This window comes from Tessaracoccus sp. MC1627 (assembly GCF_014164725.1).
GTDB lineage: Bacteria > Actinomycetota > Actinomycetes > Propionibacteriales > Propionibacteriaceae > Arachnia.
In genome coordinates, this window is the sequence record NZ_JACJGA010000006.1 from 114,899 (window position 1) to 230,241 (window position 115,343).

General features: G+C 69.7%; 92 protein-coding genes and 1 pseudogene (3 of these 93 only partly in view). 56 read left to right on the forward strand and 37 right to left on the reverse strand.

All coding sequences use genetic code 11. The features are described from left to right. The 3 genes from H5399_RS12930 to pknB form a co-directional block, all read left to right on the forward strand. On the forward strand, positions 1–905 hold the 3' portion of the coding sequence (locus H5399_RS12930) for an FtsW/RodA/SpoVE family cell cycle protein (RefSeq protein WP_182783149.1). 490 nt of this gene lie to the left of the window's left edge; the window shows 905 of its 1,395 coding nt (coding positions 491–1,395); its start codon lies beyond the left edge, outside the window; the stop codon is at positions 903–905. Further along, entirely contained in the window at positions 902–2,329 is a 1,428-nt protein-coding gene (locus H5399_RS12935; protein WP_182783148.1) for a penicillin-binding protein 2, read from the forward strand. Before H5399_RS12930 ends, H5399_RS12935 begins: the two co-directional genes overlap by 4 nt. 68 nt (positions 2,330–2,397) lie before the next feature. Then, entirely contained in the window at positions 2,398–4,242 is a 1,845-nt protein-coding gene (gene pknB / locus H5399_RS12940; RefSeq protein WP_182783147.1) for a Stk1 family PASTA domain-containing Ser/Thr kinase, read from the forward strand. 746 nt (positions 4,243–4,988) lie between these two features. On the opposite strand, the gene H5399_RS12945 is transcribed toward pknB, so the two are convergent. Beyond that, on the reverse strand, positions 4,989–5,627 hold the full coding sequence (locus H5399_RS12945) for an aminodeoxychorismate/anthranilate synthase component II (RefSeq protein WP_182783146.1): 639 nt from the start codon (positions 5,625–5,627) through the stop codon (positions 4,989–4,991). A gap of 62 nt (positions 5,628–5,689) precedes the next feature. Then, positions 5,690–6,469 (reverse strand): DUF881 domain-containing protein, encoded by a 780-nt coding sequence (locus tag H5399_RS12950; protein WP_255422274.1) that lies wholly within the window; start codon positions 6,467–6,469, stop codon positions 5,690–5,692. A gap of 105 nt (positions 6,470–6,574) precedes the next feature. On the opposite strand from H5399_RS12950, the gene H5399_RS12955 reads away from it, so the two are divergent. The 9 genes from H5399_RS12955 (at position 6,575) to H5399_RS12995 (ending at position 16,242) form a co-directional block, all read left to right on the forward strand. Continuing rightward, positions 6,575–6,859, forward strand: coding sequence for a cell division protein CrgA (locus H5399_RS12955; protein ID WP_182783145.1), 285 nt, complete (start codon positions 6,575–6,577; stop codon positions 6,857–6,859). Next, positions 6,856–7,500 carry an HAD-IA family hydrolase gene (locus tag H5399_RS12960; protein ID WP_220490973.1) on the forward strand — a complete coding sequence of 215 codons (645 nt, stop codon included), beginning with the start codon at positions 6,856–6,858 and terminating at the stop codon, positions 7,498–7,500. The genes H5399_RS12955 and H5399_RS12960 overlap by 4 nt, the downstream gene beginning before the upstream one ends. Positions 7,501–7,548: 48 nt before the next feature. Then, positions 7,549–9,060, forward strand: a complete 1,512-nt coding sequence (lysS, locus tag H5399_RS12965; protein ID WP_370585756.1) for a lysine--tRNA ligase — start codon at positions 7,549–7,551, stop codon at positions 9,058–9,060. A gap of 579 nt (positions 9,061–9,639) precedes the next feature. Beyond that, positions 9,640–10,941: an ABC transporter substrate-binding protein gene (locus H5399_RS12970; protein WP_182783143.1), complete on the forward strand. Its 1,302-nt coding sequence runs from the start codon at positions 9,640–9,642 to the stop codon at positions 10,939–10,941. A 74-nt stretch (positions 10,942–11,015) separates the two neighbouring features. Then, positions 11,016–11,948, forward strand: a complete 933-nt coding sequence (locus tag H5399_RS12975; protein ID WP_182783142.1) for a carbohydrate ABC transporter permease — start codon at positions 11,016–11,018, stop codon at positions 11,946–11,948. Next, positions 11,948–12,856 carry a carbohydrate ABC transporter permease gene (locus H5399_RS12980; protein WP_220489491.1) on the forward strand — a complete coding sequence of 303 codons (909 nt, stop codon included), beginning with the start codon at positions 11,948–11,950 and terminating at the stop codon, positions 12,854–12,856. Before H5399_RS12975 ends, H5399_RS12980 begins: the two co-directional genes overlap by 1 nt. Next, entirely contained in the window at positions 12,853–14,262 is a 1,410-nt protein-coding gene (locus tag H5399_RS12985) for a GH1 family beta-glucosidase (protein WP_182783141.1), read from the forward strand. Before H5399_RS12980 ends, H5399_RS12985 begins: the two co-directional genes overlap by 4 nt. A gap of 14 nt (positions 14,263–14,276) precedes the next feature. Beyond that, on the forward strand, positions 14,277–15,281 hold the full coding sequence (locus H5399_RS12990) for a LacI family DNA-binding transcriptional regulator (RefSeq protein WP_182783140.1): 1,005 nt from the start codon (positions 14,277–14,279) through the stop codon (positions 15,279–15,281). Between the two features lie 43 nt (positions 15,282–15,324). Continuing rightward, complete coding sequence (locus tag H5399_RS12995) at positions 15,325–16,242, forward strand: DMT family transporter (protein ID WP_182783139.1); 918 nt, start codon at positions 15,325–15,327, stop codon at positions 16,240–16,242. Between the two features lie 3 nt (positions 16,243–16,245). Here the strand turns inward: H5399_RS12995 and H5399_RS13000 are convergent, their stop codons facing one another. Beyond that, entirely contained in the window at positions 16,246–16,962 is a 717-nt protein-coding gene (locus H5399_RS13000; protein ID WP_182783138.1) for an NUDIX domain-containing protein, read from the reverse strand. Between the two features lie 63 nt (positions 16,963–17,025). Between H5399_RS13000 and nadA the strand changes: the two genes are divergently transcribed. The 4 genes from nadA (at position 17,026) to H5399_RS13020 (ending at position 21,678) form a co-directional block, all read left to right on the forward strand. Further along, complete coding sequence (gene nadA / locus H5399_RS13005) at positions 17,026–18,060, forward strand: quinolinate synthase NadA (protein ID WP_182783137.1); 1,035 nt, start codon at positions 17,026–17,028, stop codon at positions 18,058–18,060. Further along, a complete protein-coding gene (gene nadB, locus H5399_RS13010; RefSeq protein WP_255422273.1) occupies positions 18,057–19,790 on the forward strand; it encodes an L-aspartate oxidase in 1,734 nt (577 codons plus the stop codon). Before nadA ends, nadB begins: the two co-directional genes overlap by 4 nt. 5 nt (positions 19,791–19,795) lie before the next feature. Then, on the forward strand, positions 19,796–20,704 hold the full coding sequence (nadC, locus tag H5399_RS13015; RefSeq protein WP_370585766.1) for a carboxylating nicotinate-nucleotide diphosphorylase: 909 nt from the start codon (positions 19,796–19,798) through the stop codon (positions 20,702–20,704). Between the two features lie 167 nt (positions 20,705–20,871). Continuing rightward, on the forward strand, positions 20,872–21,678 hold the full coding sequence (locus tag H5399_RS13020) for a type IV toxin-antitoxin system AbiEi family antitoxin domain-containing protein (protein WP_182783135.1): 807 nt from the start codon (positions 20,872–20,874) through the stop codon (positions 21,676–21,678). 146 nt (positions 21,679–21,824) lie between these two features. On the opposite strand, the gene H5399_RS13025 is transcribed toward H5399_RS13020, so the two are convergent. Then, positions 21,825–23,258, reverse strand: a complete 1,434-nt coding sequence (locus H5399_RS13025) for a nitronate monooxygenase (protein ID WP_370585755.1) — start codon at positions 23,256–23,258, stop codon at positions 21,825–21,827. 77 nt (positions 23,259–23,335) lie between these two features. After that, a complete protein-coding gene (locus H5399_RS13030; RefSeq protein WP_182783134.1) occupies positions 23,336–23,512 on the reverse strand; it encodes a hypothetical protein in 177 nt (58 codons plus the stop codon). A gap of 295 nt (positions 23,513–23,807) precedes the next feature. On the opposite strand from H5399_RS13030, the gene H5399_RS13035 reads away from it, so the two are divergent. The 7 genes from H5399_RS13035 (at position 23,808) to H5399_RS13065 (ending at position 31,161) form a co-directional block, all read left to right on the forward strand. Further along, positions 23,808–24,947, forward strand: coding sequence for a ThiF family adenylyltransferase (locus H5399_RS13035; protein ID WP_182783133.1), 1,140 nt, complete (start codon positions 23,808–23,810; stop codon positions 24,945–24,947). A 16-nt stretch (positions 24,948–24,963) separates the two neighbouring features. Beyond that, positions 24,964–25,203 carry a MoaD/ThiS family protein gene (locus H5399_RS13040; protein ID WP_182783132.1) on the forward strand — a complete coding sequence of 80 codons (240 nt, stop codon included), beginning with the start codon at positions 24,964–24,966 and terminating at the stop codon, positions 25,201–25,203. A 14-nt stretch (positions 25,204–25,217) separates the two neighbouring features. Continuing rightward, entirely contained in the window at positions 25,218–26,087 is an 870-nt protein-coding gene (locus H5399_RS18140) for a DUF4031 domain-containing protein (RefSeq protein ID WP_182783131.1), read from the forward strand. 85 nt (positions 26,088–26,172) lie between these two features. Further along, positions 26,173–26,628 (forward strand): cupin domain-containing protein, encoded by a 456-nt coding sequence (locus tag H5399_RS13050; RefSeq protein ID WP_182783130.1) that lies wholly within the window; start codon positions 26,173–26,175, stop codon positions 26,626–26,628. Between the two features lie 221 nt (positions 26,629–26,849). Next, positions 26,850–27,452 (forward strand): TetR/AcrR family transcriptional regulator, encoded by a 603-nt coding sequence (locus H5399_RS13055; RefSeq protein WP_182783129.1) that lies wholly within the window; start codon positions 26,850–26,852, stop codon positions 27,450–27,452. Next, the gene (locus H5399_RS13060; RefSeq protein ID WP_182783128.1) at positions 27,437–29,182 is read left to right on the forward strand and encodes an ABC transporter ATP-binding protein; all 1,746 of its coding nucleotides are present in this window, start codon (positions 27,437–27,439) and stop codon (positions 29,180–29,182) included. Before H5399_RS13055 ends, H5399_RS13060 begins: the two co-directional genes overlap by 16 nt. Beyond that, a complete protein-coding gene (locus H5399_RS13065; protein WP_220489637.1) occupies positions 29,179–31,161 on the forward strand; it encodes an ABC transporter ATP-binding protein in 1,983 nt (660 codons plus the stop codon). Before H5399_RS13060 ends, H5399_RS13065 begins: the two co-directional genes overlap by 4 nt. Before the next feature lie 1,158 nt (positions 31,162–32,319). On the opposite strand, the gene xylB is transcribed toward H5399_RS13065, so the two are convergent. Together xylB and xylA are read right to left on the reverse strand one after the other, a co-directional pair. Next, entirely contained in the window at positions 32,320–33,711 is a 1,392-nt protein-coding gene (gene xylB / locus H5399_RS13070) for a xylulokinase (protein ID WP_182783384.1), read from the reverse strand. Between the two features lie 11 nt (positions 33,712–33,722). Continuing rightward, a complete protein-coding gene (gene xylA / locus H5399_RS13075) occupies positions 33,723–34,892 on the reverse strand; it encodes a xylose isomerase (RefSeq protein WP_182783385.1) in 1,170 nt (389 codons plus the stop codon). A gap of 73 nt (positions 34,893–34,965) precedes the next feature. Here xylA and H5399_RS13080 point away from each other — a divergent pair, with 73 nt between their 5' ends. The 4 genes from H5399_RS13080 to H5399_RS13095 all read left to right on the forward strand — a co-directional run bounded on the left by H5399_RS13080 (position 34,966) and on the right by H5399_RS13095 (position 40,039). After that, entirely contained in the window at positions 34,966–36,192 is a 1,227-nt protein-coding gene (locus H5399_RS13080; protein ID WP_182783386.1) for an ROK family transcriptional regulator, read from the forward strand. 31 nt (positions 36,193–36,223) lie between these two features. After that, a complete protein-coding gene (locus H5399_RS13085) occupies positions 36,224–37,075 on the forward strand; it encodes a VOC family protein (protein ID WP_220491000.1) in 852 nt (283 codons plus the stop codon). A gap of 217 nt (positions 37,076–37,292) precedes the next feature. Further along, complete coding sequence (locus H5399_RS13090; RefSeq protein ID WP_182783387.1) at positions 37,293–38,810, forward strand: potassium/proton antiporter; 1,518 nt, start codon at positions 37,293–37,295, stop codon at positions 38,808–38,810. A gap of 62 nt (positions 38,811–38,872) precedes the next feature. Beyond that, positions 38,873–40,039 (forward strand): PPK2 family polyphosphate kinase, encoded by a 1,167-nt coding sequence (locus H5399_RS13095; protein ID WP_182783388.1) that lies wholly within the window; start codon positions 38,873–38,875, stop codon positions 40,037–40,039. A gap of 16 nt (positions 40,040–40,055) precedes the next feature. Here the strand turns inward: H5399_RS13095 and H5399_RS13100 are convergent, their stop codons facing one another. Then, positions 40,056–40,412 (reverse strand): BlaI/MecI/CopY family transcriptional regulator, encoded by a 357-nt coding sequence (locus tag H5399_RS13100; RefSeq protein WP_182783389.1) that lies wholly within the window; start codon positions 40,410–40,412, stop codon positions 40,056–40,058. Between the two features lie 80 nt (positions 40,413–40,492). Here H5399_RS13100 and H5399_RS13105 point away from each other — a divergent pair, with 80 nt between their 5' ends. Next, a complete protein-coding gene (locus H5399_RS13105) occupies positions 40,493–41,977 on the forward strand; it encodes a cytochrome ubiquinol oxidase subunit I (protein ID WP_182783390.1) in 1,485 nt (494 codons plus the stop codon). Between the two features lie 16 nt (positions 41,978–41,993). Then, on the forward strand, positions 41,994–43,070 hold the full coding sequence (gene cydB / locus H5399_RS13110; protein WP_182783391.1) for a cytochrome d ubiquinol oxidase subunit II: 1,077 nt from the start codon (positions 41,994–41,996) through the stop codon (positions 43,068–43,070). Between the two features lie 66 nt (positions 43,071–43,136). Here cydB and H5399_RS13115 read toward each other — a convergent pair whose 3' ends face one another. Then, positions 43,137–43,691, reverse strand: a complete 555-nt coding sequence (locus H5399_RS13115; RefSeq protein WP_220491001.1) for a DUF4395 domain-containing protein — start codon at positions 43,689–43,691, stop codon at positions 43,137–43,139. Positions 43,692–43,940: 249 nt separating this feature from the next. On the opposite strand from H5399_RS13115, the pseudogene cydD reads away from it, so the two are divergent. The 3 genes and pseudogenes from cydD to H5399_RS13125 all read left to right on the forward strand — a co-directional run. Beyond that, a pseudogene (gene cydD, locus H5399_RS17620) lies at positions 43,941–45,479 on the forward strand (thiol reductant ABC exporter subunit CydD); the annotation flags it as partial. Between the two features lie 357 nt (positions 45,480–45,836). Then, on the forward strand, positions 45,837–47,471 hold the full coding sequence (cydC, locus tag H5399_RS17625) for a thiol reductant ABC exporter subunit CydC (RefSeq protein WP_220491011.1): 1,635 nt from the start codon (positions 45,837–45,839) through the stop codon (positions 47,469–47,471). Positions 47,472–47,658: 187 nt separating this feature from the next. Beyond that, positions 47,659–49,161, forward strand: coding sequence for a molybdopterin-dependent oxidoreductase (locus tag H5399_RS13125; RefSeq protein ID WP_182783393.1), 1,503 nt, complete (start codon positions 47,659–47,661; stop codon positions 49,159–49,161). A gap of 852 nt (positions 49,162–50,013) precedes the next feature. On the opposite strand, the gene H5399_RS13130 is transcribed toward H5399_RS13125, so the two are convergent. Beyond that, positions 50,014–51,087 carry a glycerate kinase gene (locus tag H5399_RS13130; RefSeq protein ID WP_182783394.1) on the reverse strand — a complete coding sequence of 358 codons (1,074 nt, stop codon included), beginning with the start codon at positions 51,085–51,087 and terminating at the stop codon, positions 50,014–50,016. Positions 51,088–51,174: 87 nt separating this feature from the next. On the opposite strand from H5399_RS13130, the gene H5399_RS13135 reads away from it, so the two are divergent. After that, positions 51,175–52,443, forward strand: coding sequence for a glycosyltransferase (locus tag H5399_RS13135; RefSeq protein ID WP_182783395.1), 1,269 nt, complete (start codon positions 51,175–51,177; stop codon positions 52,441–52,443). Positions 52,444–52,629: 186 nt separating this feature from the next. On the opposite strand, the gene fumC is transcribed toward H5399_RS13135, so the two are convergent. The 4 genes from fumC to H5399_RS13155 form a co-directional block, all read right to left on the reverse strand. Beyond that, positions 52,630–54,018 carry a class II fumarate hydratase gene (fumC, locus tag H5399_RS13140; protein WP_182783396.1) on the reverse strand — a complete coding sequence of 463 codons (1,389 nt, stop codon included), beginning with the start codon at positions 54,016–54,018 and terminating at the stop codon, positions 52,630–52,632. A 210-nt stretch (positions 54,019–54,228) separates the two neighbouring features. After that, positions 54,229–56,409 (reverse strand): cation-translocating P-type ATPase, encoded by a 2,181-nt coding sequence (locus tag H5399_RS13145; RefSeq protein ID WP_182783397.1) that lies wholly within the window; start codon positions 56,407–56,409, stop codon positions 54,229–54,231. 101 nt (positions 56,410–56,510) lie between these two features. Further along, entirely contained in the window at positions 56,511–56,720 is a 210-nt protein-coding gene (locus H5399_RS13150; protein ID WP_182783398.1) for a heavy-metal-associated domain-containing protein, read from the reverse strand. Between the two features lie 23 nt (positions 56,721–56,743). Continuing rightward, positions 56,744–57,055, reverse strand: coding sequence for a metal-sensitive transcriptional regulator (locus H5399_RS13155; RefSeq protein ID WP_182783399.1), 312 nt, complete (start codon positions 57,053–57,055; stop codon positions 56,744–56,746). 579 nt (positions 57,056–57,634) lie between these two features. Between H5399_RS13155 and dnaB the strand changes: the two genes are divergently transcribed. Together dnaB and H5399_RS13165 are read left to right on the forward strand one after the other, a co-directional pair. Beyond that, a complete protein-coding gene (gene dnaB / locus H5399_RS13160; protein ID WP_182783400.1) occupies positions 57,635–58,987 on the forward strand; it encodes a replicative DNA helicase in 1,353 nt (450 codons plus the stop codon). 97 nt (positions 58,988–59,084) lie between these two features. Further along, the gene (locus tag H5399_RS13165; RefSeq protein ID WP_182783401.1) at positions 59,085–61,784 is read left to right on the forward strand and encodes a phosphoenolpyruvate carboxylase; all 2,700 of its coding nucleotides are present in this window, start codon (positions 59,085–59,087) and stop codon (positions 61,782–61,784) included. Between the two features lie 371 nt (positions 61,785–62,155). On the opposite strand, the gene H5399_RS13170 is transcribed toward H5399_RS13165, so the two are convergent. Beyond that, a complete protein-coding gene (locus tag H5399_RS13170) occupies positions 62,156–63,571 on the reverse strand; it encodes a sodium:proton antiporter (protein WP_182783402.1) in 1,416 nt (471 codons plus the stop codon). 271 nt (positions 63,572–63,842) lie between these two features. Here H5399_RS13170 and H5399_RS13175 point away from each other — a divergent pair, with 271 nt between their 5' ends. Then, the gene (locus tag H5399_RS13175) at positions 63,843–64,703 is read left to right on the forward strand and encodes an A/G-specific adenine glycosylase (protein ID WP_370585768.1); all 861 of its coding nucleotides are present in this window, start codon (positions 63,843–63,845) and stop codon (positions 64,701–64,703) included. A 680-nt stretch (positions 64,704–65,383) separates the two neighbouring features. Here H5399_RS13175 and yicI read toward each other — a convergent pair. Next, a complete protein-coding gene (gene yicI / locus H5399_RS13180) occupies positions 65,384–67,603 on the reverse strand; it encodes an alpha-xylosidase (protein ID WP_182783403.1) in 2,220 nt (739 codons plus the stop codon). A 245-nt stretch (positions 67,604–67,848) separates the two neighbouring features. Between yicI and H5399_RS13185 the strand changes: the two genes are divergently transcribed. After that, positions 67,849–68,817, forward strand: a complete 969-nt coding sequence (locus H5399_RS13185) for a LacI family DNA-binding transcriptional regulator (protein WP_182783404.1) — start codon at positions 67,849–67,851, stop codon at positions 68,815–68,817. A gap of 225 nt (positions 68,818–69,042) precedes the next feature. Here the strand turns inward: H5399_RS13185 and H5399_RS13190 are convergent, their stop codons facing one another. Further along, entirely contained in the window at positions 69,043–69,954 is a 912-nt protein-coding gene (locus H5399_RS13190) for an ABC transporter permease subunit (protein ID WP_220491002.1), read from the reverse strand. A gap of 421 nt (positions 69,955–70,375) precedes the next feature. Here H5399_RS13190 and ald point away from each other — a divergent pair, with 421 nt between their 5' ends. Then, positions 70,376–71,500 (forward strand): alanine dehydrogenase, encoded by a 1,125-nt coding sequence (gene ald, locus H5399_RS13195; protein WP_182783405.1) that lies wholly within the window; start codon positions 70,376–70,378, stop codon positions 71,498–71,500. A 499-nt stretch (positions 71,501–71,999) separates the two neighbouring features. Here the strand turns inward: ald and H5399_RS13200 are convergent, their stop codons facing one another. Further along, positions 72,000–72,365: an ArsC/Spx/MgsR family protein gene (locus tag H5399_RS13200; protein ID WP_182783406.1), complete on the reverse strand. Its 366-nt coding sequence runs from the start codon at positions 72,363–72,365 to the stop codon at positions 72,000–72,002. A gap of 101 nt (positions 72,366–72,466) precedes the next feature. Beyond that, positions 72,467–74,422 (reverse strand): type I restriction enzyme endonuclease domain-containing protein, encoded by a 1,956-nt coding sequence (locus tag H5399_RS13205; RefSeq protein ID WP_220491003.1) that lies wholly within the window; start codon positions 74,420–74,422, stop codon positions 72,467–72,469. 36 nt (positions 74,423–74,458) lie between these two features. Here H5399_RS13205 and H5399_RS13210 point away from each other — a divergent pair, with 36 nt between their 5' ends. After that, positions 74,459–74,692, forward strand: coding sequence for a DsrE/DsrF/DrsH-like family protein (locus H5399_RS13210; RefSeq protein ID WP_220491004.1), 234 nt, complete (start codon positions 74,459–74,461; stop codon positions 74,690–74,692). 140 nt (positions 74,693–74,832) lie between these two features. On the opposite strand, the gene H5399_RS13215 is transcribed toward H5399_RS13210, so the two are convergent. The 5 genes from H5399_RS13215 to H5399_RS13235 all read right to left on the reverse strand — a co-directional run bounded on the left by H5399_RS13215 (position 74,833) and on the right by H5399_RS13235 (position 79,214). Then, positions 74,833–75,369, reverse strand: coding sequence for a YbaK/EbsC family protein (locus H5399_RS13215; protein ID WP_182783414.1), 537 nt, complete (start codon positions 75,367–75,369; stop codon positions 74,833–74,835). Between the two features lie 10 nt (positions 75,370–75,379). Beyond that, positions 75,380–76,015, reverse strand: coding sequence for a DUF624 domain-containing protein (locus H5399_RS13220; protein WP_182783416.1), 636 nt, complete (start codon positions 76,013–76,015; stop codon positions 75,380–75,382). Continuing rightward, positions 76,016–76,933, reverse strand: a complete 918-nt coding sequence (locus tag H5399_RS13225) for a carbohydrate ABC transporter permease (protein WP_182783418.1) — start codon at positions 76,931–76,933, stop codon at positions 76,016–76,018. Then, positions 76,930–77,775 carry a carbohydrate ABC transporter permease gene (locus tag H5399_RS13230; protein WP_182783420.1) on the reverse strand — a complete coding sequence of 282 codons (846 nt, stop codon included), beginning with the start codon at positions 77,773–77,775 and terminating at the stop codon, positions 76,930–76,932. Before H5399_RS13230 ends, H5399_RS13225 begins: the two co-directional genes overlap by 4 nt. A gap of 95 nt (positions 77,776–77,870) precedes the next feature. Beyond that, the gene (locus H5399_RS13235; protein ID WP_182783422.1) at positions 77,871–79,214 is read right to left on the reverse strand and encodes an ABC transporter substrate-binding protein; all 1,344 of its coding nucleotides are present in this window, start codon (positions 79,212–79,214) and stop codon (positions 77,871–77,873) included. A 222-nt stretch (positions 79,215–79,436) separates the two neighbouring features. Between H5399_RS13235 and H5399_RS13240 the strand changes: the two genes are divergently transcribed. After that, positions 79,437–79,949, forward strand: coding sequence for a hypothetical protein (locus H5399_RS13240; RefSeq protein WP_182783424.1), 513 nt, complete (start codon positions 79,437–79,439; stop codon positions 79,947–79,949). A 15-nt stretch (positions 79,950–79,964) separates the two neighbouring features. Here the strand turns inward: H5399_RS13240 and H5399_RS13245 are convergent, their stop codons facing one another. After that, positions 79,965–83,081: a type I restriction endonuclease subunit R gene (locus tag H5399_RS13245; RefSeq protein ID WP_182783426.1), complete on the reverse strand. Its 3,117-nt coding sequence runs from the start codon at positions 83,079–83,081 to the stop codon at positions 79,965–79,967. A gap of 181 nt (positions 83,082–83,262) precedes the next feature. Then, positions 83,263–83,730: a hypothetical protein gene (locus tag H5399_RS13250; protein WP_182783428.1), complete on the reverse strand. Its 468-nt coding sequence runs from the start codon at positions 83,728–83,730 to the stop codon at positions 83,263–83,265. A 141-nt stretch (positions 83,731–83,871) separates the two neighbouring features. Between H5399_RS13250 and H5399_RS13255 the strand changes: the two genes are divergently transcribed. The 4 genes from H5399_RS13255 (at position 83,872) to H5399_RS13270 (ending at position 86,769) form a co-directional block, all read left to right on the forward strand. Then, entirely contained in the window at positions 83,872–84,549 is a 678-nt protein-coding gene (locus tag H5399_RS13255) for a hemolysin III family protein (RefSeq protein WP_182783430.1), read from the forward strand. 261 nt (positions 84,550–84,810) lie between these two features. Beyond that, positions 84,811–85,101 (forward strand): hypothetical protein, encoded by a 291-nt coding sequence (locus H5399_RS13260; protein ID WP_182783432.1) that lies wholly within the window; start codon positions 84,811–84,813, stop codon positions 85,099–85,101. Positions 85,102–85,105: 4 nt separating this feature from the next. Further along, positions 85,106–85,399 (forward strand): hypothetical protein, encoded by a 294-nt coding sequence (locus H5399_RS13265; RefSeq protein ID WP_182783434.1) that lies wholly within the window; start codon positions 85,106–85,108, stop codon positions 85,397–85,399. Positions 85,400–85,626: 227 nt separating this feature from the next. Further along, positions 85,627–86,769, forward strand: a complete 1,143-nt coding sequence (locus H5399_RS13270; RefSeq protein ID WP_182783436.1) for a type IV pilus biogenesis/stability protein PilW — start codon at positions 85,627–85,629, stop codon at positions 86,767–86,769. An 82-nt stretch (positions 86,770–86,851) separates the two neighbouring features. Here H5399_RS13270 and H5399_RS18600 read toward each other — a convergent pair whose 3' ends face one another. The 6 genes from H5399_RS18600 to H5399_RS13300 form a co-directional block, all read right to left on the reverse strand. Continuing rightward, positions 86,852–88,612, reverse strand: coding sequence for an ATP-binding protein (locus H5399_RS18600; protein WP_182783439.1), 1,761 nt, complete (start codon positions 88,610–88,612; stop codon positions 86,852–86,854). 259 nt (positions 88,613–88,871) lie between these two features. Beyond that, complete coding sequence (locus H5399_RS13280) at positions 88,872–89,954, reverse strand: HigA family addiction module antitoxin (RefSeq protein WP_182783441.1); 1,083 nt, start codon at positions 89,952–89,954, stop codon at positions 88,872–88,874. Positions 89,955–89,966: 12 nt separating this feature from the next. Then, positions 89,967–90,269 carry a type II toxin-antitoxin system RelE/ParE family toxin gene (locus H5399_RS13285; protein WP_220491005.1) on the reverse strand — a complete coding sequence of 101 codons (303 nt, stop codon included), beginning with the start codon at positions 90,267–90,269 and terminating at the stop codon, positions 89,967–89,969. A 37-nt stretch (positions 90,270–90,306) separates the two neighbouring features. Next, positions 90,307–91,443 (reverse strand): restriction endonuclease subunit S, encoded by a 1,137-nt coding sequence (locus H5399_RS13290; protein WP_182783443.1) that lies wholly within the window; start codon positions 91,441–91,443, stop codon positions 90,307–90,309. Beyond that, on the reverse strand, positions 91,440–93,020 hold the full coding sequence (locus H5399_RS13295) for a class I SAM-dependent DNA methyltransferase (RefSeq protein ID WP_182783445.1): 1,581 nt from the start codon (positions 93,018–93,020) through the stop codon (positions 91,440–91,442). The genes H5399_RS13290 and H5399_RS13295 overlap by 4 nt, the downstream gene beginning before the upstream one ends. Positions 93,021–93,022: 2 nt before the next feature. After that, positions 93,023–94,885 (reverse strand): hypothetical protein, encoded by a 1,863-nt coding sequence (locus H5399_RS13300; protein ID WP_182783447.1) that lies wholly within the window; start codon positions 94,883–94,885, stop codon positions 93,023–93,025. Positions 94,886–95,028: 143 nt separating this feature from the next. Here H5399_RS13300 and H5399_RS13305 point away from each other — a divergent pair, with 143 nt between their 5' ends. Further along, positions 95,029–95,868, forward strand: coding sequence for a TM2 domain-containing protein (locus H5399_RS13305; protein ID WP_182783449.1), 840 nt, complete (start codon positions 95,029–95,031; stop codon positions 95,866–95,868). A 761-nt stretch (positions 95,869–96,629) separates the two neighbouring features. Here the strand turns inward: H5399_RS13305 and H5399_RS13310 are convergent. Then, positions 96,630–98,699: an NAD(+) synthase gene (locus tag H5399_RS13310; RefSeq protein ID WP_182783451.1), complete on the reverse strand. Its 2,070-nt coding sequence runs from the start codon at positions 98,697–98,699 to the stop codon at positions 96,630–96,632. Between the two features lie 154 nt (positions 98,700–98,853). Between H5399_RS13310 and H5399_RS13315 the strand changes: the two genes are divergently transcribed. The 7 genes from H5399_RS13315 (at position 98,854) to H5399_RS13345 (ending at position 106,935) form a co-directional block, all read left to right on the forward strand. Beyond that, entirely contained in the window at positions 98,854–100,053 is a 1,200-nt protein-coding gene (locus H5399_RS13315; RefSeq protein WP_220491006.1) for a glycosyltransferase family protein, read from the forward strand. Then, positions 100,050–101,255, forward strand: a complete 1,206-nt coding sequence (locus H5399_RS13320; protein ID WP_182783453.1) for a glycosyltransferase — start codon at positions 100,050–100,052, stop codon at positions 101,253–101,255. Before H5399_RS13315 ends, H5399_RS13320 begins: the two co-directional genes overlap by 4 nt. Next, positions 101,252–102,376, forward strand: coding sequence for a glycosyltransferase family 4 protein (locus H5399_RS13325; RefSeq protein ID WP_182783455.1), 1,125 nt, complete (start codon positions 101,252–101,254; stop codon positions 102,374–102,376). Before H5399_RS13320 ends, H5399_RS13325 begins: the two co-directional genes overlap by 4 nt. Next, entirely contained in the window at positions 102,369–104,183 is a 1,815-nt protein-coding gene (locus tag H5399_RS13330; protein WP_220491007.1) for an ABC transporter ATP-binding protein, read from the forward strand. The genes H5399_RS13325 and H5399_RS13330 overlap by 8 nt, the downstream gene beginning before the upstream one ends. After that, on the forward strand, positions 104,180–105,301 hold the full coding sequence (locus H5399_RS13335) for a phosphotransferase family protein (protein ID WP_182783457.1): 1,122 nt from the start codon (positions 104,180–104,182) through the stop codon (positions 105,299–105,301). Before H5399_RS13330 ends, H5399_RS13335 begins: the two co-directional genes overlap by 4 nt. Continuing rightward, a complete protein-coding gene (locus H5399_RS13340) occupies positions 105,298–106,293 on the forward strand; it encodes a phosphotransferase (protein WP_182783459.1) in 996 nt (331 codons plus the stop codon). The genes H5399_RS13335 and H5399_RS13340 overlap by 4 nt, the downstream gene beginning before the upstream one ends. Before the next feature lie 75 nt (positions 106,294–106,368). Beyond that, positions 106,369–106,935 carry a hypothetical protein gene (locus tag H5399_RS13345; RefSeq protein ID WP_182783461.1) on the forward strand — a complete coding sequence of 189 codons (567 nt, stop codon included), beginning with the start codon at positions 106,369–106,371 and terminating at the stop codon, positions 106,933–106,935. On the opposite strand, the gene H5399_RS13350 is transcribed toward H5399_RS13345, so the two are convergent. From H5399_RS13350 to H5399_RS13360, 3 genes are all read right to left on the reverse strand, one after another. After that, entirely contained in the window at positions 106,932–107,525 is a 594-nt protein-coding gene (locus H5399_RS13350; protein ID WP_182783463.1) for a DUF4126 domain-containing protein, read from the reverse strand. The genes H5399_RS13345 and H5399_RS13350 overlap by 4 nt on opposite strands. A 129-nt stretch (positions 107,526–107,654) precedes the next feature. Then, entirely contained in the window at positions 107,655–108,668 is a 1,014-nt protein-coding gene (locus H5399_RS13355) for a diacylglycerol kinase family protein (RefSeq protein WP_182783465.1), read from the reverse strand. Positions 108,669–108,673: 5 nt separating this feature from the next. Next, positions 108,674–111,034, reverse strand: coding sequence for a glycogen-debranching protein (locus tag H5399_RS13360; RefSeq protein ID WP_182783467.1), 2,361 nt, complete (start codon positions 111,032–111,034; stop codon positions 108,674–108,676). A 91-nt stretch (positions 111,035–111,125) separates the two neighbouring features. Here H5399_RS13360 and H5399_RS13365 point away from each other — a divergent pair, with 91 nt between their 5' ends. Both H5399_RS13365 and H5399_RS13370 read left to right on the forward strand, forming a co-directional pair. Continuing rightward, positions 111,126–111,551 carry a hypothetical protein gene (locus H5399_RS13365; RefSeq protein WP_182783469.1) on the forward strand — a complete coding sequence of 142 codons (426 nt, stop codon included), beginning with the start codon at positions 111,126–111,128 and terminating at the stop codon, positions 111,549–111,551. 16 nt (positions 111,552–111,567) lie between these two features. Continuing rightward, complete coding sequence (locus tag H5399_RS13370; RefSeq protein ID WP_255422332.1) at positions 111,568–113,292, forward strand: DUF5671 domain-containing protein; 1,725 nt, start codon at positions 111,568–111,570, stop codon at positions 113,290–113,292. Positions 113,293–113,400: 108 nt separating this feature from the next. Here H5399_RS13370 and H5399_RS13375 read toward each other — a convergent pair whose 3' ends face one another. After that, the gene (locus H5399_RS13375; protein WP_370585769.1) at positions 113,401–114,030 is read right to left on the reverse strand and encodes a cation transporter; all 630 of its coding nucleotides are present in this window, start codon (positions 114,028–114,030) and stop codon (positions 113,401–113,403) included. Positions 114,031–114,350: 320 nt separating this feature from the next. Between H5399_RS13375 and H5399_RS13380 the strand changes: the two genes are divergently transcribed. Further along, positions 114,351–115,343: the 5' portion of a Gfo/Idh/MocA family oxidoreductase gene (locus H5399_RS13380; protein WP_182783473.1), read on the forward strand. 3 nt of this gene lie beyond the right edge of the window; 993 of the gene's 996 nt are visible here — the first part of the coding sequence; the start codon lies at positions 114,351–114,353; the stop codon falls past the right edge of the window. Further along, a protein-coding gene (locus tag H5399_RS13385; RefSeq protein ID WP_182783475.1) for a Gfo/Idh/MocA family protein crosses the window boundary here: on the forward strand, position 115,343 shows a 1-nt sliver of it. It continues 1,025 nt past the right edge of the window; just 1 of its 1,026 coding nucleotides falls inside the window; its start codon straddles the right edge of the window (only 1 of its three bases is visible, at position 115,343); its stop codon lies beyond the right edge, outside the window. Before H5399_RS13380 ends, H5399_RS13385 begins: the two co-directional genes overlap by 4 nt.

Sequence of the window (115,343 nt, forward strand, 5' to 3'; positions counted from 1 at the left end):
CCTCGGGTGGCGCCCAGATCTGGATCCGGGTCTTCGGCTTCTCGTTCCAGCCCGCCGAGGTGGCCAAGATCGCGCTGTCGATCGCGTTTGCCGCCTACCTCTACGAGAAGCGCGAGGTGCTCGCGCTTGCCGGTAAGCGGTTCATGGGCATCGAACTGCCCCGCGCCCGCGACCTCGGGCCCATCGCGGTGATGTGGCTGCTGTGCCTGGTGGTGATGGTGTATCAGAACGACCTGGGCACCTCGATGCTGTTCTTCGGGCTGTTCACGGTGATGATCTACGTGGCGACGGAGCGGCCCGCGTGGCCCATCCTCGCCGGCCTCTCCTTCGTCGTCGCCGCCCTTGCCGCCAACCAGTTCACCCACCACGTGCCGCGCCGCGTCAACGCCTGGCTGGACCCGTTCAGCAACTACGACCAGAACCTTCAGATCATCAGCGCGCAGTTCGGGTTCGCCTGGGGCGGACTGTTCGGCCGCGGCTGGGGCCTCGGCCGGCCCGGGCTCACCCCGCTGGCCAAGAGCGACATGATCGCGGCCGCCCTGGGTGAGGAGATCGGCGTGCTCGGGCTCATGGCCATCGTGCTGGTGTACGCGCTGCTGGTTGCGCGCGGCTTCAAGACGGCAGTCACCTCGCCCGACGGGTTCGGCAAGCTGCTGGCCACCGGGCTGAGCTTCACGTTCGCGCTGCAGGTGTTCGCCATCATCGGCGGCGTCACCCGGCTCCTGCCGCTGACGGGCCTCACCACGCCGTTCATGTCCCAGGGCGGCTCCAGCCTGATCGCCAACTGGATCATCATCGCCATCCTTATGGTGATCTCGCATCGCAGCCGGATGCCCCAGGCCGCCACGGCCGCCCCGCGCGAAATGGGTGCGGTCAACGATGAGACGGCGGTGATCAGCCGATGAACGTGCCCATCCGCAGGGTGACGGTGTTCGTGGCCCTCATGATGGCCGCGCTGCTGCTCAACCTCACCGCCATCTCGGTGGTCCAGGCCGAGGACCTCAACGCGCACCCGAGCAACCGTCGGGTCCGCGACGCCGAGTTCGCCCGCCCCCGCGGCGCCATCCTGGTGGGCAACGAGCCCATCGCCGTCTCGGTGCCCCGGCCCGGCCGGTTCCCCTACGTGCGGACCTATCCCGCGGGAGAGCTGTGGTCGACGGTGACCGGCTGGTACTCCTACGACTACGCCCGCTCCGGCCTCGAGAGCTCCTTCAACGAGGAGCTGGCCGGCACCTCGTCCGAGCAGTCGATCGACCGGATCGTCGATCTGGTCACCGGGCAGAGCTCGCAGGGCGCCAACATCTCCACCACCCTCAACCCGCGCGCCCAGGCCGCGGCCGTCCGCGCCCTGGGCAGCCAGCAGGGCGCCGCCGTCGCGATGAACTACGAGACCGGCGAGATCCTGGCCATGGTCTCCACGCCCACCTACGATCCCAACCGGCTGGCCACCGTCGACCTCGAGGTGGCGCGGGAGGCCTGGACGGAGCTCCTGGACTCCCCGGACGAGCCGCTGAAGAACCGCGCCGCCCGCGAGGTGTACCCGCCCGGCTCCACCTTCAAGCTCGTCACGGCTGCGGCGGCTCTGGAGGACGGCATGGTGCCGAGCAGCGAGTTGGATGCCCCCGCGTCGCTGCGGCTGCCCAACTCCAGCCGCTCCATCGGCAACTCCACCAACTGCGGCGGCACCACCGTGACCCTGCAGCAGGCGCTCCAGACCTCGTGCAACACGGCCTTCGGGTCCCTGGCGCTGGATCTGGGCAGCGACAAGCTGCAGGCGATGGCCGAGGCGTTCGGGTTCAACCAGGAACAGAGCCTGGACCTCGCGGCCGCCACGTCACGGTTCCCCACCGAGCTCGACGAGGCCCAGACCGCGTTGTCGGCGATCGGTCAGTACGACGTGGCCGCCTCCCCCCTGCAGATGCTGCAGGTGGCGGCCGCCATCGCCAACGACGGCGTCATGATGTCTCCCTACCTGGTCAGCACCGTGACCAACCAGGACCTGACGGTGCTGAGCTCCCGTGGCCCCGAGGTGATCGGCCAGCCGATCAGCGGCTCCACAGCCGGGCTGCTGCAGCAGATGATGGTGGCCACCGTCGAGGACGGCACCGGGCGCCCCGCGCAGACCGACGGCGTCGTGGTCGGCGGGAAGACTGGCACCGCCCAGACCGCGCCGGACCGCCCCCCCTACGCGTGGTTCGTCGGCTACGCCGAGGACCCGTCGGTGGCCATCGTCGCGTTCGTGGAGAACGCCGACGTGGACCGCGACGACATCTCCGGGGGTCGGCTCGCGGCCCCCATCTTCAAGGCCGTACTGGAGGCTCTCCGATGAACTTCTCAGACACCTCTCAGGTAGATGGCGCACTATTGTGCGTGACTGACCGAAAGGATCGTTAAGCGATGACAGAGCGAGGAGCGCTGCTCGGCGGCCGCTATGAACTCGACCAGGTGATCGGTCGGGGCGGCATGGCCGAGGTGTGGCGCGCACGGGATCTCCGTCTCGAGCGCGATGTGGCGGTCAAACGGTTGCGGGTGGACCTGGCCAGCGACCCCACGTTCCAGGCCCGTTTTCGACGGGAGGCTCAGTCCGCGGCCGGTCTGAACCACCCCAACATCGTCGCGGTCTACGACACAGGCGAGGAGCGCGACCCCTCGTCGGAGGTCTCTGTCCCCTACATCGTGATGGAGCTCGTCGAGGGCGTGACGCTGCGCGAGGTCCTGCGCGACGGCCGCAAGATCGTGCCGGACCGCGCCATGGAGTTCACGGCCGGCGTGCTCGACGCCTTGGCCTACTCACACCGCGCCGGCATCATCCACCGCGACATCAAGCCCGCCAACGTCATGCTCACCCCCAACGGCACCGTCAAAGTGATGGACTTCGGCATCGCCCGGGCTGTCGCGGACACCTCCGCCACCATGACGCAGACCGCGGCCGTGATCGGCACCGCGCAATACCTGTCCCCCGAGCAGGCGCGCGGCGAGAAGGTGGACAACCGCTCGGACATCTACTCCGTCGGCTGCCTGCTCTACGAACTGCTCACCTCGCAGCCACTGTTCAAGGGCGACTCCCCCGTGAGCGTCGCCTACCAGCACGTGCGGGAGATTCCCGTGCCGCCGTCGGAGATCGACACCGAGATCAGCCCGTCGATGGACGCGATCGTGCTGAAGTCGCTGGCGAAGGACCCGCGGGACCGCTACCAGGACGCCTCCGAGATGCGCGAGGACCTTCTCCGCGCTCTGAACGGGCAACCTGTGCTGGCCGCGTTGCCGGCAGAGCCGGCCACGAAGGTGATTCCGAGCGATCCGATGACCACCACCGCGCGACGGGGGGCTGTGGTGCCTGCTCCGTCGCCGGTGCTCTCTCCCACCGACACGGACCTGATGGAGCCCGAGGAGAAGAAGTCCAACAAGGGCGTGATCGCGCTGGCGATCGTCGCCGGGCTCATCCTGATCGCCATGGGCGTGGCCATCTGGACCATCCTCAACCCGCCTGAGCCGCCGTCGACGGCAACAGTCCAGATTCCGACGGTGGTGGGGCAGACCGAGCTGGCGGCCACCAACATCCTCACCGACGCCCGGCTGGTGCCCAACGTCACCTACGAGGCGCGCTCGGACGTCGACGAGGGGGTGGTGCTGAGCTCGGATCCAGTGGCGGGGACGATGGTGGAACCCGGGTCACGGGTGGCACTGGTGGTCTCCAGCGGGCCGGACGAGAAGACGGTGCCCGATGGGCTGACGGGGGTCACGGTCGCGGAGGCTCGACGGTTGCTCGAGGCGGCCGGACTGACCCAGGTCACCGAGGAGGATGCGGACCCGGCCACCGAGCCGATCGATGCTGTCGCGGGGAATGTGGTGTCGGTGAATCCGGCCTCCGGTGCGACGGTGCCGCCGGATCAGCAGATCGTGCTGACCGTGGCGACGGGTCGTTCGCTGGTGCCCGTGCTGACGGAGCGCACGGCGTCGGCGGCGCAGCGTGAGGCTGAGGCTGCGGGCTTCCGGGTTGAGGTCACTGAGGAGGAGACCACTGAGGTGTCGTCCGGCCTGGTCTTCGATCAGGATCAGACCGCCGGTACGGCGCTGGACCGTGGAACGGTGATCAACATCAGGGTCGCGGTGGCTCCCCCGGAGGTTGAACCCACGACGCCTCCGCCCACGAGTGAGCCACCCGTCGTTGAGACCCCGACACCTCCCCCTTCCCCGCCGGCCTCTGAGCCCCCGACTCCTGACCCGTCCGCGACCCCGTAGCCCCGGACGACGCGGAGCGGCTTGGCCCGGCCTTCCCGCTCCCTGAGCTGAGAAGGGCCGCCCATCCGCTCCCTGGGAGGGCCGCCCGCGTAGCGGCGCGGATCGTCCCCTCGCTCCCTGAGGAGGGCCGCCCGCGGAGCGGCGCAGCCGTCTTTCCGCTCCCTGAGGAGGGCCGCCCGCGGAGCGGCGAGGACCGTCCCCTTTCGCTCCCTGAGGAGGGCCGCCCGCGAAGCGGCGAGGACCGTCCCCTTTCGCTCCCTGAGGAGGGCCGCCCGCGAAGCGGCGTGGACCGTCTCGAAGGGTCGTGACTACCACCTTCATGCAGTTCTGGTGGTCGGGTGCGGGGAGCCGTGAGTCGATGCCCAGGCGGCCGTTGTCCAGGGTCCGCTGATCGCCGCCGGTCAATCTGTGGTCGGTTTGTTGAGGCCGCCCGGGCATCGTCTCCCGTCTCCCCGCACTCGGTCCTCCCTGTGGCGTGGTCCTGTCCCGGGTGCGGGCCGGCAGGGCGGCGTTGGGGTTGGGTCTGCTTGGGCGGGATGCCAGCTGGGTGATCGTCGGGTTGGGCACCGCTGCGCAGTGCCGCCCTGCCGTCCCCAACCCGTGCGTTCACGCGCAGGTTCTGGAGCCTTCGAAATCTCCCGCGGAAGCTCGGAAATCGGGGGTGCCCGCAGAGTGTGACCTCGGGGTCGGTCTACCATCCCGGAATCCACACTCTGCGGAGGGGTGGTAGCCCCCGGGGGCCGGGATCAGTCGAGGGTGGTGGTGACCAACGGGGACATGCCCTCGGCGCGGCGCGGGGCGTCGTCGTCGCCACACTCGACCAACCAGTTGGCCAACATCTGATATCCCCCCTCGGTGAGCACCGACTCAGGGTGGAACTGGACCGCCTCGACGGCGAGGTCGCGGTGCCGGACCGCCATGATCACACCGGTCTCCGTCCGCGCCGTGACCTCAAGCACGTCAGGCACGGTCTCCTCGACGATGGCCAGCGAGTGGTAGCGCGTGGTGGTCACCGGCGATGGCAGGCCCTTGAACACGCCCTTGCCCTCGTGGAACACCGGGGAGGTCTTGCCGTGCAGCAACTCCGGCGCGCGGTCCACGACACCGCCGTAGGCCACGCCCATGGCCTGGAGGCCGAGACACACCCCGAACAGCGGCTTCACGCCGCCGAGCGTGCGCACCACGTCGACGCACACCCCGGCCTCCTCGGGCGTGCCGGGCCCCGGGGAGAGGAGCACGCCGTCGAAGCGCTTGTGCCAGCCCTCCTCCGCGAAGCGCGGATCGTCGTTGCGCCACACCTCGACCTCGGCGCCGATCTGCGCCAGGTAGGACACGATGTTGTAGACGAACGAGTCGTAGTTGTCGATCACGAGGATGGCTGCCACGCGGCCATTGTGCCACCGGGAGCCCGATCCGCCGCGCGCCGTTCGGCGGCGCCGCGACACCGTCAGCCGGCGGCCTGCGCCAGGGAGATGCCGGTTGTGCCGCTGAAGGCGGGTAGCTCCAGCTGCTGGGGCCGTTCCACCGCGTAGCCGAGGCCGTAGGCGTCAACGTACTGCCGGTAGATCTGCACCGCCTCGGACGCATCGAGCCCAGCCTGCAGCCGCTGCTGATCCCCGACGGCCTCGATCACATACGGCGGCGCGTACGGGATGCCGTGCAGCACGACGGTGTTGCCGACGCACTTGATGCCGGTGGTCGCGATCACGCGCTGGCCCTGAATGGTCATCGCCTCCGCCCCGCCGGCCCACAGCGCGTTGGCCACCGCCTGGATGTCCTGCTGGTGGACGACGAGCGCGTCGTCGTCAACACCTGCGGGGCGGACGTCGTTGGGGGCGTCGGTCAGCGTCACCCTCAGGCCCGGCCCGCCCACCGCGACCAGGCCCGCCCGGAACTCGGCTTCAGCGAGGTCGTCGGCGAGATCCCCTGTGCCCACCTGGCCCGAGCCGAGCGACGCCACCTCGGCCCGCAGCTCGTCAGCCTCCAGGCTCAACTCCGCGTTGCGCTGGCCCTGCGACACGATGAGGTCGCGCATGTCCGCGTTGCGGTCCGTCCTCAGATCCGTGCCTCGGGCTGCCAGCGCCGCCACCGTCATCATGAAGCCCGCCAGCACACAGACCAGGATGGTGGTCACCCGTCCGCGGCCGGAGCGGTGCCGAAGCTGGTTCTTGCCGATGTTGGCGCGCACGCGCGGCACCCGCTGCTTCAGCGCGCCCCACATGCCCATGGCCCCACGGTACCCGGCGCGCGGCGCGCCAGGGATTCCTCAGGCGCCGATGTGGGCGATTCGTCGACGCTGACCTAGGCTAGGTGCCCGACGAAGGAGGCAAAAGTGCCCGAATCAAAGGTGCGCAAGACCGCCGAGGACAAGAAGAAGTCCAAGGCGAAGGCAGAGCTCACGGAGCAGCGACGTGAAGCCGCCCGGTTGGCGCCCCGCGGACGGTCCTGGGTGCCGGCGGTCTTCCTGCCGATCGGCCTCATCGGCGTCGCCTGGATGGTCACCTGGAACCTGGCCTATGAGTACATCGGCTTCATGCGCTCCCTCGGGGACTGGAACCTGGCCATCGGCCTGGGCCTGATCGTCGTGAGCTTCACAGGAATGACCCTGTGGAAGTGACCGGGATCGGCACATTCGACGCTGTCATCTTCGACTTCGACGGCACCCTCGCCGATTCCATCGCCTCGATGCATCGCGCCTACAGGCTGTGGGCCGCCGAGTACGGGGTGGATCTCGAGACCCTGCGGCAGTACACGGGCCGGCCGGCCGAGGCGGTGGCGCGCGCGCTCCTGCCTGCAGACATCGCGCCCGCTGCCGGGGCACGGATCGACGAGCTGGAGGTCTCGGACACCGACGGCGTGGTGGCGCTCCCAGGAGCGGCCGCTGCCTTCGCGGCCATCCCCACCCACCGTCGCGCCATCGCCACCTCCTGCACCACCGCGCTGTTGGACGCCCGCCTGGGCGCCACCGGCCTGCCTCGCCCCGAGGTCATCGTGACCCGGGACCAGGTGGAGAACGGGAAGCCGGCCCCGGACAGCTTCCTGCTCGCAGCCCTGCGGCTGGGCGTGGATCCCGCGCGCTGCCTGGTCTGCGAGGACGCCCCCGCCGGGGTGGCCGCCGCCCGATCGGCCGGCATGAAGGTGCTGGGCGTCCTGACCGAGCACCGCGCCGACGAGCTCGCCGCGGACTGGACCACCGAAAGCCTCGCCGGCGTGGTCTTCGAGGACACCGTCGACGGGGTGCGCGTCAGCTGGGCGTGAGCCCTCGCCGTGACGGGCGGGACACCCCCACCCGTTAGGATGTCCCGCGTGACTGATACCCCCTCCGCCCTGCCCAGCGACTCGGAACAGACCGCCATCCGCAAGGAGAAGCGCGCCCGGTTGCTGGACGCCGGGGTTGAGCCGTATCCGGCGGACCTGGAGCGCAGCCACACCCTGCGGGCAATCCGGGGCACCTGGGGACACCTTGAGGCCGGGCAGGAGACGCAGGACCTCGTCACCACCGGCGGGCGCGTGGTCTTCATCCGCAACACCGGCAAGCTGGCCTTCGCCACCCTGCAGGACGGCTTCACCCCCGACGACAACGGCGAGCGCCTCCAGGTGATGCTGTCGCTGGCCGAGGTGGGCGATGAGGCGCTCGCGGCCTGGAAGGCCGACGTGGACCTCGGCGACTTCGTCTGGGTGACCGGCCGGGTCATCTCGTCGAAGCGCGGTGAGCTGTCCATCATGGCCTCCGAGTGGCGGATGGCATCCAAGGCGCTTCGGCCGCTGCCCGTGATGCACAAGGACCTCTCCGAGGAGGCGCGCGTGCGCCGTCGCTACGTGGACCTCATCGTGCGCGACGACGCCCGCCAGATGGTCCGCACGCGCGCCGCCATCACCCGGGCGGTCCGCCAGACGCTGTACGCGCAGGACTACATCGAGGTGGAGACGCCCATCCTGCAGCTCGTGCACGGCGGCGCCGCGGCGCGCCCGTTCACCACCCACATCAACGCGTTCGACATCGACATGACGCTGAGGATCGCCCTGGAGCTGCACCTCAAGCGCACCATGGTGGGCGGCGCGGACCGCGTCTTCGAGATGGGCAGGGTGTTCCGCAACGAGGGCATCGACTCGACGCACTCCGCGGAGTTCACCATGCTCGAGGCCTACATGGCGTGGGGGGACCAGCGCACGATCGCGCGACTGATCCAGGACATCGTCGTGGCGGCGGCGGACGCGGTGGGGTCGCGGCAGATCGAGACGCCGAAGGGCGTCATCGACCTCGACGGCGAGTGGCCGTGGCTGTCGGTCTTCCCGGCCATGTCCGAGCGGTTCGGGGAGGAGATCACCGTCGACACGCCCCTGGAGACCCTGCACCGGATCGCCGACGCGCACGAGGTGGAGTACGACCCCAAGTGGGCCGCGGACAAGATGGCGATGGAGCTGTTCTCCGAGGTGATCGAACCGGACCTGCTGCAGCCCACGTTCGTCTACGACTACCCGTCGATCGCGCAGCCGCTGGCCCGCCAGCACCGCACGGATCCGGGCAAGGTGGAGGCGTGGGATCTGATCATCGGCGGCCTGGAGCGTGGGACGGGCTTCACGGAGTTGGTGGATCCGGTAATCCAGCGCGAGGTGCTGGTGTCGCAGTCGCTGAAGGCGGCCGGGGGTGATCCGGAGGCGATGCAGTTCGACGGCGACTTCATCGAGGCGCTCGAGTACGGGGTGCCGCCGATGGGCGGTCTGGGGTTGGGCATCGACCGGTTGATTATGCTGCTGACGGGCGTCGGCATCCGCGAGACGATCCTCTACCCCCTCCTCCGCCCTAGCACCAGCTGATGAGGTCGGGGCCTGAACTCGGGGGCCTTAACGCGTGGGTCGGGTTGGCGCTGGATGGTGGCGGCCGGTCCCGCCCGTGACTCCTCGATGAGGCGCTGACGCGCCTGACCTCGTCGCACATGCCCGAGCCAACCCGGCCCGGCCGCCACCACCCAGCACCGCTTCACGCCACAGCGGGCGCAGCCCGGCACCACCCGACCACCAGGAACCATCCCCAGCAGTCATCGGCGGCGGCGAAGTCAGGGCAACCCGCACCTGAGCGCCGAGCGGTGGCTGAGGGGGACCGGTCGCGGTGGGTCGGGCGTTGGGGCTAGGCAGGCCGGCGGTTTGGGCCTGCCGACGGGGCGCCCCATGGGCGAGGCCGGTCCCCCTCAGCCGCCGCGGACCGTAGGCCCCGTCCGTGGGGAGGGCAGAGCCCGCGGTGGGGCCCAATTATCACAAGTTGATAACCCCGGTTGACTTTCGGCGGGGGTCGCACATACGCTTCTAGCAATCCCTGAGAGCGCTCTCGATGATTCGCCGAAGACAGATGAGAGCGCTCTCTACGGGAAGGCACACAGTCATCACAAAGGAGTCACCGTGCGTCCTGTCATTCGCAATCTCGCCGCCGTCGCTTGCGTCGGCGCCCTACTGACGGCCTGCTCGTCGGGCACCCCCGACGCCACCACGTCCCAGGACGCCTCGGCGAACCCGGACGAGAAGATCACCCTCACCGTCGCCACGTTCAACGAGTTCGGCTACGAAGAGCTGATCAAGGAGTACATGGCCGACAACCCCAACATCACCGTCGAGCAGCGCAAGGCCGCGACGGCCAACGAGGCCCGCGACAACATGAACACCCGCCTCGCCGCAGGCTCGGGCCTGGCCGACATCGAGGCCATCGAGATCGACTGGTTGACCGAGCTCATGCAGTACCCGGACAAGTTCGTCGACCTGGCGGACCCCGAGCTCGAGGGCCGCTGGCTCGACTGGAAGACCGCCGCCGTGACCACCGAAGACGGCAAGCTCATCGGCTACGGCACCGACATCGGCCCCCAGGGCATCTGCTACCGCGCCGACCTCATGGAGAAGGCCGGCTTCCCGACCGACCGCGAGGAGGTGGCCGCGCTGCTCGAGGGCGACTGGGACAACTACTTCACCGTCGGGAAGGATTACGTGGCCAAGTCGGGCGGCGTCGCCTGGTTCGATTCCGCCTCGGCCACCTTCCAGGGCATGGTCAACCAGGTGGAAAACCCCTTCGAGAATTCGGACGGCACCCCCATCCCGCTGAGCGAGAACGAGGAGATCAAGGGGATCTACGACCAGATCGCCACCGCTGCCGTCGACGACGGCCTGTCCGCCGGCCTGGCGCAGTGGACCGAGGACTGGACCAACGCCTTCCAGGGTGAGAAGTTCGCCACCATGCTCTGCCCCGGCTGGATGCTGGGCGTCATCGAGGGCAACGCCGAGGGCGTCGAGGGCTGGGACATCGCCAACGTTTACCCGGGCGGCGGCGGCAACTGGGGCGGTTCCTACCTGACCGTTCCTGAGCAGGGCCCCAACCACGAGGCGGCCAAGGAGCTCGCCGCATGGCTGACCGCCCCTGAGCAGCAGATCAAGGCGTTCGAGGCCAAGGGCACCTTCCCGTCGCAGGTCGATGCCCTCGAGGACCCGGCCCTGCTGGAGTCCACCAACGCGTTCTTCAACGACGCGCCCACCGGACAGATCCTGGCCGACCGCGCCAAGGCCGTCACCGTGCAGCCTTTCAAGGGCCCGAACTACTTCGCCCTTGCGCAGCTGGTCACTGACGGTCTGAACCGTGTCGACGTCGAAGGCACCGACGACGCCGCCGGCTCGTGGGACAAGGCCCTCGCGGCCTACGACGCCCTCGGCCTCAGCTGAGTCTCACCGCGGGGTCGGGGGTCGCCCCCCGGCCCCCGACCCCGCCCCGTCCCCGCTGCCCGAAAGACATCCCCATGAGAGAGCTCACCCTGAGCCAGCGCCTGAGCCGGCTCGACGTCAAGGCGTCGCCTTACCTGTACATCAGCCCGTTCTTCATCCTGTTCTTCATCGTCGGCCTGTTTCCGCTGGTGTACACCGCCTACGTGTCGGTGCATGACTGGCACCTGATCGGCGGTCAAGGCGACCTGGTGGGCCTCAAGAACTACACCGACGTGCTGCAGCAGCCCAACTTCTACAAGGCGCTGCGCAACACCTTCTCGATCTTCCTTCTCTCCTCCGTGCCGCAGGTCATGGCCGCGATTGTGATCGCCTACCTGCTCGACACCAACCTCCGCGCGAAGACCTTCTGGCGGATGGGCGTGCTGCTCCCCTACGTGGTGGCGCCCGTGGCCGTCTCCATGATCTTCGCGAAGATCTTCGCCGACCAGTCCGGCCTCGTGAACGCGGTCCTCGCGAACCTGGGCGCGGCCGGCATCGGCTGGCACGCGGATCCGCTGGCCGCCCACATCGCCATCGCCACCATGGTGAACTTCCGCTGGACCGGCTACAACGCGCTGATCTTCCTCGCCGCCATGCAGGCCATCCCGCGGGAGGTCTACGAGGCCGCGATCGTCGACGGCGCCGCCCGCTGGCGCACCTTCTTCTCCATCACCATCCCGATGCTGCGGCCCACCATCATCTTCGTCGTCATCACCTCCACCATCGGCGGCCTCCAGATCTTCGACGAGCCCCGCATGTTCGACACCCTGGGCCAGGGCGGCGCGGACCGGCAGTGGATGACGCTGACGATGTACATCTACGAGCTGGGCTGGGGAGCCCAGAAGAGCTTCGGCCGCGCCGCGGCCGTGTCCTGGATCCTGTTCCTCATCATCATCCTGGTGGGCGTCATCAACTACCTCATCACGCGCTCCATCGCGTCATCCTCGAGCGGAAAGGCGGGCCGTTGATGTCCACGCAGATGTCCTCCCCCATGGTCGAGCAGTTGGCAGGCAAGGGCGCAGCCCGCGCGGTGCGACGCAAGCTGCACGGCGTTGACAAGCGCCCAGGCTGGGCGACGTACGCCGCCCTCGCCGCCGTCGTGCTCATCTCGATCTACCCGATCTACTTCACGATCCTGCTGGCCTCCTCGACCGCGCCCGAGATCGCGCGCAACCCCATCCCGTCCTTCATCCCTGGTGGCAACCTGATGGCCAACATCGGTCGCGTCATCACCTCGGACATCAAGTTCTGGACGGCGCTGGGCAACTCGGTGATCGTCTCCACGATCACCGCCATCTCAGTGGTGTTCTTCTCGACGCTGGCCGGTTACTCGTTCGCGAAGCTACGGTTCCGCGGCAGCAGCGGCCTGCTGGTGTTCGTCATCGCGACCATGGCGGTTCCGACGCAGCTCAGCATCGTGCCCCTGTTCATCCTCATGTCCGAGCTGGACTGGGTGGGCAAGCTCCAGGCGGTCATCGTGCCCGGCATGGTCACGGCCTTCGGTGTGTTCTGGATGACCCAGTACCTGCGCGAGGCGCTGCCCTTCGAGTTGATCGAGGCGGCCCGAGTAGACGGCGCCTCCATGATCCGCACATTCTGGTCCATCGCGCTCCCGGCGGCCCGTCCCGCCGCGGCAATGCTGGGCCTGTTCACTTTCGTCGGGTCCTGGACCAACTTCTTCTGGCCCTTCATCATCCTGGGCTCTGCCAACCCCACCCTCCCGGTGGCGCTGCAGCTGCTCCAGGCGTCCTACTTCAAGGACTACTCGCTCATCATGGCCGGCGTCCTCGTCGCCACGCTGCCGCTGGTTGTCCTGTTCGCCGTCGCCGGGCGCCAGTTGGTGGCCGGCATCATGCAAGGAGCAGTCAAGGGATGACCGCCTATCAGTTCCCCCCAGGCTTCCTGTGGGGCAGCGCCACCGCGTCGTTTCAGATCGAGGGGGCCACCCACGAGGACGGCCGCACGGACTCCATCTGGGACGTGTTCTGCCGTGAGCCGGGCGCCGTCTTCGGCGGCCACGACGGCACGGTCGCCTGCGACCACTACCACCGCATGCCGCAGGACGTGGGCATGATGGCGGACCTGGGACTGCAGTCCTACCGCTTCTCGACGTCGTGGCCCCGCGTGCGCCCCGACGACAAGGACCTCAACCCCCGGGGCCTGGACTTCTACTCACGTCTGGTCGACGAGCTCCTCGGCCACGGCATCACGCCGTGGGTGACGCTCTACCACTGGGACCTGCCCGCCGCACTGCAGGACAAGGGGGGCTGGACCAACCGCGACACCGCCTACCGCTTCGTCGAGTACGCCGAGGCGATGCACGCCGCGCTGGGTGACAGGGTCAACATCTGGACCACGCTCAACGAGCCGTGGTGCTCGTCGTTCCTCTCCTACGCCTGCGGGGAGCACGCCCCCGGGCATGCCTCGCGGCGCGAAGGCCTGCACGCGGCGCACCACCTGCTGCTGGCCCACGGGATGGCGACGGCGCGGCTGCGCGAGCTGGCGCCGTCGGCCACGCTGGGGATCACCACCAACCACACGGTTCCGGACCCGCTGGACCCGTCGTCGGCCAACGACGTGGAGGCCGCCAGGCGGATCGACGGGATTTTCAACCGCTTCTTCCTGGACCCGATCTTCCGCGGGGAGTACCCGGCGGACGTGCTGGAAGACCTGGCGGGGCTCGGCCTCGAGGACGCCATCCAGCCGGGGGATCTGGAGATCATCTCCACCCCCATCGACGTGCTGGGCGTGAACTACTACCACGGTGAGGCCGTCACCGGCACGCCGTCGTCGGACTACGCACCGGTGGTGCTGCCCGACGGGCGGGTTCGGGGGAACCCGAACATCGGCTCCGAGTGGGTGACGTCCGTGCCGCGCGGGCTGCCGGTCACGGATCAGGACTGGGAGATCCAGCCCGAGGGCCTGACCCGGCTGCTGGTGCGGCTGCAGGAGGAGTACACCGGCCCGGCCGGCATCCCGCTGTACGTGACTGAGAACGGCGCCGCGATGCCTGACGTGGCGAACGCGGAGGGCTTTGTCGACGACCAGGACCGGGTGTCGTTCGTGCGCGACCATCTCGTCGCCGTCCACGACGCCATCTCGGCCGGGGTGGACGTGCGCGGGTACTTCGTGTGGTCCCTGATGGACAACTTCGAATGGGCGTGGGGCTACGACAAGCGCTTCGGCATCGTGCGCGTGGATTACGAGACACAGCAGCGCACCCCGAAGGCGTCGGCTCTATTCTTCCGTGACGCTGCGCGCCAGAATGGCGTGCAGGGGTAGTGAAGGGACCGACGATGGTGAGGCCGACGCTGGAGGACGTCGCACGGTTCGCGGGCGTCTCGCGCGCCACGGTGTCACGCGTCGTGCGTCACGATCCCGGGGTGGCAACGGAGACCGCTGCCAAGGTGGGGGCCGCCGTCTCCAAGCTGGGCTACGTGCCCAACGCGTCGGCCCGGTCCCTGGCGACGGGGCGCTCCAACACGCTCGCGATGGTGGTGCCGGAGCCGGACGGGATGGTCTTCTCGGACCCCTTCTTCGGCCTGGCTGTGGCCGGCATCAACGACGGCATGGCCGGCACAGACATGCAGCTCGTGATGGTGTTCGCGTCACACCCGGACCGGTCCGGTTCAGTCGTCGACTTCCTGCTTGAGGGGCGCGTTGCGGGGGCGATCGTGGTGTCGCACCACCGCTCCGACGGGCTGGTCGCGGCCGCGCTCAACCTGCCCATCCCGACGGTGTTCCTGGGGGCGCCGCTGCTTCCGGACACTGATCATCATCCGTACTTCGTGGACACCGACAACTTGGGCGGCGCACGTCTCGCGGCGGAGCGGATGCTGGCGACGGGGGTGCGCCGCCCTGCCACCGTCGCTGGCCCGTCGGACATGTCGGCGGCGCTGGACCGACTCACCGGCTGGCGCACGGTTCTCGAGGATGCGGGGCTCGAGGTCGCCGTCGCGCACGGCGACTACACCCGCGAGTCGGGCGCCCGCGCGGCGGCTGAGCTGCTCGACGCAGACCCAGCGATCGACGGGATCTTCGCGGCCTCGGACCTGATGGCCCAAGGCGTGATGGATACGCTCCGGGCGCGCGGGATCCGGATCGGCGAGCAGGTGAAGGTGATCGGATTCGACGACTTCGCGGCCGCCGCGACACTCGACCCGCCCTTGACGACGGTGGTCAACCCCGCGGTCGAGTTGGGCCGGCAGGCCACCCTGATGGTGTTGGGCCTCGTTGAGGGGCGGGAGATCGCGTCTCCGGTGACGCTGCCGGTGGAGTTGAAGATCCGCGCCTCCGGCTAGCCGCCCGTAGACTTCCCGCGACACACAGAGCGGGAGGAGGAGCATGCGGAAGCCAACCGTCGCCACCCTGGCATTGCTCGTGGTGACGGCGATCTGGGGGTCGACGTTCTTCATCATCAAGGACGCCGTCAGCAAGATCGACCCCATCGACTTCCTCGCCGTCCGGTTCGCCGTCGGAGCCGCCATCCCCGCCTTCGTCTTCTGGCGACGACTCAGCCGCCTCACCGCCACGCAGTGGCAGATCGGACTGGCCCTCGGCTGCCTCTACGGCCTTGCGCAGATCGTCCAGACCGTGGGCCTGCAGACGACGGCGGCCTCAGTCTCCGGGTTCATCACCGGCACGTACGTGGTCCTGACCCCGATCATCATGTGGATCGCCTTCAAGGCCCGACTCAACGTCCGCACGTGGGTGGCGGTGGCGCTGGCACTCGCCGGGCTCGCGGTGCTGAGCCTCACCGGGCTCGGCAACGGCGGAGTCGGCGAGGCGCTCACCCTCGTCGGCGCGGCGCTGTACGCCGTTCACATCGTCCTGCTGGACCGGTGGTCACGCTCCATGGACGCCATGAGCCTGGCCATCGTCCAGCTCATCGGCGTGGCGCTGACCACCGGTTTCCTGGGCCTCCCCGGCGGCTACCACGTGCCCGCGGACCCCGGCGTCTGGGGCGCCATCGTCTACACCGCGATCATGGCCGGCATCGTCACGATGCTGTTGCAGACCTGGGCGCAGCGCCACATCACCCCCACCCGGGTGGCCCTACTCATGACGTTCGAGCCGGTCTTCGCCTCGGCGTTCGCCGTCGGCTTCGGCGGCGAGGCCGTCACAATCCGCCTCGTGGCCGGCGGAGCTTTGATTCTGCTGGCCACCCTCATCGGCATCCGCGGTGGGCAGGCCGATGCCGTGAACGACACCATCTCAATCCCGGGGCGCGACGACGCCGACCCCCCTCCCCGCGCTGGGTGAGGCCTACTCGGGGCGGAGGACGGCGAACGGGTCGGTGACCACCAAAGCATGGTCGCGGAAACGGAACACCCGGGCCGGGCGGCCACCCTTCGTGCCGGGCGCCGACATCTCCCCCGTCGGCACCAGCTGGCCGCGCCTCGTCAGGACGCGCTCCAGGTTCGTCGGCTTGACGTCGTGGCCCAGGGCCGCGACATAGACCTCCCGCAGCTCCGCGACCGTGAACTCGGTCGGCATCAGCGCGAACCCGAGGTTGGTGTAGCTCAGCTTCGCCCTGAGCCTGGTCACCGCTTGGGCCACCACGCTGTCATGGTCGAACGCCAACTCCGGCAGATCGTCGACGGCGAACCACGCTGCCCGCTCGGGCAGATGTGGCTCCAGCACCGTCGGCACGAGGCCGAGGTAACTGGTGCCGATGGTGCGCTGCGCCGGGTCGCGGCCGGGGTCTGAGCGCGTGCCCAGCTGCTCGAGGTGCGTCAGCCCCGCGACGTCCACCTTCTGCGCGAGATGCCTCAGCACCGCAGCCTCCAGGGTCTCCTCCGGCTCGACGGGCCCGCTCGGCAACGCGAACCGGCCCGCGTAGGGCTCGTGGTCCCGGCCGGCGAGGAGCACGGAGAGCCGGGGGGCGCCGTCGTCGACCCCGCGCACCTGCAGGACCGCCCCGATGGCCTCGTGCCGGTACAGCGCGACGCCCACGGAATCGCGCGGGGTGTGGGGAGCCATGGATGGCATGCTACAGTTCCCCTAGTTTTCGCCTGATAGTCGAAAACCGGAAAGGAGCAGGAGATGACTCTCCTCCAGGAGCCCGCCGTCGGCCTCGAGGCCTGGGAGCGTTGGACCCCCGACGAGGTAGCCGCGTGGCAGACCCGCGTCCACGCGCTGGCCGCGGAGCGCAACGCCGTCATCCTCGCCCACAACTACCAGGCACCGATCATCCAGGACGTCGCGCACCACGTGGGCGACTCGCTGGCCCTCTCCCGCATCGCCGCCACCTCCGACGCCGAGACCATCGTCTTCGCCGGCGTCCACTTCATGGCCGAAACCGCCAAGCTCCTCTCCCCCGCCAAGCGCGTCCTCATCCCGGACCAGGCGGCCGGCTGCTCGCTCGCCGACACCATCAACGCGGACCAGCTGCGCGCGTGGAAGGCCGAGCACCCCGGCGCCGTCGTCGTGTCCTACGTCAACACCACCGCCGAGGTCAAGGCCGAGACGGACATCTGCTGCACCAGCTCCAACGCCGTCGACGTGGTGCGCTCCATCCCCGAGGACCGCGAGATCCTCTTCCTCCCGGACCAGTTCCTCGGCGCCCACGTCCGCCGCGCCACCGGCCGGACGAACATCCACGTCTGGCTCGGCGAGTGCCACGTGCACGCCGACATCTCGCCGTCGGACCTCATCGAGTCCGTGCGCGCCAACCCCGCCGCCGACCTGTACGTGCACCCCGAGTGCGGCTGCACCACTAGCGCGCTGTGGCTGGCCGAGTCCGGCGAGCTGCCCGGCGACCGCACCCACGTGCTCTCCACCGGCGGAATGCTTGACTACGCGCGGCGGGAGACGTCGCGCCAGGTGCTGGTGGCCACCGAGATCGGCATGCTGCACCAGCTGCGCAAGGCCAATCCCCTGACCGACTTCCAGCCGGTCAACCCCAAGGCCGCGTGCCCGTTCATGAAGATGACCACGCCGGAGAAGCTGGAGGCGTGCCTCGGTGACCCTGCGCTGACCAGGGCGTACGAGGTGGATGTTCCGGCGGACGTGGCCGCCCGGGCGCGGCAGGCCGTCGAGCGGATGGTGGCGATCGGCAACCCCGGGTCGGGGGAATGATGCTGCCCGCGGCTGCCCCCGCCTGGACGGGGCGGACCGACGTCGTGGTGGTCGGCACCGGCGCGGCGGGCCTCTCCGCGCTGCTGCACCTGGCCGCCGCCGGCGTCGACTGCGTGGCCGTCACCCGCGGCGAGGTCACGGACTCGGCCACCGCCTGGGCGCAGGGCGGGCTCGCGGCGGTGTGGGACGACGGCGACACGCTCGCCTCCCACGTGGCCGACACCCTGACCGCCGGGGCGGGATTGTGCGACGCGGGGGTCGTGTCGGATCTGGTGGCGAGTGCCCCGGGCGCGATCCGGCGGCTGATCGGGCTGGGGGCGCGGTTCGACCGGGCTTCTGGGGGCGGGCTGGACCTGCACCTCGAGGGCGGGCACTCCGCGCGGCGGATCATCCACGCCGACGGCGACGCCACAGGCGCGGAAATCGAGCGTGCGCTGTGGGCGGCGCTGTCGTCGGCTCTCGCGGGGTCGCGGACGCGGGTCATGACCCGGACGCGACTCGTCGACGTGCTCACGGATGCCGAGGGGCGGGCCTGCGGGGTGCGGCTGCTCGACGCCGACAGTCGGGTGGGCGAGCTGTTCGCCGGCGCCGTCGTGCTCGCCACCGGCGGGATCGGTCAGTTGTGGCCCGTCACGAGCAACCCGCTGGGCGCGACGGGCGACGGCGTGGCCGCGGCGCTGCGGGCCGGCGCCGAGGTGCGCGACCTCGAGTTCATGCAGTTCCACCCCACCGTGCTGGCCGACGCCGACGCGGGGTCGCGGGGGGTCCTGGTGTCCGAGGCGGTGCGCGGCGAGGGCGCGTGGCTGGTCGACGACGCGGGCCGCCGGATCATGGCTGGGGTGCACCCGCTGCTCGAGCTGGCGCCGCGCGACGTCGTCTCGGCCGCGATCATGTCTCACCTGGAACGGACGGGTGCCGCGCACGTGTGGCTGGACGCGACGTTCTTCGGGCGGTCGACGTGGGAGGGCCACTTCCCCGGGATCCTGGCGCTGTGCCGGGGCCGAGGCGTCGACCCCGTGACCGAACTCATCCCGGTGCACCCGGCGGCGCATTACGCGTGCGGGGGTGTCGCGGCGGACCTGTCCGGGCGGACGTCGGTGCAGGGGCTTTTCGCCGTCGGCGAGGTCGCGGCGACGGGCGTGCACGGGGCGAACCGGTTGGCGTCGAACTCGCTGACCGAGGCGCTGGTCGCGGGCGACCGGGTGGGCGCGCTTCTCGCTGCGGAGGCTTCGTCGCGGCCCGGGGCTGGGCCGGCGGTGCGCGACCAGGTCAACGTGCCACTCGCCGACCTCGACCGCGCACGGCAGAGCGTCTCCGCTCGTCACCCGTCGGTTGAGGCGGATCTCCAGTCGGCGGCCGGCGCCATTGAGAACGGGGGCCGAGTCGTCGATCCGGCCTTCCTGCCCGCACTGCGGGGATGGATGCAGCGGGAGGCGTTCGTGTCGCGGACGGGCTCCGGGCTGGCCTCCCTCGGGGTGGCGCTGGCGGCGGCACCCGTCGTTGCCCACCCGGTGGATCATGCCTCGCTGACAGCCACCAACCTGCACGCCGTCGCCACCGTCATCGCGGCGGCCGCGGCGGAGCGGACGGAGTCGCGGGGGGCGCATCGGCGCTCGGACTTCGCCGCCACGTCACCCACCTGGGAGCGGAGGATCGCCATCCGCCTCACGGAGGGCGGCCTTGAGCTCACCTCTGCGCCCCTCACCATCGCCGAAAGGACCGCAGCATGAACGCCCTGTCGACCGAGATCGACCTTGCCCCACTGGACCGCGACGTGGTCGACGCCTGGGGCGCCGTCGACCCAGCCGAGGTGCGGCGGATCATCGCCGTGGCGGTGGACGAGGACCTCCGGCTCGGGCCGGACGTCACGACGGAGGCGACGGTGCCGGCGGGCGCTGTCGGGGTCGCGGAGGTGGTGGCGCGCGAGGCTGGAGTCGTCGCGGGGGTGCCGGTGGCCGTCGAGGTGCTGCGGACGGTGGCGTCGCGGCTGGGGGTCGAGGCGTCGGCCGAGGTGGTGCTGGCCGACGGGGCGCGGGTGGCACCGGGGGACGTCGTACTGCGAATTGCCGGTCCCGTGCGCTGCCTGCTGACGGCCGAGCGGACGCTGTTGAACTTCCTGGGGCAGCTCTCCGGGGTGGCGACTGAGACGGCTGAGTGGGTGTCCGCCGTGGCCGGGAGCGAGGCCCGGATCCGCGACACGCGCAAGACCGTGCCGGGGATGCGCGCCCTGCAGAAGTACGCAGTCGTCTGTGGCGGCGGGGTGAACCACCGGATGGCGCTCGGGGACGCGGCGCTGATCAAGGACAACCATGTCGCGGCGGCGGGGTCGGTCGCGGCGGCGTTCCGGGCTGTGCGTGCGCACGCGCCGGGTGTCGCGGTGGAGGTGGAGTGCGACACCGTCGCGCAGGTGCGCGAGGCCGTCGCGGCAGGCGCCGAGCTGGTGCTGCTGGACAACATGACCCTGGCGGAGACCCGCGAGGCCGTTGCTGTGTGCCGCGAAGCGGGGGTCCGGACGGAGGCGAGCGGAGGGCTGACGCTTGAGCGGGCCGCCGAGGTCGCGGCCACAGGAGTGGAGTTCATTGCCGTCGGCGCCCTGACCCACTCGGCAGAGGTTCTCGACCTCGGACTCGACCTCACTTCCTGACCAACGCCCGGATCTGGCCACCCCTGTCTGCAACTTGCTATCCAGAGCGCGGTTTCTGTGGATATCTGCAGAAACCGCGCTCTGGATAGCAACTTGCAGAGGCGAGGTCGTCCACAGGGCGTCAGGCGTGGCGGGAAATGCCCCGCCAGGTTGCCGAGAGTGGCGGCATGGATCTCCAAGGCATCTACTCCCCCGCTCAACTTCGAGACGCGGGCATCACCCGGCACCACGCCGCTCTGCTGGTGAAGAACGGAAGCTTGCGCCGGATCCGCCCGGGCTGGTACGCCACGGACGGAGCCGACGAAGACGTGCAGCGCGCCCTCAAGGCTGGCGCCAGGCTGGGCTGCCTCAGCGGATGCCGGCACCATGGACTCTGGGTCCCCAACAGGTCAGGAATCCATGTCGTCTACGGGTCTGGAACCGACCCCGTCAGGCGCAAGGGGTTGATCGCCCATCCTTACGGGGTCAGATATCCGCCAGAGGCAGTCTGGCCGTTGTCGGACTGCCTGCGACAGGTGGCGGTCCGACACCCGGTGGAGGACGCCATGATCGTGGCCGAGTCCGCCCTGAACCTCGGCCTGGCACCTCTGGAGGAAGTCCGCTGGGCACTCGGAGGGTTGCCGAAGAAGTACGCCGACTACCGCGACCGAATCGCACCCGCCCAGTCCGGGAGCGAAACGAGAGTCAGGCTCTTCTTCGTGCGCAGGCGCGTCCCCGTCAGGGCTCAGGCCGAGATCGACGGCGTTGGGTTCGTCGACCTCCTGGTGGGAGACTCGCTCATCGTCGAGTGCGACAGCCAGGCACACCACGGCGAGACCAACTACGAGAACGACCGACGGCGGGACCTTGCCGCGAGAGGACTCGGCTACACGACGCTGAGGCTCAGCTACCAGCAGATCTGGAAGAAATGGCCGGCTACCCAACAGAGCTTGATCCATGAACTCCGCAAACGCCGCCACTTGAGGCCCAAGTGATCTGCAACATGCTACGTAGAGAGCGGCATTTGTGTATATACACAAATGCCGCTCTCTACGTAGATTCCTGCAGATCAGTCGGCACGCCTCCCCGACCTCGTCGCCATCCGAGGTCAGGGAAGGGTGCGGCTACTCCTCGTCAGGGGTCAACGCGGCGCGTGGACCGACAGCAACCAGTCGACAGCCTGCCGAGCGGTCCACCCACCGGGATACAGGGCCGACAGCGCCTTGGCGCCGTCCAGGTCCTGCCCGAGGGTGACCGCAGGCTGCTCCTGGTAGCCGTCCTTACGGAGCTGCCCAAGACCGATGTTGGCCATCAGAGCGTTGCAGAGGCACTTGCGCCCCACCGTGTCCTCTTCGGAGCCGCCCTTGCGGAGGTAGGGCTTGAGGGGCTCCGACGGGCATCGGTAGGTGATCGACTTGTCTGGGCGCTCGACAGGGATGCGGAGGTACCCGAGGTCGCAGATGCGTTCCCGCGCCTGGTAGACGTCCTCCTCGGAGAGGGTGTCGGCCAGTTGGGCCACCTTGAAGGGGAAGCCGGTCGGCGACGCGCGCGGATCGTTGCGCACCACCAAGTCACCGGACTCCAGCTCGGCCATCAACTGCTGCCGGATGGCAGGGGTGAGGCCGGACTCGTCCGCCAGTGCGAACAAGGTGCCGATCTGCACGCCCTCGGCGCCTGCGGCGCGAGCCTCCGCGACCTTCTCCGGGGTGGCGTAGCCGCCGGCAACCCAGAACGGCAGGCCCACGCGGGCGATCTTGCTCAGGTCCGCGTCGTCCCTCGGCCCGTAGATCGGGTCCCCGGCCTCGTCGAGGACACGCACGCCGCGCGGCGGGGAGCTGTGCCCACCGGCGCGGGGGCCCTCGACGATGAAGCCATCGGGACGGATCTCGGGGTCGCGGTTGAGGTAGTCCGCCAGCACATGGAGGGTGACGATCGCGAGGAAGTTGGGGCGCCGCAGGGCGGGCAGCTCGTCGCCCATGGCGGTGACCGGGTTGAGGGAAGCCGTGTGGGTCGTCGTGGAGTTGACCACGTCGATGGTGAGGTGGCCGGTGCGGCCGGCCGCGAACTCCGTGAGCAGCCTGGGGATCTCGCGCGGCACCCCGGCGCCCATGATCACGTAGTCGACGTCGGCCAGCATCGCGCCGAGGATGGCGGAGAGACTGGCGGTCTGGATCTTCTCCAACATGTTGATCCCGACCAGGCCGGAGTGTCCCTCCTTGGCCAGCCAGACCTCGGAGAAGTTGCCGACGAGGTTGAGCTCGATGGCCGCCCGCCTCGGCGAGATCGTGAGGGTGGGGTGCGGGCGGTACGGCTGGCCGGGAGCGCGGCCGCCTTCGAGAAAGTAGGTGTCGAGGATCCGCTGGGCCATCGCGGGCGACGGGAAGTGCGACAGCGCCCGACGGCGGTGTCCGCCCGGATCGCCGTCCTGCAGCACCCGGGCCAGCACGCCGTCGAGGGCGGTGCCGGAGACGACGCCGAGTTCGCCGCACTGGGAGACCTCGCGGGCCAGCTTCCAGGACGACACTGCGACGCCCATGCCGCCCTGAATCACGGTCGGGGGATGTGTGATGGGCACTGATGATCTCCTCACAAATGGTGTTCCTACGGTACCGTAACTTACGGATGCGTAAGAATCGACTCCGGGGTCCACGGTTACCCGGTCTTCAGGGCGCCTCCGAGGGTGGCCCCTCCGCGCGATCTCCCTCCCCCGTCATCAACAGCCACGTGGTCATGACGCATCACAAAGAGGTCGATCCCCTGGGCCGCGCAGAACTCCTCGAGGCCACCGTCGGCCCGGATCTCGGCGAGCAACTGCGCTGTGGTCCGCATGGGGTCATCGTAGACGGGCAGGCACTTGGCGGTGCGTGAGAGGATGACGCCACCGTCGATTCGAAGGATTCCCGGCCAAGAGCCCCCCGCGCCGGCCGCGGACCGGCTCGTCGGGTACCGGGAGTCGCTCGGCAGCGCGGCGGCCGGTCCCGTGTGACGGGTTTGAGCAAATGGCACGGCTCGCGGTCAGCTCCGCGCTCAAGACGAGCGTGGCCTCCGTCGCGAGTCGTGCCATTTGCTCAAACCCCCTACCGGGCGGGGGCTCTCCGAAGAATGCGAGGGTAGGCTCGAATGCGTGACAGCCCCGCTCGTTGAACCCGGCCCGGAGCTCACCCGCGCCCAGCTCACCCGCTACTCGCGGCACCTGCTGGTCCCCGGCATGGGCATCGAGGCCCAGCGGCGCCTGCTCGCCGCGCGGGTCGCGGTCGTCGGCGCCGGCGGGCTCGGGAGCCCGATCCTGGCCTACCTCGCCGCTGCCGGCGTCGGGCACCTCACGGTCATCGACGACGACGTGGTGGACGCCAGCAACCTCCAGCGGCAGATCATCCACCGCGACAATGCAGTCGGCCTCCCCAAGGTGGACTCCGCCGCCGCGTTCGTGACCGGCCTGAACCCAGACGTCACGGTCACCACCCAGCGCACCCGCATCACCCCTGACAACGCCCGCAACCTCCTCGAAGGCCACCACCTCGTCCTCGACGGGGCCGACAACTTCCCCACCCGCTACGCCGTCTCCGACGCCTGCGCCCAGCTCGGACTCCCCGTGGTCTGGGCCGCGGTGCTGCAGTTCGACGCCCAGGTGTCGTCCTTCGTGCCCGGCCGCCCGGAGTCGGTCACCCTCCGCGACCTCTACCCGGTCCCGCCCCGCCCGGAGGACGTCCCGTCGTGCGCCGAGGCCGGCGTGCTGGGCGCGCTGGTGGGCCAGGTGGGGTCCATCATGGCCGCGGAGGCGGTCAAGCTGATCTGTGGATTCGGCGACCCCCTCGTCGGCCGCATCCTCCTCATCGACGCGCTCACCCAGCGCACCCGCGAGGTGCCGCTGCGCCCCGCACCCCCCGTCGTCCATACCCGCCCCCACACCCACCCCCACACAGCGGAGGCCCCCATGACACTGAACGAGCTCACCGTCGAGGACGTCGCCGCCATCCTGGAGAATCCCGCGCGGCCCACGCTCCTGGACGTCCGCGAGCCCGCGGAGCACGCACTGGGCACGATTCCCGGCTCGCTGGCGGTGCCGCTCGGCGAGGTGCTGACCTGGGACCGGTTGGACGACAACCTTCCCGACGGCCCCGTCATCGTCTACTGCAAGATCTCACCCCGCGCGCGCCGCGCCGCCGCGCACCTCATCGGGCTCGGCCACCCTGATGTGTCGCTGATGGAGGGCGGCATGATCGCGTGGGGCGAACGGATCGACCCGAGCTTCCCCCACTACTGATGCGACACTGGTTCCCATGGCGACGGTGAGGTACTTCGCCGCGGCCGCCGAGGCCGCGGGCACAGAGCAGGAACAGGTGGCGGCCCCCACGCTGGGCGCGCTCCTGGCGGACCTGCGCTCGCGGCACGGGGCGAGGCTGTCGCGGGTGCTGGAGGTCAGCTCCGTCCTCCACGACGGCCAATACGTGGAGGACCCAGCCACCCCGCTGGCCGACGACGCCCTCCTGGACGTCCTCCCGCCCTTCGCCGGCGGCTGACGGCGGGTTCGACGATGGCCGTGCTGATCGACCCGCCCCGCTGGCCGGCGCACGGCACCGTGTTCGGCCATCTCGTCTCGGACGCGTCCCTCGACGAACTCCACGACTTCGCCGCGCGCGCGGGCATCCCGCCCAGGGCGTTCGACCACGACCACTACGACGTGCCGGTGTCGCGCTATGACGAGCTCGTCTCCGCCGGGGCCCTCCCGCTGGATGAGCGGGAGCTGGTGCGCCGGCTGGCCGCCTCCGGCCTGCGGGTGCGCGTCCACGAGAAGACCCCCACCCGCCCGGCGGCCCGCGTCGCCGTCGTCACCGCATGGGAGCGTCTCCGTCTGCCGACGACCCTCCGCGACGACCTCGTCGCCCGATGGTCGGAGCCTCACCGCCACTACCACGACGTCCGCCACCTCGCGCAGTGCCTCACCGCCCTCGGGCAGTTGGGGTGCCGGGACGGAGTCGTCGAGCTCGCGGCATGGTTCCACGACTCCGTCTACGACGGTGTGCCCGGGGATGACGAGGAGCGTTCGGCCGCGTTCGCCGAGTCGTCGCTGGGTGGGCTGATTCCGGCCGACGACGTGGCTCAGGTGTCGCGGCTGGTGAGGATGACCGCCACCCACGCCCCCGACGACGAGCGCGGGGCGCTGCTGTCCGACGCGGACCTCTCGATCCTCGGCCAGATCCCCGGCCGCTACCACGTCTACGTCCGCGACGTCCGGCTGGACTACGCCCACGTCGACGACGACGCCTGGAGGGTGGGGCGGGCGGAGGTGTTACGGCACCTGCTCGCGATGGAGCCCCTGTTCCGCACCACCGGGGGCCGCGATCTGTGGGGGTCGCGGGCGCGAGAGAACCTGGCCGCAGAGCTCGCCCGACTCACCGCCTGACCTCAGCTCCACGGAGCCGCACGGTCCCCCCCACCGCTGGCCCCGCCGCTGGGCTAATGTGGGAAGACGACCGGAGGGAGAACCGATGAAGATCACCGACAATGGGCCGGAGCCCAACGTCTTCGACCTGGAGACCGCTACCAGGGAGAACCCCAACTACCGCACTGTCGCATGGACCGGGAAGTACCTGCAGATCACGTTGATGTCCATCCCCGTGGCCCACTCGATCGGGCTCGAGGTGCACCCGGACACGGACCAGTTCATCCGCCTCGACGCGGGCAAGGGTCGCTGCCTGATGGGTCCCTCCAAGGATGAGCTCAACGTGAAGGTGGACGTGGAGGACGGCTGGTCCGTCCAGGTCCCGGCCGGCACCTGGCACGACATCGTCAACACCGGCGACGAGCCCATGCAGCTCTACGTGATCTACGCCCCGTCGCACCACGCCAAGGGCAAGGTGCACAAGACCGAGGAGGACTCGGAGGCCGACGAGAAGGCGGGCAAGGACGAGCCCCCGACGTGGACTGTCCAACCGGACGAGTGACGTCCATCGCGCTCCGGTCAGTCTTGCCGCCTGCGTAATGTCGCGCGGCCTGCGCTTCAGCGCGGGCGGCGCGCACCAACGCAGGCGCCTCCACAGGCGGCCCAACCCAAGGCAGGCGACGGGAGCCAACGCAGGCGGCCCGAACTCACGCACGCGCCTGGAGACCACGCGAGGGCACAGCGCATTTGATGAGTGAGTGTTCACTCACTACACTTCCACCTGTGACCCGCGCTGCCCCGATGCCCCCCGAACAGCGCCGCGCCGCCATCATCGAGGCCAGCATCCCCCTCCTTGGCGAGCACGGCCAGGCCCTCACCACCCGCATGGTGGCCGAGGCGGCCGGGGTGGCCGAGGGCACGATCTTCCGCGTGTTCGACTCCCTCGACGACCTCATCTCCGCCACCATCAGCGAGGCGCTGTCCTCCGAGCGGCTGACCACCCGGCTCGCCATGACACACCTCACCGGCGACATCGAGACCCAGACCCGCGCCGCCATCGAGCTCATCGAGCAGTACCTGCACTCGGTGCACACCATGTTCGTCGCCGCGCACGGCGCCGCCAAGCACACCGCGCCCCACGCGGCGCAGTGCGCCCGCACCGAACTCGAGGCACGTACAGCCGAGCTCGACGCCTGGATGACGGACGCCTTCGCCCCCCACCGCGACCACATCACGATCCCCCTCAGCGCCTTCGCGACGCTGCTGCGCACGTTCGCCGTCGGGCACGCCTCCCGGTTCGTCTCGTCGTCGCTCTCACTCGACGACCTCGCCCGCCTCGCGCTCCACGGGGCGCTCCGAAAGGACACCGAATGCTCTCCCGCTTAGGGCGGCTCATCAACCGCTACATCCGCCCCTACTGGGGGCTGCTCGCGATCGTCATCGTGCTGCAGACCATCGCAACCATCATGTCGCTGTATCTGCCCACCCTGAACGCCCGCATCATCGACGAGGGCGTCGTCACCGGCAACACCGACTTCATCTGGAGCACCGGCGGCATCATGCTGCTGCTGACGGCCGTCCAGGGCGCCGCCCAGATCGCCGCGGTGTGGGCCGGCGCGAACGCCGCCATGCAGTTCGGCCGCGACGTCCGCGCCGCGATCTTCGAGCGCGCCCTCTCCTTCTCCGCCCGCGAGCTGAACAAGTTCGGGGCGCCGTCGCTGATCACCCGCAACACCAACGACGTGCAGCAGGTTCAGATGCTGGTGCTGATGAGCGCCGTCATGCTGGTCTCGGCCCCCATCACCATGGTGGGCGGCGTCTTCATGGCGCTGCGCGAGGACGCCGGCCTGTCGTGGATCATCCTGGCCGCCGTCGTGGTCCTGGGTGCGGGCATCACCGTCCTCATCGTCAACATGGGCCCGCTGTTCGAGACCATGCAGAAGCGCATCGACACCCTCAACCGTGTGCTCCGCGAGCAGATCACCGGCATCCGGGTGGTGCGCGCCTTCGTCCGGGAGCCCCACGAGGCCCGACGCTTCGACAAGGCCAACGCCGAGCTGGTGGACACCACCACCACCGTCGGACGGCTGATGGCCTTCCTGTTCCCCTTCGTCGGGCTCATCATGAACGTCTCGACCGTGGGCGTGATGTGGTTCGGCGCCCAGCGCATCGAGTCCGGCGACATCCAGATCGGCCAGCTCACCGCCTTCATCTCCTACCTGATGCAGATTCTCATCTCGGTCATGATGACGACGATGTTGCTGGTCATGGCGCCCCGCGCCGCCGTCTGCGCGGACCGCATCATGGAGGTCCTCGACACCGAGAGCTCGGTGGCCCCGCCGGCCAACCCGGTGGCGCCGTCGGGTGAGCGCGGCCACGTGCTGTTCGACCGGGTCAGCTTCTCCTACCCTGGCGCCGAGTCCCCGGTGATTCAGGACCTCTCCTTCGAGCTCACCCCCGGCACCACCACCGCGATCATCGGGTCCACCGGGGCCGGCAAGACCACCCTGATCAGCCTCATCCCCCGCCTGTTCGACGCGACGCAGGGACGGGTGCTCGTCGACGGCGTCGACGTGCGCGACCTGGACCCGGACACCCTCTGGGCCCGGATCGGCCTCGTGCCGCAGAAGCCCTACCTGTTCTCCGGCACCATCGCCAGCAACCTGCGCTACGGCAAACCGGACGCCACCGACGACGAACTGTGGTCAGCGCTCCGCGTCGCGCAGGCGGAGGCGTTCGTGCTTGAGAAGGAGGACCAGCTCGGCGCGCACATCTCGCAGGGCGGCACCAACGTCTCCGGCGGGCAGCGACAGCGCCTCGCCATCGCCCGGGCGTTGGTGAAGAAGCCGAGCGTGTACATCTTCGACGACTCCTTCTCGGCCCTCGACGTGGCCACCGACGCGCGCCTCCGGGCTGCGCTCAGGCCCGAAACCGCCGACGCCGCGGTCCTCGTGGTGGCCCAGCGCGTCTCCACCATCACCGCCGCAGACCTGATTCTCGTCGTCGAAGACGGCCGGATCGTCGGACGCGGCAACCACGACGAACTGCTGGCGTCCAACGAGACGTACCGCGAGATCGTCGAGTCCCAGCTGAGCGCCGAGGAGGCCGCCGCATGAGCGAGAACAAGGCAATCCCCGTCAAGGCCAACGAGCGCCCCAAGCACGCCCCCACCCACCGCGGTGGCCCCGGGCACGGCCCGATGGCCGGCAGCGGCGAGAAGGCGGCGAACTTCAAGGTGTCGGTCCGGCGGCTGCTCAGCCACCTGCGCCCGCAGCGTGCCGGCATCATCCTGGCCATCGCGATGGGCGTGCTGTCGGTGGCGCTCAGCGTGGTGGGGCCCAAGATCCTCGGCCGCGCCACGGACCTGATGCTGTCGGGCATCATCGGCGGCCAGATGCCCGCCGGCGTGACCAGGCAGCAGGTCATCGACGCCGCCGTCGCGGAAGGCAACACCGACTTCGCGGACCTGCTGCGCAACCTGGACTTCATCCCCGGCGAGGGCATCGACTTCGGCGCCATCGGCGGCATCCTGCTGTGGGTGCTCGGCCTCTACGTGGTGTCGTTCATCTTCTCCTACGTGCAGGGCTGGGTCCTCAACGGCGCAGTGCAGAAGTCGATCTACCAGATGCGCCGCGAGGTGGCCGCCAAGCTGGACCGGCTGCCGCTGTCCTACTACGACAAGCAGCCCCGCGGCGAGGTGCTCAGCCGCGTCACCAACGACATCGACAACGTGTCGCAGACGCTGCAGCAGACCCTGTCGCAGCTGCTCAACTCGCTGCTCATGGTGATCGGCGTGCTGATCATGATGTTCTGGATCTCCCCCATCCTGGCGCTCGTCGCGCTGGTGTCGGTGCCGATCGCCATGGTGGTGGTCTCCGTCATCGGGAAGCGCTCCCAGAAGCTGTTCGCGCAGAACTGGAAGTCCACCGGAGAGCTCAACGCCCACATCGAGGAGGCCTTCACCGGCCACTCGCTGGTCAAGGTGTTCGGCCGCCAGAAGGAGGTCGAGGCCGAGTTCCAGGTCCGCAACCAGGAACTCTACAAGGCGGGCTTCGGCGCCCAGTTCATCTCCGGCATCATCATGCCGGTCATGTTCCTGGTCGGGAACCTCAACTACGTGGTGATCGCCGTCGTGGGCGGCCTGTGGGTGGCGTCGGGCCGGATGAACATCGGCGACGTGCAGGCGTTCATCCAGTACTCGCGCCAGTTCACGCAGCCGCTGACGCAGGTGGCCTCGATGGCCAACCTGCTGCAGTCCGGCGTCGCGTCGGCCGAACGCGTCTTCGAGCTGCTGGACTCCGAGGAGATGTCGAAGGAGCCCGCCGGTGAGCTGAAGGTGTCGCGGGGAGACGTGGTGTTCGATCACGTCGGGTTCTCCTACAAGCCCGAGCAGCCGCTGATCCAGGACCTGTCGCTGACGGCGAAGCCGGGGCAGACGGTCGCGATCGTCGGGCCGACGGGAGCAGGAAAGACCACGCTGGTCAACCTCATCATGCGGTTCTACGACCTGCAGTCCGGTCGGATCCTCATCGACGGCGTGGACATCGCGTCCGCGCCCCGGGGTGAGGTGCGCGGCAACATCGGCATGGTGCTGCAGGACACGTGGTTGTTCGGCGGGACCATCCGCGACAACATCGCCTACGGCAGGCCGGACGCCACCGAAGAGGAGATCCGCGCCGCGGCCAAGGCCACGTTCGTGGACAGGTTCGTGCACTCGCTGCCCGAGGGATACGACACGGTGATCGACGAGGAGGGCTCCAACGTCTCCTCCGGCGAGAAGCAGCTGATCACCATCGCGCGCGCCTTCCTTGCGGACCCGGCGCTGCTGATCCTCGACGAGGCCACCTCGTCGGTGGACACGCGGACCGAGGTGCTGGTCCAGCACGCGATGGCGGCACTGCGCACCGGGCGGACGTCGTTCGTCATCGCGCACCGGTTGTCCACCATCCGCGACGCGGACCTGATCCTCGTCATGGAGGAGGGTCGCATCGTCGAGCAGGGAACCCACCACGAGCTCCTCGACGCGAGGGGTGCGTACTACGACCTGTACCAGAGCCAGTTCAACGCGGCGATCGAGGAGGAGACCGCTGCCTGACCCGCTCTCGCTCCTGAGGAGGTCCACCCGCGGAGCGGCGTAGCCCGTCCTTTCGCCCCCTGAGGAGGACCGCCCGCGGAGCGGCGTGGGCCGTCTCGAAGGGTCGTGACTACCACCTTCACGCGGATCTCGTGGTCGGGTGCGGGTCCGCGACGGCAGGGCGGGCCTGGGTCGGGCCTGCCCGGGCGGGACGCCAGCTGGGTGATCCTCGAGTTGGGCAGCACTGCGCCGAGCCGCCCCACCGTCACCCACCCTCGCGCCCCCTCATGACCCACCGTCGGCCGTGAAAGCCGGGGTCACCCGATGCGCAGGACGGAGCTGAGCCGGACACGGCTCCACCTTCCTCCAGACCCGAGCCTGCCGGAGCCTAATTGTCAGGTCTGAGGTCGTACTCGACTCCAGTCGTGACAATTAGGCGTGGGCCCATTCCCTGTCGGTCGAGTCAGTGGAGCGGGACTGACGCCCCCTGCCACAGGTCCCTTTGCAGCCGACGGAGGCTTCGACGCGGTCGGCGGCGCTACGCGCCCGACCGGCTCACCCAACGGGATGGGGTCCAAAGATCCCCGCGAGGGAGTGGGTCGGCAGGGTGGCGGGCCCTGTGGCGCCTGCGTTGACACCACAAGCCTGGCGACGCGACCAGCACCGCTGGCTGAGGAGCGAGGAGCGCCAGCGACGAGCCTCGAAGCCTGAGAAACGCAACCTGACAAGGGAACTCAAATAGGCTTCGAGGCCGCTACGCGGCACCTCAGCCAACGAGGCATCAGCCTGGCGACGCGACCAGCACCGCTGGCTGAGGAGCGAGGAGCGCCAGCGACGAGCCTCGAAGCCTGAGAAACGCAACCTGACAAGGGAACTCAAATAGGCTTCGAGGCCGCTACGCGGCACCTCAGCCAACGAGGCATCAGCCAGGCGGCCGATCGACGGGGACATCAGGGCGGTGGGTGGTGGGGGCCGGGGCAGGTTGGGTGGGCGTTGATGTCGGCGCGGCAGCGCGACGCGCCGCCGCCGGCATCATGGGCGGCCCGGCCCCCACCACACGTCGCCAACCCGACCACAGGTCCTGCAGGCAAGCTGGGCCAAATCCCTTGTCAGCTCACTTTCCTTAGGCTTCGAGGCCGCTCCGCGGCACCTCAGCCCGCGGGGGAGGCGGCGGGTGACTCACCAACCGTTCGACGACACCAACCGACCCGCGACCTCCCGGTAGCGCGCAGCAATCTCCGGCCGCGACACCGCCTCGTAGGTCTCCGTCGACGACGACTCCCACGCCGGGCGCGATCCCGTCAGCGCCCAAGCCGCCTGGCGTGCCGCGCCGAGCGCCACGTACTCCGCCGGAGCCGGCACGTCGACGGGCACCCCGAGCACCTCGGGGGCCAGCCGTCGGACGGCCTCGGACTTCGCGCCTCCGCCGATCAGGCTGACCCGCTCGATCGAGACGCCGAGGCGACGGATCGCCTCAAGCCCCTCGCCCATCAGGCACAGGAGGCCCTCGACGGCGGCCCGCGCCACGTTCTCGGGCGTGAAGTTCTTCAGCGTCATGCCCACCAGCGACGCCGTCGCATCGGGCAGGTTGGGCGTGCGCTCCCCCTCGAACCACGGCACCATGACCAGGCCCTCTGCCCCGGAGGGGGCCGAGAGCGCCAGCCGCGACAGCTCGTCGAAGTCCACCCCCAGCACCCGACGCGCCGCGTCGAGGATGCGGGCGGCGTTGAGGGTCGCGGTGAGCGGCAGCCAGGAGCCCGACGCGTCGGCGAAACCGTTGACCAGGCCGGACTCGTCGTAGGCCGGCGTCGACGACACCGCCGCGACGACCCCCGACGTGCCCAGCGACACGCTCGTCTGCCCGGGCCGAAGATCCAGCCCGAGGGCTGCTCCGGCGTTGTCGCCGCAGCCCGGTCCAAGAACCCAGCGGCCGCCGTCGACGCCCTCGTCAGGCGCGAGCACGCGCGGCAGGATCACCGACGACGCGTCGCGTCGCAGCGCCAGCGACAGCAGGTCCCGCCGGTACTCGTTGGCCACGGAGTCGAAGTAGCCCGTGCCCGATGCGTCGGAGCGATCCGTCACGAGATCCGTCAGAACCCCGGTTCCCTGGATCTTCCAGGTCAGCCAGTCGTGCGGCAGTGCCACCGCAGCCACGCGGGCCGCGCTATCCGGCTCGGCGTCCGCCATCCAGCGGAGCTTGGTGTTGGTGAACGACGCCAAGGGCAGGTAGCCCACCTCCGGGACCCACCCGTCGAACTCCTCACGGAGCTGACGGGCGGCCTCGGCGGAACGGGTGTCGTTCCAGAGCAGGGCCGGCCGGATGACCTCACCGGAGGCATCCAGCGCGACCATGCCGTGCTGCTGGCCGCCGACGCTGATCGCGGCGACGTCGTCGAGCCCACCCGCGGCGGCGGAGGCCGACTGGAAGGCGGTCCACCAGTGGTCTGGATGCACCTCCGTCCCGTCGGGATGGGAGGCGGCGCCCTGGCGGACGATCTCACCGGTGCCGGCGTCAACCACCAGCACCTTGCACGACTGCGTCGACGTGTCGACGCCGGCGACCAGCGTCACGGCTTAACCCCTCAGGCCTTGAGCAGGTGCCGGATGGCGGCCTGCTGCAGCTCGACGAAGTGGTACTCGCGGGCACCCTTCTCATCGGGGTCGGGCATCTCGGCGGCGCGCAGGTCCGCGATCGTCTCGCCCTCGGCGAGCGTGGGCTCGGCCAGCTCGAAGATCGAGGCCTGGCGCATGAGCTCCTGGACGGCCGGGTCGGCACGGAAGGCGCGGGCGCGCTCGGCCAACAGGGTGAAGGTCTCCATGTTCGCCTTCGCCGAATCCCAGATGCCCTCGACGCCCTCGGTGCGGCTGGGCTTGTAGTCGAAGTGGATGGGGCCCTCGTAGCGGGGCGCGTCCGGGCTGGCCGGGAAGCCGTTGACCAGGAGGTCGACGGTGAAGAACGAGCTCATCAGGTCGCCGTGACCGAACGCCAGGTCCTGGTCGTACTTCAGGCCGCGCTGGCCGTTGAGGTCGATGTGGAACAGCTTGCCCGCGTACAGCGCCAGCGCGAGGCCGGTGGTGTAGTTGAGGTTGGCCATCTGCTCGTGGCCCACCTCGGGGTTGAGGCCGACGATGTCGCCGTGCTCCAGCGTGGCGATGAGGCCGAGAGCGTGCCCGATCGTCGGGAGCAGGATGTCGCCGCGGGGCTCGTTGGGCTTGGGCTCGAGGCCGATCTTCAGGTCGTAGCCCTTGTCCTTGATGTACCCGGCGATGGTGTCCAGGCCCTCGGCGTAGCGGGCGTGGGCGGCGAAGTAGTCCTTGGAGGTGTCGTACTCGGCGCCCTCGCGGCCGCCCCACATCACGAAGGTGGAGGCGCCCACCTCGGCGGCGATGTCGACGGCGTTCAGAATCTTCTTCAGGCCGAAGCGGCGCACGCCACGGTCGTTGGAGGTGAGGCCGCCGTCCTTGAAGATGGGGTGGCTGAAGGTGTTTGTGGTGACCATCTCGATGGTCAGGCCCGACTTGTCGCAGGCGTCCTTGAGCTGCTTGATGCGGCCCTTGGCGGTGGCCTCGTCGGCGTCGAAGGGGTAGATGTCGTTGTCGTGGAACGTGATGCCCCAGGCGCCGAGCTCGGCGAGCTTGTCTGCGTAGTGCCAGGGGTCGAACTCGGGGCGGGTGTCGGAGCCGAACGGGTCGGTGCCGCGCCACCCGACGGTCCAGAGGCCGAACGAGAACTTGTAGTCGTGATCAGTCATGGGGGTCTCCTCGTCGAGAAAGCATATTGTTTTCATCCTGAACTTATAACGATTCTGGGCTAGAGTCAAGCCCATGCGCACACGTTTCGATCCCGCGGCCGGAGTGGCCAGGCAGGGCAGCCTCCGCGCCAGCAACCTCTCGCTGGTGGCCAGGTACGTCTTTGCCAGCGACACGGCCCCGGCAAGGGCGAACGTGGCCCAGGCCACGGGCATGACGCGATCGACGGCCTCGCGCATGGTCGACGAGCTGGTGGCGGCCGGCATCGTCTCGGAGTCCAGCCCGCTGCCGGCCACCAAGCGCGGGCGCCCCGCCACGCCGCTGCACCCCCGCGCCGGCACGCTTTTGGCGCTGGGCCTGGAGATCAACGTCGGCCACAGCGCCGCTCGACTGGTGGACCTCACCGGCACCGTCGTCGCGGCGGCGGACGCCGCCACCCACTACGTGGACCTGTCCCCGGCCGAGGCACTGGCCCGCGTGGCAGGGCTCGCCCGGGAGTGCCTGGGCGCGCTCCCCGAGGGCGGCAGCCTGGTGGGCATCCAGCTCGCCGTCCCGGGCCTGGTGGACGCGTCCACGCACATGGTCCTGCGCGCCCCCAACCTCGGCTGGCACGACGTGGACCCGCGCGCCCTTCTTCGCGAGGGCGGGCTCCCTGAGGTGGACGAGGTGGACTTTGGCGTGGCCAACGAAGCCGATTGCGCCGCCATCTACGTGGGCCACGAGAGGCCCGGCCGCCCCGGCCCCCTCGACGCGTTCCTCTATCTCTCCGGCGAGGTGGGCATCGGATCAGCCCTTGTCATCAACGGTTCGGTCTCATTGGGGACGCGCGGCTGGGCCGGTGAGATCGGCCATACCTTCATCGATCCGGACGGGCCGCAGTGCGGATGCGGCGCCAAGGGCTGCCTCGAGCGCTACGCCGGCACCCGCGCGCTCACCGAGCTGGTGGGCGTCGGCTCGATCGAGGAGGTCCGGCAGGCCTACCTCGACGGCGTCCCCGCGGCCGTGGACGCCGTGCGGGCGGCTGGGCGCGCGCTCGGGCTCGCCCTGGCCAACGCCGGCAACCTGCTCGACATCACCACCGTCGTGTTCGGCGGCGACCTCGCGGTGCTCGTCGAGGAGTACCGGCCCTTCATCCAGCGCGAGCTGGACACCCGGCTGCTGGCCAGGCCCTTCACCGAGCCCGCCCTCATCGCCGCCACGCCGGACCACGCGGCACCGGCGTTCGGCGCGGCCTACGTGGCACTGGAGCGGGTGCTCGACGACCCCGCGCGTTGGGCCCCGCCGTCGAGCGATCGCGCTTGATTAGTTGAAGTTTAAACTTTAGACTGGGGGTATGAGCCTTCACGCCGACACCCACATGGGTCGCCTCGAGCTGCGCGTCCGCGACATGACCAGCATGCTCGCCTACTACACCGACGGCGTGGGCCTCGAACCGCTCATCGACGAGCCCGGCTCGGTCACACTCGGCCACTCCCAGACCCCGATCGTCCGCCTCACCGAGGCCAGGGACCTGCGCCCCGCGCGGCGCACCGACGCGGGCCTCTTCCACACCGCCGTCGTCTACGCCGAGCTACCCGCCCTCGCCGCCACCCTGGTGCGGATGTATGAGCGGTATCCGCAGACCTACGCCGGCACCGGGGACCACCTCGTGTCCCAGGCCTTCTACTTCACCGACCCCGAGGGCAACGGCGTGGAGCTCTACCACGACCGCCCCCGCGACCAGTGGCAGTGGAACGGCAGCCAGGTCCAGATGGCCACGCTTTACATCGATCCCAACGAGTTCGTCGCCAAGCACCTGGCCGGGACCGACCCCGCGACACTGCCGCCCACCGAGGCCGAGCTGGGGCACGTCCACCTCCAGGTGGGCGACGTCGCCACCGCCCGCTCGTTCTACGTCGACGCGCTCGGGTTCGAGCAGACCGCCTCCCTCGGCGGCTCGGCCCTGTTCGTGGCGGCCGGCGGATACCACCACCACATGGCGATGAACGTGTGGAACTCGGCCGGCGCCGGCCCGCGACACAACACGCTCGGGATGGGGGTCATCGACATCCTGGTGCCCACCGCCGAGGAGATCGCCAAGGCCGACGAGCGGCTGCGCTTCTCCGGCCACGCGCCGACGTTCGACGGCCAGACGCTGTCGGTGCTGGATCCGTGGAGGAATGAGATCCGCCTCACCGTCGGCTGACACGCCGCGCGCCTGCGTTACGTCTCCGCGCCTGCCCTTTAACGCAGGCGCCCCCGAGGCGCCTGACTTACCTCGGACCGCCCGCGCTAGAGCGCAGGCGACGAGATTGACCGCAGGCGCGACGACGGTGGACCGACGGAGTCTGCGAGCCCCACCACGCCGCTAAGCTCTTGCCCACCGGCCGAAGGGTCCCCATGCGCACCACGCGAGCCAGACCATGACCCACGAGGAGCTCAACCTCGTCGTGCTGGCCGTGTCCGGCATCTTCCTCGCGGCCGTGGTCGCGGTGCGGATCTCCTCGCGCAGCGGGATGCCCGGCATGCTGCTCTACCTCGGCATCGGCCTGATCATCGGCGAGGCGGGCCTGGGCATCCGCTTCGACGACAGCCAGCTCGCGTTCAACCTTGCCCTCATCGCCGTCGCCGTCCTCCTCATCGACGGCGGCTTCACCACCCGCTGGGCGGACCTGCGCCCCGTCGCTCTCCGCGCCGGGATCCTGGCGACGGCGGGCGTCATGGTGAGCGTCGCGGTCGCGGCCACCTTCGCCGTCCTGATCCTGGACCTGGACCTCCGCACCGCGATCCTGCTCGCCGCCATGGTGTCCTCCACGGACGCGGCCGCTGTCTTCGCGATCCTGCGCCGGCTGCCGATCAAGCGCCGCGTCCGCACCACGCTGGAGGGCGAGTCCGGGTTCAACGATCCCCCGACGATCGTGCTCGTCAGCGTCGTCGCCTCGGACGCCTGGAGCGAGGGTTCGGTTGCCGCGATGCTGGGCACGGCACTCTTCCAGCTCGTCGCCGGGGCGCTGATCGGGCTGATCATCGCCCGCATCGGGCAGGTGCTGCTGGGCCGGATCTCCCTCCCGTCCGCCGGGCTGTATCCGTTGGCCACCCTGACGATCGCGATGGCGGCCTTCGCGACGGCCGGCATCGCGGGGGGTTCCGCCCTTCTGGCGGCCTACGTGGCCGGGATCTGGCTCGGCAACCAGGCCCTCCCCCACCACTCCACCACCGAGGGCTTCACCGAATCCCTCGGGTGGCTGGCGCAGATCGCGCTGTTCATCATGCTCGGGCTGCTGGCCTCACCGGCCGAGCTGCCGGGCGCCATCGTCGACGCCCTGGTGATCGGTTCCGTCCTGACGTTCGTGGCACGCCCCCTCTCGGTGTGGTTGTGTCTGGCCCCGTTCAAGGTGCCCTGGCGCGAGAAGGCGTTCACCTCCTGGTCCGGGCTGCGCGGCGCCGTGCCCATCATGCTGGCCACCATCCCGCTCACCGAGAACCTGCCCTACGCCAGCCACATCTTCCACGTCACCTTCCTGCTGGTGGTCACCTTCACCCTGCTGCAGGGCCCGACCCTGCCCCGGTTCGCGCGGTGGATGGGCGTCACCGAGGCGATCTCACAGCACGCCGTCACGTTCGACTCCTCGCCCCTGGAGGGGATCGACGCCACCCTCGTGCAGGTCACCGTGCCCCCCGGCAGCCGCCTCACCGGCATGTACGTCGACGACCTCCGGCTCCCCGGCGGCGCGGTGGTGTCCATGGTGATCCGCGGCGACGCCATCCTGGTCCCGGACAGGAGCACCCGCCTCCGCGAGAACGACCAGCTCCTGCTTGCGGCGCGGACGGACCTGGTTGAGCGCACGCAGCGCCGCCTGGAACTGCTCCACGAGGGGGGCGCCCTGGCCCGATGGGTGACCTCTGGCCGGAACCGTCGACGGCTCACCGACGACGCCTGAGCGGAAAGCTCACGCTCACCGGCTTGCCGCGACACAATGGGGTCCCAGAGAAAGGACCACCCATGACCGACTTCTGGAGCGAGGACCCGCGCAGCGCCCTGCGCGTCGGACCCGACTTCGACCTGTCCACCTTCGACCGGGCCGGCACCCCGGGCTGGACGGGCGACAAGGATCAGGCCGAGGAGACCATGAAGGAGCGCGGGGAGTTGCTCTCCGAGCTTCAGGAACGCCTCTTCGCCCATGGCCGCGCAGGGGGCAACCGCAAGGTCCTCGTCGTGGTGCAGGGCCTCGACACGGCCGGCAAGGGCGGCATCACCCGCCACGTGATGGGAATGGTGGACCCGCAGGGGGTGGCGCTGCGCAGCTTCGGGGTCCCCACCCCCGAGGAGCGGCGGCACCACTACCTGTGGCGGATCAAGCGCGGCCTCCCCCGCCCCGGGCTGATCGGCGTGTTCGACCGCTCCCACTACGAGGACGTGCTCGTGGTGCGGGTTGAGGAACTCGTCGAGGAGGAGGTGTGGCGCAAGCGCTACGCCGAGATCAACAAGTGGGAGAAGTCCCTCGTCGACGACGACACGATCGTGATCAAGCTCGCGCTCATGGTCTCGCACGACGAGCAGGGCAAGCGACTCATGGAACGCCTCGACCGCCCCGACAAGCGGTGGAAGTTCAGCTCCGGCGACCTCACCACCCGCGCGAGGTGGGACGACTTCCAGGAGGCCTACGCCGACGTGTTCCGGCTCACCTCCACCGATCACGCCCCCTGGTACGTCCTGCCCGCGGACCGCAAGTGGTACTCGCGGCTGGCCGCCACGGAGATCCTCACCCGCGCCCTCGTCGACATGGACCTCAAGTGGCCGCAGCCGCGGTGGAAGCCGGAGGTCCAGCGACGGCAGCTGGCCGCGACGATGTCCCCAGCGGCCCTCGCGGAATCGATGGCGGACACGGAGGCCGTGGTGATGAAGGCCCTCGAGTCAAGCACCGAGGTACGCGAGGAAGCCGTCATGCTGCGCGCCAAGGGGCAGGGCGACGACGCCCATGCGGCCGCGCTGGAGGGGCTCCGGGTCAAGAGGGAGGGCCTGCTGGCCGATCTGGAGCGGACGCTGGCCCACAAGCGGGAACTGCTCGCCGGCGTCGGGCCAGATCTCCTTCCCACATCTGGCGACGACGCTGCGCCGGAGAAGGTGAAGAAGAACAAGAAGAAGGGCGGCAAGGGGAAGAAGAAGTGACGCGTGGCGGCGCTGGTCAGGCCGTGGCCAACGGCGCAGCCAGCGCCGCCCGCTCCTCCGAGCTGAGGCTCTCGGCCAGGCGTCGCAGCGCATCGATGCGCACGTCCGGTGCCACCGGCTCCAGCAGTCGCTCCATGTCGCGGGCCACGACATCTGCCTGGGGCGCCATCGGCCGGTACTGCCATGCGCGGTTCACCAGCTCCCGCGACACCAGGCTCTTCTTCGCGAGCCTGTCCAGCACCGTCATGACGGTGGTGTAGGCAAGTTCGCGTTCCCGGTTGAGCTGCACGTGCACGTCCGCCACGGATTGGGGCACCCCGGAGGACCACAGCAGCTCCATGACGCGCTGCTCGAGTTCTCCACGTGAGGGCATGGGGCTAAGCATAAGGGGCGATGTCACCCCCCGGGGTGGACTCGTTGGGCAAATACGACCCGGGGTAGTACCGTCCAGCTATGGATGCTGTGACCCTGGCGCGGTGGCAATTCGGAATCACCACTGTCTACCACTTCCTCTTCGTCCCCATCACCATCGCGATGTCGATGCTGGTGGCGGTTCTCCAGACCTTCTGGGTGCGCACAGGCAACGACGCCTACCTGCGGCTCACGAAGTTCTTCGGGAAGCTCTTCCTCATCAACTTCGCCCTCGGCGTGGTCACGGGAATCGTGCAGGAGTTCCAGTTCGGCATGAACTGGTCCGAGTACTCGCGCTTCGTCGGAGACGTTTTCGGGGCCCCGCTGGCGCTAGAGGCCCTCCTCGCGTTCTTCCTCGAATCCACCTTCCTCGGCCTGTGGATCTTCGGCTGGGACAAGCTGCCCAAGAAGATCCACCTGATGACCATCTACATGGTGGCGTTCGGCACGATGCTCTCGGCGGTCTTCATCCTGGCCGCCAACTCGTGGATGCAGAACCCCGTCGGCACCGTGTTCAACAACGGCCGCGCCGAACTCGACGGTGTCGCGGGATTCCTCGAGGTGCTCACCAACCCCGTCCTCCTGGTCACCTTCCCGCACGTCATCGCGTCGTCCTACATGGTGGCCGGCGGCCTGATGGCGGGCATTGCGGGGTGGCACCTCGCCAAGATCAACCGCGACGGCGAGTCCAGGCCCGGCGACACCAGCGCCTACCGCTTCTCCGTGCGGATGGGCGCGTGGGTCCTGCTGGTGTCCTCCGTCGTGGTGGTCTTCACCGGGGATCTGCAGTCGAAGATCATGACGCAGGTCCAGCCCATGAAGATGGCCGCCGCCGAGGGGCTCTTCTACACCGAGAAGAACGCATCCTTCTCCATCGTCACCATCGGCTCCCTCGACGGCACGGAGGAGGTGTGGTCGCTCCGGATCCCCGGCCTGCTGTCGATCCTGTCCGGCCATGAAGAGGTCAAGGGCATCAACGACCTCCGCGAGGAGTTCGAGACCGAGGGCTTCCGCCAGTTCGACGGGACCCAGACCACCATCCAGGAGCAGTACGCGGCCGAACTCTCCGCCAACTACCCGGACCTGGACCCCATGCCCATCGTGCCGGTCTCCTATTGGACCTTCCGGCTGATGATCGGCCTGGGGTTCGCGGGCATGGCCATCGCGGCGCTCACGCTCTGGGTGACCCGCAGGGAGCGTCTCCCGCAGCCGAGCACCCTGTGGACGTGGCTGATGTTCGCGATGCCGCTGCTGCCGCTGTTCGCGATCTCGTTCGGCTGGATCTTCACCGAGATGGGCCGCCAGCCCTGGATCGTCGCGGGCGTGATGCCGACGGCGTCGGGTATCTCCCCCACCGTCAGCGTGGGCGAGGTGCTGTTCTCGATGATCACCTACACGCTCATCTATGGCGGCCTGGCCGTGATCGAGGTGTGGCTGTTCCTCAGGTACGCGAAGGCGGGCCTGCCAGACGTCGCACCCATCGAGGTGCAGACGGATCCCGACGCCCCCATGACCTTCGCGTACTGAGAGAGGAGAACCAGAGATGATCACCCTGCTTGAAGCGACGGTGTCGGTTCCGACGCTGCCCATCGTGTGGTTCCTGCTGGTCACCGTGCTGTGGCTGGGCTACTTCTTCCTCGAGGGCTTCGACTACGGCGTAGCCATGCTGATCCCCGTCCTGGGGAAGAACGACAAGGACAAGCGTGTCCTCGTCAACACCATCGGCCCCGTCTGGGACGGCAACGAGGTGTGGCTGCTCACCGCGGGCGGCGCGATGTTCGCGGCGTTCCCCGGCTGGTACGCCTCGCTCTTCTCGGGGCTCTACCTGCCGCTGCTGCTCGTGCTGGTGGGCCTGATCCTGCGCGGCGTCGCCTTCGAGTACCGCTCGAAGCACCCCGACACCCGCTACCGGGCGATGCTGGACTGGTTCGCCACCGTCGGATCGTTCCTGCCCTCGCTGGTGTTCGGCGTCGGGTTCGCCAACTTCGTCATCGGCCTCGCCAACGACGGCCTGCTCTGGAACGGCTCCTTCTGGGGCCTGTTCGGGCCGTTCGCGCTGCTGGGCGGCGTGATGCTGGTGACCCTGTTCCTGGTCCACGGCTCGGCGTTCATCGCGCTCAAGACCAAGGGACACATCCATGAGCGGGCCGAGGCCTTCGGCTCGAAGGTGGGCTGGGCCGCCTCCGCGATGGTGGCGCTGTTCGTGATCGCCCAGAACGTGTTCTGGCCGGCCAACTCCGAGTTCGGTGACTTCACCGTGTTCGCGTGGGGCGCGGGGATCATCGCCATCGTGGCCATCCTGGGCGCCACGCTCATGATCACCAAGGGCCGCGACGGTTGGGGCTTCATCCTGACCGGGGCGACGGTGGTGACGCTGTTCATCGGCATCTTCATTCGTATGTACGGAAACCTTGGGTTCGCGCAGGACGAGACGGTCCCCGTCGACGAGCGCCTCAACATCATCACCGCGGCGTCGTCGGACACCACCCTCACCATCATGACGTGGGCCGCCGTGATCTTCGTGCCGATCGTGCTGGCCTACCAGTCGTGGTCCTACTGGGTGTTCAGCCGCCGCATCTCGACGAAGAACATCCCCGACGAGATGGTCGCCGTCCACTGACCCCGCCCCTCAACGCGCGAGAAGGCCCGCCCCAGACGGGGTGGGCCTTCTCGTCACTCTGGTGGGTCAGGCGCGGCGCGACGACGGGGCGCAGTCCACGCAGACGTCCTCGGGGATGAGGCCCACGCGCATCAGGGCGACGAAGATGGTGCAGCCGAGGCAGAACCCGAGCGCAGCCTCCAGCCCAGGCAGCACGATCATGACGACGGCGAGCGCGGTCGCGGCGACGATGAGGCCCGGGGCCGCGGTGAGGGAGTGGGCAATCCACAGCGCGGTGATGGTCGCGGTCATGACTGCGCCGATCCCGGCGGCGAACCGCTTGGGCGCAAACGGCGTGGGCTGCTTCGGGGCGGCGAGGCGCGGCCGGAGCCAGGCGCCGACGGCGCGCGCGATCGGGCTCCAGCGCGGGCCCCCAGCGGCGCGGAGGATGAAGTCGGCGAAGAGGACGGCGTAGAGCCACCACTGCTGCGTGGCCAGCGCCAGCAGGCCGACGGCCACGACCACCGCCGCGATCAGCCGGACTGTCACGTCGTCGACGAAGGTGGGCACACGCGAAACAGTGATCTGGGGGGCGCGGGTGCTGTCGAGAAGGCTGCGCGTCGCGGGCTTGGTGTCGGTCACGGGTGAGGTCATATCTGGCTGCTCCGGCTCTGCGAGGGGGTGGCTGGCCGGTGGACGACGAGCACGCTGACCACAACAGTTGAAAGGGCAAGAACATTCCCCCCGTGTGCGGCGACGCGCGCGAGTGGTGAGAGACGAAGGCGCCCACCGGCCCCGCAGAAGGCCCCACTGGCCTTGTGGAACACTGGCCAGGTGGCAGGCCCCATCCATCCCCGACTGTTCACCCGCGCCCGCGCCACCCGTGGGTTCATGGTGGCGACGGTGCTCGTCGGCCTGGTCACCGCAGGGCTGCTCATCGTCCAGGCGCGGCTGTTGGCGGACTGGATCACCCTGGCGTTCGAGACTCAGGCCCTGCCGCCGGGGTGGCAGACGGCGCTGCTCCTGCTGGCGGCCGTGTTCCTGGCACGCGGACTGCTGGCCTGGCTGAGCTCAACCCTGGCCCACCGCTCCGCCGCGACAGTCAAGTCCCAGCTCCGCCGCGACATTCTCGCCGCCCGCCTCGACACCCCCGTCGGCGCCGCGTCGTCGGCCTCGCTGATCCGGATCGTCACCCAGGGCCTCGACGCCCTGGACGGTTACTTCTCCAAGTACCTCCCCCAACTGGGCCTCGCCGCGACAGTGCCGTTCCTCGTCGGCGGCGCGATCCTGCTGGCGGACTGGCCCTCTGCGATCATCGTCGCGTTCACCCTCCCGCTGATCCCGGTCTTCATGGCGCTGATCGGCTGGACCACCGAGAAGGCCACCCGCCGCAGCTTCGCCGTGGCGGACCGGCTCGCCAACCACTTCGCCGACCTCATCGCCGGCCTCCCCACACTCCAGGCCTTCGCCCGGGCGCGGGCGCAGAAGCGCGGGGTGGAACTCGGCGAGGAGGACTACCGCGACGCCACCATGAAGGTTCTGACCATCTCGTTCCTCAGCTCGTTCGCGCTCGAGCTGCTGGCCACGCTGTCAGTGGCGGTGGTCGCGGTGACGGTGGGCTTCCGCCTGGTCTACGGCAACGTCGACTTCCCCACCGCCCTCTTCGTGCTGATCCTCGCCCCGGAGGCCTTCCTGCCGGTGCGGCAGGTGGGGGTCCACTTCCACGATTCGGCCGACGGGGTGGCCGCGGCGGACGCCGCCTTCGAGATGATCGACGGCGGGGCTGGGCACGCCGGCACCGAGCCCGCCCCGCGCGGCGGGTCCCTGCGGCTGGAGGACCTCACCTACTCCTATCCCGGCGCCGCGGGCCGGGCCGTCGAGCACTTGAGCGTGGAGGTGGCACCTGGCGAGGTGGTGGCGCTCACCGGCCCGTCGGGCGGCGGCAAGTCGACCTCGCTGGCCATGGCGCTCGGCTTCCTCACCCCGACGTCGGGCCGGGTCACCGTCGACGGCGTGGACCTGACCGGCGTGGACCTCGCGTCGTGGCGGGGGCAGCTGGCCTGGGTGGGCCAGGAGCCCGGAATGCTCAACGGCACGGTGGGCGACAACGTCGCGCTCGGCTGCCCGGGCGCGGCGGAGGATGACATCCGGCGGGCGCTGGACGAGGCGGGGGCGGACTTTGGGCCGGACAAGCCCGTCGGCGACGACGGCGAGGGCCTGTCCGCCGGGGAGCGTCGCCGGGTGGCGCTGGCGCGCGCCCTGGTCCGGATCCGGCTGGGAGGCGCCCGGCTGCTGGTGCTCGACGAGCCCACCGCCGGCCTCGACGCCGCGACGGAGGCGCGCGTCATCGAGGCGGTGCGGGCCACCGGTGCCGGCGCCCTGATCGTGTCGCACCGCCCGGCGGTGCTGGTCGCGGCGGACCGCGTCGTGTCGACGGCGGGCGCTCCGATCCCTGCGGGGGCCGGCCCGCGAAGCAACACCCCGCTCCACGAGGAAGCCCGCCCGCGAAGCAACACCCCGCTCCACGAGGAGGCCCGCCCGCGAAGCAACACCCCGCTCCACGAGGAGGCCCGCCCGCGAAGCAACACCCCGCTCCCCGAGGAAGCCCGCCCGCGAAGCAACACCCCGCTCCCCGAGGAGGCCCGCCCGCGAAGCAACACCCCGCTCCCCGAGGAAGCAGACCCGCCACACTCCACTTCGCTCCCTGAGGAGGCCCACCCGCGGAGCGGCGAGGGCCGTCTCGAAGGGTCGTATCCCGCGACCTCCTCGCCCAGCGCCCCCACCTCCCTGCTCCGCGACCTTCTCGCCACCGCGCCGAAGGCCCGCACCCGCTTCCTGCTCGCCGTCCTCCTCGCCACCTTGGCGTCGGGCTCGTCGGTGGCGCTGATGGGGGTCTCCGCCTGGTTGATCTCCTTCGCCGCCATGGCGCCGCCGGTGCTCTACCTCCAGCCCGCCGCGGTGGGCGTCCGCGCCTTCGGCATCTCGCGCGGCGTGTTCCGCTACGTGGAGCGCCTGGTGGGCCACGACGTCGCACTCCGCCTGCAGGGCGCCCTGCGCGTGCGGATCTACGCCAAGCTGAGCGCGACCACGCTGATCGGGCGGCGCCGCGGCGACCTGCTCACCCGGGTGGTGGCGGACGTCGCGGCCATCCAGGATCTGGTGGTGCGGGTGGTGATCCCCGTCGCCTCCGCCGCGACAGTCGTGGCCGCGACCAGCCTCATGCTCGCCCTCTTCAACTGGCAGAGCGCCGTCGCGCTGCTGGCCACAGCCCTCCTCGCGGGCGCGGTCCTGCCCCTGTGGACGCAACAGGCGAGCCGTGCCGCCGACACCGCGGCCGTCCCCACCCGCGGTCGCCTGGCCGACGGCGTGCGCGAGCTGGCCCGCACCTCCGACGACCTCGTCGCCTACGGGGCCGAAGCCCCCACGCTGGCGCGGCTGCTCGCCGTCGACGAGGAGCTCCGCGGGCAGGAGTGGCGGGGCGCCTGGGTGCGTGGCATCGCGACGGGGGGCCAGGTGGCGGCAGCCGGGATCGCCGTGCTGGCGGCGCTGTGGTTCGGGACGAACGCCGTCGCCTCGGGCGATCTCGACCCCCGTTTCCTCGCCGTCCTGGCCCTGACCCCCCTCGCCCTGCACGAGGTGCTGGGCACCTTCGCGCAGGCGGCGCAGACCGACACCCGCGCCAGGTCCGCGCTGGACCGGCTCGGCGAGGTGCTGAGCGAGCCACCCGTCGGCAATGGCGACGCTGTCGCGGGCGACAACGGCGAGGCGGGGCTGCGCCTGACCGGTGTCGCGGTGGGGTGGCCGGGCGCCGGCCCGGTGCAGGCGGGCATCGAGCTCAGCGTGGCGCCCGGCGAGCAGGTGGCCGTGGTGGGGCCCTCCGGCGTGGGGAAGACGACGCTGGCCGCCACCGTCATGGGCCTGATCCCGCCGCTGGCCGGGGAGGTGCGACGGGGCGGCCGGGTGGGCTACCTGGCGCAGGACGCGCACATTTTCGCCACCACCGTCGCGGAGAACGTGCGCATCGGCAACCGCGACGCCACCGACGACGACATCCGCGCCGCCCTCGCGCGCGCCGGCCTGCCCCTGGACCCTGAGCGCCGGATCGGCGAGGCGGGCACCACGCTGAGCGGTGGTGAGCGACGGCGGCTCGCGATGTCGCGGCTGCTGGTGGGCAGCCCGGACGTCGTCATCCTGGACGAGCCCACCGAGCACCTCGACCGCGAAACGGCCACCGCCCTCATGGACGACGTGTGGCGCGAGTTCGCCGACATGCCGCTACTGGTCCTCACCCACGACCCCGACCTGGTGGCCCGCTGCACCCGCGTCCACCGCTTGGACTCTGCGCCCCGCGCTGCAGGAGTTGGGCCGGAGCCAGCTCTCGTGGCGCGTGGATCGTTCGCACCGGGGCGCCCTCCGGGTTGAGCAGGGTCGCCCCTGGCGGGGCGCCCGTTCCGGGTGGAAAATGCAGATCTGGCTCACTCAGCTGGCCAGGCACGATGGGGCACTTCTGATGAGCCTCTGATCCGGCTCGCGAGCCGTCGCCGCGGGCCGTGTCCGGCCCACACGTCGGCCCTTCCGCCGCCCTTGCGCCGGGGGGCACTATTGGTGCATGCCCGAGCGTGGACGGATCCCCGCCCTTGAGGGGCTTGTCGCGGTGGCGGCCGGCCTTGGGGTCGGGCACGGGCTGTCGGCACTCGTCTCGGCCGGATCCTCGCCCCTGTTCGCGACGGCCAACCGCCTCATCGACCTGACCCCCACCGTCGTCAAGGAATGGGCCGTGGCCACCTTCGGGACGGCCAACAAGCCCATCCTGCTGGTGGGCGTGCTGGCCGTCGTCGCGCTCCTCGGGCTGGCCGTCGGACGCCTCGCCACCCGATCGCTGACGGCCGCCTGGCTGGCCACCGCCGCCCTGGGCCTGGTGGTCGGGGCGGCCGCGCTCACGGATCCCGAGGCGACGCCGCTGTGGGCCGCGCCGTCGGTGCTGGCCGTGCTGGTGGGCGGCGGGATCCTGACGGCCTTCTCCCGCCTCGGAGTCGGCGACGGCGACACACCCGGCCCGGTGTTGAGCCGACGGCGCGTCATCGTCGGGGCGGCCGGTGGCGGGGTGGCGCTGGCGGGGTTCGGGCTCGGCGAGCTGGCACCCACCGGCGCTCCTGGCGGGCCGCCCGTCCTGCCGGTCCCCCCGAGCCCCCTCCCTGCGCGGGCCGCCGGCCTGGAGGGCGAGGTGGAGGGGGTGTCAGAGCTCTACACCCCCAACGCGGACTTCTACCGGATCGACACCTCCCTCAGCCCACCCCGGCTCGACCACCGTGAGTGGCGGCTGAACGTCGAGGGCATGGTGGAGCGCCCGCTGACCCTGACCTGGGACGACCTCCTCGCGCTCGATGTGGTGGAGGCCGACATCACCATGCTGTGCGTGAGCAACCCCGTCGGCGGGCCGTACGTGGGGGCGGCGAGGTGGCTGGGCGTCCGGGTAGCCGACGTCCTGACGATGGCCGGGCCCCTCCCGGAAGCCGACATGGTGATGAGCCGCTCGGTGGACGGGTTCACGATCTCCACCCCCATCCAGGCGCTGACCGACGACCGGATGGCCCTGCTCGCCATCGGGATGAACGGCGAGCCGCTGCCGCGCATCCACGGGGCGCCGGTGAGGTTGGTCACGCCCGGCCTGTACGGGTACGTGGGGTCGACGAAGTGGGTGACCAACCTGAATGTGACCACGTTCGCGCGGGATCAGGCCTATTGGACGGTCCGTGGATGGGACGAGCAGGGGCCGATCAAGCCGGCAAGCCGGATCGACGTGCCTCGCGATGGATCGACGGTGCCGGCCGGCCGGGCGGCCATCGCCGGCGTGGCGTGGGCGCAGGGAATCGGGATCGCGCAGATCGAGGTCAGCATCGACGAGGGGCCCTGGCGGGTGGCGAGTGAGGGCCCCGACGCGGGGATCGACATGTGGAGGCAGTGGACCTACGCCTGGGATGCGACCCCGGGCGAGCATCGGCTGGCCGTTCGTGTCACCGATGCGGACGGTCGGCCGCAGCCCGTCGGCCCCGCGGAGCCGTTCCCCAACGGCGCCGAGGGATACCACGAGGTACGGGTCACCGTCGCCTGAGCCCCGCTGGTTGAGCCAGCCGCGGCGCGAAGCGCCCGCTCAACACCGCTGGTTGAGCCAGCCGCGGCGCGAAGCGCCCGCTGCTGCGTCGAAACCACCCGCACCAGTGCAGTAACCCCGACACGAGTCCTCCCAGCTGACCCCGCCGTCGGTGCCGGGAGCCGTGAGCCGAAGCACGGGCGGCCGCTCTCCCTACGTCAGCACGCACGCGCGCGTTGGCCTCGGGTCAGGCATCGAGGCCGCCCGTGCCTCGCCTCCCGTCTCCCCGCACTCGTCCCCGGTGGCGTCGTCGAGTTCGGGCGCGTGCCGTCAGGGCGGCCTGGCGAGAGTCTGTCGAGGCGGGACGCCAGTCCGGTGACCCTCAAGCTGGGCACCCCGACGCAGACCGCCCTGCCGTCCCCCACCCTGGCACCCATCCGGCGTCTCGCGCCGGCTCGTTTCGGGGCGGTGCCCTTGGCGCCTGCGATAAGTCTGGCCGCCGGTGCTATAGCGCCGGCGGTTGAACTGCGGGCAGGCGGCTGGGGGGCGCCTGCGATACAGCGCAGGCGCCGAGACACAAGCCAGGCCTCCAGACACATGCCAGGCGACGAGACCGAAGACAGGCGGCGGGACGGGACAACAGGGCGGGGGGTGGTGGGGGCCGGGGCAGGTTGGGTGGGCGTTGATGACGGCGTCGCAGCGCGCAGCGCCGCCGCCGGCATCATGGGCGGCCCGGCCCCCACCACACGCCGCCGAACCCGACCACAGCACCACCGCCGTACCAAACCCCCACCACACGCCGCCCAACCCGACCACCACATCACACACCGCCAAGCCCGACCACAGCCTGGAAGCCCGGAACGCGCCCGAAGATCAAGGCAGGACGAACCGCGACGCCAGGACCCTCCCCGCCTCCTCCGCGACACTCGCGGACTCCGTCAGCGCACCCTCGCCCGCGAGATCCCACAGCGACACCGCACCCGCCAGCCCGCCGACGGCGGCGTCGATCCGCCCCGCGACGATCGCGACCCGCCGGTCCCCGGCCATTTCCCGCACGACGGAGACCACCTTGCCTCCGGCCGACTGGCTGTCGAAGCGCCCCTCGCCCGTGATCACCAGGTCCGCGCCGTCCAGCGCCGCCTCCAGACCCACCGCCTCCGCGACGGCCCTGGCCCCCGACTCAGTCGTCGCCCCCCACCGTTGGAGCGCGAAACCCGCCCCGCCTGCGGCGCCGGCCCCGGCGGCCTCGACGTCGCCGCCCAGTAGCTCCGCGAACCGCCCGACGTTGAGCTCCAACTCCTCGACGATCCCCACCCCACCCTTCTGCGGGCCGAACACAGCGGCCGCGCCGAGGGGGCCGAGCAGCGGGTTGGTCACGTCCGAGAGCACCACCGCGCCGCCCGGAGGCGGCGGGGGCATCCCGGAGAGGTCCACCGTCGCCACGCGGGGCAGCGCCGAGTTGCCGGGCGAGGTCACCTCGCGGCCCCCGTCGTCGAGCAGCCGCGCCCCCAACGCCACCAGGAGCCCGGCACCGCAGTCGGTGGACGCGCTGCCGCCGATGGCCAGCAGCAGCCGCGACACTCCCGCCTCCAGCGCCGCCCGGATCGCCATCCCGAACCCGGTGGTGTGCGCACCCCGCGCATCCAGGGGATCGAGGCCGACGATGCCGCACGCGGCGGCCAGCTCGACGACGCCCGTCCCGTCGGGCAGTCTCAGCCACGACGACCCCCTAGGGCGGCCCACGGCGTCGACCACCGCCACCGGCACCCGCTCCGAACCGGGCACAGCAGCGAAGGCGTCCAGGGTTCCCTCGCCACCGTCGGCCATGGGGTGGAGGGCGACGGTGTCGCGGGGGCGGACGGCCAGCCAGCCGGCGGCGATGCGCTCCGCGGCCTCCGCGGCCGTCAGGGTCCCTTTGAAAGAATCGGGCGCGACCACAATGTGCATGGGCTGAGCCTAAGGTGATCGACGGCGTCCGGGGCCGGCCCGGCCAACCCCGGTTACGCGACCGGCGCGAGCCGATAGAGTGACCGGGTGACCTCACCCGCAGTGCCCGGCCGCCGCCTCAAGGTGGCGCAGTTCACGGACAACTACGGGCCCGGCAGCAACGGGCTGATGTTCGCGGTCCAGCAACTCGAAGGCAACCTGTTGGACGCCGGCCACGAGGTGATTGTGGTGGCGCCGGAGACCAAGGGCCCCAACCCGCACCACGGGCGCCCCGGCCGCACCGAGGTGCGCCTGCCGTCGGTCCGCGTGCCGAAGATGCCCACCCGGGTGGCCAATGGCCGCCACTTCGACCGCACCATCGACCAGCTCGGCGAGATGCGCCCGGACGTGCTGCACGTGCACGGATTCGGCACCGTCGGTCTGCTCGGGACGTGGGCGTCGCGGCGGCTGGGGATCCCCATGATGGTGACCTGGCACACGGACTTCGAGGCCTACGGCGACCACTACTCGGCCGTCCTGCCGTTGCTCACGGGCGTGTTGCGGGCGTTCGCGCGGATCACCAAGGGGCAGTTCGTCAGCGCCGAGGACATCCGGCTCGCCGAGATCCGCTACGAGGACCGGGGCAAGTCCACCGCATCGCTGCTCAGCATCTGCGAAAAGATGCTGGAGATGGCCACGCTCACCACCACTCCGTCGCCGAAGACGGCCAGCCGCCTCCGCCTCATCTCCCCGGACGCCAAGATCGTCGTGGTGCCCAACGGCGTGGACCCCCTCCCGCCCGGCCCGCCGCCCTTCCCCCACCCCGAGGGGCCGCTGGTGCTGTACGCCGGCCGGATCGCGCCCGAGAAGGGCATCCCCCTGCTGGCGGAGGCTTTCGACCTCGTGTACGCGCAGCGGCCCGACGCGCGGCTGTGCGTGGTGGGTGACTGGGAGAGGTATCCGCGCATCAAGAAGGTGCTGGCCGACGGCCGGGCCGCGGGCAAGATCATCCTGCCGGGTGAGCAGAAGCGCGACGCGCTGGGCGCGTACTACGGCATGGCGGACGTGTTCGCCTTCCCGAGCCTCACCGACACCCAGGCCCTCGTGCTCCACGAGGCCGCGTTGGCAGGGCTGCCCATCGTGAGTGTGGATCACGAGCTGCAGCTGGTGATCGAGCCCGGCGTCAACGGGGAGATCACGCGCCCGACGGCTGCGTCGCTGGCCGCCGGGCTGATGCGGGTGATCGACCGCCTCGACGACGAGGCCTGGCGTCGGCACGCGTCTGAGCGCTCCATCGAACTGGCGTCGCAGTGGTCGATCGAGTCTCAGGCTGCGGAATTGCTTCGGCTGTACGCGGAGGTCGCGGCCACGCGCTGACCCCTCCCCCGGGCGGAGGCGCGAGGAGCGCTACGACGACCCCAAACCCGCTCCCGCTTGGTCGAGGTGTGGGGCCACTCCCTCTGCAACTTGCTATCCAGAGCGCGGTATCTGTGTATATACGCAGATACCGCGCTCTGGATAGCAAGTTGCAGACCCGTCCTCCCTCGGCGGTGCAGGTGAGGGCTACTTCCCCGTCATGTCCGCCGGAATCACCCACGCGTCGAAGTCCTGACCGCTCACCCCGTTGGCCAGCGCCGACTCCCGCAGCGACGTCCCCTCCTTGTGCGCCTGCTTGGCGATCTTCGCCGCCTTGTCGTAGCCGATGTGCCGGTTCAGGGCGGTCACCAGCATGAGGTTGGTCGACAGGTTGTGCTCGATGCGCGGCAGGTTCGGCTCGATGCCGACGGCGCAATGCTCAGTGAACGACAGCGCACCATCGGCCAACAGCCGGATGCTCTCCAGCACCGCGTGCGCCATCACCGGCTTGAACACGTTGAGCTGGAAGTTGCCCTGGCTGCCGGCGAACCCGACTGTGGCGTCGTTGCCGAAGACCCTCGCCGCGACCATCGTCAGCGCCTCGGACTGGGTGGGGTTGACCTTGCCCGGCATGATAGAGCTGCCCGGCTCGTTCTCCGGAATGTTCAGTTCGCCGATCCCGTTCCGCGGCCCGCTGGCGTACCACCGCACATCGTTGGCGATCTTCATCAGTGCCCCCGACAGCACCCGTAGCTCGCCGCTGACTTCGACGAGCGAGTCGTGGGCGCTCAGCGCTGCGAACAGGTTCTCCGCCTGCTGGAACTCCAGGCCGGTCTCCGCGGTGATCTTCTCAGCCGCCAGGCGACCGAAGTCGGGATGGGCGTTGAGCCCGGTGCCGACGGCGGTGCCGCCGATGGCCAGATCCCGCGCCCGCGAATCCGCGTGCCGGACACCCTCGACGGCGAAGTCCAGCTGCGCCACCCAGCCGCCGAACACCTGGCCCAGCCGGACCGGCGTGGCGTCCTGCAGGTGCGTCCGGCCCACCATCACCACGCCGTCGTACTCATCGGCCTTTGCAGCGAGCACGTCGCGCAGCCGGGCGATGGCCGGGTAGAGCCGCTCGTTGAGCTCCGTCACCACCGCGATGTGCATGGCGGTGGGGAACGTGTCGTTGGAGGACTGGCCGCGGTTGACATCGTCGTTGGGGTGGACCGGCGCCTTCGACCCGCGGACACCGCCTGCGAGCTCGATGGCGCGGTTGGAGATGACCTCGTTGGAGTTCATGTTGGACTGCGTGCCGGAGCCGGTCTGGAACACCACGAGCGGGAAGTGGTCGTCCAGGCGCCCCGCGATCACGTCGTCGGCGGCGCGGGAGATGAGATCCGCCTTGTCTGCGGCCAGCTCCCCGAGCTCGGCGTTCGCCTGCGCGGCGGCCTTCTTCAGCACGCCGAGCGCGCGGATCATGGCACGGCCCCACACGAAGGTGTCGCGGCCGATGTCGAAGTTGTGCAGGCTGCGCTGCGTCTGTGCGCCCCAGTAGCGGTCTTCGGCTACCGGGACCTCGCCCATGGAGTCTGTTTCGATGCGGGTACCCATGAGCCCCAACCTACCCTCGCCGGCGCCTCGCCCGGGCAGAAAAAGAGCTCGGCCGCTGCCCTTGGGGGGGCGGCAGCGGCCGAGCGGTCTTTGGTGACACCAACAGCGTCGGAGATAAATGTACCCGATCCGGTGGCATTCACATGCACTCGCAGTACTGGGTTTTTGGTTTCTTGACGATCTCTTGACTTTGCGCGCCAACACCCCTAGTCAGCGGCGGTTCACGCTCCGAAAGCCCTTCAACCGAAGGCTGTTGAGCACAACAAAAACGCTGGAAAAGGCCATCGCCGCGCCCGCGATGATGGGCGTCAGCATCCCGAGCGCCGCCAGCGGGATGGCCGCGGTGTTGTAGCCGAACGCCCACACCAGGTTGGACTTGATGGTGCGCAACGTAGCCCGCGAGAGGCGGACGGCGTCGACGGCGGCCATCAGGTCGTGCCGCATCAGGGTGATGTCGCCGGCCGCGATCGCAGCATCGGTGCCGGTGCCCATCGCGATCCCGAGGTCCGCCTGCGCGATGGCCGCTGCGTCGTTGACGCCGTCGCCCACCATCGCCACCTGCCGGCCGGCCGCTTGCAGCTCCTTGATGGCCGCGACCTTGCCCTCGGGCGTGACGCCCGCGCGCACGTCGTCGATGCCCACCTGGGCGGCCACCGCTCGCGCCGTGCGCTCGTTGTCGCCCGAGAGCAGCACCGGGTGCAGGCCCAGGGACTTGAGCTCACGGATGGCGGCCGCGGCCGACTCCTTGACGGTGTCCCCGACGATGATCCGGCCCAGCACCCGCTGCTCGTCGGCCACCTCGACGACGCTGCCCACCGGCTCACCTGGCCACGCCACCGGCGCCAGCCCGAGGTCGGCCATGAAGGCCGCCGATCCGGCGAACACGGCCCGCCCGTCGACCACCCCCCGCACCCCGCGACCCGGCACGTTGACGAAGTCCACCACGGCGCCCGGCCGCTCCACCTCGGCCACGATGGCCTGGGCGATGGGATGCTCGGAGCCTGATTCGACGGCGGCCGACAGCCGCAGCAGCTCGTCGCGGGTGACGCCGTCGGCGGTCTCCACCTCAGCCACCGACATCTGGCCGGTGGTGAGGGTGCCGGTCTTGTCGAAGACCACGGTCTCGACGCGGCGGGCGCGCTCCAGCACCTGCGGCCCCCGGATGACGGTGCCGAGCTGGGCGCCGCGACCCGTGCCCACCATGAGGGCCGACGGCGTGGCCAGCCCCAGCGCGCACGGGCAGGCGATGATGAGCACGGCGATGGCCGCCGACAGCGACATCGTCACCCCGTTGCCCACCAGGAGATGCCCGGCCAGGGTCAGCGCGGCAATCACCAGCACGATGGGGACAAAGATGCCCGAGACCTTGTCGGCGAGGCGCTGCACCTCGGCCTTGCCGGTCTGGGCCTCCTCCACCATGGCCGCGATCCGGGCCAGCTGGGACTGCGAGCCGACGGCCGTGGCGCGCACCACCAGCCGCCCCGTCGTGTTGACCGATCCCCCCACCACGATCGACCCCGGCTCCACCTCCACCGGGAGCGACTCACCGGTCATGACGGAGGCGTCGACGGCGGAGCGACCCTCCACCACCTCGCCGTCGGCCGCGACCTTCTCGCCGGGGCGCACCACGATGAGGTCCCCAACGCGCAGGGTCTTGGCGTCCACCCGGCGCTCCTCGCCGTCGACGAGGACGCTGGCCTGCTTGGCGCCCACCTCGAGGAGCGCGCGCAGGGCGGCGCCGGACTCGGTCTTGGCGCGGGCCTCGATATAGCGGCCGAGCAGGAGGAAGGAGATGATGGTGACGGCGGCCTCGAAGTAGATGAATCCGCGCGCGTCCTGCTGGCTGAGGGTCAGCGAGAACTCGTGCTTCATCCCGATCATGCCGGCGTGACCGAAGACCATCGCGTACAGCGACCAGGCGTAGGCGGTGAGCGTGCCCATGGACACGAGCGTGTCCATGGTGGTGGTGCCGTGCCGGGCGTTGGTCCAGGCGGCGTGGTGGAAGTTGCGGCCCAGCCACAGCACGACCACGCTGGAGAGCACCAGCGCCACCCACTGCCAGGCGGGGAACTGCAGGGCCGGCACCATGGACACGACGACGACGGGGATGCTCAGCGCGAAGGACCACAGCACGCGCGGCTTGAGCGCGGCGGCCTCGTCGGCCTTCTCTGCCTCGGGCACCGGAAGCGTGGCGCCGTAGCCGGCCTGGGCGACGACCTCCATGATGCGCTGCGCGGTGACTCCGGTGGGCGCCTCGACGGTGGCGCGCTCGGTGGAGTAGTTGACGGTGGCGGTGACGCCGTCGACCTTGTTGAGCTTCTTCTCGATCCGGGCGGCGCAGGAGGCGCAGGTCATTCCCTGGATGTCGAGTTGGATGGTGGAACTGGCCATGTCGGCCCTCCGATTTCGGGCGCGCGGGTAGACGCGGGCACTGGGGATGTCAGCGGCGCCGACTATGGGCGCCCGGGGGCGGCGGGCGCGGCCCGCCGGTGTCAGGCCTCGACGACGGAGTAGCTGCCCGCTTCGTGGACGGCCTCGATGATGGCGTCGAAGGGGACGCGATCCGCGGACTCGACGAGCATCGCGCCGCTGTCCAGGGTGACGGAGACGTTGATCACGCCGTCGACCTCGGAGACCTCTTCGGTGACGTGGTTGACGCAGTTGCCACAGGTCATGCCCGAGACGGTGTACTTGCTGATCATGGGGTGAATCCTCTCGTGGTGGGTCAGCGGACGAGGCGCTTGATGGCCTGCATCGCTTCGTCGATCTTCTCCTCGGCCTCCGGTCCGCCCTTGCGGGCGGCGTCGGCGACGCAGTGGGAGAGGTGATCGTTGAGAAGTCCGAGGGAGACCGCCTTGAGTGCACTGGTGACGGCGGTCACCTGGGTGAGGATGTCGATGCAGTACTGATCTTCTTCCACCATGCGCGCGATGCCGCGCGCCTGGCCCTCGATCAGCTTCAACCGACGCAGGTACGCAGCCTTCTCGGGCGTGTACCCGTGAGTGGCGTGGCAGCTCTCCTCAATGATGTCGGTCATCGGTCCCCCTTCTCGGTACCCAACATACCCCATGGGGGTATTGGATTCAACTGATCTCATCATGACACGACGGGGGTCCAGGCCCCCGTCCGGGGTGACCTAGGGCCCCACAGGCTGACTTATCCACAGATTGCGCGCCCAGCCTGTGGACATCCCTCGCGGGGCACCCCCGGCACGCCCCCGACGAGGCGCTCGAGGCGCATATCACAACGGCTGGACGCGTGATTCGAGTTGGTCGATGATCGACGATCACCCCTAGTCGGATAGCGTTTCGCGGCGACGGCGCGGCAGCGTTGTGCCGCCGGAGGCGAGTCAGCGCCGGAGGCGCTTGACCCGCTCACCGATTTGTGGACAAAGTGACGGGAGCCGTCGATCGGCGAGTCTTTATAACAATTTGATAACGGGGATTCGACGCTCAACCCACAACATTGTGCACACCCCACGGGCACGACGGGAGGAGTTGTCCACAGGCCGCCCACAGGCCGCCCCCAGGCTTGCCCACAGGCACGTCACAGAACCTGTCAGTGGCGTGCCCTAGCCTGTCCTGTGGCCGGAAACCGGTGGCCATGAGGAGGGGACATGACGCAGACCGCCGTCTATGACGACCGTGATCTGGACCGCACTCCCCCGCAGGCCCTGGCCGCGGAGCAGAGCGTGCTGGGCGCCATGATGATGTCCAAGGACGCCATCTCGGACGTGGTCGAGGTGCTCCGCGGGGTGGACTTCTACCGGCCCAACCACGAGACCATCTTCGACGCCATCGTCACCCTCTACGGTCGCGGGGAGCCGGCGGACCCCATCACCGTGGCCGGGGAGCTGGGCAAGAGCGGCCAGCTGTCCAAGGTGGGCGGCGCGGTCTACCTGCACGATCTCCTGGCCTCCGTCTCCATCGCGGCCAACGCCATCTACTACGCCGAGCTGGTGCGGGACAAGGCCGTCCTGCGCCGCCTCGTCAACGCCTCCATCCGGATCGCCCAGCTCGGCTACCAGGGCCAGGGCGAGGTGGACAAGATCGTCGACGAGGCCCAGCAGACCCTCTTCGAGGTCACCGAGAAGAAGGCCTCGGAGGACTACAAGTCCCTCCGCGAACTGATCGAGCCCACGTTCGACGAGATGGAGGCCATCGCCTCCTCGGGCGATGCCCTCTCCGGGGTGCCGACGGGGTTCGTGGACCTGGACCGGATCACCAACGGCCTCCACGCGGGGCAGATGATCATCGTCGCGGCCCGCCCCGGCGTCGGGAAGTCCACGTTCGCGCTGGACGTGTGCCGCTCGGCCGCCATCCACCACAACCTCACGGCCGCGTTCTTCTCCCTGGAGATGAGCCGCACGGAGATCGTGATGAAGATCCTCTCGGCCGAGGCGTCGGTGCCGTTGGGCAAGATCCGCGGCGGCAAGATGGACGAGACGGACTGGCAGCGCGTCACGGACAAGTCCGCCATCCTCGGCGAAAAGAATCTCTTCATCGACGACTCCCCCAACCTCACCATGATGGAGATCCGGGCCAAGGCGCGCCGGCTGAAGCAGAAGCACGACCTGCAGATCCTCGCCATCGACTACATCCAGCTGATGAGCTCCGGCAAGAAGGTGGAGTCGCGCCAGCTCGAGGTCTCCGAGTTCTCCCGCCAGATCAAGCTCCTGGCCAAGGAGTTGGAGATCCCGGTCATCGCGCTGTCGCAGCTCTCGCGAAACACCGAGCAGCGCAAGGACGGCATCCCGCAGCTCTCGGACCTGCGCGAGTCCGGCTCCCTGGAGCAGGACGCGGACATCGTGATCATGCTCCACCGCCCGGAGATGTACTCGCAGAACCCCACCGACGAGGAGCGCGGCCTGGCCACGCTCCACATCCCCAAGCACCGCAACGGCGAGACCGGCAGGATCGACGCCCTGTTCCAGGGCCACTACAGCCGCTTCATCAACGCCCCCATGTGACCGGCCGTCCAGTCCACCCTGGCCTGCGCGAATGCTGCTCTCATGCGGAGTGCTGAAATAATGCGCGTATCGGACTTCGCGATCGAAAGGCCCTCTCATGCCCGGTGAAGCCCTCCCCCCCGTCGACACCTCGCCGGACGCGCTCCTGGTCGCCGACCTCGCGCTGCTGACCGAGCTGCACCGCCAGGTGCTCACCGAATCCGGCCGCGGCGAGCTCGCCACGCTCATGGACCGCCTCGAGGAGGCCGCCGCGGGCGCCGCTGACGGTGGTGACCCCGACGCCCCGTCGCACATCATCGAGGGCCTCCCGGCCACCACGGCAGCCAGCCTGGCGCAGACCCTCACCGTGCACTTCCACCTCATCAACCTGGCGGAGGAGCGGCACCGGTCCCGCCTGCTCCGCGGCGCCGACCCTCGCTCGGGCGACGCGACGCCGGACATGTGGCCGGCGGTCGCGGCGCTGGGTGAGCTGGCCACGCGGGTGCGGGACCTCCGCGTCCACCCCGTCCTCACCGCCCACCCCACGGAGGCCCGGCGGCGCGCCGTGTCGTCGGCCCTGGACCGGATCGGGGACCATCTCGACCACTACGACGACGCGGCCGTCGGCAGGCAGGAGCGGGCCGCCGCGCTGCGCCGGATGCTAGAGGAGATCGACATCCTGAGCCGCACCTCGCCGCTGCGCACCACCAAGCCTCAACCGTCGGACGAGGTGCGCGCGGTCATGCAGGTCTTCGACCAGACGCTGTTCCACGCGGTGCCCCGGCTGTACCGCTCCGTCGAGTCCGTGATCTCCAACGGGGACGCCGGCCGCCGCGAGCCGGCCGTGCCCGCGTTCCTCCGGTTCGGCTCCTGGGTGGGTGGCGACCGCGACGGCAACCCGTTCGTCACCGCCGAGGTGACGCGGCAGACCGCCGCCATCCAGGCTGATCACGCCCTGCGGGCGCTCGCCACGGGGGCTCAACGCATCGCGCGCACCCTGACCATGAGCGACGACGCCACCCCCGCGTCGCCGGACCTGGCCAACTCGCTGGCCCGCGACGCCGTCGCCGCGCCAGAGCTGTTCGCCGCCATCCGCACGTCGTCGCCCAGCGAGCCACACCGCCAGAAGCTGCTGTTCGTCGCTGAGCGCCTGGCCGCCACGCGGAACGGACGGATCGAGCTCGCCTACCGCCGGCCCGAGGAACTGCTCGAGGACCTGCGGCTCATCCAGGACTCCCTGCGCGTCGCCGGCGACGACCGCGCGGCCTTCGGCGAGCTCCAGCACCTGATCTGGCTCTCCGAGACGTTCGGCTTCCACCTGGCCGAGCTCGAGGTGCGCCAGCACAGCGCCGTCCACAAGGCGGCCCTCGACGAGCTGCTGGGTCAGCTCGACGAGAAGCCGGCAGACGACGAGGCCCGGCTGGCGCTGCTGGACCGCCTGGCCATGGAGGGCTGGCCCAGCCACGTGCAGGCCACCACCGACAGGACGCGCGAGGTGCTGGACACGTTACGCGTGATGTCCTGGCTGCAGGAGCGGTGGGGCGAGCGGTCCTGCGGCCGCTACGTGGTCAGCTTCACCCAGGCGCCCGAGCACCTGGTGGGCGTCCGGGCGCTCGCGCGGCTCGCCGTCGGCGACGGTCCGCTCCGGCTGGACGTGGTGCCCCTGTTCGAGACCGGCGCGGACCTCAACGGCGCCGTCGGCATCCTGGAGCGCTGGCTGCCCCTGGACAGCACCCGCGCTTGGCTCGGCCAGACCTCCGGCCACGTGGAGGTGATGGTGGGCTACTCGGACTCCGCGAAGGACGTGGGCCCCGCCAGCGCGACGCTGACCCTCTACACCGCGCAGGGCGAGCTCGTGGATTGGGCGGACCGGCACGGCGTGCACCTCACGATCTTCCACGGCCGCGGCGGCTCGCTCGGTCGCGGCGGGGGCCCGCTGCACCGCGCCATCCTGGCGCAGCCGCCGGGCTCCGTAGCCGGCCGGTTCAAGGTCACGGAGCAGGGCGAGGTGATCTTCGCCCGGTACGCGGATGAGACCCTGGCCCAGGCGCACCTGGAGCGGCTCACCTCGGCGGTGCTGCTGGCAGACACCGAGGACGCGACGTGCCGCAACCGCGACGCGGCGGCTCGGTTCGCCGATGTGGCGGCCACCGTCGAGAGCGTCTCCCGCGAGGCCTGGTGGGAGCTGGTGCGGATCCCGGGGTTCGCCGACGTGGTGGCCGAGTCGAGCCCGCTCGAGGAGCTCGGTGAACTGCGGCTCGGGTCAAGGCCGGCCCGGCGCAGCGGCGCTACGGAGGGCCGCGACCTTGCGGACCTGCGGGCCATCCCGTGGGTGTTCGCGTGGTCGCAGATCCGCGCCAACATCCCCGGCTGGTTCGGGCTGGGCACCGGCCTGGCCGCCGTCGGGGATCCGGAGCGCCTGCGCGCGGCGTATCAGGAGTGGCCGCTGTTCGCCAGCCTGATCGACGTCGCGGAGATGAGCCTGGCGAAGGCCAACCCGCGGCTTGCCCGGTCGTTCCTTGCCCTGGGCGGGCGGCCTGAGGTCACCGAGCGGGTGCTGACCGAACTGGATCTGACCAGGCGCCTGGTCCTGGAGACGATGGGCCAGTCCGAGCTGCTCGAGGCCAAGCCGCTGCTGCAGGGCCGGGTGAGCCTGAGGGCGCCGTCGATCGACGCGCTCAGCCACCTGCAACTCCGGGCGCTGCGGCTCATCCGCGACGCCGCCTCGCCGATCGACGATGCGGAGCGCGCCGAGTGGGCACGGGTGCTGCTGCTCACCGTCAACGGTGCCGCGGCCGGCCTGCAGAACACCGGTTAAGGCCCCCGGGACGCACCCGCTGGCGGGGGCGGAGGAGCGAAGCGACGACTCCACCCCGCAGGCCGAGGCACGAGCCCACCCTGCTGGCTGAGGCGCGAGGAGCCCTTCTCCGCTGGCTGAGGCGCGAGGAGCGAAGCGACGAGCCTCGAAGCCTAAGAAACCGCCGCTGACAAGGTCACGTTCCCGAGGCTTCGAGGCCGCTTCGCGGCACCTCAGCGCTGCGGGATGGCATGGGCCGCGTCGGCGAAGGCCTAATTGGCAGGTCTCGTGCCGTAGTCGGTACCAGACCTGCCAATTAGCCGCCCGACCGCCGCGGGGCGCCCACGACGGGGGCTCGGCCATCGCCTGAGACGTGGCTTCGCGCCTCCCGGTCAGGCCGGGGGGACGGGCACCGCCGTCGAGCGGCGGATGTCCAGGACCGCCCGCGCAAGAATCCACACCACGATGGCAGCGCCCGCCACCCACGCGGCCCAGTGGTCCGCGATCATCAGCAGCATCATGGCCAGCAGGGTCGGGGCCAGATACTGCATCGACCGCACGACGTAGACGCCGAACGACGGCATGTGGACGCCCCGGGAGTCGGCCACGGACTTCACCATGAAGTTCGGCCCGTTGCCGATGTAGGTCAGCGCGCCGCAGAACACGGCACCCAGCGAGATGGCCACCAGGAATGTCTCCGGCACCGGCGGCGAGGTGCCGATCATCGCGACCCCCGAGGGGGGCGGCAGCTGGGAGGCCATCTCGTAGAAGGTGGCGTAGGTGGGGGCATTGTCCAGCACCGACGACAGGCCGCCGGTGAACAGGAAGAACGTGATTTCGTTGAGCGGCAGCTTGGGCGCCTGCTGGCCGAGGAACTCCAGCGCCGGGATCATGGTGAGGAAGATGCCGATGAACAGCGCGGCGACCTCCCCGATGGGGGCCCAGCTGAACTCGTTGTCGTCGTGGCGGACGCTGCGGGGGGTGGTCAGCAACGAGGCAGCGGTCACCGCGAGCATGATCAGCTCGCGCACCGGCACCCAGGACAATGCCGTCGCATGGCCGGCCTCGATGGCGTGGAGGTCCATCGACGGCGCGAACGCCACAGCCGCGATGATCACGGCGAACCAGAGGAAGTTGATCTTCCCGCGCACCCCCAACGGCTCGATGTGGGTGCGGTCGAAGGCCACGTCCTCCGGTGCCTCGGTGGCGTAGATGCGGCGGTCGAGCGCGTAGTAGCTGAACAGCAGGATGGCGTTCACGAACAGCCAGTAGGGCCACAACCCGAACGTCCAGGTGAACGGCACGCCCCGGAGCAGGCCGAGGAACAGCGGCGGGTCCCCCAGCGGGGTGAGCAGTCCGCCGCAGTTGGCGACGATGAAGATCGCGAACAGCACGGTGTGGACCCGGTGCTTGCGCTCCACGTTGGTGTTGAGCAGCGGGCGGATCAGCAGCATCGCGGCGCCGGTGGTGCCGACGAAGGAGGCCACCAGGCCACCGATGGCCAGGAAGGTGGTGTTGTTGCGCGGCGTGGCCTCAATGTCGCCCTTGAGGAAGAGCCCACCGGAGACGACGAACAGCGCCAGCAGGAGGGCGATGAACTGGGCGTACTCGTAGACGGCGTGACCCACGCGCCACGGGTCGTCCAGCGCCCACACCGCCAACGCGACGGGGAGGCCAAGCACCAACGCGTAGCCCAGCTGCGAGGCGGGCTTCTCCCACTGATGCTTCGTCCGCGACAGCAGCGGGAACACCGCGATGCCGCCCAGCATCGCGACGAACGGGAGCATGCTCCACCACGGGTATTCCATCGTTGGTCCCTTCACCGGAGCCCGCCGGGGCTCCTGGCTAGACCGCTCAGCCTAAACCGCCATCCCCGTGGAGCATGAGTCCGGTGCCGATGTTGCAGGGAGTTGCCGCCCGTCGGCTCCCAGCCGGGCCAAGAGGGCGGTGGGTAACTATGGCGCGGAATTGGGCCCCCAGTGACCGGCACCACGCTCAGCGCTCCATGGGGACACCGACGCTGAGGGATCGTTTCCGCGGCCCAGCCGGCACCATGCCAGCTTTTGGCATGATCGACCCGTGACCACCGGCCCACTCCACCCCCGCCTCGCGGCGTGGTACGTCGCGCACGCCCGCGACCTGCCGTGGCGCGCGGAGGGGGTGACCCCCTGGGGGGTGCTGGTCAGCGAGGTGATGTGCCAGCAGACGCCGGCAGCCAGGGTGGCCCCGCAGTGGGTGGAGTGGATGGAACGCTGGCCCGCGCCGTCGGATGTCGCGACGGCGCCGACGGCGGACGTGCTGCGCGCCTGGGATCGGCTGGGCTATCCGCGGAGGGCGCTGCGGCTGCAGGAGGCCGCGCGCGCCGTCGTCGAGGTGCACGACGGGGAGGTGCCCTGCGGCGAGGCCGACCTGATGGCGCTGCCGGGGGTCGGACGCTACACCGCGGCCGCGGTGCGGGCGTTCGGGTTCGGGCTCCGCTCGCTGGTCCTCGACACCAACATTCGGCGCGTCCTCGCGAGGATCGACGGTGGGGTGGAGTTCCCCGTCGCCCACGAGACGGCGGCCGAGCGGCGGCGAGCGTGGGAATTCGTGCCCGAGGACGACGGTGAAGCGGCGCTGTGGTCGGTCTCGGCGATGGAACTCGGGGCGTTGGTGTGCACGGCGAAGTCGCCGCGGTGCGAAGAGTGCCCGGTGGCTGATGCGTGCGCGTGGCTGGCGGCGGGGCGGCCCGCGTGGGACGGGCCGGAGCGTCGGGTCCAGGCGTGGGAGGGCACGGACCGGCAGTGTCGCGGGCGGATCATGGCGGCGCTCCGGAGGCACGGGGTGGTGCGGTTGGCTGATGTCGCGTGGCCGGACGGAGGGCAGCTCGAGGCCTGCGCGGCATCGTTGGTGGCCGACGGCCTGGCCGTCCGGACCGACGTCGGCCTCACCCTCCCGTGAGTCCCCCTGGGAACAGGAACGCCGCTGCGACGTATTCGCCGACCTGATCCCTCCCGGTGCGGTGACCCATGAGTCGAGGCCCGGGCGGCCGCTGTCCGCCGTTCGCAATCTGTCGCGACCTGGTCCTGGGTCGGGCAATCGAGGCCGCCCGGGCCTCGTCTCGTGTCTCCCCGCACTGGTCTGCCTGTGGCGTCGTCTAATCCGGGCGCGTGCCGGCCGGGCGGCCCTGGTGAAAGTGAGTTGAGGCGGGAGGCCGGCCTGGTGATCCTCGGGTTGGGCATCCCGACGCGCAGCCGCCCTGCCGTCCCCCACCCTCGTGCATATCTCGCGTCGGCTCGTCTCAGGGCGGCGGATCCGGTGGCGCCTGCGTTAAGTCTGGCCGCCGGCGCTACAGCGCCGGCGGCCGAACCGAGGACAGGCGGCTCCGGGCCGCCTGCGATATAGAGCAGGCGCCGAGACACGAGCCAGGCGCCGAGACGCAAGCCAGGCGCCGAGACGGGACCACAGGGCGGTGGGTGGTGGGGGCCGGGGCAGGTTGGGTGGGCGTTGATGACGGTCGCGGCAGCGCGAAGCGCCGCCGCCGGCATCATGGGCGGCCCGGCCCCCACCACACGCCGCCCAAACCGACCACAGCACACGCCGCCACCCGACCTGCAGGGCGATGCGCGGACGACCTCACCTCAGCGGACGGTCAGGGTCCAGGACCCCACCGGGGCCGAGCCGTCGAGCAGTTTGGCCGACACCTCGCCATCGGCGTCCGCAACCACCTCGAACCGCGACACCGACCCGTCCGGCCGCGACACCTCGACCGTCCGCGACATTCCAGGCTCGAACCCGTAGGCGGTCAGCTCCACGCCGTCGGCCCAGTCGTAGTCGGGCCGGTCGTCGACGGCGCCCCACGGGATCACCGAGCCCGGGCGCGCCAGGAGCGGCAGCGAGTCGAACCCGTGCGTCTCCGTGCGCCAGCCCGGTCCCTCGACGACGCCGCCGTCGAGCACCCGCGTCCACCGCCCGCTGGGCACGTAGTACGACACGGTCCCGTCGTCGGTGAAGATCGGCGCCACCAGCAACTGGTCGCCCAGCATGTACTGCAGGTCCACCATCGCCGCGCCGGGGTCTTCGGGGAATTCGAGGAACATGGGCCGCATCACCGGCAGCCCCTCGAGGTGCGCGATCTCGCCCAGCTGGCCCAGGTACGGCATCAGCCGCATCTTCAGCCGGATGAAGCTGCGCGCCACGTCGACGGCCTCGTCGTCGAACGCCCACGGCACCCGGTAGGAGTTGGAGCCGTGCAGGCGGCTGTGCGAGCTGAGCAGCCCGAACGCCAGCCACCGCTTGAAGACCGCCGGGTCCGGGGTGCCCTCGAAGCCGCCGATGTCGTGGCTCCAGAAACCGAAACCAGACGCCGCCAGGCTGAGCCCGCCGCGCAGCGACTCGCTCATGGCCGAGAACGTGGACTCGCAGTCGCCGCCCCAGTGGACCGGGAACTGCTGCCCGCCGGCCGTGGCGGAGCGGGCGAACACGACGGCGTCACCCTCGCCACGCTCCTCCACCAGCAGGTCGAAGACCGCCTTGTTGTAGAGGTGCGCGTAGTAGTTGTGCATCCGCTGAGGGTCCGAGCCGTCGTGCCAGACGACGTCGGTGGGGATCCGCTCACCGAAGTCGGTCTTCAGGCAGTCGACGCCCTGCCGCAGCAGGCCGCGCAGCTTGTCGACGAACCAGGCGGAGGCGTCCGGGTTGGTGAAGTCCACCAACGCCATGCCGGCCTGCCACAGGTCCCACTGCCACACGGACCCGTCGGGGCGCTTCACCAGGAACCCGAGCTCCCGGCCCTCCTCGAAGAGCACCGAGCGCCGCGCGATGTAGGGGTTGATCCAGGCCGACACCTTCAACCCGCGCTCGTGCAGCCGCGACAGCATCCCTTCCGGGTCCGGGAACGTGGCCGGGTCCCAGACCAGGTCCGTCCAGTGGAAGGCGCGCATCCAGAAGCAGTCGAAGTGGAACACCGACAGCGGCAGGTCCCGCTCAGCCATGCCGTCGATGAAGGAGGTGACTGTGGCCTCGTCGTAGTCGGTGGTGAAGCTGGTGGACAGCCACAGCCCGTAGCTCCACGCCGGCACCCGCGCGGGGCGGCCGGTGAGCGCGGTGTAGCGCCGCAGCACGTCGGCCGGGGTGGGGCCGTCGATGATGAGATAGCGCAGCCGGTGGCCGGGGACGGAGAACTGCGCCCGCGACGCGAACTCGGAGGCCAGCTCGTAGGAGACGTGGTCCGGGGTGTCGACGAAGACGCCGTATCCGCGATCACTGAGGTAGAACGGCACGTTCTTGTAGGCCTGCTCGCTGGAGGTGCCGCCGTCGGCGTTCCAGATCTCCACGCTCTGGCCGTTCTTGATCAGCGGCCCGAACCGCTCGCCGAGCCCGTACAGATGCTCGCCGGGCGCGATGGCCAGCTGTTCCCGCACGAACCGCCCCCCGTCCGGGTTGGTGAGGGCCGACGGCGAGCGCCCCGTCGACGATGTGAGCGGCCCGCCCGCGCCGACGAACTGGAGGTCCCACGGCACCTCCCTCCCCAAGGTCGCGGTGAGGGTGCCGCTGGTCAGCGACACCGCGTCGTCGGTCTCGACGACCGACACCTCATGCCCGCCGCCGGAGAGCGCGAAGCTCGGCCCGGTGGTGGGCTGGTCCCAGTGCTCGATGGTCACCCCGATGACGCCGTCGGCCGGCGAGTCGACGGTGATGGTGAGGGCCGGGCAGTTGAGGGTGTCGCCGCGCGTCTCGATGACGCGCGTGGGTGTATGGGCAACCATGCGGCCGTCCTCCACCACGATGTCGGCGATGCTGCGCGGGCTGAGCGCAGTGACGCCTGGGCGCATCTGCCAGTAGCCGTCGGTGAACTTCATGCTCGGGTCCTCTCTGGGTGACGCGACACGACGCGGTGCCGCGCGGGAAACTGCTGGGCGACGAGGCCGCGGAAGACAGCTCTTCCAGGACCGTCTGACACGGGTTGCGCGTCCGCGCCCCCGCTTGGTCGAAACGCTTGCGCGGGCCTACGCTGGTGAGACACAGGGCCGTTTGTCGACGGCGCCAGCCCGTCGGGCTGATGGGGCCACACCCCGCCGCTCCCGCCCTGGGACAAGGGGTGTCGATGGCTGGAATCCAGGAGGTCGCACGCAAGGCGGGCGTCTCGCAATCCACCGTCTCGTACGTGCTCAGCGGCCGACGCCCCATCTCCGAGACCACCCGCGAGCGGGTGCTCAAGGCCATCGATGAGCTCAACTACCGGCCGCACGCCGGAGCGCGCGCCCTGGCGTCGTCCAAGACCCACGTGCTCGGCCTGGTCACCCCGCTCCGCCCGGGCGTCAACGTGGACGTGATCATGCAGTTCGTCGCCGGCATCGCGACGCGGGCCCGCCACTACGAGCATGACGTTCTCCTGGTCACCGAGCCGGACGCCTCCGGCATCGAGGGCGTCTCGCTGCGCTCGATGGTGGACGGCTTCATCGTCATGGACGTCGAATCCCGCGACAGCCGCCTCCCGACGCTGGCTGCGCTGCGGCAGCCCAGCGTGCTGATCGGCATGCCGGAGGATCCCGGCTCGCTCAGCTGCATCGACTTCGACTTCGAGAACGCCGGCTCCATGGCCGTGCGCAAGCTGGCCACCGCGGGGCACACGCGGATCGCGCTCATCGGGTCCTCGCCCGCGGTCCACAGCCGCGGCACCTCGTACGCTGTCCGGCTGGCGCGCGGCGCCGACCGGGAGGCGGAGGCCCACCACATCACGCTGCAGCGGCTGGCCTGCGGCGACGATCCGCTCGAGGCGTCCCCGCTCATCGACGAGTTGGTGGAATCCGGCATCACCGGGCTGATCGTGCACAACGAGGCAGCCCTTCCGGGCGTGATCACGGCGCTGGCCCGACGGGGCCCCGAGGTGGCCAACTCGGTCGCGGTGGTGGCCATCGGGCCGAAGTCCCTGCTGCTCGCGCCGCTGCTGCCGATGACGGTGATCGACATCCCGGGCACCACCATCGGCTCCACCGCCGTGGACATGCTGATGAGTCTCGTCAACGACCGCTCCCTTCCGGAGCGCAGGCTGGTGGCGCCGCGGGTCGAGTGACCAGGCCCGCCCGCCAGGGGTGCTGAGCTCAGCGCGCCGAACCGCATTGCACTCCTCCACCGGGTTGGACGATCTTTCGATTCGTCGTCGAATCATTTCGACACAAGTAGACCACGACGGCGGCTCAGGCCGCAACACCCCGCGACAGTCTCGTCGAACGATCGCGCGTGCGCAGCGTGGATAGTGCATGATTGAGGCAACGATCACCGCGGGCACCGCCGCCACTCATGCATCGAAAGGCTTCGACCTTATGGCTTCTACACCTCCCGACCCAGCCAGTTCTGCCCCGGCCGTCCCGGCGCGCCCGGCGTCCGCCCCATCGGCTGAGTCCTCCGTCACCCGCCCCGCCCTCGAGGCACTGGTGGACGCGACGCTGGCCGGGCTCTCCGACACGCGCACATCACAGCCGACGAGATCGACACCCCTCTGGAAGCGGCCCGCACCGTCGACCTTGGCCGACTCGTAGAGCGCCTGGTCGATGCCCGCGATCGCGGCGAGGTACATGATGGCCCCCCACCCCACGGTCTTCCAGATGCCCCAGGCCGCCATGGTCAGCCAGACGTTCTGGTCCGAGTCCAGGAACTTGGTGGGCACCGTGATCAGTCCGGAGTCCAGCATCAGCGTGTTGACAAGGCCCGTTGTGGAGAACATGGAGAACGCGATCATGTAGACCAGCACCCACGAGATGAAGTTGGGCAGGGTGGTCAGGGTCTGGATGGCGTTCCTGAACCATGGGGCGCGGATCTCGTTGAGGAACACAGCGAACGCGAGCGGAAGCACCGACGACGCGATGCCGATGAAGCTCATGCCCAGCGTGTTCGCCATCACCTGCCCGATCTGGGCCAGCTGCGTCGGCGATCCGATCAGGAGCCGGAACCACTGCAGGCCGACGAACTCGCTGCCGGAAAGCCCGAGGGCGGGCTTGTAGTCGTAGAGCGAGTAGACCCACCCGTAGAGGGGGAAGTAGGAGAAGAGGAAGACGAGGATGAGGAACGGCAGGATGCTGAGGAACATCGCCTTCGAGGGGCGCCGCCGCGACGACTTCACCTCGACGGGGGCGTCGCTTCGACGAAGCCGACGCTTGGCGGTGGCGACAACCTCAGGCTTCGGGGGCTGCACCGGCGCCGCGACCGACATCAGCCGCGTCCCTGCGGATTCGCCGGTGCGTGGGCGCCGGCGCCGAGCTGGTCACCCGGTGTTGGGTGCTGGTTCCTTGTTCATCATGACTCTGCCTCCATTGGCGAAGCGTTTCGATGATTGATCATAACCCGCGAGCTGGACCAGCGCAATAGCCCTTGTAGAGCGCTCTCAAATCCTCGAAACGCCGCAACGCCCGCCTCTGCCACGGGTGCACGGCAACCGAGCTCAGCCCACCGGCTCCTGGCGGAGGTGCGGTAGCTGTTCCTCCAGAACGGCCCTGGAGCCCCCAGGGCGCCCGAGACCCAGCCTGGAGGAACATCAGCCGCAGACCTCCGACCACAACCGGTGGGCACAGGTGCGCGATAGCCTGAACCGTCGCCGCGACGAAGCGGCCCGCGAGCCCAGCAAGGAGCATCAGATGCGCATCGGCGTCCCCCGAGAGGTGAAGAACAGCGAGTTCCGGGTGGCGATCACCCCCGTCGGCGTGCACGAGCTCACGCAGCGCGGCCACCAGGTACTGGTGGAACAGGGCGCCGGGGCCGGGTCGTCGTTCAGCGACGACGACTACCGTGCGGTGGGCGCCACCATCGTCGCGGACGCCGACACCGCCTGGGGCGACGCCGAGCTGGTGCTCAAGGTCAAGGAGCCCGTGGCCGAGGAGTACCACCGCCTCCGCTCGGACCTGGTGCTGTTCACCTACCTGCACCTCGCCGCCGACGAACCCCTCGTCGACGCACTGCTGGCGGCCGGGACCACGTCGATCGCCTACGAGACCGTGCAGCTCTCGTCAGGTCTGCTCCCCCTGCTGTACCCGATGAGCGAGGTTGCGGGCTGCCTCGCGCCGCAGGTCGGTGCCCACGCGCTGCTGAAGAACCAGGGCGGACGGGGAGTTCTGCTCGGCGGAATCGGCGGGGTGGCCAACGCCAAGGTGGTGGTGCTGGGCGCGGGTGTCGCGGGGCAGAACGCCGCCAACATCGCGCTCGGCATGGGCGCCGACGTCACCCTCCTGGACACGGACCTGCAGAAGCTGCGGATGAGCTTCTGGCGCTGGGACAACCGGGTGCACCAGATCGCGTCGTCGACGCTGGCCGTGCGGGAGCAGGTGCTGGGGGCTGACCTCGTCATCGGGACCGTCCTGGTGCCGGGCGCGCGGGCGCCGAAGCTGGTCACCGACGACATGGTGGCGTCCATGAAGCCGGGCTCGGTGCTGGTGGACGTGTCGATCGACCAGGGCGGCTGTTTCGAGAGCTCTCGCCCCACCACGCACGAGAACCCCACCTTCCAGGTGCAGGGATCGACGTTCTACTGCGTGTCCAACATCCCCGGCGTGGTGCCGAACACCTCCACCTGGGCGCTCACCAACGCCACGCTGGCCTACGTCGAGGCGATCGCGGACCGTGGGTGGCGCGACGCGATGCGTGCCGACGAGTCGCTGGCGCGCGGCCTGTCCACCCACGCGGGGACGCTGGTGTCGCGGCCGGTTGCCGAGGCGTTCGGGCGCGAGTGGACCGATGTCGCGGCGGTGCTCAACCTCGCGGGCTGAACGGTCTGCAACTTGCTATCCAGAGCGCGGCTTCTGTGGATATCCGCAGAAGGCGCGCTCTGGATAGCAAGTTGCAGACTGTCCCCTCCCAACTAAACCAGGAAGGGGGCAACGGCGGTCTTCGGCTCCCCCGCTGGCCGAGGTGCCGCGCAGCGGCCCACTCCCGCTGGCTGAGGTGCCGCGCAGCGGCCCACTCCCGCTGGCTGAGGTGCCGCGCAGCGGCCTCGAAGCCTATGAAACGTCGGCTGACAAGGAATCTCTCTTAGGCTTCGAGGCTCGTCGCTTCGCTCCTCGCACCTCAGCCGGCGGGGGCTAAGCCAGGAAGGGGGCAACGGCGGTCTTCGGCTCCCCCGCTGGCCGAGGTGCCGCGCAGCGGCCCACTCCCGCTGGCTGAGGTGCCGCGCAGCGGCCTCGAAGCCTATGAAACGTCGGCTGACAAGGAATCTCTCTTAGGCTTCGAGGCTCGTCGCTTCGCTCCTCGCACCTCAGCCGGCGGGGGCTAAGCCAGGAAGGGGGTAACGGCGGTCTTCGGCCGGCCGATGATCGCCCGCTCGCGCACCCCGTCGCGCCTGATCAGCACAGGGCGCTGTGCCAAGGCGGGATGGGCGGCCAGGACGCGAGCCACCTGGTCCACGCTGGCCACGTCGTCGTCACTGAGGCCCAGCTCGTCGAACGCCTTGTCGCGGCGCACCAACTCGGTGGGGTCCGCGTCGAGGATCTCCAGCACGGCCAGCCAGCCGGCCTCGTCGAGTGGCTCCTTGAGATAGTTGCGCACCTCGAGGCTCAGCCCCGAGGCCTCCGCGGCCTCCAGTCCCGCGCGTGAGGTGGAGCAGCGCGGATTGTGCAGGATGGTCAGGTCCTTCATGGGATCCCCCTTCGACGGTGCAAGCGGCGGCGAAACCCCGCCCCCACCACGCTACCTATCTGCATCAGCCAGCTGATGCGGCCGAACGGATTGATCGCCGGTCAGTGTGACCGGCCGCCCTGCCCCCGCGACAGCACCTCCATCTGCTGCACCACCAGCTTCACCGCCTCCTCGGAGCGGTCCGGTGGGTACTTGTACTTGCGCAGCAGCCGCTTGATCTTGGCCCGGATCGACGCGCGCACGTCGTCGCGCACCGTCCAGTCCGTCTTCGCGTCGCGCCTGAGCATCTCCACGAGCTCGCGAGCGATCTGCCCCAGCACGGGCTGCCCGAGAACCTCCATGGCGGAGTCGTTGGCGGCGACGGCGTCGTAGACGGCCAGCTCGTCGGTGCCGAGCGGCGGGTCGAACTGCTCCCCCCGTCGCGCCTCCGACGCGATCTCCTCCGCTGTCCGCCACAGCTCGAGCAGCACCTCGGCGGAGGTCAGCTGCCCGTTGGTGTAGCGGTTGATGACGTCGGCCACTCTGTCGCCGAACGTCTGCTGCCGCACCAGGTTGCGGCCTGAGACCCGCGCGGCTTCCAGCAGCAGCGCTGCTCGCAGCGCCTCGATGGCCAGCTGCGGGTTCTGCGACGCCTGCGCCTCCTCCAGTACCGACGGCGCCAGGTGGTCGAAGTCCGGCGGGGTGATCTGCGCCATCTGGTAGATGTCGATGACGTCGCGCGAGTCGGTGGAGTCCTCGACGACGGCGAGCAGCGCCCGCGCCACCTCCTCGGGCACCGGCCGCCCGCTGGCCTCCCGCTCCGCTGCATCGAGCTTGGCCACCCAGGCGCGCACCTCGACGTAGAACCGCACCTCGTCGGCGATGTCGGCGAGGTTGTCGGCACCGGCGGACAGCGCCCAGGCGCGGCCAAGCTGAGTGGTGAGGTGCCGGTACCTGTCGGTGAGCGTCGCGTGCCCCTCCGCAACCCGGTTGCCCGGATTGCGCGGGTCCCGCAGCCAGGCTGTCAGCAGCCGGGCCGCGTCCATCCAGCCTCGGGGCGTGCCGAGCTTGGCCCTCCAGTTCACGGGCCGGACGAGATCGCGGAGCTGCTCGACGAGGGCGCGGGCCAGCTCGACCGCCTCGCCGACGTCACGGCCCATGGGGCGCTCGCGCTGATCGGAGAGGGTGTACTCGGCAAGGGCATGGGCGAGGTTGTCGGTAAGCGGCGCGTAGGCCACCAGCAGGCCCGCGGACTTCCCCCGGAATGTTCGGTTGACCCGGGCGAGGGTCTGCATGAGCAGCGCGCCCTTGAGCGGCCGATCGAGGTAGAGGGTGTGCAGCGGCGGCGAGTCGTAGCCGGTGAGCATCATGTCCTTGACGATGACGAGCTCCAGCGGGTCCTCGGCGGTGGCGAGCCGCTTCTTGATCACCTTGTTCTCGGACTCGCGGCGGACGTGGTCGCTGATCGGGGGCTGGTCCGAGGCCGTGCCCGAGTAGACCACCTTGATGCGGCCGCCGTCGATGGCATCCGAGTGCCAGTCCGGCCGCAGCTCGACGATGGCCGAGTACAGGTTGGCGGCGATCTCGCGAGTCGCGCACACGATGAGGCCCTTGCCCGGCCCCTCGATCTCGGTGATGACCCGGGCCCGCCGCTTCTCCCAGTGCTCAACGATGTCCGCGGCCAGGGTGCGCAGCCGCTCGGGCGCGCCGTAGATGGAGTTGATGACTGCCACCGACCGCTCCACCTGGTCCCGCTCGGTCTCGTCGAGGTCGCGGGTGAGCTCGTCGGCCGCCGCGTCGAGCTGCTCGGCGGTGACGCCGTCGTCGAACCCGACGGTGACCAGCCGCGGCTCGTAGTAGACGGGCACGGTAACGCCGTCGGCGACGGCTCGGGTGAGGTCGTAGATGTCGATGTAGTCGCCGAACACCTCGCGCGTGTTGCGGTCGGTGAAGCTGATCGGGGTGCCGGTGAACGCGATGAGCGTGGCGTTGGGGAGGGCGTCGGCGAGGTGGCGGGCGTACCCGTCGAGGTCGTCGTAGTGCCGCAGCTGGGACGCCTGAAGCCCGGGCTCGAGCACGTCTCGATGCCCCAGGCGATGGGCAACATCCCGTTCATGACCCGCTTCGCGACGTCGATGATGAAGAAGCAGATGGAAGAGCTCGAGGTGCCCGACGTGCCCGACTTCATCGACCTGCTGCACGCCGCCGGTGCCCACATGTACGCTTGCAAGCTGACCTTCGACATGATGAAGATGATCGAGGCCGACCTGCACCCCGGCGTCGAGGGCGTCATCAGCGCCACCGACTTCATCGAGATCTCCGAGGGCGCGCAGGTCATCTTCGTCTGACCCTGCCGCTCGCATCGCGCTGGCCGTCCCCATGGGCGGCCGGCGTGAGTTACAGCGGCGCCTGGCGCGCGGAGCCATAACGGTATTCGTTAAACGAATCGTGACAATGTAACACCCCGCAGGGCCCTCCCTTGAGCCCGTCAGGCGCCACTCAGAGCCAGCGGGATCACCTTGGCGCCGGGCAGTCGTGCCAGGTCGGCGCCGTCAAGCAGAATCTTGCTCCCCCGGACCCCTCCCCCGATCACGACCGGCCCCGCGCTGACGACGGCCTCGTCGATGAGGATCGGCCAGCCGTCGGGCAGCCCCACCGGGGTGATCCCTCCCTGCGTCATCCCGGTCAGCTGCTCCACCGTCGGCTGGTCGGCGAACGACATCTTCCGCATGCCCAGCTCCTTGCGGACGGTCTTGTTGACGTCGGCGCGGTCGACCGCCAGCACCATCACGGCAGCGTGGACGGTCTCCTCGCCGCGTCGCCCGAAGACGATGACGCAGTTGGCCGACGCCTCGAGCGCAACGTCGTACCGCTCGCAGAAGGCGGCGGTGTCGGCGAGCGCCTCGTCGATCTCGGCGACCCGCGCGTCGGGCACGCGGGGCGCCGCCTGCGCGACGGGATGGGCGACCAACTCGGGATGGTCGGCGAGCGGCTTCCAGTCCAGGTTTCCTTCGGCAGATGGCATGCCGTCGAGACTACTGCGCGCTTACGGTGGAGCCGCGCGGCGGGAGCGAATCGATCGTCTCCACGACCACGAGGTCGACCAGGTAGAGCATCAGAGCCACCCCGATGATGGCCATGACCGCGAGCCACAGCACCCAGCCGCCGGGGTTGAGGATGATCAGCACGGCGGGGATCAAGAGCCAGACTGAGGCGAGCAGGCTCCGGGGCAACTTGCCGAGCGCGAGCAGTGCGGCCAACTTCGCGGTGCGGGCGAACCCCTCCCCCCGAGAGGCCAGTGGGAAGAACCAGACAGCCCAGAGAGTCACCAGGATGGCCCCGGCCAGCACTCCGGCCTGGGCCACCAGCGCAGCGCCACCGTCCATGCGGCCGAGCGCCCAGTACTCCCAGCCCAGGACAGAGCCGACGGCGAGCAGCAGCAGCCACCCGAAGGTCGCCGTCCTCCACGTGCGGGTGAAGTAGGAGAAGTAGGTGCGGGCAGGTTTCGCCCCCTCCTCACGGACCATCTCCAGCAGAGTGCCGTGGGCCGCGGACAGCGCAGCCCCCGCGGTCACCACCGGCAACGAGCAGACGATGGTGAGCGCGTTGACGACGACGACGTCGGCCGCGAGGCCGAGCGCCTGCCAGGTCCGCGAGTTGGGGTCGACCACTCAGCCCTTGACCGACCCGGCGACGACGCCCTCGATGATGTGCTTCTGCGCGAACAGATAGAACACGATGATCGGGACCACGGCCAGCACGAGCATCGCCATGAGCGCACCCATGTCGCGGTTACCGTTCGAGCCGACGAACTGCTGCACCACGACCGGGATGGTCTTGAAGCGTGTCGACAGGCCGATGACCAGGTAGGGCAGCAGGTAGTCGTTCCAGATCCACATGGCGTTGAGGATTGCCACCGTGATCGTCACGGGCTTGAGGATGGGCCAGACCACCTGGAAGTAGGTGGTCAGCGGTGAGCATCCGTCGATATAGGCGGCTTCCTCGATCTCCAGGGGGATCGACTTGACGAACCCGGAGAAGATGAACACCGACAGCCCCGCACCGAAGCCGAGGTAGAGCACCATCATGCCGACCGGGTTGGCCAGGCCGAGGGCATCGGCGAGCTTCACCGTCGGGAACATCACCATCTGGAACGGGATGACCATGGAGAAGACGAGCAGGTAGTAGATCAGGGACGTCCACCACGTCTTCACGCGCGTGATGAAGTACGCCAGCATCGCCGTCAGGAACACGATGATGAGCACCGATCCGATGGTGATGACGAACGACCAGAGGATGGCCTCGAAGAAGTTCTGCGCCTGGATCCCGGTGATGTAGTTGCTGAACCCGGCCCACATGTCCCCCAGCGGCACCGCGAAGGGGTCCGACGAGATGGAGAACTTCTGCTTGAAGGAGTTGAGGACGATGAAGACGATCGGCCCCAGAAACAGGCCCACGAGGGCCACCAGCAGCGCGTAGATGAGGATCTTGCCCACCGGGTCGCGGCGCTTGCCGCCGGCCTCGGCCGCCGGGGGCGTCGTCGGTCCAGCGACCGGTACGGGGGTAACTGTCTGCGGTTGCGTGCTCACGCCTCAACCTCCCTGCTCCGGGTGGCGCGCAGCTGCAGCAGCGCGATCGCCACGACGACGATGACAAATAGGACGGCCTTGGCCTGGCCGACGCCCTGCCGACCGATCTGCGAGAACATCGTCTTGAAGATGTCCAGCGCGACCATCTTGGTCTGGTCCATGGGGGCGCCGTCGGTGAGCGCGAGGTTCTGATCGAACATCTTGAACGCGCTGGACAGCGTGAGGAACAGACAGATGGTGATCGTCGGCATGATCATGGGGATCGTCACGTTGCGCAGCGTTTGCCAGCGGCCGGCGCCGTCGAGGGCCGCTGCCTCGTTGAGCTCCGGCGGCACGTTCTGCAGTCCCGCAATGTAGATGACCATCATGTAGCCCACCTGCTGCCAGTTGACCAGCAGGATGAGGCCGATGTAGCCGTACTTCCAGTCGGCCACCAGGGTGGTCCCGTAGTTGGCGAGGACCGCGTTGATGATGACCTGCCAGGTGTAGCCCAGCACGATGCCACCGATGAGGTTCGGCATGAAGAAGATCGTCCGGAAGACGTTGGTGCCCTTCAGCTTCTGTGTCAGCAGCTTGGCGATGCCGAAGGCGAAGAGGTTGACGGTGATGACCGACGCGACGACGACGAGGATCGTGAACCAGAACGAGCCGAGGAACCCGTCAGCGGGATCGAGCGCCCGACGGTAGTTGTCCAGGCCGACCCATTCGGCGTTGGTGATCGTGGTGAATTTCGTGAACGACAGGTACAGGCCAATGACGAACGGTGCCAGGAACGCGATGATGAAAGCGACCGACGTTGGCAGCACGAATAGCGGGAAGTACTTCTTCAGGGATCTCTGCATAGTGATTACTCCGTTCAACCCCGCCTGGCCGCGATGCCGAATGGGGTACTGGGGCGGGCCACTGTGCGTGGCCCGCCCCAGATGTTAGCCGACGGTCAGTTGCCGCCGACGGCAGCCTTCTCGGTGGCCCAGTTGGCGACGACCGCTTCCTCGACCTCAGCCCACTCCAGGTTGCCGGAGGCGTACTGGGCGAGGAGCTGGGCGAAGTCGTCCTTGAACTTGGCCGAGGGCATCGTGGTGAACACCCAGGGCACGGCGGTCAGGGAATCGTCGCTGATGTAGCGGTTGATCTCCTTGGCCAGCGGGTCGGCCGGCGTGCGATCGCCGAAGGACTTGAACGGAGCGATGAAGCCGAGATCCTCGGTCACGTAGTTCATGCCGTCTTCGTCGGTGAACAGCCAGTTGACGAAGTCGATGGTGGCCTGCTGGTCGGCCTCGGTGGCCTGGCTGTTGACGGCCATGAAGGCCTCAGTGCCGACGTTGATGCCCAGGTCTTCTTCACCCTCGACGCCCGAGTAGATGGGGAGGAACTTGATGTCTTCCTCAGCCACTGCGTTGCCCTCGATGTCCTTGATCTGGCTCCAGGCCCAGTTGCCGTTCTGCACCATGGCAGCCTTGCCCGTGGCGAACTCGGCCATGGAGTCGGTCACGGTCTTGGACGGTGCGAGCGTCTTCTCGACGGTTGAGTTGGTCAGGTAGAGGTCAAAGATGTTCTTGAACTCGTTGCTGTGGGTGAACTCGATCTCCTCGGCGTCGGTGATCTCCTTCTCCTGGTACTCGTGGTACAGCGGGGTGTTGAACAGGTGCGTCTGCCAACGCCAGGCCTCACCGGTAGCCAGCGACGTCGACGCGAACACGCCGTCGATGCCGAGGTCGGCCTTGCGGGCCTGCATGTCGTCGGTGACTTCCTTGAGCTTGTCGAAGTTGTTGATCTCGTCCATCGAGGCGGCCTTGGCGCCGTCCATCTCGAAGTAATCGCGCATGATCGCGTCGTTGTAGATGATGCCGAAGCCCTCGACGGCCAGCGGCACGCCGTACACGGTGCCGTCCTCGCCGGTGAGCGCGAGGCCGGGATCGCTCAGGTCCTTCGCGAAGTCGGTCTCGCCGAGATCAGCGGCGTACTCCTGCCAGCTGACGAGGCCGACGGGGCCGTTGATCTGGAACAGGGTCGGGGCGTCCGACTTCGTCATCTCGGCCTGCAGGGTCTGCTCGTACGTGCCGGAGGCGGCGGTGACCACCTTGACCTCGACGCCGGTCTCTTCGGTGTACTTCTCGGCGATCTCGCCGTAGGTCGCCTCCGACTCGGGCTTCCAGTTGAGGAAGTAGACCGAGCCCTCAGCATCGCCGCTGGCGCCTTCGTCATCGCCGCAAGCGGCCAGCGCGCCGACGGACAGTGCCGCGACCGCAAGGAGCGCGATGGAGCGCTTCAGGTTCTTCATGGGGTTCGTACCCTCCTAGGTGACGTTGCGGCCCGCCCTCTTGAGGGCGGGGAGACGTCGTCAGCGTCACCGCTGACCACGTCGATGGCTCGACACTAACGGTCCTCGCGGCGAATTGGCACGTTAGAAAGGTCACAATTCGGCAACGATTTGAACGAGCAAACTTGCACGCCTTGACGGATACCACTGGGGGTATTGGGCCGCGTGAGGCAGACTGGTCGAATGCGTCGCCATCTGAACCTCTCCCTGCAGGCCCTGCGGTCCTGGTCCGCCAGTCGATGGGCGGGCGCCGCCGTGGCCACCCTCGTCGTAGGGCTGGCCCTGGGCGTGGTCACGGTGTTGATCCCGAACCCAATCTTCGGCCGCGAGATCCCGCCCACCGCGTGGAGCTACCCGGCCTGGATCGTCACCTCGGTCCTGTCCGGCATGCTCATCGCCACGTACTTCCGCAGCGGACCGAAGGCGACCGCGGACGCAGAGGACGAGAAACTCTCCGTCTGGGGCACCGTGGGCGCCTTCGGGGCGTGGTTCGCGATCGGATGCCCGGTCTGCAACAAGATCGCCCTGCTGGCCCTCGGCTACACGGGGGCACTGACCTACTTCGGGCCGCTCCAGCCCTGGCTCGCGGCCCTGTCCCTGATCCTGCTGGCCGTCGGGCTGGTATTCCGCCTCTCGGGCAGCATCGCCTGCCCAGTCCCTCAGCGACGCCGCGTCTCCGTGGCGCAGCCGAGCTGACGAGGCCAGCAGACCTCAGGCAGCGGACAGCGCCTCCATCTGCTGCACCACCAACTTGACGGCCGCCTCGGAGCGGTCCGGCGGATACTTATATTTGCGCAGTAGGCGCTTGATCTTGGCCCGGATCGAGGCGCGCACGTCGTCACGCACCGTCCAGTCCGTCTTCGCGTCGCGCCTGAGCATCTCCACGAGCTCGCGCGCGATCTGCCCCAGCACGGGCTGCCCGAGCACTTCGATCGCCGAGTCGTTGGCGGCGACAGCGTCGTAGACGGCCAACTCGTCGGTGCCGAGCGGAGGGTCGAACTGCTCCCCGCGCCGCGCTTCCGACGCGATCTCCTCGGCCGTACGCCACAGCTCCAGTAGCACCTCAGCGGAGGTCAGCTGCCCGTTGGTGTAGCGGTTGATGACGTCTGCCACTCGGTCGCCGAACGTCTGCTGCCGCACCAGGTTCCGGCCTGAAACGCGCGCCGCCTCCAGGAGCAGCGCGGCCCGCAGCGCCTCGATGGCCAGCTGCGGGTTCTGCGAGGCCTGTGCCTCTTCCAGCACCGACGGCGCCAGGTGGTCGAAGTCTGGCGGGGTGATCTGCGCCATCTGATAGATGTCGATGACGTCGCGCGAGTCGGTGGAGTCCTCGACGACGGCAAGCAGCGCCCGCGCCACCTCCTCGGGCACCGGCCGCCCAGTGGACTCCCGCTCGGCCGCGTCGAGTTTGGCCACCCAGGCGCGCACCTCGACGTAGAACCGGACCTCGTCGGCGATGTCGGCGAGGTTGTCGGCACCTGCGGACAGCGCCCAGGCGCGGCCGAGCTGCGTGGTGAGGTGCCGGTACCTGTCGGTGAGCGTGGCGTGCCCCTCCGCCACGCGGTTCCCCGGATTCCGCGGGTCCCGCAGCCAGGCCGTCAGAAGACGAGCGGCATCCATCCAGCCTCTAGGTGTGCCGAGCTTGGCCCGCCAGTTCACGGGCCGGACGAGGTCGCGGAGTTGCTCGACGAGGGCCCGCGCCAGCTCGACCGCCTCGCCCACGTCACGGCCCATGGGGCGCTCGCGCTGATCGGAGAGGGTGTACTCGGCAAGAGCATGGGCGAGGTTGTCGGTAAGCGGCGCGTAGGCCACCAGCAGGCCCGCGGACTTCCCCCGGAATGTTCGGTTGACCCGGGCGAGGGTCTGCATGAGCAGTGCGCCCTTGAGCGGGCGGTCGAGGTAGAGGGTGTGCAGCGGCGGCGAGTCGTAGCCGGTGAGCATCATGTCCTTGACGATGACGAGCTCCAGCGGGTCCTCGGCGGTCGCGAGCCGCTTCTTGATCACCTTGTTCTCGGACTCGCGGCGAACGTGGTCGCTGATCGGGGGCTGGTCCGAGGCCGTGCCCGAGTACACCACCTTGATGCGGCCGCCGTCGATGGCATCCGAGTGCCAGTCCGGCCGCAGCTCGACGATGGCCGAGTACAGGTTCGCGGCGATCTCCCGCGTGGCACACACGATCAGGCCCTTGCCCGGCCCCTCGATCTCCGGATACATCCGGGCCCGGCGCTTCTCCCAGTGCTCAACGATGTCCGCGGCCAGGGTGCGCAGCCGCTCGGGCGCGCCGTAGATGGAGTTGATCACAGCCACCGACCGCTCCACCTGGTCCCGCTCGGTCTCGTCGAGGTCGCGGGTCAGCTCGTCGGCCGCGGCGTCGAGCTGCTCGGAGGTGACGCCGTCGTCGAACCCGACGGTGACCAGCCGCGGCTCGTAGTAGACGGGCACGGTGGCGCCGTCGGCGACGGCGCGGGTGAGGTCGTAGATGTCGATGTAGTCGCCGAACACCTCACGCGTGTTGCGGTCGGTGAAGCTGATGGGCGTGCCGGTGAACGCGATGAGCGTGGCGGAGGGGAGGGCGTCGGCGAGGTGGCGGGCGTAGCCGTCGAGGTCGTCGTAGTGGCTGCGGTGCGCCTCGTCGACGATGACCACGATGTTGCGGCGCCCCGACAGCAGCGGATGCTCGCGCCCGGCCTCGCGCTCCTGCTGGGTGCGGCCGAACTTCTGCAGGGTGGTGAACAGGATGCCGCCGGAGTTGCGCTCGGTGAGCGCGGCGCGGAGCGCCTCCCGGGTGTAGACCTGCTCCGGCTTCTCGGGGAACAGCTTGGACGCGGCGAATCCGTCGAAGAGCTGACCGTCGAGCTCGGTGCGGTCGGTCACCACCACGACGGTGGGGTTCTGCAGGCGCGGGGTGCGCAGGAGGAGGTTGGTGTAGAACTCCATCTCCAACGACTTGCCTGAACCCTGCGTGTGCCACACGACGCCGGCCTTGCCGTCGCTCTCGACGGCTTGGACTGTGCGGCCGACGGCTTTGGTGACGGCGAAGTACTGGTGCGGTTTAGCGGTGCGCTTGAGGATGCCGCCCTCCCCCTCGGCGAAGGCGGTGAAGTTGCGCATCAGCTGGCCGAAGCGCTCCAGGTTGGCCACGCCGTCGAGCAGCGATTCGAGCGCGGGCGCCTGGTCGGCGAGCGGGAGGCCGTCGTCGTCGACGTTCCATTCGGCGTAGTGGTTGAGCGGGGCAAACGGGTTGCCGTACTTGGCCAGCACGCCGTCGCTGAGGAGCGTGACCACGCAGGTGCGGAAGGCCATCGGGAACTCGCGCAGGTAGGTGGCGAGCTGGGCGTGGGCGGTGGCGACGGTGGCGGACTGGTCTCCGGCGTTCTTCAGCTCCACGACGCCGACGGGCAGGCCATTGCAGTAGAGGACGAGGTCGAAGCGACGGTGGGCGTCGCGGTCGCGGACGATCACCTGGCGCGCGGCCAGCCAGTCGTTGGCCGACGGGTCGGGGTCGATCAGCCGCAACGTAGGGGTGCGCTCCGTGCCGTCGGGCTCCAGCCAGCTGACCCCGCGGTAGCCGTGCACCATGAGCTCGTGGAGGCGCAGGTTCTCCGAGGCGGCGTCCTGCGACGCGGGCGTGAGGATTTCTGTGACGGCCTGGTCCAGCAGTGTCGCGGGCACCGCCGGGTTGAGCCGGGCCAGCGCCGCGCGGAAGTCGACGACGAGCACCGGGTCCGCGGCCGACGCGCGGCGGGCGTTGAGCTCGGAGCCGTGAACCGGACGCCACCCGAGTTCGCCCAGGTAGTCGTGGGCGAGGAGTTCGAGGTCGTCTTCGAGCATGAGCCCTAGTCTGCCCGCATGTCCGTCCGCATCCGACGCGGCGTGCGAGAAGGCCCGTTATCGGCCGCCAAGTGCTGGGACCTAGGCCACAGGACCGAGGTGTCGACGAGTGCGGTGAACATTCCTCCAGGTCAATGCTTCCCTTGTCCGGCGAGTGAGTGCCGAGCGCCTCGGGACAAGGTCACTCGCTGCGAGGCTGGCCGCCCACCGAGAATCCTCCACCCTTGAGAAAGGCAGGGTGGATCACGGAGAACACGTCGCGCAGTACCGAGGCAGCTACGGCCGCGGCGTGCGTCGCCTCGCTGACGGGGAGCACCAGCCGATATGCCGAGGTGTGCCTGCTGAAGCGCCGCAGCCCACACTTCCGCAGTGCGGACATGTCGGCCCGGGTCAAGTGATAGGCGCAGGCCAGGACGTCGTTGCCCTCCACGATGACGCCGAGCTCGCCCTCCCAGGCGAGGGTCACGACGGAGGGGGTGGCTTCCATCCCGTATCCGCCGTCCTCGTCGTCATCGTCTACATAGCCATCGTCGATACTCGCCAGCAGGTGCTGCCCTGGCCGCAACTCCCGCACCGCGGCTGCGTACTCCTGCTCGAACCTGCCCCACGACGCTTCCACCGTGGCGTCCAGATCGATCACGTCGTCCATGAGGACCTCCTACCGTTCGCGTGCCGACCCGAGTGTCGACTCCTGACGCCGACGCTAGGGCGCAGGTACGACAGTTCCACCCCGGTACTGCGTCGTGATTGGACCCCCCTCACGCACGGCCCTACGTTCGGAAGGCGGCTTGTGAACAGCCCTATCAGAAGCAGGGACGGCAGCGTCCACGTGACCGACGAGCGGTTCAACACCCTCTCGCACCTGGTGGCCTTCTGCTTCTCCGTCCTGGGGACGGTCCTGCTGGTCTCCCAGGCCATAGACCAGGGAGATCCGTGGAAGATCGTCGGCTTCAGCATCTACGGGCTGGCACTCATGACACTCTTCGCGGCGAGCACGCTCCACCACGGACTCGATCGAGGCCCACGAATCAACGAGGCACTACGGACGCTCGACTACGCATCCGTCTTCACCCTGATCGCCGGCACGGTCACTCCCCTCGTGCTGGTGCTCTTCCGCAGCGTGTACGGATGGGCGGTGTTCGGCGCGGTGTGGGCCGTCGCGATCCTGGGGATCGTGCTGCGCTCAGTGTGGCGACGAGTCCCGAAGTACGTCACCAACACCCTCTACATCACGCTGGGCTGGATGACCATCGCGCTGTTGGGCGCGGACGTCTCGCTCCCGCCGACCGCACTGGTCCTGCTGGCGGCGGGCGGCCTGGTGTACAGCGCGGGCTTCGTGATCTACGTGATCGAGCGACCGAACCCGTGGCCCGGGATATTCGGCTTTCACGAGATCTGGCACGTGCTCGTGGCGGTGGCGGCGTTCCTGCACTACCTCTTGATGTACTTCTACGTGTTGCCCGCGTGATCTGGGACTGTGGCTACCGGTTCAACCGCGGCCGAGCGCGGAGGAACCATGACCATTGGTTCGTCACGACGTCGGTGATTCCAGCGTGACGCGAGCCGGCGCGCTGCCGGACCAAGCCGATACGGCAGGCTTCGAGTTGTCCACAGAACATTACTCCCGACTTGAACAGGCCACCAGAAAGGCGTACCGTGGGCAATGCCCCAGTGGGGCAATGCAACCGCGGGTCAAGTGTTACATTTCTCGCGGAGGGGAAGGACTCACATGAACACGGACGTTTTCAAGAGCGTCGGCGAAGCACTTGCTGACGAGCGCGGACGCCTGCCCATGGCCAAGACCGGCGTTCGCAAGGACGATCGGTACGCAGTAGCGGTCAACGACGACGGGCAGATCCTGCTCACCCCCTTGGTCTCGATCCCCCGCCGCGAGTTGATCGTGTGGGAGAACCAGATGCTGCGCGAGTCCCTGGCGCGGGGCTTGGCGGAGGCGGCGGCAGGCGTGACCCAGAGCCTCGGCAGCTTCGCCCAGTACGCCGACGAGGACGTCGAGGACTAGCCCGGTGGAGCTACGTTTCACCGGGGAGGCCACCAAGGTCTTGAAGGATCTTGCGGACTCACCGAACTACTCGGTGAAGCTGAAGAAGGTGCGCAAGACCTTGGGGCTCCTGGAGCAGAATCCTCGGCACCCGGGGCTCAACTCCCACAAGTATCAGTCAGTCAAGTCGGTGGATGGCTCGGACTTGTGGGAGTCCTACGTCGAGAATCACACGCCCGGCGCATGGCGCATCTTCTGGATCTACGGGCCCGGTGACGGGCACATCACCATCGTGACCATCGGCCCGCACCCCGACTGATCTAGGCTGCGGTCATGGGGGAAGCTTCTTCACTTCGAGATGGACTGATTACTCGTGCCCTCACGGCCTACAGCGATGCCTGCACCATTCCGACCCTGACTCCGTCGTGCCCCTACTTCAGGGAGGGTCCCCAAGGGCCAACGTGCGCGGAGGAGTGCCGTGACACGCTGCTCGAGCTCGGTGTCTCCAGACCCACCACTTCGGTGAATGTGCTCGGAGGACTGGTCATGACCGGCGTCTCGCGGCCCATTGAGATCGCTTCGGGCGCTTCCCTCTTCGACGCTACGGAGGCCATGCTCCGCGATCTGGACTCACCGGTTGCGGGCGCAAGCACGACCGCACTGCTGCTCCGGCTGCGTACGCACGCCGCGACACCGCCAATCGCTCGCACCACATCGGATGAGGACTTCCTCGGCATTTGGGGCGAGTTGTCTCGGCGCGGGCTGGATGTCGTCCCCATCCTGCGTGTCGGGGTCTCACCTACCGTCGCGGACGTCATCACGCAGATGATCACCGACCTCCCCGCGTCAGACGTCTGGCGACGACTCTGGGAGAGATGCCTTGATCGCAACTCGAGTTCCCACACGTACGGCGCTTGGTTCGCGACGCATGTGACCGAGTGGCTCGCGCGTCTGGTCGAGACGGACCTGCATGGGTTCCTAGGGTGGCAGGCGCCGGCGGAGGCGCTGTTCAGTAATCTGCCACCCACGCTTCCCGAGCCCGAGGCACTCTGGCTGTGGGAACGGTTCACAGTGACTCACTTGTCGAATTGGACCACGAGTAGCCTCGTCATGGAATGGGGATACTCGCGCGGCAGGATCGGTACTCAGTGCGGGGAGCGCGTCCTCGCTGCGAGGACTATCAGTCCTACCGACGTTGCCGCCGTGGCCCTTGACCGCTTGGCCGAGTCCACACCTCAGACCTTCCCGCAGACACGCGACCTGAGCACTGATCAGTTCGTCAGCGAGGCTGTGCGCCACCTCCAGGAGGGCCGGCCTGAGGAAGCCGCTGAGATCTTCACTGCGCTGGCTTTCATGAACCCAGCGGACGGAGAGGCTCTCAACAACCTTGGGTTTTGCCTGATCCCCCAAGGCGCAGCACAAGCGGTGGGACCACTGGACCGGGCGTCGCGCCTCCCGCTGAGGCAGCCAGAGCTCAACACCGCCAACCGTGCGTTCGTGCGCCATCTCCTCGGGCGCGACGCCGAAGCTCTGGCACTGCTGAAGGGCGTTCGGGCCCCCGACGCCGACGTGTTCGCCTGGTGCGAGCCAGAGTGTGGTTCCTTCTCGCTCCGGTCTATGCGGCTTCCTGTCTATGTCGACGACCTGCATCAGCACATCAGCAGCCGCCTCGCGGCCACTGCTGACTGACCTCACTGTCATTCACTGCACATCACTGTTGTTCAGTGAGCACTCAGTGATGTGCATTGAGGGCGAATGTCGTTGTCGCTGACTAGTGGACGCCACCCGAGCGCTCGTAGCGGGTATCACGCACTCCCTGGGAGCCGATCATCACGACGTCCCCAGTCTCTATGAGCCTCTTCAGTGCGTACCGAACCTGCCCTTCAGTGAGGCCGGTAGCCTCGACGAGCTCGTGGAGCGTCGCCGCACGCTCCATCGCGGCAAGAATCGAGTCTGAATGCTTGACGCGTGGTCGAGGGGCACCCGTATCGTCGAGGCGTGGCGGCCTTGAAGGAGCCGTTTCCAACACCTCCACTTCCTCCTGCGCAGAGGAGGCCAGCGAGGGTGAGATTCGATAAGACGTCTGCCGACGTTCGCCGTCGGCCACCGCAAGCCCGGCCTCGACGAGCCGTTGCAACAGCTTCCGGGCCGCCGTCGAGTCGATCGGTGCGAACTCCTGCCGGACGCGGACGTTGCTCCAGACTCCCCCGTGCTTCATCGACACAAGGACGGCCCGTTCCTCACTTGAGAGGTCCACATCGTCGGTGACGTCCTGAAGCCACACCAGGTCCGCGTCCTCCACCAGGGTGTGTCTGGAGATGATGACGGTGAACTGGAGCCCGTTGTCGATGAACCGTGGCGGACGGAGTCCTGCAGCAGTGAGGGCTTGAATCGCCTCGCGAATCCCGCCCCCCTCCCCTTCGATGACTCGACTCGCGTCAGCCATACGTACGAACTTGCAGATCTCGTAGAGAACCGGGTTGACGGCGCTCTTCGCGCCTGGGCGCCCGAGTTGGCTCTCCGAGACGCCCCAGAGACCTCCGGGGCTCGTGATGACCAGTTGATCGTTGAGGAGCCGGATCTCCACCCGCTTCGAGTCGGTGATGGGATCCAGGTTCCTATGGACGAGGGCGTTGGCGACTATCTCGCGCACGGCTCTCATCGGGAGTTCTGAGCGGTCGACGCCATGGCCCCTGTCGTCGTAGCCCATGGTGGTGCGCGTGTTGCGGAGCACCCAAGCCATGGCCTCGTCCAGCAGGTCAGGTATGGGCCCGATGAGGTGAACCAGGTCTCGAGTGCGGGGACCATCCGAATCACGCGGCGGCACGGCGGCGGCGGTAATTCCAAGGCTCGGCGAACCCGACTGTGGGAACTGGCCCATGGCATAGAGACCGGCCAGGGTGACCTCGCCCGAACGCGTCGTCACGCCCGTGTGAAGGAGGATCTGTTCGTCAGTGGCTGCTGCATAGCGACGCGACGCGGCGCGCGCGGCGGCCAGATACGAGGCGACCAGTCCGCCGTCAAGGTCGTCGGCCGATGAGCTGGGAACAGGCTGGCGGTCAGGATGGGTGGGCTGCTTGGCCTGGGTTTTGGCCAGCTCGAGTTGGGCGAGTTCCTGCTCGCTCATCACGTAATCACCATCAGTCTGGCGGAGATACGCCTTGCCGCCGTGGCGCGCAGGCCGCTGGTCGAGTGGCAGGCCTATCACCTCGACGACGAGCACGGGCTTGCCCGACACCCGAAAAGTCTGGAACTCGCACCGCAGGGGCGGGACGACGCTGGTTCTTGCCTGATCGGAGACCGCCTGTTCGAGGGCGGCGACGCTCGTCAGATCCACTGGCACGAAACCTGCCGCCTCATCGAGCCCGAGGATGATTGTTCCTCCTTCGGGCATGTTGGCGAAGGCACACAGGGTTGACCCCAGCGTTGGAGCACCGCCGGCAGCTGACTTCACTTCGATCTCCGCGCTGTCGGCTCGCCGCTCCCGAAGCCCGACGATCGCATCCTGAAGACTCGCGCTGTCCCACTTCACAGTTGAAACATACGACACAAGACTTGGGTTTTCAAGTTTTACAGTCTTTCAGAGTCATCGTGTGTCTTCTCCTGTGAACCCAGCTTTCACAACGTGCAACGCTAACAACGGTGAGAGCTTCTACTTTCACTCTCGTCGACTCACACTGTCAGTGTCCTTCAGTGTGTTTCAGTCTCGATCAGTGTGGTCACACTCTCACTTCACTGACAACGATCCGCATCTGCGTAGCGGCGTTCGGCCGAGTGAGCGCGAGGTTCGGTCAGGCGCGTAGATCGACGCAGAGCTGGTTGCCCCGGTTGTAGGCGAGCAGCCGGGCCCGGTGCATCTGGAACACCGCGAGCCCCGGGGAGATTCCCACCTCCTGCGCCACGCGACGGATGTCGCCGTCGCGCTCGAGTCCATCGAAGGGCTCGATCCCGGACTCGCCGAAAAGCGTTGCCATCGCGAACTGGTTGGCCTGCTTCTCCGCGTGCGAGTTCCGAGTCTTCGACGAGGTGAACTCCAGATGGATCTCGCCGCGGGGGTCGTTCAGGATGTGGCCCAGCTCGTGGAACAGCATCCAGATGATGAAGCCGTCCTTGCCCCGTCGGCCGGTCTGCTGGATCAACGGGTGCCGACCATCGATCCAGCGAGTGACCCCGTGCAGCGGGAAGCTCGCCGGCGGATCGACCAGTTGGAGCGTCACCCCGACAGCTCGGAGCATGGCGCGCACGTCGTCGATCATTCGGTCGTCGGGGGTGGCGACGCGGCGGCGCAGCTCGGGGAGCAGCGCTCGCAGGCACTCCTGGTCGAAGGCCAGGGTGCGGGCCGCCTCGTACTCGGACGTGAGTTCGCCGGCGCGGAGCCAGGCCATCAGCAGCCCCTCATCGACGGCGTCCGTGGACTCCTTCAGTGCCGCGAGCTGGAACTCACTCCTGAACTGCTCGTCCACCAGCTCCCGGTAGGCGGCGACCGTGCCGCAGCGATGGAAGCGCAGGAAGTCGGCCACCAGCTGCGTCTTGCTCCTGGCCGTCGCCGTCGTGGCCCCGAGCGCTCGCAGGTACGTTGCCACGCGCGCGTCGACCACGTCGACGTCCGCTAGAAGTTGCTCGGCGTCGTGCAGCCGCGCGAGGTCGGCCCGGTAGGCGGCCTCGAAGCGCAGCCACGAGTCGGCGGGGATGTCGGTGACCCGCTCCAGTTGGATGGCCGCCTCAGCGGAGATCGGGGCGCGACCCCCGACGATCTCGTTCACCCGCTTGCGGCTCCACCCCAGCCTGTCGGCCAGTTGCTGCTGGGTGAAGTGCTCGTCGTCCAGCCACTCGGCGAGGTACTCCCCCGGCGCGACCGCATAGTTCCTGTCCATGTCCCCTCCCCTCTAGTGATAGTCCCGGATCTCGATCACCATGACCGAAACCTCTCCGCCCTCGACGCCGTCATCCTCGACGATGAGCCGCCAGTTGCGACTGAGGTCCCCGGCCCATTGACCAGAGCGATTGGCCGTCAACGGGTGCCACCGGCCAAGAGGATCCAACGTCTGCAGATCCTCCAACGACGTTGCCGCATTCAAAGCGTTGATTCGCAGCCTCAGTTTCAGAGCCACCGACCCGCGTTTCCGCTTCATCTCACGGTCGTCGGTGCACTCCCTCTGAAGCTGCTTGGACGAGTAGCTGATCCTCAATGGATGTAACCTTCTTCGTTACACGCTAGCACGGCTGTCAAATGTTCTTGACGGCGAGCCGCCCGGACATGAGCTCGGGGAGGAGGGCGTCGCGGGTCGCGGCGAGGCGTGCCGACTCTGTGCGCCTGCTGGCCGTGGCTGCGGCCAACACCGCTAACTTCTCGCGTAGATCGACGGGGAGTTGCCTGACATCGGGGATCTCGAGGGCCATCGCGTCAGCAGGACTCACTCTCTGGTGTGATCCTGACGTGCCGCGGGCTAGGGATTGGAGGCCATCCAACGATGTGGGCAGCCTCAACGCCGCTGCCAGCACTGCGGTTGATGCCGAGCGTGGTTCGAGCACGATGAACTCCGTCGACGCCAAGGCAGGATGCGCCTCCGGGATTGACGCCACGTCCCACACCCGCGGGATGCGCGGGTTCAGCTTCGAGAGGAGCACGGCAGGCTGATCCAGGCGCTGCTTGGCGCTCTTGATCTCGGCCCCATCCTCCATTTTGGGGACCTCCCCCTCGTCGAAGGCCGGCAGGCTGAAGTGCCACACGCCACCTGGAACCGGCGTGACTGTGTTCCTCGGGACGTCGACGAGCTGTCCCAGAGGGACCAAAGGAACCGAGTCGGACGCCCTAACGAGCAGCGACTGCGACAACGCGGACGCAATCGAGTTGGCGCGCTCGTTGGCGGCGATCTTGTCGTCCAGCGCTCCCAGGACGTCGGCGATGGCGGTTTGGGTGGCGAGGTCTGGCAGGTCGACCTCAAAATCCCGCACATCGGAAAGCCGAAGGTGAGGAACTGTCGATCCATGGGCCAAGCCTTGAAGCCGCTGCTGCGTGCCGGAGTCGATGAGGTAGTAGTAGAGACACTTAGCCACGGCGACGGCGGGGTCCACTCGTAGCAGGACCGTCCGCTGGCCAGCGGCTACCCTCGGTGCCCGAGGCACCAGAACGACCGGTCCGACGGGCGCCTCACGGGCCAGCAGTAGGTCGCCTTCGCGCGGCACGAGCCGGGCCGTCCACAGCTCATAGGTCGACCGCGAAATTGGCCGCGCCTCACCAAAGCTGATCCGATTGCTCCTCATGGCGGGTGTACCAACCGCGAAGAACTCACCCCCTTCATCAAGGGGAGCTGTCCGGTTCTTGCAGTCGACGAACTCCTCGCAGAGATCTTCCAACCTCACTTCACTCGCCCCAACTGCTCGCGGACGACGGCGTCGAGGCGGGCGGACTCGTCCATCGCCTCGAACAGCTCCTTGGTAAGCCGGTCGATCTTCTCGTCCAGGGGCTCGCCGTCGTCCTCGACCGCTGCGCTGCCGACGTAGCGACCCGGGGTCAGGGCGTAGCCCGCGGCCTTGATCTCCGCCGTCGGAACAGATCGGCAGAAGCCGGGCACGTCGTCGTACTCGCCCTCGATGCTGCGCCAGGCGGCGAAGGTGCCTGCGATCCTGGCGATGTCGTCGTCGCTCAGGGCTCGCTCGGCGCGGTCGACCATGTGGCCGAGGTTGCGGGCGTCGATGAACAGCGTCTGACCGCGGCGGTCCGCCGTCGCTTCGCCGAAGGTCCCCTTGTTCTTGGCCAGGAACCACACGCACACGGGGATGCCGGTGGACCGGAACAGCTGGGTGGGGAGCGCCACCATGCAGCTCACCACGTCCGCCTCCACCATCTCGGCGCGGATCTGGCCCTCGCCGCCGCTGTTGGACGACATCGAGCCATTAGCCATCACCACGCCCGCCTGGCCGTCGGGGGCGAGCTTGCTGAGGATGTGCTGCAGCCAGGCGTAGTTGGCGTTCCCGGCCGGCGGCACGCCGTAGGCCCAGCGGGCGTCGTCCTCGCGGCGCGCCCAGTCCTTGATGTTGAACGGCGGATTGGCCATGACCACGTCGGCCTTGAGGTCCGGGTGGAGGTCGCGGGCGAAGGTGTCGCCCCAGGTGGGGCCGAGGTTGCCGAGGATGCCGTGGATGGCCAGGTTCATCCGCGCCATCCGCCAGGTGCGCTCGTTGAGCTCCTGCCCGTAGACGGAGATGCTGCCCGGCGAGCGGTGGTGCGATTCGAGGAACTTCTCCGCCTGCACGAACATGCCGCCCGAGCCGCAGCAGGGATCATAGACGCGGCCAGACGTCGGGCGCAGCACCTCGACGAGCACCCGCACCACGCCCGCAGGGGTGTAGAACTCGCCGCCGCGCTTGCCCTCGGCGCGGGCGAACTTCTCCAGGAAGTACTCGTAGACCTCGCCGAGGAGGTCGCGGGCCTTGGTGGCGCCGGCGCCGGTGAAGCGGGCGCCGTTGAGGAGGTCGATCAGCTCCGAGAGGCGGCGCATGTCGACACTCGACCGGTTGAACACCATGGGCAGCGTCCCGGCCAGCGACTTGTTCTCCTCCATGAGCCGGCGCATGGCGTCGTCGACGAGCTCCCCTGTGGACTTGTCCGGCGTGCCCTTGGCGTGCGCGGCGAGGTAGGACCACCGGGCCTCCTGCGGCACCCAGAACACCTGGGAGCCGGTGTACTCGTCGCGGTCCTCCAGCGTCTCGGCGACGGTGGCCTCGTCGTAGCCCTCGATGATGAGTTCCTCGCGGATCTGCTCGCGGCGCTCCTCGAACGCGTCGGAGACGTACTTGAGGAACACCAGCCCCAGCACGATGTCCTTGTACTGGCTGGCGTCCAGCGAGCCGCGCAGCTTGTCAGCCGACTTCCACAGCAGGTCTTTGAGCTCCTTCGCGGTGCTGGGCGCGGCGGGGGCGGCGGGTGTTCTGGCCATGGTCAGCGGGTCTCCAGGGTGAGGGTGGTGGTCTCGCAGGCGTCGAGGAGGGCGTCCTCGAACGAGTTGAGGGCGTCGAGCTGGGCGGCGAGCTCGGCCCGACGCTGCCCAATCCTGTCAGCCGCCGCGGACAGTGCGGCGCGCTGGGCGGGATCGAGCGGGGTGAGCCGCCACTGGGACGGCCTGGTGCCGCGCGACGCGGCGGCGACGGCGCGGGCCAGCTGCTGGGCGGTCACGGGCGCGTCAGTGGTGAGGCGCAACGCCCGGGCGGGGGCGGCGACGAGCGAGCCACCGTCGAGGTCAAGGACGGCGGCCGGGCCCGGGCCGAGGATCACGTCGCCCGGCTGCGTCAGCCACGTGCGCGGGCGGCCGAGGGCGGCCAACCGGTCCACGCGGACGGTCCGGGCGAGGCGGCCGCCGTCGGCGGTCCAGACGGTGAGGTCGCCTTCGCCTAGCTGATCGGGCGAGATCCGGGAGCCGGCGAGAAGCTTGAGCCAGCCGTCGTCGAGGCCTGTCTGGGCGGTGATCTCGGACCGGGTCCTCCGGGCGCCGGAGCTGCGTGGGAGCGGGAGCGTGCCCAACCCCACCGCCTCGGCCTTGGCCTCCAACTCCGCGGGCGTCGGGGCCTGCGCGCGCCGTCCTGTTGGCGCCTGGGAGATGGCGACAAGGGAGCCGCGGCGAGCGAGGAGGTGCCGGGTGAGGGCTGGGCGCAGCACCCGCCACGCGCGGTGCTGCTGGGCGGGAAGGTCCTGCGCGGCGACCGTCAGGTCCACCACAAGGTCGGCGGTCACCTGCGGCAGGTCCACGCCGGTGAGGTCCGCGACGAAGGTGCGGTGCTGCTCGAACGGCAGCTCGTCGCGCTCCGCCACCAGCCAGAGCGCCAGCGCCTCGCGCGGGTGGGCCGGGCGGCATCCCGCCGGCAGCTTGACGACGGCGCGGACCACGCCGTCGCGGAGGAGTGCGTCGCGGGCGACAAGATCCCCTGCGGGATCGGCGAGCAGCCTGGCGGGGCCGAGCACCAGCCGGACCTGGCGGTCGTCGCCGAGCGCGGCGCGCGCGAACAGCTCCGAAGGGTCTGCATCGAGGGCTGCGTCGACGGCGACGGCCCAGCCGCGCTCGTCGTGCACCGCCAGCGCGTCCCACTCCCCCACCTGCAGGACCCGCCGGGAGTGGCGGCCCACTGGCGACTCATCCACCCGGATCCCCACCGGCGCGGGCCACTCCGGGGGGAGGTGCTGCAGCCAGGAGAAGCCGGTGCCAGCCGAATCGAGCAGCGAGGGTTGCGGGGAGAGGTCCGCGAGCCCCACGGCGGCCCGGGCCACCAGTCCTGCAGCCGCGTCAGACAGCCCTGCGGCGGCGAAGGGCGGGAGGTGGCGGACGAGGCAGTCGTCGGCGAGCCACCGCATGGCGTCGGCCGCCCCGAAGCGTTCGTCGAGGAAGGCGTCTACCGCTGCAGCCGTCTCAGGCAGGCCGTCGCCGAGGGCCAGGACCTCACTGCCGAAGCAGTGGAGCCTGTCCCACGCGTCGAGTCCGCCGAGAGCGGCGCCTCTGTGAGCGGCGAGATCGTCGACGAGCTCCTCGCCATACGCCGCGCGGAACGCGAGCACGGCGGACAGGTCCATCGCCCGCGCCACGTCCGTGCGCGCCTCGACGAGCATGCCGAGCAGCGGCAGCGCACGCTCAGGCTGCGGGTTGTTCCCGCGCCCGTGCTCCGTCAGCCAGCCGACGACCCGCTCCGCGTCGAACAGCCCTGCGCTGTCAGGCTCAGGGAAGGCGTCGGCCCCTGCGTAGCGCTTGCGCCACATGGAGACGACGGGGCGGCGGACGCGCGCGATCATCGACACGTCGGTAGCTGTGATGAGCATGGCGCCCTCCCCTCGGCGATCACAGTAGCCGAGCATGGCCACTGCGCATGCTGGGCTGCGATAACCCCATTTATCGCATGCCTCTGTGACATGGGAGACAAGCCTTGGGATCGTGGATCCATCGTCGACCCCAAGGAGACACCGTGACCACCACGCCACAGTGGCAACAACAGCCCAGCGCACCCATGCCCACCCCTCCGCGCCTCACCAGGCCGTGGTACCGCAAGAAGCGCGTACTGATCCCTGCGGGCCTCCTGGTGCTGGCCGGTATCGGCGGCGCCTTCTCGGATCCGGCCGAGACTGCGGCACCCGTGGCCGCCCCCGCCTCCAGCTCCGCCCCTGCAACGAGTCCGTCGAGTCCTGCTGCATCACCCGCCGCCAGCAGCGCCCCGTCGAGCACCGCCGCCACACAGCCGGAGGAATCCCCGGCGCCAGAAGCCGACCCCTACGCCGAGCGCTTCGGCGCCTTCGCCACCATCACGCAGAGCGGCACCGGGGACTCCGTGATTCAGCTGCCGGCCGAAGCCGAGGCCGCTCTGGTCACCGCCACCCACAAAGGCAGCGCCAACTTCGTCCTCCAGACGCTTGACGGCTCGAACCAGCTCGATGACCTGCTCGTCAACGAGATCGGCACCTACTCCGGCACCGTCTCCTACGGGCTCATGGGTGGCGAGCCCACCATGCTGCAGATCACGGCGGACGGTTCCTGGACGGTCCAGATCGATCCCGTCACCGCTGCTCCCGTGGCACCGGCACAACTCAGCGGGGCCGGCGACGCCGTGTTCAAGTACGAGGGTGGGGCGGCGGTCGCGGCCGTCACCCACGACGGCGGTGCAAACTTCGTCCTCCAGCAGTCCGACGGCACCTGGCCCAGCCTGCTGATCAACGAGATCGGCGCCTACGAGGGCAGCGTCCCCTTGATGGCCGGCCCGTCTCTGCTGCTCGTCAAGGCCGACGGCGCCTGGACCATCGCCACCTCCTGAAGCGGGGCCTGCGGTCCGTCACGCCTCGTGCAGATGTGCGGCCCAAGACGGGCGGTGAGGCACGCCAACCCCACGAGCAGCCGCCGGCGAGCCTGGTGAATTGGGGGGCACCCGGCTCGTCGGCGGCCCTGGGGCGGGTCCCAGCCCCGGGCGCCGGCTGGCTCACCCAGCTGAGAGGGGTCGCCGCCCCCATCCCGAAGCGACGAGTCTTAGAGGGACTCAAGGGACGTTCGTTGTCAGCCTACGTTTCATAGGCTTCGAGGCCGCTGCGCGGCACCTCAGCCAGCGGGAGAGAGCTGCGCGGCACTCAGCCACCGGGAGAGGCCGCTCGTCTCACGCGCTCAGGCAGCAGAAGAGCCGTCCCAGGACTCAGCCCCGGCGGAGCCAGGAGTACGGAGGCGTCGTGGTCCGCTGGGAGCGGATCGACGGGGCGGCTCGGCGCAGTGATGCCCAACCCGACGATCACCCAGCTGGCGTCCCGCCTGGACTGACCCGCACCAGGGGCCGTCCCGGCGAACGGCGCCCGAAGCCAACCACGCCACACGGAGACCAGTGCGTGGAGACGGGAGACGAGGCCCGGGCGGCCTCACCACCCGGCCACCGCGAAGACTGAACCCCCAAGGCAGACCACGCACAACGGCCGCCCGGGCGTCGACTCACGGGTCCGCGCACCGGCTGAGCGGGTCCCCATCCGCTGGTCAGCCTGCGTTTCATAGGCTTCGAGGCCGCTGCGCGGCACCTCAGCCAGCGGGAATGACGCCTCAGTCCGGAACGTTGTCCTTCAGTTCGGCCAACCACGCCGTCGCCGACACGTCCGACGGCATCCGCCAATCCCCCCGCGGCGACAACGCCCCACCCGAGAGCACCTTCGGCCCGTTGGGCATCGCCGAACGCTTGAACTGGTTGGCGAAGAACCGACGCAGGAACACCGACTCCCACTTCTTGATGGTGGCCAGGTCGTAGGCGGTACGGTCCGCCTCCGGGTACCCCGAGGGCCAGTGGCCCGCGTCGACATCCCGCCACGCGTGGTGGGCCAGGAACGCGATCTTGCTCGGCCGGTAGCCGCGGCGCAGCACGCCGAACAGGGTGAAGTCATGCAGGGCGTAGGGCCCGATCGAGTCCTCCGTGGACTGCGGCTTCTGTCCCTCCCCCACCGGGATCAGCTCCGGCGAGATCTCCGTGTTCAGGATCGACGAGAGGGTCTCGTTGACCCCGCTCTCCTCGAACTGGCCGGTGCTGATCACCCAGCGGATGAGGTGCTGCATGAGCGTCTTGGGGACCCCGGCGTTGACGCCGTAGTGGCTCATCTGATCACCCACACCGTAGGTGCACCAGCCGAGCGCCAGCTCGGACAGGTCCCCGGTGCCCAGCACGATCCCGCCGCGCTGATTCGCGGCGCGGAACAGGAAGTCCGTGCGGATGCCGGCCTGTACGTTCTCGAAGGTCACGTCGTAGACCGGCTCACCGTCGCCCGCGGGATGGCCGAGGTCCTTGAGCAGCTGGGTGGCCATGGCCGTGATGTCGACCGTCTTGAACGTGACGCCGAGCGCCTCGGCGAGCAGGGTGGCGTTGTTCTTCGTGTGCGACGACGTGGCGAAGCCGGGCAGCGTGAACGCCAGGATGTGGGTGCGGGGTAGCGACAACCGATCGCACGCCTTCGCCGCGACAATCAAGGCGTGCGTGGAGTCCAGCCCTCCACTGACGCCGATGACGATCTTCGGCGACTTGGCCGCATCCCCTCCCCCGATGGCCTTCATCCGCCGCTCCAGCCCGGAGACCTGGATGTTGTACGCCTCGTAGCAGTCGTGGTGCAGCCTGGCCGGGTCGTCGGGCACGAACGGGAAGCGGTCCAGCGGGCGACGGAGCCCGAGATCGCCCGAGGGTGGCCGGACCGCGAAGTCGATGTTCCGGTACTCCCCCACCCCGACAGCCCGCCGGTTGTCCTCGAACGACCCCTGCCGGATCCGTTCCTGGCGCAGGCGGTCCAGGTCCACGTCGACGACGGTGCGCTGCGCCGCGTGCGGGAACCGCTCGGTCTGGCCCAGCAGATCGCCCATCTCGTAGACCATCGTCATGCCGTCCCAGGACAGGTCCGTGGTGGACTCGCCGAAGCTGGCCGCGGCGTAGGCGTAGGCGGAGTTGTTGCGGGCGCTGGCGGAGCGGGCCATCAGGTGCCGGTCCTCCGCGCGGCCCACCGTGATGGGGGACGCGGAGAGGTTGAGCTGCACCGTCGCGCCTGCCATCGCTGCCAGGGACGACGGCGGCACGGGCACCCACATGTCCTCGCAGACCTCGACGTGGACGGTGAGGCCGGGCACGTCCCTGGCCTCGAAGAGAAGGTCGGTGCCGAAGGGGACCTCGCCGAACTCGGCGGGCCACCCGGGCCGGTGGAGGGTGTCGAAGTCCAGGTCCGCGCCGTCAGCGAACCAGCGCTTCTCGTAGAACTCGCGGTAGTTGGGCAGGTAGGCCTTCGGCACCACGCCGAGCACATGCCCGCGGTGGATCACCACTCCGCAGTTGTAGAGCCGGTTGCCTGCGCGCAGCGGCGCCCCCACGACGATCAGCGGCAGCAGGTCCGCGGTCGCCTCCGCCAGCTCGACGACGGCGCGGTCCACGGCGTCGAGCAGCACGTCCTGCAGCAGGAGGTCGTCGATGGCGTACCCGGAGAGCGACAGTTCGGGGAACACCGCCACCGCGACACCGTCGTCGTGGCAGGCCTTCACCTCGACGGCGATGGCGTGTGCGTTGGCGGCCGGGTCGGCGATGATCACCGGGAGCGTGCAGGCCGCGACCCGCGCGAACCCGTGGCGGTACAGCGAGGAGAACTCCATGGGCGTCAGTCTTGCACGCACCACGGCGGCTTCATGAGAGTTCTCCCATCGACGGCTCACGGGCGCCTCACCGACGCCCGGCAGGCTCATCTCACCGGCCGGTTGGGACCGGCGGCCCGGGCCGACACCCGGCGGACGAGGGACTGGAGCAGAGATGCCGGACGACAGCTCACCCACCAAAGTGGTGCTCTACAGCCACGACTCGCAGGGCCTCGGCCATGTGCGTCGCAACCTCGCCATCGCGCACCACCTCGCCGCCGCGCTCCCCGCGCTGACCGGCCGGCCGGTCTCCGGCCTGCTGGTCTCCGGCCTCCCCCGCGCCAGCGCGTTCCCGCTCCCGGCCGGCTTCGACTGGCTGACCATCCCCGGCATCGCGAAGGACGGCGGCGAGTATCACCCGCGACACCTGGACGCCGGCACCGACGACCTGATCCAGCTCCGCTCCTCGGTGCTCGAGGCCGCGCTGCTCGGCTTCGCGCCGGACCTGGTTGTGATCGACCGCCACATCTACGGCGTCCGCAAGGAGCTCCGTCGCCCCCTGCGCCGGCTGCGAGCAGCGCGCCCCACCACCCGCGTCGTCCTCGGGCTGCGGGAGGTGCTCGACGCCCCCGACGTGGTCGCGGCGGAGTGGCGTCGGCTCAAGAACCCGATGAAGCTGCGCGACCTGGTGGACGAGGTGTGGGTGTACGGCGACCCGCGGATCCACGATCCCATCGCCTCCGGCGAGGCTCCCCCCGCGCTGATCGACCGGATCCGGTTCACCGGCTATCTGGCGGAGGGGCGTGCCGACGCCCCCGCCGCGACCCTCGCCGCCGATCCCCCGTTCATCCTCACCACCACCGGCGGCGGCTCCGACGGCGTGGAGCTGCTGCGCGCCGCCGTCGCCATGGAGGTTCCCCCCGGGCACCGGCACCTGGTGGTGACCGGGCCCCAACTCGACGACGACGCCCACGCCGAGATCGCCGCGGCCGCCGGCCCGCTCACCGACGTGCACCGCGACCTTCCCGGCCTCCCGGACCACATCCGGGCCGCCTCGGCCGTGATCGCGATGGCCGGCTACAACACGGTGTGCGAGGTCCTCGCCACCGCCACCCCGGCGCTCCTGGTGCCTCGCGAGCAGCCCCGCACAGAGCAGCTGATCCGCGCCCGCTCCATGGCCCGCGCGGGTGCCGCTGACCTCCTCCGGGCCGGACACGCCACCCCCGCCGCGCTGGGTTCCTGGGCGGCCGACGCCGTCCACCGTCGCGTCGACCGCTCCGGCATCCGCCTCGACGGCCTGGCGGTCACCGCCGGCTACGCGGCGACCCTGCTCAACGCGGACCGCTCCCGCTACCTCGTGGGGGTGGGGGCATGACCCGCATCGGCTACGTCCTGAAGGTCTATCCGCGCTTCTCGGAGACGTTCATCGTCACCGAGATCCTGGCCCGCGAGGCCCACGGAGACGACCTCTCCATCTACGCCCTGCGTCCCACCACCGACGCCCGCTTCCACCCCGAGATCGCCCGCGTGGAGGCCAACGTGACGTGGATCTCCCGGTACGCGAAGGGCGCGGACCTGTGGGCTCGGATCGCCGACGGCGTCCAGGACCCCGCCATGCGGGACCGCTTCGCCGCGACCCTCCCGCATCTGGCGGACCTCCCCGGCGACGAGGTGGCCCAGGGAGTGGAGCTGGCGCAGGCCGTCGTCGCCGACGGGATCACGCACCTGCACGCCCACTTCGCCACCCTCGCCGGGCGCGCCGCGTGGATCGCCTCGCGCCTCACCGGGGTGCCGTTCACGCTCACCACGCACGCCAAGGACATCTTCCACGAGTCCGTGGACCTCGCCTGGCTGCGCCGCCTGGCCGCCGACGCGGACCGGGTGATCGCCATCAGCCGGTTCAACCTCGCACACCTGGAGCGCGTCCTCGACGGGACAGGAGCCCGCATCACCCTGCAGTACAACGCACTGGAGCTGGACCGCTTCCCCTACCGCGACCTCCCCGAGCCGGGCCAGCGGCTCAAGGTGGCGGCGGTCGGCCGGCTGGTGGCGAAGAAGGGGTTCGCCGACCTCGTCGACGCCGCCGCCCAGGCCACCGCCGCCGGGCTTCCACTCCGGGTCACCATCGCCGGTGACGGCGAGCTCGAGCCCGCACTCCAGGCCCGGATCGACGAGCTCGGCCTCCGCGACACCGTCCGCCTGGTGGGCCCCCGCACCCAGACCCAGATCCGCATCCTGATCGAGGAGGCCGACGTGTTCGCCGCCCCCTGCATCCCCGCAGACGACGGCAACGTCGACGGCCTCCCCACCGTCGTCCTGGAGGCGATGGCCGTGGGCACGCCCGTGGTCGCCACAGCCGTCACCGGCCTACCGGAGGTGGTCCTCGACGGCGAGACCGGCGTGCTCCTGGAGCCCGGCGACGTGTCCGGCCTGGCCGATGCCCTGTCCGCCTTCGCGGCCGGCCGGCTACCCGCCGCGGCGATGTCCGCCAACGCCCGCGCCCTCATCGAGGAGCGCTTCGACAGCCGCCGCCACGCCGCGACACTCAGCGCCTGGCAGAACGGAGCCGCCCGATGAGGATCGCCTACGTGTCCGTGGACCCCGGCATCCCGGTGTTCGGCACGAAGGGCGCCTCCGTGCACATCCAGGAGGTGGTCCGCGAGTTCCGCGCCCGCGGCCACCACGTCACCGTCTACGCCACCCGCATCGGGGAGCACGTGCCCGAGGATCTGGCCGGCCTCGACGTGGTGCACGTCGGCGTCGCGAAGGGCGATCCTGCCGCCCGCGAGCGCGCCCAGCGGACCGCCTCGGACATGATCGCCCGGCAGGTGATCGACGGCGGCGCGGACCTGGTCTACGAGCGCTACTCCCTGTTCAGCACGGCCCTGGCGCGCGTCGGCGCGGCGCTGGGCGCCCGCACGGTCCTGGAGGTCAACGCCCCCCTCATCGAGGAGCAGCGCCGGCACCGTGACCTCGTCGACGCGCCCTTCGCCTGGGCAGCGCTCCGCGCGCAGGTCAAGGCGGCCTCGGCCACCGTGTGCGTCTCGGACCCGGTGCGGGCCTGGGTGCGACGGCACACCGACGGCGGCCGGGTGCACACCGTCGCCAACGGGGTGGGCGTGCAGCGCATCGCGCCCCAGCCGGAATCGAACGGGGCGCCGGTGGTGACGTTCGTCGGCACCCTCAAGCCCTGGCACGGCGTCTCGGACCTGGTGGAGGCAGCCGCGCTGGCCCACGTGCCCTGGCGGCTGCGGATCATCGGCGACGGCCCGGAGCGCGGCGCCCTCGAGGGACTTGCGGCCCGGCTGGGCGTCGAGGTGGAGTTCCGCGGCGCCGTCGCCCCCGCCGAGATCCCGCGACACCTGGCCGGCTCCGCCGTCGGCGTGGCGCCCTACCCGGCGTCGCCGGCGGACGGGGACCAGTATTTCTCGCCGCTGAAGGTCTACGAGTACCTCGCGGCCGGGCTGCCCGTGGTGGCATCGGCCGTCGGGCAGCTGCCCGCGATCCTCGACGGCGACGGCGTCCTGGTGCCGCCGTCGGACCCGGCCGCCCTGGCGGGCGCGCTCGATGGCCTGGCCGCCGACCCCGCGCTCAGGTCGCGGATGGGCCGCCTGGCCAGGGCGCACGCCGTCGAGCGGCACAGCTGGGCCGGCGTGGTGGATCGCATCCTGGCCCTCGCGGAGGCGGGCGATGAGTGACCGCACGCGGCTGGACCGCTCCGCGATGGCCCGCACCCTGGCGCTGCTGCGCCCCGACCTCGTCGGCCACCGGCGCCTGATGCTCGGCGGCACCGGGGTGCTGCTGCTCGAGGTGGTGTTCCGGGTGCTGGAGCCGTGGCCGATGAAGTTCGTCGTCGACGCGGTGAGTGCCTCGCTGGGCGCCGACCTCGGCGCGGGCCAGGCCCCCGCCACCGTCGGCCTGCTCGTCTGGTGCGGCGTGGCGACGGTGGTGATCGTGGGGCTCCGGGCGCTCAGCAACTACCTGGCAACGGTGGCGTTCGCGCTGGTGGGGTCGCGGGTGGCCACGACGCTGAGGGCACGCGTGTTCCGTCATGTGCAGGGCCTGTCGCAGCAGTTCCACTCCCGCAACCGCAGCGCCGACACGGTCCAGCGCCTCGTCAGCGACGTGGGCCGGATGCAGGAGGTGGCCGTCACCGCGGGTCTGCCGCTGGTGGCCAACCTGCTCACGCTGGCGGTGATGCTGGTGGTGATGCTGGTGCTGGACCCGCTGCTGTCGCTGGTGGTGGTGGCGGCCATGGCGCTGTTCTTCGTGGGCTCGGTGGGCACCTCGCAGAAGATCGCGGTGGCCTCACGCCAGACCCGCAAGGGCGAGGGGCAGCTGGCCAACACTGCGCAGGAGTCGCTCTCGTCGATCCGGATCGTGCAGGCGTACGGCCTGGAGGAGCACATCGCCGGCCGGTTCTCGTCGGCGAACCACCGCTCGCTCAAGGAGGGCGTGAAGTCCCGGCGGCTGGCGGCCGGGTTGGAGCGCCGCACCGACGTCATCGTCGGGCTCGCGACCGCCGTCGTCCTCGTCGGCGGCGGCCTGCGCGTCCTGGACGGCGCCATGACGCCGGGCGATCTGGTGCTGTTCACCACCTACCTGCGCACCACCATGAAACCGCTGCGCGACATGGCGAAGTACACCGGCCGGATCGCGCGGGCCAGCGCCTCGGGCGAGCGGGTGGCGGACCTGATGGACATCGCCCCCGAGGTGGTCTCCCCGCGGCGCTCAGTGACCCCGCGGGCTGTGCGGGGCTGGGTGCGGTTCGACTCCGTGGTGGCCGGCTACGGGAGGACGACGGTGCTGCGCGGGGTGACGCTGACGGCCCGCCCCGGCGAGAAGGTGGCCGTCATCGGCCCGTCCGGCTCCGGCAAGTCCACGCTGGTCTCGCTGCTGGTGCGGGCGCTGGACCCCCAGCTCGGCGAGGTGACCCTGGACGGTCATCCGCTGCGGGAGCTGGACCTGGGGCACCTGCGGGCCAACGTCTCGCTGCTGGCCCAGGAGGCGGTGCTGTTCACGGGCACCATCCGGGAGAACATCCGGCTGGGAAGGCAGGACGCCACCGACGTGGAGGTCGAGATCGCGGCGCGCGCCGCGCACGCCCACGAGTTCATCCTCGACCTCGAAGACGGCTACGACACCGTCGTCGGCGAGCGCGGCGGCACCCTGTCCGGCGGGCAGCGGCAGCGCGTCGCCATCGCCCGCGCGCTGCTGCGCGACGCCCCAGTCGTGGTGCTCGACGAGGCCACCACCGGCCTGGACCCGGAGTCCGCCCGGCTGGTCCTCGACGCGATCGATACCCTCGTCGAGAACCGCACCACCCTGGCCGTCACCCACGACGTCGAGATGGCGCTCCGCTCGGACCGGGTGGTGTGGCTGGAGGACGGCAGGATCCTGCGCGAGGGCTCGCCGGCGGCGCTGCTCGCCGACGACCCCTCGTTCCGGGCCTGGGTGGAGGCCAGCGGCCGCACCCCCGACGAGATCCGGATGGGCACGCGATGAGGACCGACGAGGTGGTGGCGCTGCTGCTGGACCCGCCGTCGATCTCGGAGCTGACGGGGCGCGAGGCTGTGGTGTCGCGGCTGCGGATCAAACCGGGGGTGTCCGTGGTGGCGGCGCTGGCGGACGCGCGGACGGGGGAGGTCGACGGGTGGGCGCGGGTGCTGTGGCCGGCGAGCCGGGCCAAGACGGAGAAGGCGGAGGAACGGGCAGTCCGGCGCGGCCAGCGGTACCGCCTGCGGACGCTGGATGGCGACCTGGTGCTGGAGAGCGGTGAGGTGTGGGCGGACCCGGTGCTCGCCGGCGCACTGCGGGGCGCTGCCGTGGCCGGGGTTCTGGGGGTCGACGATCCGGTGCTGCGCTACAACCCTGCCCGGCGCCTGGTGGTGCGCCGGGCAGCGACGACGGTGCGGGTGGCCGACGAGGCGGACCCGACGGCGCTGGCGCTGGACACGGTGTTGGTCGCAGCCGGGGTGCCCGTGCCTGGGCGGATCGACGACGGGTCGCGGCGGGGGGTGCGCATCCAGCGGTTCGTGGGCGACACCGACCTGGAGCGGACCCCCGACGTGGCCGGCACCCGCGCGGCGGGGGTCGCGCTGGCTCTCCTGCACGGGGCCGTCGGGGCGGTACCGGTGCAGGTCGCAGGCTGGTTGGCGGCTCGGCAGCCGGACCTGGCGGCGCAGGGCCGCGCCCACGCGGAGATCCTGGCGCCATTGGAAGCAGGCCTGGCCTCCCGGGTCTCCGTCCTGACCGATCGGGTCGCGGCCCTGTGGGCGCGGGTCGGGCGCGGGGGCGCCCTGCTGCACGGCGACTTCTCCCCGGACCAGGTGCTGCTGGAGCGGCAGACCGGGCGGGTGTGGCTGACGGACCTGGACCGGGCCACTGTCGGCGCACCGGCGGCGGACCTCGGCTCCTACCTGGCCTCCGCCGCCCCCGGGCTCGGGGAGGCCCTGCTCGATGGGTACCGCGCGGGCGGCGGCAGCATCCCAGGCGATGCGGAGCTGCGGGTGGGTCGGGCGCGAGCGGTGCTGCTGGGCGCCGTCGATCCCCTGCGGCGGGCCGATCCGGGGTGGCGCGCGGGTGTCGCGGGGCGGTTGGACATCCTCGAGGAACTGGTGTGACGGGCGTGTCGCGGGCGTTGTCCGCGCTGCGGGAGCTGCCAGGGGTGAGGCGCGCGTGGCCGGCGAGCGACGGCTCGCTCACCGTCGAGGTGGTGCGCGACGCGTCGCTTCTGGCCGGGCGGCTGTCCGCCGACGGTGGGCTGCGGCTCGCCGGGCACCGCCGCGACCCTCGTCTCCCCGGGCTGACGCCGTCGGGAGGGCGGCTGGTGGTGCACCGGCTGCACAGGCGGGCCGTGGTGCTGCACCCGGACCGGGCGACGAAGGTGCTGCGGCCCGGGCGGGCGGCGGGGGTCGCGGCGGTGTCGTCGCAGATGGGCGAGGCGTGCCGACGGGCCGGCCTGGGCGCCGCGGCAGTGCGGGCCGTGGCGGAGGATCGGCTGGAGTTCGAGCTGCTCCCAGGCCGGACCCTGCATGAGCTCGGCGACGACGGCCTCGACGGGTGGCGCGAGCTCGCGGCCCGGTGGCCTCTGCTGGCACGGCAGCCGGTGAACGTGCCTGCCCACGACGCGGCCGCCGAGGTCGCGGTGCTGCGGCAGTGGCTGGGGCACGCTGAGCTCTTCGGGTCCCTGCCGCGGATGGCGGAGCTGGCCCGCGCCGTCGACAGGACGTGCGGGGGGCTCGCGGACGCACCGGACCCCGCGGTGACGCTGCACCGCGACCTGCACGACAAACAGGCCTTGTGGGACGGGGATTCGCTCGCCCTACTGGATCTGGACACCGCGGCCCGGGGCGAGGCGGCCCTGGACCTGGCGAACCTGCTCACCCACGTCGACCTGCGGCACGCTCAGGGATCGCTTCGGGAGCCAGGACCCGTCCGCGAGGCCCTCGCCGGCGTCGTCGAGGAGCTGCGGATCAGCCCGGAGCGGCTGGCGACCTACGGAGCGGCGGCGCGGCTGCGGTTGGCGTTCGTCTACTCGTTCCGGCCCTCCGCGGGGCGCTGGCTCGACGCCTGGGTGGACCGCACCCTCACCCACGCACCCCTCTCAGGCTGACAGCCGAGGTCACGATTCGGCGACGGTTACCGCCTCGGGGATGACCCAGCAGGGTCGCGGTGGCACCCTGGAGGGATGAGGATCAAGGCGCTCCTGGTGGTGGTCGCGATGCTCGCCACCACGCTCGTGGTCAGCTGGCAGCAGGCACCCCGGGCGGTCGCGTGCAGCTGCGTGGCACTCACGCCCGCGGAACAGGCCGACATGGCCGACGTGGTGGCGCGCGGCACCGTGGTGTTGGTCGAGCGGCCCGCGAGACCGACGTCGAGCCTCGACGACGCCACCTACACCGTCGAGCTGACGCAGGCGTGGAAGGGCGATCCTCCCGGCACCGTCGAGGTGCTGACCGCCGTTGAAGGCGCCAGCTGCGGCTGGGAGGGCATCGAGGAGGGGATGGAGATCATCCTGTTCGCCCAGCCCGACGGTGCCGCCTGGCGGTCCAACCTGTGCGACGGGTCCGGGCCGGCCGACGACACTGTCGCGGCCGAGCTGACCGCCTACCTGGGAGATCCCTCACGTGTGGAGCCGTCTCCTGGGACGCCGTCGGCTGGGGTCAGTCTGCTGGCAGACCCAGCCGTCGCCGCGGGGCTGATTGTCGCGTTGGTCGCGGCGGGTGTCGCGGTGTGGTTCGTGAGGCGGCGCTAGGCGGGTGTGTCCGCCGCGCCCCACCGGGCTTTCAACCACTCCCACCCGCGTTTGATCCGCGACATCAGTGTCCACGCCAGCCACATCATGATGGCGAGCAGGATCGCGGCGACGATCGCGGCCGTTACTGGGAACAGCACCGCCAACGTGGCCACGCTCACCACGCCGACGTCCCCGGCCACGGACGCCGCGACATTGGACACCGGCTCCGGGGATGTGTTGACCGCCAGCCGGATCCCGGCCTTGGACAGATGGCTGAGCAGGGCCGTCACCCCTCCGACGGCGGCCAGCGAGATGGTGAGCAGGTCGCCGTTGGCGCCGGCGATGAGCGCTCCGATGACGGCCCCGGCGATGGGGCGGATCGCAGTGGAGGGCACGTCCCAGATGGAGTCGACGACGGGGATCTTGTCCGCCACCAGTTCGAGGAGGGCGAGGACACCCATGATGATCAGCACGTCGGTGCGCATGAACCCCTCGGGGACGCCGCCGGTGCCTGCGTACCGGCCCAGCAGGCCGAGGATGAACACCGTCGCGTAGGCGTTGATGCCGGAGGCCCACCCGGAGGCGAACGTCATGGGGAGCAGTTCCATGCCGCCATTATGGGGGGTTGGCTACTTGTCATGCTCAAGGTCGTACTCGACCCTGAGCATGACAAGTGACACTCGGGACCCCGTCGGGGGCGGCAGCACGGCGGTGCAGGCGCCGGGCCGACGGAGGGGTCAGGCGGCGGAGGGCTCCCACCCGGCGGGCATCATCACCTGCAGCCCCTTCGGCTCAACAGTCACCGTCACCGAGGTCACTTCGCCGAAGTGGTCCCCGTCGAGCTCGATCTCCTCCGGCTCGCGCAACCACACCTCGATGCGTCGGCACTGCTGGTAGCTCAGCTCGCGGTTCCCGCCCTGGCTGCGCTTCCGGCCGCGGAAAATGGCGTTGTCGACCAACACCTTCCACGCCACGCGGACCCACCCGAAGCGGCCCTGCGGTTCCACCGCGACCACGTCGAGAACCCCGTCGTCGACGGCGGCATCCGGCATGAGCAGCACGTTGCCGCCGATGGATCCGCAGTTGCCGACAAGCACCGTGTGCACCCGCGCGCGCTGGGGGGCGTCGTCGTCGAGGCGGTACTGCAGACGCATCCGGTGGTTCTTGCGCAGCGACTCCAGACCGGCCTTCACGTAGGCCACCATGCCGAACTTCTTCTTCAGCTTCTCATCCGCCGACGACATGATCTGGGCGTCCAGGCCCATGCCGGCCATCACGACGAAGGTGCGCTCCTCGCGATCGCCGCTCTCCCGCGTCCATGCGGCGATCCCCAGGTCCACCGGCCGCGCCACGCCCTCGAACGCGGCCTTCACCGATTCGGGCAGGTTGTCCAACGTCAGTTCCAGGTTTCTGGCCAGCAGATTGCCCGTGCCCTGGGGACAGAGCCCGAGCGGCACCCCGCTACCCCGCAGGCCCTCGGCCACGGCCCGGATGGTGCCGTCACCGCCGACCCCGAGCACCACCGCGCACCCCTCGTCGACGGCCTGCCGTGCCATGCCGGTGCCCGGATCCTCGGCGGAGGTCTCCAGCCACAGCGACGGACCCCAGCCCGCCGTCTTCTCGGCCGCACCAACCACCTTCTCCAGCCCCGCACGTTCAACCTTCGTGGGGTTGAACACGACGGCGGCGCGCCGGCCGCGTGCCCCCGTCGCCTCGCCCGATGCCACAGACCCGCCGCTTGCCTCAGCCATGTCAGTCAGTCCTTCCAGACGGGGATGACCCGCGAACCGTCGGGCTTCGGCTGCTCCTGCCACACGATGACCGACCAGGCCGCAACGGTCGCGGTCGCGGACACGATCAAGCCCTCACCCTCGTTCCAGTAGTTGCAGGCAGGCTCCGCGAAGGTCGACGTGTCGATGAGCCGCCGCCACACGTAGCCCTCCAGGGGCGGCGGGACCTTGAACTCGATCTCGTGGTCGGCCATGTTGATCATCACCCAGAAGTCGTCCCCCGGGGAGTCGATCTGGATGGAGACCGCCCGGTCCCCCTCCATGGGGAACCCCTCGCCCGACGGGGTGTGGAAGAGGTAGGACACGTCCTTGTCGTCTGCCACCATGTCCCCCCAGCGCCTCTGCTGGAGCGCCTCGTGCCGCTGGCGGAGGTTGGCGAGGAAGGTGGCGAAGCGGAACTGCCCGTTGACGTGCGGGGGCGTCTCGTACTGCCCAAGATTGTCGTGGTACGGCTCGTCGACGCCGTCGGCCACCGGCACCCGCTGCGGGGCGTTGGTGGGGATCATGGCGTAGTTGTTGCGCATCGCCACCGAGTCCAGCGCCCACGGGTTGTTGTTGCCGTTCTGGGTGCGGCCGAACTCGTCGCCGGCCACGATCATCGGCACCCCACGGGAGAAGAACAGGATGGTCCAGAGGTTGCGCAACCGCTGGCGGCGCAGCGCCTGGGAGCCCCCCGAATCCCACGACAGGTTGTCGTCCGACCCGCCGTCGGAGGGACCGAACGGCGGCGGCTGGTGGTTCTGCTTCTCCTGGTAGGACACCAGGTCCGCCATGTTGAAGCCGTCGTGGGCGGTGATGAAGTTGATGGTCTTCTGCGCGCCGCCGCTGTCGTGGAAGTGGTGGTAGTCGCCGTTGAACATGTCCGTGAACGCCACCATGTTGGCGTCACCCTTGGTGAAGCGGCGCACAGCGTCGCGGTAGCGGCCGTTCCACTCGCCCCAGCCGCGGGGGAAGTTGCCCACCTCGTAGCCCCAGAGGTCCCACGCCTCGGCGATGACGTCGATGTGCTCGGCCTTCGCCATGGCCGCGATGTCCACCAGCAACGGGTGGTCCGAGAAGAACCGCTTCTGCCTGGCCCAGTCGTCGGCGGCGGCCTCACCGGGCAGGCGGCCGAGCACGGTGGCCAGGTCGAACCGGAAGCCGTCCACCTGCATGTCCTGCGTCCAGTACTCCAGCGAGTCCAGCACCAGCTTCCTGGCCGCCTCGGAGGAGTAGTTCATCTGGTTCGACGTGCCCGTGGCGCCGTCGACCAGGATCTTGTCTGGCGTCATCTGGTAGTACTCGGCGCAGGCGAACCCGCCCAGGCTGGTGAAGCCGGTGGCGTTGACGTCACCGTTCCAGTTGCCGCCCTCGGCGGTGTGGTTGTAGACCACATCGAGGTACACCTCGAGGCCCGCGTCGTGGAACGCGGAGACCATCTCCTTGAACTCGCGGGTGGGCCCGCACCAGCTCTTGTCCGCCGCGTACTGCCGGTTCGGGGCGAAGAAGGACAGCGTCATGTAACCCCAGGCGTTCACCGCGCCGTGGCGGGCGGATTCCGACGCGTTCGTCTCGTGCACCGGCAGCAACTCGACGGTGGTCACCCCCAACGCCTTGAGGTACGGCGCCATCATCCCGGCACCCTTGTAGGTGCCCTGGAACTCCGGCGGGATGTCGACGACGCCCTCGAAGCCCGGTTCGCGGCTGAGCAGCTCGGACAGCCGCGCCACCGACGGATGGCCGGTCAGCTGCTCCACCTGCACCTCGTAGATGACGTTCTTCTCGCTCGGGATGCGGGGCTTCGGCGTGACGGGCGTGTAGTCGGCGATCAGCACCCCCTTCGGCGCGTACGGTCCGGTGTCGATGTTGCGACGGGGGACGCCGTCGACCAGTTCCCCGCCGGTGCCGAACACGCCGTCGTTGACGCCGTAATCATGCAGCTGGTCGGTGAAGACGTTGTGGGTGACCTCGCGGGCGTAGGGATCGAAGAGCACCTTGTTGGGGTTGAACCGGTTGCCGTCCTTGTCCAGGTCGGAGACGAAGCCCAGATCCGACCCCGGCTTCCAGCCCTTCACATACCGCCAGTTCCGGCCCCAGGCGCGGAAGCCGATCAGGGCCCCGAACTGCAGGCCCTGCAACCAGGCCCGCCAGACGCCGTCGCGGCCCTTGGCGAGGAGATAGGTGCGCTGCGCGGAGGCACCCATCGCCTCCGGGTAGATCTCGAGCTGCACCCGCGTCGCGGCCGGGGCGTAGACGGCGAAGGTGACCCCCTCTGCGTGGGGGTGTGTGCCCAGCGGCCAGGTGGCCTTGGACCAGGAGCGCCGGTCGAGCGCTATCACGCGTGTCATGGCGACGATTTTGACACGCCGCCCACCAGATTGCCGCAACGAGCGCCCGGGATCTCTTCCCAACGGGTCGCGGCAGGAGGACGCTGGAGGCATGAACACGCGCCCGAACGTGGTGCTCGCGGTGGTGATCGCGACAGTGGCGCTCCTGGCTGTCATGGCCGGCGTCTTCACCGCCACCCGCGAACAGCCAGACCTTGATCCGTCGACGCCCGACGGCGTGGTCCAGCTCTACGCCCTTGCCCTCATCAGGGGCGACGACGACGAGGCGGTCAGCTACCTGGATCCGTCCCTCGGCTGCTCCGCCCCCCTGCCGGGGGTGCAGCGGCCGCTGCGCGCCAGCCTCACCGTCGCCGACACCCGCGTTGATGGCGACAAGGCCATCGTCGTGGCCGATATCACCGAATCCCAGGGCGGAATGCTCGATACGTGGGAGCATCGCGAACAGTTCGAGCTTCGCGCGCGGGATGGCGAGTGGATGCTGACCGGTCACCCTTGGCCTGTCTACGGCTGCAAGTAGGACGGTGGTGGTTGAGATGGTCTCCGGGTTCATCAGCCTGGCGGTGGTGGTGGGGCTCATCGCCCTGATCGCGACAGGAGTCAGGCGCCGCGGCCCCGGCGTCGACGCGCGCAGCGTGCGCCGATTCTTCCAGTACGCCGTGCTGTATGCCCTCGTGATCGTCGTGGCACTGGGGGTGGACGAGCTGCTGGGGAGGCTGCTGGGCGCCGAGGTGCCCCAGTGGCAGGATCCGTCGGCTGAACTCGCGCGGGGGCTGGCCTTCACGTTCGTCGGCGGCGCCCTGGCGCTGCTGCTGGCCTGGTGGACGCGCCGCATGCACAGGGCGGACCCCACCGAGGCCGAGTCCCCGATGTGGGTGGCCTACGTGACGCTGGCCGCGCTCACCGGAGCGGTCGTCGCGGCGTCGTCGGTGCAGAACGTGGGCTACCTGCTGGTCTCGGACGGGCGCCTCGACGCGGAGTCCGCCGCGACCTTCGTCCCTTGGGCTGCCGTCTGGTGGGTCCACTGGGAGATCGCACGACGGACCCTCGACGAGCCCCGCCAGACCGCGCATCTGCTGCTCGGATCGCTGGTGGGCCTCTCCTTCGGGACCGCCGGGCTGGTCATCACGTTGGGCACCTCGCTGGATCTGCTGCTGCGCCCCGAGACGGTCGGCCGCCCGCTGGGCATGCTCGGCGAGGGAGCCGCGACACTGCTCGTCGGGGCGCTGATCTGGGTGCGCTACTGGGCCACGCGGGCCATTGCGTTGCCCCGACGGCCGCTGTGGCTGGCCTTCGTGCTGCCGCTCGGGGTGGGCGGCGGATTGGTGATGGCGCTGGTGGCCGGCAGCCGGCTGCTGTGGAGCGTGCTGGTGTGGTTCTTCGGTGACCGGCAGGATCTGACGGCGTCGGTGCACTTCGACAGCGCCTCGCTCGAGCTGGCCGCGCTGCTGGTAGGGGTCCTGATCTGGTGGTACCACCGCTCCGTTCTGGCCTCCGGCCAGGAAGGCCTGGCGCGCACAGAGCCGCAGCGGGTCTACGAATACCTGGTGGCCGGCATCGGGCTGGTGGCTGCCGCCGTCGGCGTCGGCACCCTGCTGGTGACCCTCATCGAGGCCCTCACCCCCGGCATCGACGCGGGCATGCCGGTGGTCAACACGCTTTGGGCTGCGGTGACGCTGCTCGTCGTGGGAGCACCCGTGTGGTGGGTGTTCTGGCGGCGGGTCGGCCTGGGCGCCGCCGTCGATCCCACTGCGGAGGCTGCCTCGCCCGCGCGTCGGGTCTACCTGGTGGTGCTCTTCGGGCTGGCGGGTGTCGCGGCGGTGATCGCGCTCATCACGGCCGCCGTCACCCTGCTGCAGGACGTGGTGGCTGGGTCCCTCGGGGCGGCCACCGTGCGGTCGATGCGCTACGCGCTGGGGACCCTGGTTGGGGCGGCCGCGGTGTCGGCCTATCACGGGGCGGTGTTCCGGGCCGATCGCGTGGCCGGGGCCTCGGCGCGCCCGCGGGGGCCGAGGACTGTGGTGCTGATCGGCGCAGTGGGGCCGGAGCTTGACCGCGAGGTCTCCCGTGCGACGGGGGCCCACGTCGAGGTGTGGGGGCGGTTGGACCACCCGTCCGCGGACTGGAATGTCGCGGGGTTGGCCGACGAGTTGGCCCTGTATCCGGGCCTGGACGTGATGGTGCTCGCCGAGGGCGGTGGGCATCGGGTCGTGGTGGTTGACCCGAGCGGTCGTCGCGCCGCGAGCCCCGATCCTGACTGACCTTCCCGACGCTGATTGAGCCCTCCCGGATTGAGCCGGGCACAGCCGCGCAGGGGGCAGGGGCGCAGCGCAGGGGGCAGGGGCGCAGCGCCGACACCCGGGGGCGGATCAGTCGTCGTCGACCTCGCCGGCGAGCGCCTTCGCGGCGAGGTTCTCCTCCTCCGCGACCTCCCACACCTCCTTGGCTGCCCGTAGGTTCAGCGCCAGGATGCCGATCCCGAGTAGCAGGTCCGGCCAGCCGTTGGGCACCAGCGTGAGCGTGACGATGCCCATCGCGATGATGCCGAGGTTGATGATCACGTCGTTGCGGGCGGCGAGCCACGCAGCGCGGGTCAGGGAGCCGCCGTGGTCACGCTGCCGCAGAAGCAGAATCGCGCAGATGGTGTTGATGACGACGGCGCCGCCGGCGGTGAGGATCAGCGAGAGAGGGTCTGGTGCGTCTGGGTTCTGGAACTTGGCGATCGCCATCCACAACGCGGCCACGGCGGGCACCAGGATGATCCCCGCCATCACCTTGCCCGCCACGGAGCGGTGCGCCAGCGGCCAGCCCAGTGCGGCGAAGATCAGCAGGTTGACCGCGGTGTCCTCGAGGAAGTCCACCGAGTCCGCGAACAGCGACACCGACCCGATGGCCAGCGCCACCGCGTTCTCGACGAAGAAGTAGCCCAGGTTCAGCAGGGCGACGATGAGGACGGTCCGTTTGAGGGCGCGGACGCGGGTGGGGTCGATTTCGTGCACGGCCGACAGGGTACCCCTCGCAGAGTGGGGGTCCAGGGCCGGTCTACCCTCCCCGGATCCCCACTCTCGGAGGGCCGCGCAGCGCCCCCGCCGGCTGAGGTGCCGCGCAGCGCCCCCGCTGGCTGAGGTGCCGCGCAGCGCCCCCGCTGGCTGAGGTGCCGCGCAGCGGCCTCGAAGCCTCACACAAGTGACCCTGTCAGCAAACGTCAGTGAGGCCTCGAGGCTCGTCGCTGCGCTCCTCACTCCTCAGCCCGGGGGAAGCCCTTCCGCGACACCCGCGCATCGCGTAGGCTGGAATCACCCAAGAAAGGTCAGGACAAATGAGTCTCTCCATCGGGGTCATCGGCGCAGGCATCATGGGCGCCGATCACGCTCAGAACATCCATCGATTTATCGCAGGCGCCGACGTCGTCGCCATCGCTGATCCGGACAAAGACCGCGCCGAAGCGGCCATCGCCGGAATCCCCGGCGCCCGCGTCCTCACGGACCCGAGCCACCTCATCACGGCCGACGATGTGGACGCCGTCGTCATCGCCTCACCGGACTTCCTGCACGCGGAACAGGTCAAGGCCTGCCTCGAGGCCGGCAAGCATGTGCTGGTCGAGAAGCCGCTGGCCTACGACTCGGCAACCTGCGCCGAGGTGGTCGCGGCCCACCGCATCGCCGTCGGTGGCGGAACCGCCCGCGCCGCCGTCGGATTCATGCGCCGATTCGACCCCGGCTACGTGGCTATGAAGGCGGCCATCACGTCCCGACAGCACGGCCGGCCGCTGATGATCCACTCCGTGGGTCGCGGCGTGTCCTCCGGGCCGGGGGCCACCAACGAGTCGGTGGTCTTCAACTCCGCCATCCACGACCTCGACCTCATTCCGTGGCTGCTGGACGCTCCCGTCACCGAGGTCAGCTGGCATGCCGGCCACCCGAGCTCCACCGCCAACAACCTCGCGGACCCGTTCCTCATCCTGGTCCGCACCGCCGACGGGTCCCTCAGCACCGTCGAGGTCTTCCTCAACGCCCGGTACGGCTACGACATCCGCTGCGACGCTGTCTGCGAGACCGGCGTGCTCACCGTCACCGAGCCAGCGAAGCTGCTGGTCAACGCCAACTTCGCCACCTCGTCGCCCATCGCCATGGACTGGCGTCCGCGCTTCGCGGACGCCTACCGGCTGGAGCTGCAGGAGTGGGTGGACTCCGTGCGCGAGGGTCGGCCGTCGACGGTGGCCACGCTGGAGGACGCCGAGCGGGCCACCCTCGTGGGCGAAGCCGTGGTCGAATCGATGCACACCGGCGGCAGGTTCGTCGAGGTCGATCGG

Coding starts and splice junctions, on each gene's coding strand:
- H5399_RS12935 (WP_182783148.1), top strand. CDS start 902: ATGAACGTGCCCATCCGCAGGGTGACGGTGTTCGTGGCCCTCATGATG.
- pknB (WP_182783147.1), top strand. CDS start 2,398: ATGACAGAGCGAGGAGCGCTGCTCGGCGGCCGCTATGAACTCGACCAG.
- H5399_RS12950 (WP_255422274.1), bottom strand. CDS start 6,469: ATGGGCATGTGGGGCGCGCTGAAGCAGCGGGTGCCGCGCGTGCGCGCC.
- H5399_RS12975 (WP_182783142.1), top strand. CDS start 11,016: ATGAGAGAGCTCACCCTGAGCCAGCGCCTGAGCCGGCTCGACGTCAAG.
- H5399_RS12980 (WP_220489491.1), top strand. CDS start 11,948: ATGTCCACGCAGATGTCCTCCCCCATGGTCGAGCAGTTGGCAGGCAAG.
- H5399_RS12985 (WP_182783141.1), top strand. CDS start 12,853: ATGACCGCCTATCAGTTCCCCCCAGGCTTCCTGTGGGGCAGCGCCACC.
- H5399_RS12990 (WP_182783140.1), top strand. CDS start 14,277: ATGGTGAGGCCGACGCTGGAGGACGTCGCACGGTTCGCGGGCGTCTCG.
- H5399_RS12995 (WP_182783139.1), top strand. CDS start 15,325: ATGCGGAAGCCAACCGTCGCCACCCTGGCATTGCTCGTGGTGACGGCG.
- H5399_RS13000 (WP_182783138.1), bottom strand. CDS start 16,962: ATGGCTCCCCACACCCCGCGCGATTCCGTGGGCGTCGCGCTGTACCGG.
- nadA (WP_182783137.1), top strand. CDS start 17,026: ATGACTCTCCTCCAGGAGCCCGCCGTCGGCCTCGAGGCCTGGGAGCGT.
- nadB (WP_255422273.1), top strand. CDS start 18,057: ATGATGCTGCCCGCGGCTGCCCCCGCCTGGACGGGGCGGACCGACGTC.
- H5399_RS13020 (WP_182783135.1), top strand. CDS start 20,872: ATGGATCTCCAAGGCATCTACTCCCCCGCTCAACTTCGAGACGCGGGC.
- H5399_RS13030 (WP_182783134.1), bottom strand. CDS start 23,512: ATGCGGACCACAGCGCAGTTGCTCGCCGAGATCCGGGCCGACGGTGGC.
- H5399_RS13040 (WP_182783132.1), top strand. CDS start 24,964: ATGGCGACGGTGAGGTACTTCGCCGCGGCCGCCGAGGCCGCGGGCACA.
- H5399_RS18140 (WP_182783131.1), top strand. CDS start 25,218: ATGGCCGTGCTGATCGACCCGCCCCGCTGGCCGGCGCACGGCACCGTG.
- H5399_RS13050 (WP_182783130.1), top strand. CDS start 26,173: ATGAAGATCACCGACAATGGGCCGGAGCCCAACGTCTTCGACCTGGAG.
- H5399_RS13060 (WP_182783128.1), top strand. CDS start 27,437: ATGCTCTCCCGCTTAGGGCGGCTCATCAACCGCTACATCCGCCCCTAC.
- H5399_RS13065 (WP_220489637.1), top strand. CDS start 29,179: ATGAGCGAGAACAAGGCAATCCCCGTCAAGGCCAACGAGCGCCCCAAG.
- xylA (WP_182783385.1), bottom strand. CDS start 34,892: ATGACTGATCACGACTACAAGTTCTCGTTCGGCCTCTGGACCGTCGGG.
- H5399_RS13080 (WP_182783386.1), top strand. CDS start 34,966: ATGCGCACACGTTTCGATCCCGCGGCCGGAGTGGCCAGGCAGGGCAGC.
- H5399_RS13085 (WP_220491000.1), top strand. CDS start 36,224: ATGAGCCTTCACGCCGACACCCACATGGGTCGCCTCGAGCTGCGCGTC.
- H5399_RS13090 (WP_182783387.1), top strand. CDS start 37,293: ATGACCCACGAGGAGCTCAACCTCGTCGTGCTGGCCGTGTCCGGCATC.
- H5399_RS13095 (WP_182783388.1), top strand. CDS start 38,873: ATGACCGACTTCTGGAGCGAGGACCCGCGCAGCGCCCTGCGCGTCGGA.
- H5399_RS13100 (WP_182783389.1), bottom strand. CDS start 40,412: ATGCCCTCACGTGGAGAACTCGAGCAGCGCGTCATGGAGCTGCTGTGG.
- H5399_RS13105 (WP_182783390.1), top strand. CDS start 40,493: ATGGATGCTGTGACCCTGGCGCGGTGGCAATTCGGAATCACCACTGTC.
- cydB (WP_182783391.1), top strand. CDS start 41,994: ATGATCACCCTGCTTGAAGCGACGGTGTCGGTTCCGACGCTGCCCATC.
- H5399_RS13125 (WP_182783393.1), top strand. CDS start 47,659: ATGCCCGAGCGTGGACGGATCCCCGCCCTTGAGGGGCTTGTCGCGGTG.
- H5399_RS13130 (WP_182783394.1), bottom strand. CDS start 51,087: ATGCACATTGTGGTCGCGCCCGATTCTTTCAAAGGGACCCTGACGGCC.
- fumC (WP_182783396.1), bottom strand. CDS start 54,018: ATGGGTACCCGCATCGAAACAGACTCCATGGGCGAGGTCCCGGTAGCC.
- H5399_RS13145 (WP_182783397.1), bottom strand. CDS start 56,409: ATGGCCAGTTCCACCATCCAACTCGACATCCAGGGAATGACCTGCGCC.
- H5399_RS13150 (WP_182783398.1), bottom strand. CDS start 56,720: ATGATCAGCAAGTACACCGTCTCGGGCATGACCTGTGGCAACTGCGTC.
- H5399_RS13155 (WP_182783399.1), bottom strand. CDS start 57,055: ATGACCGACATCATTGAGGAGAGCTGCCACGCCACTCACGGGTACACG.
- dnaB (WP_182783400.1), top strand. CDS start 57,635: ATGACGCAGACCGCCGTCTATGACGACCGTGATCTGGACCGCACTCCC.
- H5399_RS13165 (WP_182783401.1), top strand. CDS start 59,085: ATGCCCGGTGAAGCCCTCCCCCCCGTCGACACCTCGCCGGACGCGCTC.
- H5399_RS13170 (WP_182783402.1), bottom strand. CDS start 63,571: ATGGAATACCCGTGGTGGAGCATGCTCCCGTTCGTCGCGATGCTGGGC.
- yicI (WP_182783403.1), bottom strand. CDS start 67,603: ATGAAGTTCACCGACGGCTACTGGCAGATGCGCCCAGGCGTCACTGCG.
- H5399_RS13185 (WP_182783404.1), top strand. CDS start 67,849: ATGGCTGGAATCCAGGAGGTCGCACGCAAGGCGGGCGTCTCGCAATCC.
- H5399_RS13190 (WP_220491002.1), bottom strand. CDS start 69,954: ATGTCGGTCGCGGCGCCGGTGCAGCCCCCGAAGCCTGAGGTTGTCGCC.
- ald (WP_182783405.1), top strand. CDS start 70,376: ATGCGCATCGGCGTCCCCCGAGAGGTGAAGAACAGCGAGTTCCGGGTG.
- H5399_RS13200 (WP_182783406.1), bottom strand. CDS start 72,365: ATGAAGGACCTGACCATCCTGCACAATCCGCGCTGCTCCACCTCACGC.
- H5399_RS13210 (WP_220491004.1), top strand. CDS start 74,459: ATGACCCGCTTCGCGACGTCGATGATGAAGAAGCAGATGGAAGAGCTC.
- H5399_RS13215 (WP_182783414.1), bottom strand. CDS start 75,369: ATGCCATCTGCCGAAGGAAACCTGGACTGGAAGCCGCTCGCCGACCAT.
- H5399_RS13230 (WP_182783420.1), bottom strand. CDS start 77,775: ATGCAGAGATCCCTGAAGAAGTACTTCCCGCTATTCGTGCTGCCAACG.
- H5399_RS13235 (WP_182783422.1), bottom strand. CDS start 79,214: ATGAAGAACCTGAAGCGCTCCATCGCGCTCCTTGCGGTCGCGGCACTG.
- H5399_RS13240 (WP_182783424.1), top strand. CDS start 79,437: ATGCGTCGCCATCTGAACCTCTCCCTGCAGGCCCTGCGGTCCTGGTCC.
- H5399_RS13245 (WP_182783426.1), bottom strand. CDS start 83,081: ATGCTCGAAGACGACCTCGAACTCCTCGCCCACGACTACCTGGGCGAA.
- H5399_RS13250 (WP_182783428.1), bottom strand. CDS start 83,730: ATGGACGACGTGATCGATCTGGACGCCACGGTGGAAGCGTCGTGGGGC.
- H5399_RS13260 (WP_182783432.1), top strand. CDS start 84,811: ATGAACACGGACGTTTTCAAGAGCGTCGGCGAAGCACTTGCTGACGAG.
- H5399_RS13270 (WP_182783436.1), top strand. CDS start 85,627: ATGACCGGCGTCTCGCGGCCCATTGAGATCGCTTCGGGCGCTTCCCTC.
- H5399_RS13280 (WP_182783441.1), bottom strand. CDS start 89,954: ATGGACAGGAACTATGCGGTCGCGCCGGGGGAGTACCTCGCCGAGTGG.
- H5399_RS13295 (WP_182783445.1), bottom strand. CDS start 93,020: ATGGCCAGAACACCCGCCGCCCCCGCCGCGCCCAGCACCGCGAAGGAG.
- H5399_RS13300 (WP_182783447.1), bottom strand. CDS start 94,885: ATGCTCATCACAGCTACCGACGTGTCGATGATCGCGCGCGTCCGCCGC.
- H5399_RS13310 (WP_182783451.1), bottom strand. CDS start 98,699: ATGGAGTTCTCCTCGCTGTACCGCCACGGGTTCGCGCGGGTCGCGGCC.
- H5399_RS13315 (WP_220491006.1), top strand. CDS start 98,854: ATGCCGGACGACAGCTCACCCACCAAAGTGGTGCTCTACAGCCACGAC.
- H5399_RS13320 (WP_182783453.1), top strand. CDS start 100,050: ATGACCCGCATCGGCTACGTCCTGAAGGTCTATCCGCGCTTCTCGGAG.
- H5399_RS13325 (WP_182783455.1), top strand. CDS start 101,252: ATGAGGATCGCCTACGTGTCCGTGGACCCCGGCATCCCGGTGTTCGGC.
- H5399_RS13330 (WP_220491007.1), top strand. CDS start 102,369: ATGAGTGACCGCACGCGGCTGGACCGCTCCGCGATGGCCCGCACCCTG.
- H5399_RS13335 (WP_182783457.1), top strand. CDS start 104,180: ATGAGGACCGACGAGGTGGTGGCGCTGCTGCTGGACCCGCCGTCGATC.
- H5399_RS13345 (WP_182783461.1), top strand. CDS start 106,369: ATGAGGATCAAGGCGCTCCTGGTGGTGGTCGCGATGCTCGCCACCACG.
- H5399_RS13350 (WP_182783463.1), bottom strand. CDS start 107,525: ATGGAACTGCTCCCCATGACGTTCGCCTCCGGGTGGGCCTCCGGCATC.
- H5399_RS13355 (WP_182783465.1), bottom strand. CDS start 108,668: ATGGCTGAGGCAAGCGGCGGGTCTGTGGCATCGGGCGAGGCGACGGGG.
- H5399_RS13360 (WP_182783467.1), bottom strand. CDS start 111,034: ATGACACGCGTGATAGCGCTCGACCGGCGCTCCTGGTCCAAGGCCACC.
- H5399_RS13365 (WP_182783469.1), top strand. CDS start 111,126: ATGAACACGCGCCCGAACGTGGTGCTCGCGGTGGTGATCGCGACAGTG.
- H5399_RS13370 (WP_255422332.1), top strand. CDS start 111,568: ATGGTCTCCGGGTTCATCAGCCTGGCGGTGGTGGTGGGGCTCATCGCC.